The sequence below is a fragment of the Arthrobacter sp. ZGTC412 genome (genome assembly GCF_002929215.1).
GTDB lineage: Bacteria > Actinomycetota > Actinomycetes > Actinomycetales > Micrococcaceae > Arthrobacter.
Window position 1 is genome coordinate 56,792 of record NZ_PJII01000011.1, and the last position, 83,452, is coordinate 140,243.

The window sequence follows — 83,452 nt, forward strand, 5'->3', positions numbered from 1 at the left end:
TGACGAGTTCCAGGACCGGCGCGGCAGCAGTTGAATTGGGAGGCAGTTCGTGAAAAGCCAGGATGAAACGCTGGAGGAATGGTGCAGGTCCCTGCTCCAGGCCTATGAGCTTGAGGACGTCCAGGTGGACGTCAATGCCATCCTCGCCCTCGCAGGTGTAGCGGCGCACTCCGTTGTACGGCCGGCGGCACCACTGACTACCTTCATCGCCGGGTACGCCGCCGGCTTGGCCTCAGCGGCCGGACGCGGCACAGATTCCGCGTCCATGGAAGGGGCCCTGGCCGTGGCACGTTCCCTGGCTGCCGACTACGATGCTGAAGCCGCCGGGACTCCCGGCGAATGACTGAGGAGCCCGGGGAAGAACGGAGTTCAACCGACCCGCCGGAGGCGCCGCGGCACCTGGCCCACACCTGGGAGGAGGCCCGGCTGGCCGCTTTCGAGGCGGCCACGCCAATTCCTGCCGGTCCCGTTCCCCTGCATCTGGCCCTCGGACGCAGGCTGGACCAGGACGTTGCGGCACTGCAGGACATGCCCCACTACGCGTCCTCTGCCATGGACGGGTGGGCGGTCAACGGGACTGGGCCTTGGATCCTGGCGGAACCAGGCACCAGGCTGGCGCCGCACCAGGCGAGCCCCATCGTTACCGGCGGGCTGATTCCGCCGGGCGGAAAAGCGGTGCTGCGCAGCGAGAGCGCAGTGCCCGGCAAGGACGAAGACGGGTTGCCTGTCCTGATGACCGGAGGAAGCGCCCGGCCCGGCGAGCCGCGCAACGGCCAGCATATCCGCAAAGCCGGGGAGGAAGCCCTGGCAGGTGACGTGCTGGTCAAGGCAGGAGCGAAGCTCAACCCTGCCCATCTCGCATTGGCTGCCCTGGCCGGCTACGACGAGCTGCAGGTCCAGGGCAAACCCCTGGTCCGGCTACTTCTCACCGGCTCCGAAGTTATCGACCAGGGAGTGCCCGTCCCCGGCCAGGTGCGTGACACTTTCGGTCCGCAACTGCCGGCAGTCGTGGAGATGCTGGGAGGAATAGCGGGGGAACAGCAGCGGATCGGGGACTCCTACGACGAATGGCTGGCCGCCCTGGAAGACGTTGTACCTGAGGCGCCGGGGGCTCCGGACCTGCCGGCCGACGTCGTCATCACCACAGGCGGGACCGGACGCTCAGGTACGGATCATCTCCGCCAGGCGGTGGCAGAACTGGGCGGACGGCTCGTCATCGACGGGATCGCAATGCGGCCAGGACATCCGGCTGTCCTGGCGGAACTGCCCGACGGACGTTTTGTACTCGGCCTGCCGGGGAACCCGCTCGCCGCGATGATGGCGCTGGTCACCGTAGGGGCACCGCTGCTCGCCGCGCTGGGCCACGGCAGCCTGGATGAGGTCCAGGAAGTGCCCTGCGGAAGCATGATCGAACCAGATCCCGGGCGCACGCGCCTGGTGCCGTTCCGGCTCCTCTACGGGATGGCATCTCCGGCGCAGCACACCGGCCCGGGCATGATGCGCGGGCTGGCATCGGCCGACGGTGTTATGGTGGTGCCGCCGCACGGCGTCCAGCTCGGGGAGCTGGTGCCGGCCGTCGCCCTGCCCTGGGGACCACCCATCCCGGCCGCTGCCGGTTCTGCCGGCAAAGGAAAGCCCAGGAGCGCGGCGCGGCAAGGCAGGACTGGTCCCAAGCCGGCGGCAGACGGCCCCGTGGACTGGAGCGCGCTTCTTGGCTGATGATGGATATATGAAAAGGCAGGGGTGGGAATGGGCCGTGTGACCCAGCGCCGAAAGGTGCACAAGTATGTCCTCGACGGTTCTCCGAAGGCCCTCGAGTTTCCGGTCCGGCACCGTGAGGATGTCCTCGCCGTCGAGGAGCCGCTGGAGATCCGGCTGGGCCAGCTCTCCTTCTCTGTCACCATGCGGACCCCCGGCGACGACTTTGACCTGGTGGCCGGCTTCCTGGTGTCGGAGGGCATCATCTGGAGCTCCGAGCAGCTCGTGTCGCTGCGATTCTGCGCAGGTGAAGATGAAAATGGCGTCCAGACGTTCAACGTGGTTGAAGTCCAGCTACGGCCTGACGTCACGGTCCCGTCCATCGGCCGCCACATCTATACGTCGAGCTCCTGCGGCATATGCGGGACTGATTCCGTGGAGTCTGTGCAGAAGTCCTCGCACTACAGTCCCGCCGCAGATCCCCTGACCATCGACGCCGGGCTCCTCGCGTCGCTGCCTGCTGTCCTTCGGAAGTCCCAGCGGCTTTTCGAGGACACCGGGGGAGTGCACGCGGCCGGGCTGTTCAAGATCCAGGACGACGGCGGCACGGAGCTTTTGTGCCTCCGCGAGGACGTAGGCCGCCACAACGCCGTGGACAAGGTAGTGGGCTGGGCGCTGCGTGAAGGACTGCTCCCGCTCCGCGGCACCGTCCTCCAGGTCTCAGGGCGGGCGTCCTTTGAGCTGGTGCAGAAAGCGGCGCTGGCGGGAATTCCCGTGCTCGCGGCCGTCAGCGCCCCGTCAAGCCTCGCTGTGGAACTCGCGGAAGCCAGCGGCCTGACGCTGGCCGGTTTCAGCCGGGGAACCAGCCTCAATATCTATGCCGGCGACCACCGGATTGTCAGGCCTTTGGCCCAAGTCCCCGCCAGCGCGCGTCCCTGACCTCGCCCGTACCCTACCCGGCCGTCCCTGACTTCCGGGTCCGCAGCAGGTTCATCTTCTTCTTCTCGGGAAAGCGCTTTATTGGGGATGTTATCCGCAGGCATTGGCGAGTAAGCTACCAGCGGGTAGTTTTATCCACCGAATGGACACGATGGTCCATATTTCCAGCGCTGAAGAGGGCCAACATTGCATGACGACCGCCGGATCACGGAAGTCCGCCTCGAAAGATTCGTCCGCGAACGCATCAACCCGGCCGTGTACAGCCGGAGCCTTCCCCTCACCCTAAGCAGCTGGGACGTGCCGGACGAACCCGTCCCGGCACTTGAAGCCATGCGGCAGAAGTTCCAGCCGCAGGAACACTGCGCTCCCTGGGGCAAGCCGTGGGGCACCAAGTGGCTCCGCCTCCAGGGCGAAGTTCCCGAGTTCTGGGGCACGGAGCCGGATACCACCGTTGAAGTTGTGGTCGACCTCGGCTTCACCATCGAAGTGCCCGGTTTCCAGTGTGAGGGCATCGCGTGGCGCGCCGACGGCACCATCATCAAAGCCGTGTCGCCCCGGAACCAGTACATTCCGCTGAAGCTGCTGGGAGGCGGCATGGCCGTGGACTTCTATGTGGAGGCCGCCGCCAACCCTGATGTCGCCCAGGGCTGGACGTTCGCGCCCACGCCGTACGGCGATAAGTCGACGGCCGGAACAGCGCCCCAGTACAGGCTGGGCACTATAGCCATCGCCGAGTTGAACCAAACTGTCTGGGAACTCCAGCAGGACATCTGGACCCTGTCCGGTTTAATGGCGGAACTGCCTTTGGAGCTGCCACGGCGGCACGAGATCCTCCGGGCACTTGAGCGCATGATGGACCTGATGGATCCCGACGACGTTGCGGGAACCGCAGCCGCCGGTCGCGCTGCCCTCGCCGAAGTGATGGCACGGCCGGCGTACGCTTCGGCGCACCAGCTCGTTGCCACCGGCCATGCCCATATCGACTCGGCCTGGCTTTGGCCCGTCAGGGAAACCATCCGCAAATGCGCCAGGACGTTCTCCAACGTGGTGGCGCTGATGGATGAATACCCCAACTTCGTTTTCTCCTGCTCCTCCGCCCAGCAGCTGGCCTGGATCAAGGAGTACTACCCCGAACTCTTCGGCCGGATCCGGGAAAAGGTGCGGGCCGGACAGTTCGTACCCGTGGGCGGCATGTGGGTGGAGTCCGATACCAACATGCCCGGCGGCGAAGCGATGGCGCGTCAGTTTGTGGAGGGAAAGAGCTTCTTCCTTGCTGAGTTCGGCGTGGACTGCCAGGAAGCGTGGCTGCCGGATTCCTTTGGATACTCCGCCGCCCTGCCACAGATCGTGAAGTCCGCCGGCAGCCGGTGGTTCCTCACCCAGAAGATCTCCTGGAACCAGACCAACAGGATGCCGCACCACACCTTCAACTGGGAGGGAATCGACGGCACCCGGCTCTTCACCCACTTCCCGCCGGTAGACACCTACAATTCCCAGCTCAGCGGGCGCGAACTCGCCCACGCCGAACGGAACTACCGCGACCACGGCCGCGGCACGGTATCGCTGGTGCCCTTTGGCTATGGCGACGGCGGCGGCGGCCCCACCCGGGAAATGCTTGCGGCTGCCGCCCGGGCAGCGGACCTGGAAGGCTCACCGAAGGTGCGCGTCGGATCCGCGGAAAGCTTTTTCAAGCAGGCCGAGGGCGAGTATCCGTCACTGCCTGTGTGGGTGGGCGAGATGTACCTCGAACTGCATCGCGGCACCTACACCAGCCAGGCCCGGACCAAGAAGGGCAACCGTCGCAGCGAACACATGCTGCGCGAAGCGGAACTGTGGTGCGCAACGGCGGCTGTCCGAACAGCGGGCTCGTTTGCCTATCCCGCCGCCGAGCTCAAGAGGCTGTGGCGGCTGGTGCTGCTGCAGCAGTTCCACGACATCCTTCCGGGCAGTTCCATCGCCTGGGTGCACCAGGACGCCGAACGCAATTACGAGGCCATTGAAGCCGACCTCGAAACGCTGATCGCCGGGGCTGCCAAGGCAGTGCTCGGAAGTGGGAACCGGAAATTCCTGCTGAACGCAGCACCGCATGCCCGGGAGGGCGTGCCGGCGCTGGCAGCCGGCGAACCGGTGGCGCCGCCAGTACCGGCCCGGGCTGCCGCCCGGGACGCCGGCTTTGTGCTGGACAACGGCATCATCCGGGCAGTCCTGGACGCGGACGGTTTGCTCACGTCACTTCGGGACTACGCCAGCGGCCGTGAGGCCATTGCCCCGGGGGAGCGCGGCAACCTGCTGGAACTCCACCGCGACACCCCCAATGAGTGGGACGCTTGGGACATTGACGAGTTTTACCGCCGCAATGTCACACCGTTGACGTGCGCGGAGTCGGTGCGGCTAACGGACGATGAGGGCGAGGCTGCTGTAGTGGTGGAGCGAATGGCCGGGTCCTCAGCCATCACCCAGCGCATCAGTCTTGCCGCGGGAAGCCCCTCGCTTTCCATCACCACGTCCGTGGACTGGCAGGAGCGGGAAAAGCTGTTGAAGCTTGGCTTCGCACTGGATGTTCGTGCGGACCGGTCTGCCGCGGAGACGCAGTTCGGGCACGTCTTCCGGGCCACGCACACCAACACTTCCTGGGAAGCGGCCAAGTTCGAAATCTGTGCGCACCGCTGGATCCACGTGGCGGAGCCGGGCTACGGCGTCGCCGTGTCGAACTCGTCCACCTACGGCCACGACGTCACCAGGAGCATTAGGGAGTTCGACGGCGGTACCACCACCACAGTGCGGATGTCGCTGTTGCGTGCCCCGAAGTTCCCGGATCCGGATGCGGACCGCGGACGCCACCAACTGACGGTCACCATCCGGCCCGGCGCTGCCATTGCCGATGCTGTCCAGGAGGGCTACCGGACTAATCTTGCTCCGCGGCTGGTCACCGGCGCCTCGCCGGTGGAACCGCTGTTTTCGCTGTCCAACCCTGCTGTGGTCATCGAAGCAGTCAAGCTGGCGGAGGACGGCTCCGGGGATGTGATCGTCCGGTTGTACGAATCGCTGGGGCAGCGTTCGGCCGGAATGCTCACGGCGAACTTCCCGGTACAGCGGGTCAGCACCGTCGACCTGCTGGAACGCGCGGTCGAGGCTGCCGGCGTGGACGCCGGGCCGGACGGGGCGGAGCTGCTCCTGCGGCCGTTCCAGTTGGTGACCCTGAGGTTTGTCCGCGGGCAGGAATAGTTGCCGGCCAGGCAGGCGTCGGAAGTCGCGGAGGAATTCTAAAAGGGCCTTAAATGGCTGAGTGGGGGCGGTCCCCAACGGCCGCCACCACTCATCCCCCCAAAGCGTGCAAAGGCCCCCGGGGGCCGCTTCCGTTCAAGAAAGTATCCCCGTTCGCAAACGCCCCGCAACCCCCACCTTCACACATTCATGATTGTTTCACATTCTAATGATTTTGTGAAAGCCCCACAGGTTACGCTTCAGTAGATGTCCTCTTAGGCCCAGGGCTCCTGCTGTTTCTCACCCTGGCTGCCCAAATGAGCGCGAGGCCGAGGACGAAGCAGAGCACTGCCGTGTAGTTGACGATGAATTCCAGTGCACCCCACTCCGGCGGCACCAGGGGGAACAGCAGGGTGAGGGCAATGGCAATTCCGCCAAGTGCCAGAAGCCCGGCCGCGAACCGTACCAGCACGGGAAGCCGGCTGCCCACGGCGCGAACCATGGCCGGAAGCAGGACCAGGGAGACGTACGAAGGATATGCGCGTCCCGCCGCCCCGTAGTACTCCACCAGGGCGAAGTTGAGCTCACTTTTGCCGGAGGTCGCAGACAGCCCTGCCGAAGAACCCACCGTGTCCATCAGGAAGAACAGGGCGGTCATCACCAGGGAGATGACCAGGAGCACCATCATGCCGAGCCTGCCTGTGATGAGCCGGTAGGCATGGTCTGCTCCGAACCCCCGGGTCACCCGTATCCCGACGAAGTAGATGGCAGAGAAGATGATGAAGCGCAGCAGCAGGTTGGCGAGGTTGATGCCTCCCAGCGCTCTATCCACTGCAATATACGGCGCCTCGATGCTCAGAAAAATAGCCGCGGTCATCAGGGCGAAGATATAAAAGAGGGACCGGTTCTCTCCCCGAAGCGCGCTGGGTATCCGGGCCGCTGCAATGAGGCCGCAGGTGGCCAGCGTTGACCACTGAAAGATTTCAATCATCCCAGGTTCTCCCAAATCTTCTCTGTCTGCGCCTGGTCCTGTTCCTGGCGGCGTAAAACTTTGCCCAAGGCCTGCAGCCGGTCACCGGCCAGGGCGGCGAGGTCGCCGTCGGACAGGCTGTCCAATGCTGCCTGGCGGGCGTCGGGAGGCCACCCCGCCTCTTCCTCCGTGATCAAGCCGGTGGCCACCAGGCCGCTGGCGGCTCCAACGCCTGCCGCCCTGGCCGTGGCCACCGCCAGCTCCGCTGAAAGCCGGTTGGCAGTCAGTTGCGCGGAGTAGTTTTGCGGGGCAATGCCGGTAGCGGCAGAAACGCGGTGCCGCACTTCGCCGTCGTCAATGGCATCAACCCAGTTCTTGACGGACGTGGCGTGCGGCGCAGGCGACAGTGCCGGCGGCTTGTCGCCCGGTTCTCCGGCTGGGTCCATCCCCGGGCGGGCCAGCATGGCTCGCAGGAGGTCGGCGGTGGAAATCTGGCTGACCAGCTCGCAGCGGGCAGGCGGCTGCTGGGGGCCGGCCAATTCCCGGTACGGTTCGAAGTCGGCCAGGGCCGCCACCGGGTTGATGTTGTACGCCCGGCTGATACTGACCACCGTGCTTACTGAGACTTTTCCCCGCACCAGCTGCTGGGCCAGGGTGGTCCGCTTGATCCCGGAGATCCTGCAGACGTCTGCCGTGCTGGCGTCCGGCGCAATGCCTTGCAGCCAGCGCTGGAACGCCTTGGCGGGGAGGGTCATGGAGAGCTCTCTGCAGAACGGATGATTTGTCGATTTTAGCCTGCCGGTTTCCCGCCGATTTTACCCACACCCTCGATTCGACTATGCTTGATGGTCGAGCCCGTTGGTCCGTACACCCCCCAAGTCCGGACCAGCGGGTTCTTTTATGTCCGGGCTCCGGGCGCCGTCCTCCTGACGGAATGCAGAGGCTTTGCGGGCCGAGAGGCGCCAGACCTGCTGCGCGCTCCGGTGAAAGGATGGATCCATGACTGCGACCCTTGTTGCGAAGGATGTTTCCGGCGGTCACGACCACCGGCTGCTCTTCTCCGAACTTTCCCTCACCGTCGCACCCGGTGATGTTGTGGGTGTCGTAGGGGCCAACGGCGCCGGGAAGTCCACCCTGCTGCGCCTGCTTGCCGGCGTCGACCAGCCGCAGGACGGGACCGTAAGCCTTGCTCCCGCTGACGCCTTTGTGGGCTGGCTTCCCCAGGAGCACGAGCGTGTCCCCGGCGAAACGGTGGCTGCGTACATTGCCCGGCGGACCGGTTGCGCCCAGACCACAGCAGAGATGGAATCCACGGCAGAGGCGCTGGGCTCCGGCGCGCCCGGAGCCGATGACGCCTACGCACTGGCTTTTGACCGCTGGATGGCTTCCGGTGCCGCGGACCTGGACGACCGCATTCCCGCCGTCCTTGCCGATCTGGGCCTGGAAACGGGCGCCGACGCCGAGATGACGCGTTTGTCCGGCGGCCAGGCGGCGCGGGTGGCGCTCGCAGCCCTGCTGCTCAGCCGGTTCGACGTCGTCCTTTTGGACGAACCCACCAACGATCTGGACCTGGCCGGACTTGCGAAACTCGAGGACTTTGTCCGCGGACTGCGCGGCGGGGCTGTGCTGGTAAGCCACGACCGCGAGTTCCTGGCCCGCTGCGTCACCACGGTGGTGGAACTGGACCTGGCGCAGAACTCCGTGGCCGTTTACGACGGCGGCTATGACGCCTTCCTGGAAGAACGTGCAGTAGCGCGGCGGCACGCGCGCGAGAAGTTTGAGGAGTTCGCAGCCACCAAGGCGGACCTGGTGTCCAGGGCGCGCACGCAGCGTGAATGGAGCTCCCAGGGCGTTCGGAACGCCATGAAGAAGAGCCCGGACAACGACAAGATCCGCCGCGCCGCCAGCACCGAGTCCTCCGAGAAGCAGGCGCAGAAGGTGCGGCAGATGGAGTCGCGGATTGCCCGGCTGGACGCAGTGGAAGAGCCCCGGAAGGAATGGCAGCTCCAGTTCTCCATTGGCAAGGCGCCGCGCTCAAGCGCTGTGGTGGCAACCCTCCGCGACGCTGTGGTGCGGCAGGGCAGTTTCACCCTCGGCCCGGTCAACCTCCAGCTCAATGCGGGGGAGCGGATCGGCATCACGGGCCCCAACGGCGCCGGCAAGTCCACCCTGCTGCGGCTGCTTCTGGGTGACCTTACACCGGAGTCTGGCAACGCAGCCATGGGCGCCTCGGTGGCCATCGGCGAAATCGACCAGGCCCGCGGGCTGCTGGCAGGCCACCTTACCCTGGCTGACGCCGTCGAGGCCGTCCTGGTGGAACTGAACCCGGCAGAGGTCCGCACGCTGCTCGCCAAGTTCGGCCTCAAGGCGGACCACACGGCACGGACCGTTGACTCGCTGTCCCCGGGCGAGCGGACCAGGGCTGCTTTGGCCCTGCTGCAGGCGCGCGGGGTGAACCTCCTGGTTTTGGACGAGCCAACGAACCATCTTGACCTTCCGGCCATCGAACAGCTTGAAGAGGCGCTGGAAAGCTACGACGGCGCCCTGCTACTGGTGACGCACGACCGGAGGCTCCTCGAAAACGTGCGGCTGGACGTGCGTTGGAATGTGGAAAACGGGACCGTAATGGAGCAACAGCAATGAGCATGGAACGGGTTGCCTGGGGCTCCCTCTACAACATCACCAGGGCCAAGAGCGGTTCCAAGCCGTTTTCCAAGGCCACCTTGAAGCGTGTCCTGGGGTTTGCCCGGCCGCACCGCGCGAAGCTGCTGGGCTTTGTGGCCCTGTCCATTGTGATGGCATTCCTCGCCGTGGCCACGCCCGTCCTGGCAGGGCAGGTAGTGAACGCGATTGTGGCCAAGGCCGCAGCCGAGGAGGTGGTCCGCCTTGCCGTGCTCATCGCCGTCGTGGCCGTGGCCGAAGCAGGCCTGGGCCTGGTAAGCCGTTGGCTCTCCTCCACCATTGGTGAGGGTGTGATCGTGGACCTGCGCACCCGGGTCTTCGACCACGTGCAGAAGATGCCCATCGCGTTCTTCACCCGGACCCGCACCGGCGCCCTGGTCAGCAGGCTGAACAACGACGTGATCGGCGCCCAGTCCGCGTTCGCCGGCACCCTGTCAGGTGTGGTCAGCAATGTGGTGGCCCTGATCCTCACGCTCATCGTGATGCTTGGCACGTCCTGGCAGGTGACAGTCCTGGCCATGGTCCTGTTGCCCATCTTCCTCATCCCAGCGCGGCGGATGGGGTCAAAGCTCGCGGACCTGCGCCGTGAGGCGGCGGATCACAATGCTGCCATGGGCACCCAGATGACGGAGCGCTTCTCCGCCCCCGGCGCCACCCTGGTCAAGCTCTTCGGCCGTCCGGACGAGGAATCCCGGGAATTTGCCGTCCGCGCCGGCCGCGTCCGCGATATCGGCGTCCGGACCGCCATGCTGCAGTTCACCTTCGTGACGGCACTGACGCTGGTCTCCGCGCTGGCCCTCGCCCTCGTGTACGGGCTGGGTGGCTGGTTCGCCATCACCGGGCAACTCGCGGCGGGCGACGTTGTGGTGCTGGCCCTGCTGCTCACCCGGCTCTACGCTCCGCTGACGGCACTCTCAAACGCGCGCGTCGAAATTATGAGCGCCCTGGTCAGCTTCGAGCGTGTTTTCGAAATCCTGGACCTTAAACCCCTCATCCAGCAGAAGCCGGACGCCGTGCCGGTTCCGGCCGGTCCGGTTTCGGTGGAGTTCGACAACGTCCGCTTCGCCTACCCCTCCGCGGACAAGGTTTCACTGGCGTCCCTGGAGGAGGTGTCCACCCTGGACACCCGAGGCGGGGAAGAGGTGCTGCACGGCATCAGCTTCCGGGTGGAACCGGGACAGACCGTGGCGCTGGTGGGATCCTCCGGCGCCGGCAAATCCACTGTCGCCCAGCTCCTGGCCCGGCTCTACGACGTGGACTCCGGCGCGGTGCGCCTGGGCGGTACCACTCCCGGGACCGGGCTGGACCTGCGCGATGCCACCTTCGACTCACTGCGGGACACCCTGGGCATGGTGACGCAGGACGGCCATCTTTTCCACGAAACCATCGCCTCCAACCTGCGGCTCGCCAGGCCGGATGCCACTGACGAGGACATGTGGGAAGCGATCCGGCAGGCCCGGCTCGAAGCCATGATCCGCTCCCTGCCTGACGGGCTGGACACGGTGGTGGGTGAACGCGGCTACCGGCTTTCCGGCGGTGAGCGCCAGCGGCTCACCATCGCCAGGCTGCTCATCGCCCAGCCCCGCGTGGTGATCCTGGACGAGGCGACGGCCGCGCTCGACTCCACCAACGAAGCTGCCGTGCAGGCGGCCCTGGGCGCCGCGCTCGAGGGGCGTACCGCCGTCGTAATTGCACACCGTTTGTCCACCGTCCGTGCCGCCGATGTGATCCTGGTGGTGGAGGACGGCCGGATTGTGGAACGTGGGACCCACACCGAACTGCTGGCTGCCGAAGGCCGTTACGCGGAGCTGTATCGGACGCAGTTTGCCGAGGCCACGGCAGTGGCCCAGGAGGCAGTGCCGGAGTTTTAGCCCTCGGGTCGGGCGCCTGCAGGCCTTGCGGCCAGCTCCGGAAGGATATGGTCCGTCAGCAGCGGGGCGAGGTCCCCGGGCAGTTCGCCATCCAGGTCCAGCCAACGGATCTCCGCAATCTCGGCGGAAGGATGGGCTTCCCAGGTGCCTGGCGCCAGGAACACCGTGGCCTCGATATCGGTGGCGGCTTCGTTGGCGGCGTCCGCGATCCAGACCCCCATCAGCTGCAGCTCGCGCGGATCGACGACGATGCCCACCTCTTCGGCCAGTTCCCGGGCCGCCGTCTGTACCGCGGTTTCACCCGCTTCCGGCTTGCCGCCGGGATGCATAAACATGGACGTGCCGCGCTTCCGGACAGTCAGCAGGCGGCCGGCGTCATCAAAGACGCACACGGCGGAAACCACTATGCGGTTTTTCATGCTTCCCGTGCCGGTTGCCGCAGCAGTGTCGACGTCAGCAGCAGGTTCTTCTGCGGGCCTTTGACGTCCCAGCTGTAAGTGAACCGGTCCGCATCTCCGTAGTTGTACGCCACACGGTAGGTGTCGGGATCGCACCAGTGTTGATCCAGGTTGGCCTCCGGCGTGAAGCTCATGGTGTGGAAGGGGCGCCCGTCGGTGAAGAAGACGTCCAGCGCGTCGGCGCGTTCAGTGGGCCTTAGCAGGTACTCGCGGGAGGCGGGGCCTGTGAAGGCAGGCCAGCGCATGGTGCCTTCCTCGCGCAAGGCCAGGCCGCCGTCGTCCGCTGGGACAAATTGCACGACGCCGGAAAATGTTCCGTGGGTGCCGTTGGCACGGTCCAGAAGGTCCCGTTGGACGGTCCAGCGCCCCGACTTCGCAGTGGCGGTTGGGCCGAGCAGGTAGGCGCGGAGCGCAAACTCCGGGGGAGGAAAGTTCAAGTGCCCTCGATTGGAATCGAACCAACGACACCGGCTTTAGGAGAGCCGTGCTCTATCCACTGAGCTACGAGGGCGGGCGTACGGTGGAGCGGCAAAGCCTCCGGCCGGACACGGATACAAGCATACAAGGTGCGGAGCCGTACTACGCTCAAGGCATGAGTTCAGCGCCGTCCACTGCCCAATCCGCGGCATTCATTCCGGACACCACTTCCACCCGGCAGTACATCGGTGCCTGGTCCGTGCTGAGCGTTCTGCAGTATTTCGCGGCGGAGGCGGCAGTTATTGCTGCCTGGGCGGGACCGCGCCCGTATGACCTGCGCACCGGCTACATCAGCGACCTGGGCGCCTTGAACTGCGGCATTTTTGATGGCCGGGAGGTCTGTTCCCCGCTGAACTGGCTGATGAACGCCTCGTTTGTGGTCCAGGGGCTGGGGATGCTGCTGGGCGCGCTGCTCCTTAGTTCCGGGTTGCTGCGGGTGGCTGCCATTGCCGGGGCCGCCGTGCAGCCGGGCCGGCGAATGCCTTGGCTGGCAGCCGCGGCTGTGCGGCTGCTGACCGGTGCTGCGGGAGCCGGAACCGTCATCGTTGGTCTGGTGCCGGAAGACGCCGGCTCCGGCTGGCACTATGCCGGCGCCGTCCTGTACTTCATCACCGGCGCGGCAGCCCTGCTGGTCCTGGGCATCCTCTGGCTGCGGAAAACAGTGATGGCCTGGTTCATCCTTGCCTGCGGCACTGTATCCGCTGCCGCCCTGGTAACCGGCGGGCTGACCGGCATGCGTGTCCCTGAACCGGGGACACTGGAGCGGCTCATGGGCTACCCCGTTACGGTGGGAATGGCCACCGCCGGGCTGGTCATCGCGCAGCGGGTGCACCGGCACCGGAAGCAGGTCCGGGCGGCGGCGGCGGCTGCGGCCGGGCACACGCTGTAGGCTACGGCGTCCTTAAACTTCCACGTCTTCAGGCGTCGGCGTCTTTTGGCTTCCGCGCCCGTAGGAACACTGCAGCAGCTCCCGCCAGCAGGCTCAGCACCAGCAGTACCCAGCCCGCAACGGTGAGACCGGCAGCAAGGGCGACCTGGCCGGCGTCGGGCGTTCCCGCTGCCAGCACGCCGTCGATGGCGGCGTTGCCCCACAGCCGGACCACCACAAACAGCAGGGGGAGCGCCCAAAGCGCCCAGCGCAGCGTCTTCCGGGCGATGCTCGTTCCGATCAGCAGCAGCCACGTGAACCCGAAGATCAGCGGGAACAGGGTGCCGGCCGTTTTGTGGACGTAGTTGAGCTGGCCGCGCGCGTCTTCGTCCATGGCGGAGTGCAACTGGCTGACGTAGGCAGGATCAAACCCGCCGATCAGTGAATCGGGCATGGCAAGCCCCCCGGAGACCTGCCGCAGCTGGTCCAGCGTCAGCAGGTGCAGGTACCAGAACAGGAACAGGCTGGCCACCACGCCGGCAATCAGGATGAGATTGCCGTTGCTTTCGGCTTTCTGCGGCGTGCGCGCGGTGGTGGGATTGACCACCGGCGGGAGGTGGTGCTGCGGTACAACCGCCCTGGAGCCGTGCTTCTTGATCCGCTGGGCAGGGGTTTTGGCCATGCCACCATTATCCCGCCCCATAAACTGAAGCCATGACCATTGGCCGGCACAGCGCTGTTGAACTTGACCCCTCCCTGGACGACTACCAGTTGGCGGCAGCCCTGGTCCGCGAAGCCGGACAACTGGCGCTGCTTATGCGAATGGCGGGCCTGCAGTCCGAGCGAAAGACCTCAGTTTCCGACGTCGTGACCGCAGCGGACCACGCTGCAGAGTCATACGTCCTGGAGCAGCTGCAGCGCTGCCGGCCTGCAGACGGCATTTTGGGGGAGGAGGGCGCCTCGGTGCAGGGGACCAGCGGCCGCACCTGGGTCGTCGATCCCGTGGACGGCACCTACAACTTCCTGCACGGCTCCACGTACTGGTGCTCGGCCATCGCCCTTAAGGATCCCTCCGATGTTGTGCTCGGCGCTATCTTCCAGCCGGAGGAGGACAAGCTCTGGCTCGGGGGCAGGGCGCACCCGGCAACCTTGAACGGTGAGCCACTGACGGTGTTCCACGAGGACAGGGGAGTGCGGAACAGTACTGCCGTTGCAGAGCTCGGCGCGGCCACATACATCCACCCCAGCTGGCTGATGGACCCTCTGTGCGCAATGCCCTGGCACGCCGCCGCCACCTCGGCCGCCGCCCTGCGCATGCTCGGCTCGGGCTCCTGCGACCTTGGCCGGGTGGCCGACGGGCAGCTCGGATGCTGGTTCCAGCACAGCTGCCCCGAGTGGGACTGGCTGCCGGGCAAGGCAATCGTCCGTGCTGCCGGCGGGGCCGTGGACACCGTCCGCGTCAACGGCCTGGAGTGGTTCATGGCAGGAGGCACGACGGCGGTACGCGAGTTGCGTGCGGCACTGGAGTCGGGCTCGGTGGCCTGAAAGTCCGGGTAATCCTGGCCACGTAATCCACAGGCTGGAAGTGGGTGTCGGCCCCACCGCCTAGACTTGTAGGCATCATGGATATGTTGTTCGACCCGTACTCTGACGGACCTTTCAAAGCCGCTCCCGCCGCCGCTGCCCGCACCAAATCGCCTTCCGAGGGCGTAGCTGCGGCTCCGGGAACGGGCGGCAGCGTTCGCGTGGACCGGGCTCCGGAAGGGCAGGGCCACCGAGGCCACCGCCTGGATGCCGCACAGCTCCTGGAGGGGTTGAACCCCCAACAGGAAGAAGCGGTCAAACACACGGGTCCTGCGCTGCTGATCGTGGCCGGCGCCGGGTCGGGTAAAACCCGGGTGCTCAGTAACAGGATCGCCTACCTCATTGCCACCGGGCGTGCCCACCATGGCGAAATCCTCGCCATCACCTTCACTAACAAGGCCGCCGCGGAAATGCGGGAACGTATTGAAGTGCTTGTGGGCGGCCGCGCGAAGATCATGTGGATCTCCACTTTCCACTCGTCCTGCGTGCGCATCCTGCGGCAGGAAGCCGCCAATGTAGGGCTGAAATCCAACTTCTCCATCTACGACTCCGCGGACTCCCTCCGGCTGGTCACACAGGTGTCCAAAACCCTGGACGTGGATCCCAAAAAGTTTGCGCCCAAGGCCATCCAGCACAAGATTTCCGCATTGAAGAATGAACTCATCGATGCTGACTCGTACGCTTCCTCGGCGAACTACAACGATCCTTTCGACCAGGCGGTAGCCGAGGTCTTCAAGGGCTACACCCAGCGGCTGCGCCAGGCCAACGCCATGGACTTCGACGACCTCATCGCGGAGACCGTCTACATGTTCCGGGCCTTCCCGGCGCTCGCCGAGTCCTACCGCCGCCGGTTCCGGCATGTCCTGGTGGACGAATACCAGGACACCAACCACGCCCAGTACTCTTTGGTCCGCGAAATCGTGGGTGAAGGTCCGGGAGCATCCGAGCTCACAGTGGTGGGCGACTCGGACCAGTCCATCTACGCTTTCCGCGGCGCGGACATCCGCAACATCGTGGAGTTCGAAAAGGACTACCCCGAGGCGCGGACCATCAAACTGGAGCAGAACTACCGCTCCACGCAGAACATCCTCAGTGCGGCCAACTCCGTTATTTCGCGCAACCCCAACCGTCCCGAGAAACGCCTGTGGACGGCGGAAGGTGACGGCCACAAGATCGTTGGCTACGTCGGCGAGAACGAGCATGACGAGGCCCGGTTCATTGCCAAGGAAATTGACCGGCTCCAGGATGAGGACAACCTCCGTCCCGGCGATGTTGCCATCTTCTACCGCACCAACGCCCAGTCCCGCTCCATCGAAGACGTACTGGTCCGGGTTGGCCTGCCGTACAAGGTGGTGGGCGGCACCCGCTTCTACGAGCGCAAGGAAATCAAGGACGCCCTCGCCTACCTTCGTGTCCTGGTTAACCCGGACGACGACGTCAACCTCCGCCGGGTGCTCAACGAACCAAAGCGCGGCATCGGCGACCGGGCCGAAGGTGCCATCGCGGCCCTGGCCCAGCGCGAACGGATTTCCTTTATGGCGGCCGCCCGCCGTGCCGAGCAGGCCCCGGCGATGGCCACCCGCTCCGTCAACGCGGTCCTCGGATTCGTGAAACTTTTGGATGACCTCGCCGAAGTGGCAGTGGGTTCAGGTGCCGCGGCGGCCCTGGAGGCCGTCCTGGAGCAGACCGGCTACCTCGCCACGCTGCGCTCCAGCACCGATCCGCAGGACGAGTCCAGGGTGGAAAACCTGGCCGAGCTTGTGGCAGTGGTGCGCGAATACGAACAGGAGAACCCGGAAGGAACGCTTGAAGCCTTCCTGGAACAGGTGTCCCTGGTGGCTGACGCCGACCAGATCCCGGATGCCCCCGGCGGTGACGCCGAAGACACAGCCGCCGCCGTGGCTGAAGCGAAACGACTGGGCGTTGTCACACTGATGACCCTGCACACGGCCAAGGGACTCGAATTCCCCGTGGTGTTCCTGACCGGTATGGAGCACGGACTGTTCCCGCACCAGCGCTCAGCCACCGACCCCAAGGAACTGGCCGAAGAACGCCGGCTTGCCTACGTGGGCCTCACCCGTGCCCGCAAGCGGCTCTATGTCACGCGTTCCGAGGTCCGCAGCATGTGGGGCCAAAGCCAGTACAACCCTGCGAGCCAGTTCCTGGAGGAGATCCCCGCTGAGCTCCTGGAATGGAAACGCGAAGGAAGCAGCCGGCAGGCAGGCGGCTGGGGCGGCGGATCAATAGGTTCCGGCCGTTACAGCGGGTCCTTCTGGGGCGCCGGAACAGCCCGGGGTGCCGCTGCTGACTCTTCGGCCGGCTTTAACGCCGATGTTCCCGCAATCGTTGCCCGGACCCGGGTGCAGCCGCAGAAGGAGATCGTAGCCGTCAGCGTGGGGGACAAGGTCAACCACACCAGTTTCGGCAACGGAACCGTCCTGGCGCTCGAGGGTGCAGGGGACAAGACCGTGGCCAAGGTGAAGTTCGACGTCGGTGAAAAGCGGCTGCTGCTGCGCTACGCCCCGCTGACTAAACTCGACGCCTAAGCCCCCGAATGCGACGTACTGTTCGGGGGGTCCTGGCCGCCATGATGCTAACGGCGGCCACGGCCTGCACCATCACCACGGAGGATCCCGGGTACGTCCCGCCGGCGCCGTTGCCGCCGCTGGAACAGCTTGAACAGGCGGCACTGGTGGACCCCGAAGGTTATTCCACCGGTGACGGGGTTATTTCCTTTATCACCGAGGACCGCAGCGTTGCCTGTTCCCTCACGTCTGCCCGGGGAGAGCACGTGAACCTCCCTTACGAGCAGAACAACTTCGGCGATAGCGCCAATAACAAGCTGGCGACGGTGCCGGTAGCCCACTGTGAACTGGCCCGGTACCCGAAACCCGGGACCGGGGACGTCAAGGATGACTGCGCGGGAACAAACCTGGGCTATCTGGGCGGTGTTGTGCTGCTGACTCCGGACAGTTCTCGCTACGGAGAGTGCCGTTCGGGCGTCACACAGATGGAAGCAACATATGGCCCCAACGGCAGCAAGGCAGGTCCCGTAGCCCAGCTGCAGGTGCTGGGGGAGGGAAAGAACCTCGAAGGCAACGGGCTGCGCTGTTCCGCCTACAACGGCGGGGTGGCATGCGGAAACGTATCGGGCGGCGTCGGATTCTTTGTTTCGCAGGGCCGTTACGAGCTGTTATCCGGTCCCGCAAAAAGTGCCTCACCGGCACCGGCAGAGGCCTCAAAAACCCCGTAATTCCGCGGTTTTTCTACGCTCCATAGAATAGTGTCCTTACTCACATAAGCGGTAGTCTTGGACGGGCCGGTCCCTCCAAAGGACTAGAGTTCCCAGTGGAGCATCACGCCGCGTGGCTCGTTTCCAACAGGCCGCCGGTGCGAGCAATTCCGCAGCCCGGTCATCGTCTTCGATGGTGTCCGACTGTACAGAAACTACTTCGACGTAGAAGGACACTAAACCGTGGACCTGTTTGAATACCAGGCGCGCGATATGTTCGAGGCGCACGGTGTACCCGTGCTTGCCGGCATCGTGGCGCACACCCCAGAAGAAGCAAAGGCAGCTGCCGAGAAAATCGGCGGCGTAACTGTCGTCAAAGCACAGGTCAAGGTTGGCGGCCGTGGCAAGGCCGGCGGCGTCAAGGTCGCAAAGTCCGCCGACGAAGCACTTGAGCACTCCACCAACATCCTGGGCATGGACATCAAGGGCCACACCGTGAACAAGGTGATGATCGCCCAGGGTGCTGACATTGCGGAGGAATACTACTTCTCCGTCCTTCTGGACCGGGCCAACCGCAACTACCTGGCCATGTGCTCGGTTGAAGGCGGCATGGAAATCGAACAGCTCGCCGTCGAACGCCCCGAGGCGCTCGCCAAAATCGCCATCGACCCCGCCGTTGGCATCGACCAGGCCAAGGCTGACGAAATCGTCGCAGCCGCAGGCTTTGCTGAGGAACTCCGCGGCAAGGTGGCCGCAGTGATCCTTAAGCTCTGGGACGTCTTCAAGAAGGAAGACGCCACCCTCGTTGAGGTCAATCCGCTCGTCAAGACTGGCGCCGGCGAGATTGTCGCGCTTGACGGCAAGGTCACGCTGGACGAGAACGCCGAGTTCCGCCACGCCAAGCACGCCCTCCTCGAAGACAAGGATGCTGCAGATCCGCTCGAGGCCAAGGCCAAGGCGCAGGACCTGAACTACGTCAAGCTGGACGGCGAAGTGGGCATCATCGGCAACGGTGCAGGCCTGGTTATGTCCACCCTGGACGTCGTTGCCTACGCCGGTGAGAACCACGGCAACGTCAAGCCGGCCAACTTCCTGGACATCGGTGGTGGAGCGTCCGCCGAGGTCATGGCCGCCGGCCTGGACGTCATCCTCGGCGATGAGCAGGTCAAGTCTGTCTTTGTCAACGTCTTCGGTGGAATCACCGCCTGTGACGCCGTCGCCAAGGGCATCGTTGGTGCACTGGCCGAGCTGGGCCACTCCGCGAACAAGCCGCTCGTAGTCCGCCTCGACGGCAACAACGTCGAGGAAGGCCGCCGCATCCTGGCCGAGGCTAACCACCCGCTGGTTACCCTGGCCGCAACCATGGACGAGGGCGCCGACAAGGCCGCCGAGCTCGCCAACGCAGCTAAGTAAAGGGACGCACCATGTCTATTTATCTGAACAAGGACTCCAAGGTCATCGTCCAGGGCATCACCGGCGGCGAAGGCACCAAGCACACCGCCCTGATGCTGAAGGCCGGCACCAACATCGTCGGCGGCGTTAACGCCCGCAAGGCCGGCACCACTGTCCTGCACGGCGACAGCGAAATCACCGTCTTCGGCACCGTCAAGGAAGCCATGGCCGAAACCGGTGCTGACGTCTCCATCGTCTTCGTGCCGCCGGCATTCACCAAGAGCGCCGTCGTCGAGGCCATCGAAGCCGGCATCGGCCTCGTCGTTGTCATCACCGAAGGCGTCCCGGTCCAGGACTCCGCCGAGTTCTGGGCACTTGCCCAGTCCACGGTAGATGCTGACGGCAACCAGGTCACCCGCATCATCGGACCGAACTGCCCCGGCATCATCACCCCCGGCGAGGCACTGGTCGGCATTACACCGAACAACATCACGGGCAAGGGCCCCATCGGACTTGTCTCCAAGTCCGGAACCCTGACCTACCAGATGATGTACGAACTGCGCGACCTCGGCTTCTCCACCGCCATCGGCATTGGCGGCGATCCGGTCATCGGCACCACCCACATCGACGCCCTGGCCGCGTTCGAGGCTGACCCAGAAACCAAGGCGATCGTGATGATCGGCGAAATCGGCGGCGACGCTGAAGAGCGTGCGGCAGACTTCATCAAGGCCAACGTCACCAAGCCCGTTGTTGGCTACGTTGCCGGCTTCACCGCTCCCGAAGGCAAGACTATGGGCCACGCCGGCGCCATCGTCTCCGGTTCCGCCGGAACCGCCCAGGCCAAGAAGGAAGCCCTCGAGGCTGCGGGTGTAAAGGTCGGCAAGACGCCGTCCGAAACGGCCAAGCTGCTGCGCGAAGTTTTCGCGACGCTCTAGCACCAATAGCGTAGACGCGGGGTCGCCTGCCGTCCTTCGGGACGGGAGGGCGGCCCCGCGTTTTCTGCTTAAGTACGAGGCCGGTCCGGTCACCTCCCCTAGGGAGATAACCGGACCTGCGTCGTACTTCTGCGTTTTAGACCTTCGCGCCGCTAAGCAGCTCGTCCAGCCTTTCGTAGCCTTCGGTCATGCCGCCCTCCATGCCGGATTGCGCCATGCCGTCGCGGGCCTCCTGGCTGGGGTAGACAGAGTGGCCCTTGAGGCGGGTCCGGCCGTTGCCGAGGTCCTCGAACGTCATGAACTCCAGGCTGACGATGTCCGGGTAGCCGCCGAACTCAAAGGTCTGGATGGCGAACTCGTTTTCGCGGACGGTATGGAAGACCCCGCTGAACTTATAGGCGACGCCGTCCGGCCCAGTGTGCAGGTAACTGTAGGTGCCCCCGGTGCGGAAGTCGTAGTGGTCGATGTCCATCTTCAGTCCCCGCGGGCCAAGCCACTGGACGATCAGGTCCGGTTCCTTGTGGGCACGGAACACGTCCGCGACCGGGAAGTCGAACTCGCGCTCGTAATCGATGAAGGGAAGGCCTTCCGGGACGCTGAGTTTCAGGGAATTGCTCACGATAACTCCTTGGAGGTTAGTCGCTGCCTGCTGCAGCGCGTGATCGAAGCACGGCGTCCAGGCTGCGGAACTGCCCTTCGCGGACCAACCTGTACTGGTCAATCCATGCGGTGAGCGCCTCAAGCCGCGCGGGGTTCAGGTGTACGGGCCGGCGCTGCGCATCCCTGGTCCGCGTGACCAGTTCCGCCTGCTCGAGTACCTGGATGTGTTTCGAGACCGCCTGCTTGGTGATCTCAAAGGGGTCAGCCAATTCATTGACAGTGGCCGGGCCCCGGCTGAGCCGGGCGATGATGAGGCGGCGCACAGGATCTGCCAAGGCCATAAAGGCCGAGTCCAGAGATGCGTCGTCAGGGGTTTTCATCGTTCCGCGCAGCCTTCCTGCTCGTAATCAACCAAATCATTGATCAATGATCTGGTTGATTACCAATCTATGCCTGGTGCGGCCTAGGGTCAAGAGGTCTTGTCCAAAGTATTGCCGCGTATGAGGTGTCGAGGAACCATTTTCTGGAAAACCCACGACGACGGCGCGCGGGGGAGCGCGGTGGTTAGACGCTCGCGCGCAACCCGGGGAGTGCCTCCACCAGCGCGGTCAGCTCGGGAACCGCCTGGGCCTCCGCCAGGGCGCGCTCCAGCGTGGCGTCGTGGACCGGCCGGACGTCGTCCAGGAGCGCCACGCCGCTGGTGGTGAGCTCGGTGTAGATCCCGCGGCGGTCATCCGCGCAGAGGATCCTCGTGAGTAGGCCGCGGTCCTCGAGCCGGTTGACCAGGCGGGTGGTGGCGCTGGCGCTAAGGGCGGTGGCGCGGGCCAGCTGTTGCATCCGCATGTGCCAGCCGTCCTGCCGGCTGAGCGCGTCCAGCACGGTGTACTCCACCACTGACAGCTGTGATTTGGCCTGGAGTGCACGCTCCAGCTCGCCCTCGATCAACCCGTGCAAAGCCGCGAGTGTGCGCCAACCCTGCGCCCGGACCTCCACGGCGTCGTCCTTGATGCCCATTTCCCTACCCTCTTCCGGCGATGTCCACGGCCCAGGAGGGCGCACATGGGACAGCGCCAATAATAGTTGTTTGCGCGGGATACTTGCGTATGCAACAATAAATAACGCGTCTGCAACTATCAGCCTACGCGTCCTATCTTCTCCCGTACAGTTTTCGAAGGAGCATTCCCATGCCCATTGGCCTGATAGCCCTCGCCCTCGGCGGGTTCGGCATCGGACTCACCGAATTTGTGATCATGGGCCTGCTGCCAGAGGTTGCCGCCGATTTCCAGGTCAGCGAGGCCACGGCGGGCTGGCTGATCTCCGGCTACGCCCTCGCCGTGGTTGTTGGCGCCCTGGGGCTGACCGCCGCCGTGACCCGCTTTGAGCGCAAGCCCGTCCTTGCGGTGCTGCTGGTGCTCTTCATCGCCGGCAACCTGATCTCGGCGATCGCCCCCGGCTACGGGATGATGATGGCCGGCCGCATCATTGCCGCCCTGGCCCATGGCGCGTTCTTCGGGATCGGCGCCGTGGTGGCTGCGGACATGGTGGCCCCCACCAAGAAAGCCGGTGCAATCGCCATCATGTTCACCGGGCTCACCGCAGCCAACGTCCTGGGCGTGCCCTTCGGCACCATGCTGGGACAGGCGGCAGGCTGGCGCTCCACGTTCTGGGCCATCACCGTCATCGGCGTCATTGCCCTGGCGGGAATCCTCACCCTGGTGCCAAAAACCGGCCATGGGGACACCACCCCCGGCACCCTGCGCAGCGAACTGCGGGCCTTCCGCTCCGGCCAGGTATGGCTCTCCATCCTCGTCACCATCCTCGGCTACGGCGGCATGTTTGGTGCCTTCACTTACATCGCCTTCACACTCACCGAGGTCTCCGGGTTTGCAGCCTCCACCGTGCCGTGGCTGCTGATCGTCTTCGGTGTTGGCCTCTTCATCGGCAACACCATCGGCGGCAAGGCCGCGGACCGAAATGTGGACCGCACTCTTATTGTGGTGCTCGCCGTCCTGGTGGTTGTCCTCGTGGCCTTCGCCCTGACCGCCGGCAGCCAGGTGCTGACGATCGCCTCCATAATCCTGATGGGCGGCTTCGGCTTCGCCACCGTCCCCGGCCTGCAGATGCGCGTGATGACATACGCGGCCGGCGCCCCCACCCTCGCCTCCGGCGCCAACATCGGCGCCTTCAACGTCGGCAACGCCCTCGGCGCCTGGCTCGGCGGCGTGACCATCACCGCCGGGCTCGGCTACACCTCACCCATCTGGGCCGGCGCCGGGATCACCCTGCTGGGACTGGCCGTGATGATCGTCGCCGCGGCCAACGCCAAGCGGACAGCCGCCCGGCAGGCACCCGCCGGCGTGCACGCTGCCCCTGAGCCCGTGGCCGTCCGCAACTAGACCCTCCGCCACTGGACCGTTCGTCCTTGGACCACCACCCGAAACTGGAGAACCCCATGACTTCACCCTCGCTCGCCACGTCCACTCCCGCCGTCGCCCTTAACAACGGTGTGCAAATGCCGCAGCTCGGCTTCGGCGTCTTCCAGGTGTCCGACGACGACACCACCACTGCGGTCAGCCACGCCCTTGCAGCCGGTTACCGCAGTATCGACACCGCCGCCATCTACGGCAATGAGGCAGGGACCGGCCGTGCCATTGCGGCGTCGGGGATCAATCGCGCGGATTTGTTCATCACCTCGAAGCTCTGGGTGGCAGACCTCGGCTTTGACGCCGCCCTGGCCGCCTTCGACGCCAGCCTGGCCAAACTGGGCCTGGACTACCTGGACCTGTACCTCATCCACTGGCCCGCGCCGGCCACCAGCAGCTACCTCGATTCCTGGCGTGCGCTGGAGCAGTTGCTGGCGGACGGCAAGGTCAGGGCCATCGGCGTCTCCAACTTCCTCCCCGAGCACCTGCAGGCAATTATCGGCCTGGGCGGCACCGTGCCGGCCGTCAACCAGATCGAGCTGCACCCCGCACTCCAGCAGCGGGACATTGCGGAATTCAACGCCGCCCACGGGATTGTCACGGAGGCCTGGAGCCCGCTCGCGCAGGGCGCCGTGCTGGCCGATCCGGCCGTGGCGGCCATTGCGGACGGGCACGGCGTCACGCCCGCCCAGGCCATCCTGCGCTGGCACCTGCAGCAGGGGCGGGTTGTCATCCCCAAATCCGTGACCCCGCAGCGGATCCGCGAAAACCTGGACGTCTTCGGCTTTGACCTGACGGCGGATGAGCTGGCCGTGATCGACGGCCTCGAGCGCGACGGCCGCACCGGCCCGCACCCGGCGCAGTTCAACGGCTGAGCATCTCCGGGTCCCCAGGCCCGCCCGCGTTCCCGCATAACTGAATAACGGCTAAGTACGACGACGGACGGCCACCATCCCAGCGACGGTGGCCGTCCGTCGTCGTACTGTTTCCAGCTGTTCTCTGGCCCTGCGCCAAGGTGCCGCCGCCGGGGCCGCGGGTGCCGCTGCGGCGACCGTTGCGCGCCGTCCGTGCACTTTGTTAGTATGTCAGTACAAACTTTTTAGGAGATGAAAATGCCACTCGTGCGCATCGATGTTAATCAGGGACGCAGCGCAGGAGACCTGCGCCGCCTCAGCCGAGGGATCCACGACGCGATCCTCGCCGAATACAGAATCCCGGAGCGGGACTATTTCCATGTGCTCACGGAGCACCCTCCGGGGCAAATTGTTGCCCAGGATGCCGGGCTCGGATTTCAGCGCACGCCGGATGTGGTGATGATCCAGATCTTTACGCAGGGCGGGCGAAGCCGGGAGTCGAAGCAATCCCTCTTTGCGGCCATCGCGGGCCGCCTGGCGGAGTTGGATATCGCCGGTGAGGATGTTTTTATCGGCTACGTGGAGAACTCTGCTGATGACTGGTCCTTCGGCTTTGGGCGGGCCCAATATGTCACGGGTGAACTGGCCGTTCCCCGGAAGTAGGACCTGCCGGGTTCCCGGTTGAGCCGCCTTGCGGGCGCAGATTGGCGGCCGTAAACCTTGTTGTAAGTATGTCAGTACAAACCTTTGACAGGACATGTTTTCTAGGGCAAAGTAGGGGTTGTGGCCCCGCTCACGGAGGTCCGAGCCGGAGCTCTAACTGCTCAAAGGTAAAGAGTTCTAACAAGAAAGGTCCGCGATTACCGTGACCCACGAACTGCTCACGATCGGGCGCATCAGCGTTGATATTTACCCGAACGACATTGGGGTGGACCTGGAGGACGTGACGTCCTTCGGCAAGTACCTTGGCGGATCGCCGTCGAACGTTGCCGTGGCCGCTGCCCGGCACGGCCGTCGGACCGGTGTGATCACCCGGACTGGCGATGATGCCTTCGGGACCTACCTGCACCGGGAATTGAAGAAGTTTAACGTGGACGATTCCTTTGTTACGCCGGTGAAGGAGTGGCCCACCGCCGTCACTTTCTGTGCGATCAAGCCGCCGGAGGACTTCCCGCTGTACTTCTACGGCCGGTTCCCCACGGCCCCGGACCTGCAGATCCAAGCGGATGAACTGGACCTGGATGCCATCCGGGACGCGCGGATCTTCTGGTCCACCGTGACCGGCCTGTGCCAGGAGCCCAGCCGCGAAGCCCACATCAAGGCCCACGAAGCACGCCCGCACTCGGGCCTGCAAGAGGGCCAGTACACCATCCTTGACCTGGACTACCGGCCCATGTTTTGGGCCGCGGAGGAAGAAGCCCGGGCCCAGGTGGCTAAGATTCTGCCGCATGTGACCGTGGCCATCGGCAATGACAAGGAATGCGCCGTGGCCGTGGGCGAGGGGACCCCGGACGAGCAGGCCGACCGCCTGCTGGCCGCGGGCGTGGAGATCGCCGTCGTGAAGCTTGGCCCGGAGGGCGTGATGGCCAAGACCCGCACGGAGCGTGTGGTGTCCGCCCCGGTTCCGGTCGAGACCGTCAACGGCCTTGGCGCCGGGGACTCCTTCGGCGGAGCGTTCTGCCACGGACTGCTGTCCGGCTGGCCGCTGGCCCAAATCCTGGACTACGCCAACGCCGCCGGCGCGATCGTCGCCTCCCGCCTGTCCTGCGCCGATGCGATGCCGACGCCGGACGAGGTCACCTCCCTGCTCGCGGAACGCTGCCGCCTAGTTCCGGGCCAGTTCGCCATCGAAGGAGCAGCACTGTGAGCATCAACCTCGGCACTGCCACCGTCGACGTGGATAATGATCCGCGCCGATACGCGAACCTGAGCACCATCCGCCTGGAGGATCCGGATGCTGTTGCCCGTGCCGCCAAGGCGCGCCGCCGCCACCCCGGCCTGAAGTACGGCCGGCAGAACTTCATCGTCGCGGCGGACCATCCTGCCCGCGGCGCCCTCGCGGTTGGTTCGGATCCGGTGGCGATGGCGGACCGCCGCCAGTTGCTGGACCGGCTACAGATAGCGCTGGCCAACCCGGATGTGGACGGTGTGCTCGCCTCGCCGGACATCATGGATGACCTGCTGCTGCTCGGTGCGCTGGAGGGCAAACTGATTTTTGGGTCGATGAACCGTGGCGGGTTGTCCGGCCTGGTCAACGAGTTCGATGACCGGTTCACCGGCCACACCGCCGCGGCGCTGGAAGCGCTCGGGGCCGACGGAGGAAAAATGCTGACCCGCATCTGCCTCGGTGACCCGGACACGGTATCCCTGCTGGAAGCCACGGCCAAGGCCATCGACTCCCTGGCTGAGCGCAAGCTGATCGCCATGGTTGAGCCCTTCTTATCGGTGCGGACCAACGGCAAGGTCCGGAATGACCTCTCCACCGACGCGGTGATCAAGTCAATCGCCATCGCCGAGGGCCTGGGCTCCACCAGTGCCTACACCTGGATGAAGCTGCCCGTCGTCGCTGAGATGGAACGGGTCATGGCCGCCACCACGATGCCCACCGTGCTGCTGGGCGGGGACCCCGACGGCACCCAGGACGAAGTCTTCGCCAGCTGGGAAGCCGCCCTGGCGCTGCCCGGCGTGCAGGGCCTCACGGTGGGGCGCACCCTGTTGTATCCGGCGGACGGTGATGTTGCCGGCGCGGTGGCCACCGCCGCCTCCCTCCTTAACCACACCGCATCAGCAGAAGTATCGGAGTAACTTTCCATGGGGACGAGAACAGCAACCGGAACCCGCCGGATGACCGTGGCCCAGGCCGTGGTCGAGTACCTTTCCAAGCAGTACACGGTGGATTTTGTCGGCGGGGTGGACTTCCGGGAACGCCTCATTCCGGGCACCTTCGGTATCTTCGGGCACGGCAACGTGGCCGGCGTTGGGCAGGCCCTCAAGCAGTACCAGCAGCTTGACCCGGCGATCATGCCGTACTACCAAGGCCGGAACGAGCAGGCCCAGGCGCACCAGGCGGTAGGGTATGCCCGGCACACCCGGCGGCGCCAGACCTTCGCGATCAGCACCTCGATCGGGCCGGGTTCCTCCAACTTACTCACCGGTGCGGCGCTGGCCACTACCAACCGTTTGCCCGTACTGCTGCTGCCGAGTGACACGTTCGCCACCCGCGCCGCGGACCCGGTCCTGCAGCAGCTTGAGCAGCCCTACGCGTACGACATCACTGTCAATGACGCGTTCAGGCCGCTGTCGAAGTTCTTTGACCGGGTCTCCCGGCCGGAGCAGCTGTTCTCCGCGTTCCACCACGGCCTGCGGGTTCTCACGGACCCGGCCGAGACCGGAGCCGTCACGATTTCACTGCCGCAGGATGTCCAAGCCGAGGCCTTCGACGTGCCCGAGGAGTTCCTGGCCGAGCGGGAGTGGCGGATCCGCCGCCCGGACGCCGACGATGAGGACATCGCACGCGCTGCCGCGGCCATACGTGCCGCGAAACGTCCGCTGATCATCGCCGGCGGCGGCGTGCTGTACGCCTACGCCAACGACGAACTGACTGCCTTCGCCGAGTTGACGGGGATCCCGGTCGGCAACACCCAGGCGGGCGTCGGTGTCCTGCCCTGGGACCACCCGTTCTCCCTCGGCGCGATCGGGTCCACGGGCACGACGGCGGCGAACGCCATCGCGGCGGAGGCGGACCTGATCATCGGGATCGGCACCCGGTACGAGGACTTCACCACCGCGTCGCGGACCGCGTTCCAGAACCCGGACGTAAAGTTCATCAACATCAACGTGGCGGCGATCGATGCGTACAAGCACGGCACCACGCTGCCGATCGTGGCCGATGCCCGCAAGGCCCTGGTGAAGCTCAACCATGCGCTCGGCGGTTACCGTGTCGGCGCGGACCTCGAAGCGAGCATTGCGGAAGAGAAGGCACGTTGGGACGCCACGGTCGATCAGGCGTTCGATACCCGGCACACGCCGCTGCCGGCGCAGAACGAGATCATCGGCGCCACCTCCCGTGCCATGGACGCGCCCGACGTGGTCATCTGCGCCGCGGGATCGCTGCCCGGCGACCTGCACAAGATGTGGCGGGTCCGGGACCCGTTCGGTTACCACGTGGAATACGCGTACTCCTGCATGGGCTACGAGATCCCCGGCGGCCTTGGCGTCAAACGCGCAGCCCTGGCCGAAGCCGCCCGCGGCGGCACCCAGCGGGACGTCGTTGTGATGGTGGGGGACGGCTCCTACCTGATGATGCACACGGAACTGGTCACCGCCGTCGCCGAACGCATCAAGCTGATCGTGGTCCTGATTCAGAACCACGGCTACGCCTCCATCGGCTCGCTCTCCGAGTCCCTCGGCTCCCAGCGGTTCGGCACCCAGTACCGTGCCCTGGACGAGGCCCGGCACAGCTTCGACGAAGGGGAAACCCTCCCCGTGGACCTGGCCCTGAACGCCGAATCCCTCGGTGTGAAAGTGGTCCGGATCGAACCGGGGGAGAAGGTCATCGCCGAACTCGAACAGGCCATCCGGGACGCGAAGGCAGCGCCCGAACGCAGTGGGCCCATCCTGATCCACGTCGAATCCGACCCGCTGCTGGACGCCCCGAGCTCCGAATCGTGGTGGGACGTTCCCGTCTCCCAGGTCTCTGACCTCGACTCCACAAAGCAGGCCTTCCAGACCTACACCGACCACAAGTCCCGCCAGCGCAAGCTGCTGGGCTGACCCCCTCTCTTTATCCCCTCGACTACTCAAGGAAGAGTCCCATGACTGTCACAACCGAGACCACCACCATCAACCATTTCATCAACGGTGCCGAGACCGCCGGTGCGGGCGACCGCACCCAGCCGGTCTACAACCCGGCCACCGGCCAGGTCAGCGCGGAACTTCGCCTGGCTAACCGGGCGGACCTGGACGCGACCGTCGCGGCGGCCCGCAAGGCCGCCGATACCTGGGGTGATGTCTCGCTGGCCAAGCGCACCGCGGTGCTGTTCAAGTTCCGCGAGCTCGTGGCCGCCCACGTGGACGACCTAGCCGCCCTGATCACCGCCGAGCACGGCAAAGTCCTCTCCGATGCGAAGGGCGAGATCGGCCGCGGCCTGGAAGTTATTGAGTTCGCCTGCGGGATCCCGTCCCTGGTCAAGGGTGACTACTCGGACCAGGTCTCTACCGGCATCGACGTCTTCTCCTTCCGCGAACCCCTTGGTGTGGTTGCCGGGATTACCCCGTTCAACTTCCCGGTGATGGTGCCTTTGTGGATGGCGCCGATGGCGATCGCTACCGGCAACGCGTTTATCCTCAAGCCCTCCGAACGGGACCCGTCGGCCTCGATGCTGCTGGCGAAGCTGTGGAAGCAGGCGGGCCTGCCGGACGGCGTGTTCCAGGTCCTGCACGGGGACAAGGAGACCGTTGACGGGCTGCTGACCCACCCGGATGTGGACGGCATCTCCTTCGTCGGGTCAACCCCGATCGCGCAGTACGTCCACGAGACCGCGACCAGGCACGGCAAACGGGTCCAGGCCCTGGGCGGGGCGAAGAACCATGCCATCGTGATGCCCGATGCGGACCTGGACAACGCCGCGGACCACTTGGCAGCTGCCGCGTTCGGCTCCGCCGGGGAACGCTGCATGGCGATCTCCGTCGCCGTCGCCGTCGGGGACGCCGCGGACCTGATCGTCAAAAAAGTCGAAGAGCGTGCCCTGGCCGTGAAGGTCAACAACGGCACCGCACCCGACGCCGAAATGGGCCCGGTCATCACCCCGGCGTCCAAGGAACGCATCGTCAGGATCGTCACCGAAGCCGAAACGGCCGGCGCGGCCATGGTGGTGGACGGCCGCGACCTCGTGGTCCCGGGCCATGAGGACGGCTTCTGGGTGGGCCCTACCGTGATCGACCACGTCAAGACCGGAATGACCGCGTACACCGAGGAAATCTTCGGACCCGTCCTCGTCGTCGTCCGCGTCGACAGCCTTGAAGACGGCATCGCCCTGATCAACGCCAACCCGTACGGGAACGGCACCGCCATCTTCACCTCCTCCGGCGCCCACGCCCGGAAGTTCCAGCGCTCCGTGACCGTAGGCATGATCGGCATCAACGTACCCCTCCCGGTGCCGGTGGCCTACCACTCCTTCGGCGGCTGGAAAGCCTCCCTCTTCGGCGACAAGCACATCTACGGCCCCGAAGGCGTCTCCTTCTACACCCGCGGCAAAGTCATCACCTCCCGCTGGCCCGAACCCACCCACGCCTCGGGTGCCTCCTACAACTTTCCCTCCAACTGACCCCCGCCCCACTTACCACCATCGACTGCTCCGTAACGGCCGTTTTGAGCGTCCAAAAGGGCCCTTGCGGAGCAATCGATGAGAAGGAATGGCAATGACTGAGAACAAGCTGATCATCGGCACCGCCCCTGACTCCTGGGGCGTCTGGTTCGCGGATGACCCCCAGCAGACCCCGTGGGAGCGCTTCCTCGACGAAGTGGCCGAATCCGGCTACAAGTGGATCGAACTGGGCCCCTACGGCTACCTGCCGAATTACCCCACCCGGCTGGCCGAGGAGCTCAAGGCCCGTGACCTGCAAGTCACCGCGGGAACCGTGTTCACCGCGTTCCACCGCGGACTGGACCAGTGGGAGACCGCCTGGGAGCCTGCCCGCAAGGTTGCCGAGCTCACCGCGGCCATGAGCGGCGAGCACATTGTGGTCATCCCTGCCATGTGGCGGGATGACGTCACTGGCGAAGCCGTCGAAAGCGGCCAGCTGACGGAGAAGGCCTGGGACGACCTGTTCGCTGGCCACAACCGCCTGGGCAAGACCCTCCTGGAGGACTTTGGCCTGAAGCAGCAGTTCCACTCCCACGCCGATTCGCACGTCGGAGCGCAGAAGGACATCGAAACACTCCTGGCTGCCACGGACCCCACGTATCTGAACCTGTGCCTGGACACCGGGCACGCCGAATACTGCGGCGCCTCCAGCCTCGAGCTGATCAAGAACTACCCGGACCGCATCGGCTACCTGCACCTGAAGCAGATCAACCCGGAGATCCTGAAGAAGGTCAACGAGGAAAACATGACCTGGGCCGCGGCCAACCTGGCCGGAGTCATGACCGAGCCGCCGAACGGGCTCCCGGACCTGCGCGCCGTGATCGAAGCCGTAGAGGCACTGAACCGCCCCATCTTCGGAATTGTGGAGCAGGATATGTACCCGGTAGCGTTCGACGTTCCCATGCCGATTGCCAAGCGCACCCGCAACTTCCTGCTCTCCTGCGGTTCCCGCACAGCCGTCAACTGACGCCGCCCAGGCACACCAAACATAAGGAATGAACCATGACTGAAACCCTTCGCGTCGCCGTCATCGGCGCCGGCCGCATGGGCGCCGACCACATCCAGCGCCTCAACAGCCGCATTCACGGCGCTGACGTTGCCGCCGTCGTCGACGTTGACCTGGCCCGCGCGCAGGCCGCCATTGAAGGCATCGCCGGCGCCGTTGCCCTGGCCGACGCCGAGGAAGCCCTCAACAACGGCGACGTCAACGCCGTCCTCATCGCCACGCCAGGCTTCCTGCACGAGGACATCCTCTACAAGGCCCTGGCGAAGGACATCCCTATCCTCTGTGAAAAGCCGCTCACCCCGGACGCCGAGAGCGCGTGGAAGATTGTCCAGGCCGAAACCGCGCTTGGCCACAAACGCATCCAGGTAGGCTTCATGCGCCGATTCGACGCGGAATACGCCGCTCTCGGCTCCGTGATCCGCGACGGCGAACTCGGAGAGCTGCTGATGCTCCACCACCAGCATCGCAACCCCACTACCCCGGCCGGCTTCACCAACGAGATGTTGATCAACGACTCGGTAGTCCACGAGTTCGACGCCATCCGCTACTTCACCGGCGAGGAAATCACCAGCGTCCAGGTCCGTCTCGGCAAGGCCACCAAAAACGCACCTTCGGGACAGCATGATCCGCAGCATGTCCTCCTGGAGACCGAATCAGGCGTCCTCGCCGACGTCGAAATCTATGTCAACGCCAAGTTCGGCTACGAAGTGGCCACCCAGGCCTCCTTCGAGGACGGCATCGTCAACATCGGCGGCGACGGCGGACCGTACGTCCGCACCGCAGGCCGCTGGGGCGGCAAGGTCACTCCCGGCTTCGAAGAGCGGTTCGGGGCCGCGTATGACGTCGAAATCCAGTCATGGGTGGACGCCGCCCGCCGCGGCGAAATCGGGGGTCCCACCGCTTGGGACGGGTACGCCACCGCAGCCTGCTGCGAGGCCGGCGTCGAGGCACAGAAGTCCGGCGAAAAGGTCAAGGTCCGGCTCAACACCAAGCCTGACCTGTACAACTAAACGCCCTCAACTGACCCACAACGGAGTGCCCACGTGAAAATTGCCCTTGACCCCACCCCGTACCACCACAGCCACAGCCTGCTGGAATTCCCGCGCGTGGCAGCTGACCTGGGTTACAAATACCTGCAACTGACGCCGCACGCGGACATGATCCCCTTCTACAACCACCCCAAGGCCGACGACGAGCTCGTGGCACAGATGAACAAGGCCTGCAAGGACGCCGGCGTCGAAATCGCCTCGGTACTGCCAGTCCTGCGCTGGTCCGGACCGGACGAGGACGCCCGCGAAGCAGCCGTCCGTTACTGGAAGCGCGCCATCCAGATCACGGTGGACCTGGGCGTCAGCACCATGAACACCGAATTCAGCGGCCGCCCCGAAAAGGCCGAAGAATCCGAACGTGCCTTCTACCGCTCCATGGAGGAGCTGCTCCCGATCATCGAGCGCGAGGGGCTGGATGTCCTGATCGACCCGCACCCGGATGACTTTGTCGAAGACGGACTCGCCGCCATCCGTGTGATCCGCGGCGTCAACTCGCCCAACATCGGCATGGTCTACGTGGCCTCGCATTCCTTCCACATGGGCAACAAGCCCCTGGACATCATGCGGGCAGCCGGAGACAAGCTCCGGCTGGTCCACGTCTCGGACACGATGGACCACCACGCCTCCCACGGCCTGCGCTACATCACCAACCCGCCCGGCAACGCCGTCCGCGTGCACCAGCACCTGAAAATAGGCGACGGCGACGTCAACTGGGATGAGTTCTTCGGCGGACTCAAGGAAATCGGCTTCCTGGACAAGGACAACACCGTGATGGTGTCCAGCGTCTTCGCCGAGGACGAGAGCGCCGACGACGTGTCCCGCTATCAGCTGGAGACGATGCGCGAGTACGTCGAAAAGGCCAACTAGTGGCGGCTGGGATGGAAGAAAGCAAGGGAACCCTGACGAAATCCGCCGATGTCCAGGCCGTTGTCCCTGACGCTGGCGGGGCCACCGGACCGTCCAAACCGGCCAACCCGAAGAAGTTCATGCGGAAGGTGGCGCTTTTCTCCACCTTCGGCGGCTTGCTGTTTGGCTACGACACCGGCGTGATCAACGGCGCCCTGCCGTTTATGCAGCGGGACCTTGGGCTGACGCCCCTGACTGAAGGGCTCGTCACCTCCACGCTCCTGTTCGGTGCAGCCTTCGGTGCCATCAGCGCGGGCCGGCTCTCGGACCGTTTCGGCAGGCGCAGGACCATCATGGGGCTGGCGCTGATCTTCGTGGTGGCCACCATCGCGTGCACCCTTTCGCCAAGCACTGAACTGCTCATAGCTGCCCGGACCCTGCTGGGCCTGGCCGTGGGCGGCGCGTCCGTGATTGTGCCGGTGTACCTCGCCGAAATGTCGCCGGCGGCCCAACGCGGCCGCATCGTCACGCAAAACGAACTGATGATCGTCACAGGCCAGTTCCTGGCCTTCACCTTCAACGCCGTACTGGGCAACCTCTTCCCCGAAGAAACACACGTCTGGCGCTGGATGCTGGTGATCGCCACGCTCCCAGCCGTCATCCTGTGGTTCGGCATGCTGGTCCTGCCGGAGAGCCCGCGCTGGCTGGCGTCGGCGGGCCGCTTCGGGGCCGTCCTTGAGGTGCTCCGCTCCACCCGCGCCGCCGGCGACGTCTCATCGGAGTTCGACGAGGTGCGGCAGGCGGCCCGCGAGGATTACCAGGCAAAGATGGGCACGTTCAAGGACCTCACCGTTCCGTGGATCCGGAGGATCTTCGTTGTGGGCCTGGGCATGGCCATCATCAACCAGATCAGCGGCGTCAACGCCATCATGTACTACGGGACGTCCATCCTGTCCTCGTCCGGTTTTGGCGATCAGGGGGCCCTGATCGCCAACGTCCTGAACGGCGTGACGTCCGTGGTGGCTGTGGTCATCGGCATGTACCTGATGACGCGGGTGCCCCGCAAACCCATGCTGATCGTGGGACTGTGCGGCACGGCGACGTCCCTGACGGCCATCGCGGTCATCTCCATGGCGCTGCCGGAGAGCACCCTGCGCGGATATCTGGTGCTGCTGTTTATGGTGACGTTCCTGGCTTCCATGCAGGGGTGCATCGGCACCGTGACGTGGCTGACCATGTCCGAGATCTTCCCCATGCACGTCCGCGGCATCGCCATGGGCATCTGCGTTTTTGTGCTCTGGATGATCAACTTCCTCATCGGTTTCTCCTTCCCGCAGATGGTTTCGTGGATCGGCGTGTCCGGGACGTTCCTCATTTTCGTGGCCCTGCAGCTGTGCGCCATTGCCTGGGTCAAGCGCGTGGTTCCGGAAACCAAGGACAAATCCCTGGAGGAGCTGGAGCACCTGTTCAAGCAGCGCTTAGGCGTGCTTGCCTAGGGCGCCGAAAAGGGGCAGCAAAAAACGCCCGACGCCGGCCGGCGTCGGGCGTTTCTGTCTCCCGCGGGCGGCGAAGGGTCCTAGAGGGCGATGACGGCGTTCTCCTGCGCACTGCGGCGGGCCGCATCCAGGACCTCCAGCGTCCGGATGCCCTCCGCTGCGGGTACGGGCTCCGGCCCTTCGCCGCGGACTGCCCGGGCAAACTCGGTGTAAAAATCCGCGTAGTTGCCCTGCGCGGAGGGAACGGCTTCGCGGCGATCCCGAAGGGACAAGGTGCCCCAGTTTTCAGCCACATCGACTCCCCACGTGGCAGCATCCTCGGCGGGCCTGCGCCCGGCAAACAAGGCGTCCGCCTGGACGTCAGCACCGGAGGCCACGTAACTGCCCCTGCTGCCGTACGCCCGCAACTCCCGGGTGCTCGAATGGTTCAGTTTGCTGGCGGACACGGTGGAGACGGCACCCGATTTATGCGACAGGGTCAGGAAAAAGCCGCAGTCCGTCCGCTCGCCAAACCGGTCCGTCCAGTCCAGGGTTGCGTGCACGTGGGTGGCCGGTCCCAGCAGCCACAGCATCTGGTCAACCAGGTGGCTGCCGAGGTCCCGAAGCAGTCCACCGCTGGCGCCAAGCTCGAGGCTGCCCGCGTTGTCCTGGTCCATGGTGGAATGGACCCGCCAGAGCTCACCAAGTTCACCGCTTGCAAGGACGTTCGCCAGCGTCAGGATATCGGCGTCGCGGCGACGGTTGTGGTAGACGTTCAGGACAACGCCAGCGTTGTCCGCGGCCACGGCCAGTTCCCGCGCCGCCCCCGCATTTGGGGCGAAGGGCTTGTCCGCCACCACGTGCACGCCGGCCTTGATGGCTTCCAGGACGAGTTCCTGGCGGGTGTGCGGTGGCGTGGTGATGGTCACCGCATCCACGCCGGCTTCCAGGAGCTCAGCGAGGCTCCAAAAGATGGGCAGTCCGGGGAAATCCGCGGCGACCTGGGTTCGTTTCGCGTCGGAACGGGCCACAACGCCCACGAGTTCCACGCCGTCAGCGGCTTCAATGAACGGAGCATGGAAGTACCTGCCGCCAACTCCGTATCCGACAGTGCCAATGCGCATGCTTAAGTTCCTTATCTGTGGGAAAGCCCCGTACGACAGGAAGCAGCAAGGAGGCGTCGCCCCCTTGCTGCTTCCATGGTGGTTGTTCGACTGTCAGGTCGTCAGGTTCATCGCCGCGGAGAGCGCTGCGTCGGCGTCCCGCAGGACCGTGGCTGCCACTTCGAGGCCCTCGATGCGGCCCAGGGAGGTGTCCTCGTGTTCGATGTTGACCAGCATGTCCGGGTCCACCTCGTGCAGCGCGCGCAGGAATTCTGTCCAGAAAGCAGTGTCGTGCCCGCGGCCCAGGGCCACGAAGTCCCAGGCCGAGTTCTTGGGCCACTCGTTCGCCCATTCGTCGCCGCCGAGGTTGGTACGGTTTTCCTCGGGGGAGAGCCTGCGGAAGCTGTTGTCCAGGACCCCGTACAGTGCGGCGTTTTCCGTGTTGACCCGGACGTCCTTCGCGGCGGCCTGGAACACCAGGGGACCGAGTTCACGGACCACGGCCACCGGGTCCATCTGCTGCCAGAACAGGTGGGAGGCATCGAGTTCGACGCCGACGTGGGTGGCACCAGTGAGGTCGATGAGCTTGTAGACATCGGCGGTGTTGAACACAATGTTCTGTGGGTGCAGCTCCAGGGCAACTTTGACGTCATGGTCGGCCGCGAGGCGGTCGGTTTCCTTCCAGAACTTCGCGGCTACGCCCCACTGGTAGTCCAGTACGTCCAGTGCCGCAGAGTTCCAGGCGTTGACCACCCAGTTAACGGTGGTGGCGCCGGGCTCGCCCCCGGGCAGGCCGGACATGGTGACCACGCGGTTCTGGCCGAGCCGGTGTGCCAGGCGGATGGAGCGGCGGATGTCCTCGGCGTGCTTCTCGCCGATCGCGCGGTTGGGGTGCAGCGGGTTGCCGTTGCAGTTCAGCCCGGCGATCGAGACGCCGGTGCCTTCGAAGACCGCGAGGTAGTCGTCCCGGGCGGCGTCGCTTTCCAGGATGTCATCGAAAGTGGGGACGTGGACGGCAGGGAGGAAGCCGCCGGTGTTGATTTCGATTCCGGTGAGGCCAAGGTCCGCAATGACCTTCAGTGCCTCGGGAAGCGGCCGGTCGTGCAGGATCGCGTTGTAGACGCCTAGTTTCATAGCGAGATCTTCTTTCCGTTGTTGAGCGCGGATTCGGCGACTGCGCCGAGCAGCTCCATATTGCGGACACCTTCGTCGAAGGTGGCGCAGCGGGGCAGTGAGTCCGCTTCACTAATGCCGGCAACTTCCTCGAGGAATGCCCGGGCCTGGTAGCCGAAGGCATCGTTCTGGCCGAAGCCGACCTCGGGCGCGTCCATGGCAAGGCCGCCGGCGATGTAGGGATGGCCCGGGCCGAGGATGACCTGGCGGTAGCCGTTCTCATTGCCTGAGCCGTCGTTGAGGAACAGCTGGATCTCGGCAGGTCGGCGCTGGTCGAACTTGGCCGCACCGTTTTCGCAGAACACCTCGAACTGCAGGCTGTTGGCGTGCCCGGCGGCGACGCGGGAGACTTCGAAGCTGCCGGCGCCGTTTTCAAACTCTGCGTTGAACGCTGCGTAGTCGTCGTTCTCGACGGCTTCGAAGGTGTCGCTGACGGCAACGTGGTCGTGGCCCATCACGGCGGCGAGTGGCAGCGGGCGCTTCCCGATGACTGTGCTCAGCTGCCCGCCGGAAACGGATTTGATGTCCCCGCACAGGAACTCGGAGATGTACGTCAGGTGGCTTCCGACGTCGGCGAGGGCACCGGAGCCGGGGCCGCCCTTGTAGCGCCAGCTCATGGGTGCGGCGGGGCTGAAGCCGTAATCGGTCCAGTAGCGGCCGCTGAAGTGCAGCACATTGCCGAGGACGCCGTTGCGGATGAGGTCACGGATGTACGCGATGCCGGGGGTGCGGCGGAAGGTGAAGCCGATCCGGGCGATGCTGCCGGCGTTCCGGGCTGCCTTCGCCATGGCGCGGGCGTCCGCAAGGGAGTCGCTCAGCGGTTTTTCGCAGAGCACGTGCTTGCCGGCGGCGAGCAGGCCTTCCACCACTTCGCGGTGGAGGGAGTTGGCGATGACGACGCTGACGACGTCGATGTCGTCGGCTTCGGCAATTGCCTGCCAGGACGTGTCGTTGCGCTCATACCCAAAGCGGCGGGCGGCCAACGAGCCGAACTCGGCGTTAACGTCGCCAATTGAGACCAGGCGTACAGGCGGAAGCACGGGGCTGTAGAGGGCGGATGCCGTGCGGTACGCGGCAGCGTGGGCCTTGCCGGCCATGCCTGCACCGATGACGGCGACGCCTAGGCTTTCAGCCATTGATTTCTCCTTTGAAACTTCAGCCGCGGCGGGTACCCTCAGCGGCATTTTGGAGCGCTACAATTTGAACGCTGGGTCCGAGCGTAGCCATGTATGTATGTCCTGTCAATCATCCGGCGGATATCCTCTAATCCGGACACGAAAGGCACTTCCAATGAATGCGCACCGCCCCGAGACGCGACGCCCCACGATCTATGACGTAGCCAAGCAGGCTGGTGTTTCGCCGTCCCTGGTTTCCCTGGTGCTGCAGAATCCGGTGCGGGTAAGCGACAAGCGCCGTGAAGCGGTCCAGGCGGCCATTCAGGAGCTTGGTTACCGACCCAGCCGGGCCGCCACGACGCTCGCCAGCAGCCGGACTAAGAGCATCGGCCTGGTCATTGACGACTACCGGAACCTCTGGTTTGTCGACCTGCTCCGGGGGATGGAGTCGGCGCTTACCGACCATGGCTACCATGTGATGCTGGCCGATTCCCGGCCCGGCGAGAACCGTATCAAGGAGGCCGTGGACGGACTGCTTGCCATGCACGTTGACGGGCTGGTGATCGCGGCGGAACCCAGCGCGTCCATGCTGGCCGGCATGGGGGTGCCCACCGTGGTGGCCGGATGGCGCGACGGCGTGCCGTCGGGCGCTGACCTCATCACGAACGACGACGACGGCGGCGGCGCCATGGCCGCGGACCACCTCCTGGGGCTTGGGCACATGCGGATCGGCCACCTCACCGGCTCAGGCGGCGCTGCCGCCCATCGGCTGGCAGGCTTCCGCGACCGGCTGCGGGGGTCCGGCTCCGAACCGCTCATCGTGGGGGAGGCTGGTGGGACGTCCGAGGAGGACGGGTACGCCTCGGCCTCCTGGCTGCTGGACCACCATCCGGGCACCACAGCCATCTTCGCTGCCAACGACACGATGGCACTGGGTGCCTTCGGTGCCGTCAAGGCGCGCGGTCTTGCGGTTCCAGCGGACATTTCCGTGATCGGATACGACAACTCCACCTTGGCGAAGTCGCGCTACCTCGAGCTGACGTCCGTGGACAACCGAAGCGACCTGGTGGGGGTGGATGTTGCCCACGCGCTGCTGGCCCGTATCCGGGACGCGTCGGCTGGCCCGCAGCGCAAACTGATCGAGCCCGCCTTGGTGGTCCGGAGCACCACCGCCCCGCCACGATCCCAGGGGTAACAAGGGTCGCTCTACGTCAAAACATCCTAATGTCAGGACAAACTATTGACATTCGTGAGTTGGATCACCATGATCGAGGTAGACAGTGCTCCGGCGGCTGCAGAGTGGCAGCCCGGGGACTGAGAGATCAAAGGAGATTTAGGTGGCTAATTTTTCTTGGCGCAAGGCTGCTCTGGTGGCGGCAGTAGTACCGATGATGGCTTTGAGCGCGTGCTCGAGCACCGGCGGGAGGGCGCCCGAAGCTGCGAACGGCGGTGGCGGCGGCCAGGTCGCCACAACCGAGCGCATGAAGATTGCGTTGATCGCCCACGCCCCTGCGGGTGACACCTTCTGGGACACGGTTCGAAAGGGAGCCGAGGAGGCGGCCGCGAAGGACAACGTTGAACTGCTCTACACCTCCGATCCTGAGGCCGGCCGGCAGGCGCAGCTGATCGAGCAGGCCATCGACCAGAAGGTGGACGGCATTGCGGTAACCCTGGCCACGCCGGACGCCTTGAAGGAGGCGTTGAAGAAGGCCGCCGATGCAGGCATTCCGATTGTCAGCTTCAACGCTGGCGAAGCAGCCTCTGCGCAGCTGGGAGCGTTCACCCACTTCGGCTCCAACGAGCAGCTCGCGGGCCAGGCGGTGGGTTCACGGCTGGCAGAGGGTGGCTACAAGCACCCGGTGTGCGTCATTCAGGCGCAGGGGCACGTGGGCCTCGAGGCGCGGTGTGCCGGCGTTAAGGCCAAGGTACCGGGCACGGAAATCCTGTACGTAAACGGAGCGGACATGACGTCGGTCGAATCGACGGCCACCGCGAAGCTTCAGGCATCCAAGGACGCTGATGTCATCATCGGCCTGGGTGCGCCCATTACTCTGACGCTCCTAAAGTCAGTGGCCACCGCCGGTAGTTCTGCCAAGGTTGCCAGCTTTGACCTGAACAAGGAACTTGCCCAAAAAGTATCCGACGGCAGTGTGTTGTTCACGGTGGACCAGCAGCCGTGGCTGCAGGGCTACGGTGCAGTGGATGCGCTGTGGCAGAACAAGCGGGGTGGATTCAGGCTCGGCGGCGGACAGTCGGTCCTGACCGGGCCGGCAATCGTCGACCAGTCCAACGCCGCTGATGTACTGAAGTTCGCCGAACAGGGTATCCGCTAACAGCCCGCTGGCCGGGCCGGTGAAGGCCGGCCCGGCAGCAAGGAGAATTATCATGACTATGACCCAAACAAAAACGACCACAAAGTCGGCGGTGTCCGACGAGCGTGTGGCCAGGCGCAGTGCGTTCCAAAAGCTGTTGGGCCGGCCCGAGGTCGGCGCCCTGGTAGGTGCGATCGTACTCTTCATCTTCTTCGCGTTGGTATCCTCAACGTTTACCCAGCCCAATGCTCTGGCGACCATTCTCTATGGCAGTTCCACAATCGGGATCATGGCGGTGGGGGTGTCCCTGCTGATGATCGGCGGGGAATTCGACCTGTCCACCGGTGTTGCCGTGATCTCCTCGGCCCTGACCGCTTCGATGTTCAGCTGGTACTTCAGCACGAACGTCTGGGTCGGTGTCGGCCTTGCCCTGGTTGTCTCGGTGGGCATCGGCTTCATCAACGGCTGGATCCTGATGAAGACCAAACTGCCCAGCTTCATCGTCACCCTCGCGACGTTCCTGATGCTGACCGGCCTGAACCTGGGCCTGACCCGGCTGATCGGCGGGTCCGTGTCCTCACCCTCGATCTCCAACATGGACGGCTTCGACTCCGCCCGTGCGGTGTTCGCGTCCTCGGTGAACATCGCCGGCATCGAAGTCAAGAACACCGTGTTCATCTGGATCGCGCTCGTCGCAGTGGCCACCTGGGTGCTCATGCGGACCCGGGTGGGGAACTGGATCTTCGCCGTCGGCGGGGACGAGAACGCCGCCCGCGCCGTGGGTGTCCCGGTCAAAGCCACCAAGATCGGCCTGTTTATGGGTGTAGGGTTCTGCGGCTGGGTGCTGGGCATGCACAACCTCTTCGCCTTCGACACCGTGCAGTCCGGTGAGGGCGTCGGTAACGAGTTCCTCTACATCATTGCCGCGGTGATCGGCGGGTGCCTGCTGACCGGCGGGTACGGCTCGGCCGTGGGCGGCGCGATCGGTGCGTTCATCTTCGGCATGGCCAACAAGGGCATCGTCTACGCGCAGTGGAACCCGGACTGGTTCAAGTTCTTCCTTGGCCTGATGCTGCTGCTGGCAACCATCGTCAACCTCATCGTCAAACGCCGCGCGGAACTCAAGTAAAGGGGCCAGGGAACATGAACGCCAACCAGATCGACCAGCAAACGCTCCTGCAAAACGAAAAAGACCCCCTCACCCACACCCCCGTGCACCTGCTCTCCCTGGACGGGGTGGGCAAGCACTACGGCAACATTATTGCCCTGTCTGATGTGACCATGGCCGTGGACAACGGCCGCGTCACCTGCGTGCTCGGTGATAACGGTGCGGGCAAGTCGACGCTGATCAAAATCATCGCCGGGCTGCACCAGCACGACGCCGGGGTGCTGAACATCATGGGCGAGGAACGCAAATTCAGCTCCCCCCGGGACGCCCTCGACGCCGGGATCGCCACCGTCTACCAGGACCTCGCCGTCGTGCCACTGATGCCGATCTGGCGCAACTTCTTCCTCGGTTCCGAACTGACCTCCGGGTTCGGCCCGTTCAAGAGCATGGACGTCGAGAAGATGAAAGCCATCACGCTCAAGGAACTCGCCGAGATGGGCATCGACCTGCGCGACGTCGAACAGCCCATCGGCCAGCTCTCCGGCGGTGAGCGCCAGTGCGTCGCGATCGCCCGGGCCGTGTACTTCGGCGCCAAGGTCCTGATCCTGGACGAACCAACCGCCGCTCTCGGTGTGAAGCAGTCCGGCGTGGTCCTGCGCTATATCCTGCAGGCCCGTGACCGCGGCCTCGGGGTCATTTTCATCACCCACAACCCGCACCACGCCTTCCCCGTCGGGGACCGGTTCCTGCTGCTCAAGCGCGGCAAATCGATTGGCTACTACGACAAGAAGGACATCACCCTCGACGAACTCACCGCCCAAATGGCCGGCGGCGCCGAGCTCGCTGAACTCGCCCACGAACTCGAACAACTTGGCGGACACGGCGACATCGTCAAAGAAGTACAAGCCGAAGTCGCCGGAGTTTCAGACACTGCCCAGGCCGGCGGCCCAAAACACGCCTAGCGGCAGCACCAGGCGGGGTGCTCCGGGAGCACTCCGGAGACCCCCGCCATGCCTGTGCGCACCGTCGGGGAAATCACGCCCGCACACGAAACGTCCACGAAGGGAACACCATGCCGATCCGGGTAGGCGTCGTCGGCGCCGGAATTATGGGCGCCGACCACATCAGGAACCTTTCCACCACCATTGGCGGCGCCGAAGTCACCTTTGTGGCCGATCTCGACGCTGAACGCGCCGCCGCGGCAGCACCGCCGTCGGCACGCATCACCACTGATCCATCGGAGCTGATCAACTCCAGCGAGGTGGACGCCGTCGTGGTGGCCTCACACGATTCCACGCACGCCGGACTGGTCCTGGAATGCTTCGAGGCGATGACGCCGGTCCTGTGCGAAAAGCCGCTGGCACCCACGGTTTTGGAAAGCCTGGAGGTGGTAGCCGCCGACACCGACATGCTGGCGGCAACCGGAGCGTCCCTACTCTCGCTGGGTTTTATGCGGCGCTTCGACCCGGGCTACGTTGCACTGCGGCAGGCCGTGCAGGACCGGGTGCAGGGCGAGCCGCTGATTGTCCACTGCATCAGCCGTAATGCCTCCGCAGCTCCCGGTACCACCTCCGAATCGGCCATCACGAATTCGGCCATCCACGAGCTGGACATCATTCCTTGGCTGCTGGACTCTCCCATCACGGAAGTTTCGTGGCAGGCCGGAAAAAGTACGCGGAATGCCCTGGCCGGACTGCGGGATCCCGCCTTCATGACGCTCCGTGCCGCCGATGGAACCCTCACAAGCCTGGAGCTGTACCTGAATGCGCAGTACGGCTACACCACCCGCTGCGAGGTCGTTTCGGAGCACGGCACCACTGCCCTGCAGGAATCGGCGCTGCTGGGAATTGAGGAGCAGGGAAGCCGGCAGGAGCAGATCCCCGCGGACTGGCGCCCCCGGTTCGCCGATGCATACCGGCTGCAGCTGCAGGCCTGGATTTCCGCGCTCACGCAAGGAGAGAAGCCCACCCTCGCCGGCGCGCAGGACGGGCTCAACGCCTCGCTCGTTGCCCAAGCAATGATCCAGTCGCTGCACAGCGACGGTGCATCCACGAAAGTGAGCTACGCATGACGGCGACAACCCTCCCGCAGTCCCGCGTGCCCGCATCCCGGGATGCCCCCGTGCTGCGGTGGGGCATCATGGGCCCGGGCTGGATTGCCGAACGGTTCACCGAATCCATCCAGGCGCACACCGGGCAGGTGATCGCCGCCGTCGGGTCCCGTTCGCTGAGCCGCTCCAAGGCCTTCGCGGAAGCATATGACGTGGCTGCGGCCTACGGCAGCTATGAGGAATTGGCCGCCGCCCCGGACATTGACATCGTCTATGTCTGCACGCCGCACACCGGCCACCACGCAGCTGCTGCGTTCGCTATCGACGCCGGCAAGCACGTCCTGATTGAAAAGCCGATCGGACTCAACGCAGGCCAGGCACGGGACATCGCCCGCCGGGCGGAGGAAGCCGGAGTATTCGCCGCCGAGGCGATGTGGACCTTTTTCCTGCCGAAGTTCGATGTGATCCGGCAGATCCTCCACGCCGGGACACTGGGCACCATCACCACGGTCGTCGCGGAGTATGGCGAGCACTTCGACCGCACGCACCGCATTTTCAACCCGGAACTGGCCGGCGGCCCGCTTCTTGACCTGGGCACCTACCCGCTGGCGCTTGTCACCGAGGTACTGGGCAGCCCAGAGCGGCTGTTCGCCGTCGGGCAACCACATGAATCCGGGGTGAACGCCCAACTGTCCGCTGTTATGCAGTTCGACGGCGGCGCCCAGGCCGTGGTGAACACGCACGTCCACAACTTCACGCCCACGGCCGCCTCGGTGGTCGGTTCCAAGGCCACCCTGACCATCGAGGGCCCGTTCAATATGCCCGGCGGTTTTGAGGTCCGGTTCCCTGACGGAACACTCCTCCGTCATGACGAACCGGCCGGCGGCCACTTCGAAGGCCTGCACTACGAGGCGGCTGCGGTGGCGCGGGCCATAGCCGCCGGCAGCACGCAAGCCAGTCAACGGACGCTCGCAGCCTCCGTCCGCACCCTGGACGTGGCCGACGAAATCCGCCGCCAGCTGCGTGTGGTGTTCCCCGGCGAAGCCGGCGCTGCGGCGTGACCACTCTCCGGCGACACCCCAACTGATCCACCTCCACGTTTACCAGCGAAAGGACCAACACATGGCCTACCTCACCCACAGTCCCGCTCCAGCCCAGGAACCCGTTCGGATCGGACTCATCGGCTCCGGCTGGATGGGGGCGTTCCACGCCGACAGCATCGCACGCCGCGTCCCGGGCGCCGTCCTGGCGGCCATCGCCGACCCCAACCTGGACTCCGCGCAGGCCCTTGCCCACGAACTCGGCACCACCAAGGTGACGGCCAGCGCAGACGACATCCTGGCGGATCCGGAGATCGATGCTGTGGTGATCGCCAGCCCGGCACGCTTTCACTCATCACTGATTGCCCAGGCCGCCGCCGCCGGAAAGCACGTCTTCTGCGAGAAGCCGGCCGGCCAGGGGCTCGACGAACTCGACGCCTCACTCGCCGCCGTTGAGGAAGCCGGCGTGCATTTCCAGGTTGGCTTCAACCGGCGCTACGCGGACGACTTCCAGGCCGCGAAAAAGGACCTTGCGGCGGGCATCGCCGGAACACCGCAGCTGCTCCGCTCACTGACCCGCGATCCCGGGAACGGAAGCATCCCGAACGCCGGCCGGGTCCCGGCCTGGACCATCTTCCTGGAGACCCTCATCCACGACTTCGACACCCTCAACTGGTTCAATGAGGGGGCCGAGCCGGTGGAGGTCTACGCCGTGGCGGACGCCCTCGTGGAGCCCACCCTGCGCGCGGAAGGGTTCCTGGACACCGCGGTGGTGACCATACGTTACAGCAACGGCGCGGTGGCCGTGGCCGAGGCAAACTTCAGCGCACTGTACGGGTACGACATCCGCGGCGAAGTCTTCGGCTCCAAGGGCATGGTCCAGGCCGGCCGCACCACCGAAACGGCAGCCCGGCGCTACACGGCGGACGGACTCTCCGCCGACACCCCGCGGCTCAACGTTGAACTGTTCCGGCAGGCCTATACGGACGAGCTGACCGATTTTGCCGGGGCGGTGCGTGCACGGCGGGACGGCGTGCCGCCGTCGTCGTCCGGATTCACCCTCACGCCCGGCGCCGCGGACGCCCGCCGTGCGCTGGCCATGGCATTGGCGTGCATCGAGTCGGTCAAGCGCGGCGCCCCGGTGGCGGTCAACGAGACAGCAGGCGTCTGATGCGCCTGGCGGTCTGCGCGGAAATGGTCTTCACGGACCTTCCCTTTGTGGAACGGGTGCAACGGATCCATGAGTCCGGCTTCGACGTCGAACTGTGGGATTCGCGGACCAAGGACATTGCTGCGCTCAAGGCAACGGGTGCGGTGTTTTCCTCCATGACGGGCTACACCGCGGGAAGCCTGGTGGACCCCGGCTCCGCCGATGACGTGGTGCGGACCGCGGAAGCATTGATCCCCACCGCTCTGGAACTCGGCATCAGCAGGATGGTGGTGCACCCGGCGGAACTCATCGACGGCCACGCCGCGCGTCCCGTATTCCGTTCCACCGGCAGCATGTGGAGCACCGGCGCACGGACGCTGGAGCGCCTCGGCAGACTGGGCGAAAAACACGGCCTGACATTCTGCCTGGAGAACCTCAATACCGTCCTTGACCACCCCGGCATCCCGCTGGCGCGCGCAAAGGACACGCTGGCACTCGTTGAAGCCGCCGGGCACCCCCACGCCAAGCTGATGCTGGACCTGTACCACGCCCAACTGGGGGAAGGTAACCTCATTGAGCTGGTGCGGACAGCCCTGCCGTACATCGGCGAGATCCAGGTGGCCGACGTCCCTGGACGCTGCGAACCCGGGACCGGGGAAATCAACTACGCGGCGGTCGCCGGGGCACTTGCCGAGGCTGGCTACGAGGGCACCGTGGGCATGGAAGCCTGGGCAAAGGATGACAGCGACGCGGCACTGGACGCCTTCCGGGGCGCCTTCAACAATTATGCGGAAGAAAAGCGATGAAAGATGTCATTTTGGGTCTGGTGGGTGTTGGCCGAATCGGTGTGATGCACGCGAACAACATCGCCACACTGAATGGGGTGCTCAATCCGGAAGGCATCAACGTCCGGCTGCGGCTGACTGACGTGGCCCAAGACCACGCCAGGACCGTCGCGGCCGGCCTCGGGGCCGAATTCCTTCCGACGGTGGAGGCGCTGCTGGTCTCTGGGCTGGACGGCCTGGTGGTTGCCACCGGGACGGGCACCCACCCTGAGCTGATCGAGGCGGGCGTGGACGCTGGCATCCCGGTCTTCTGCGAAAAGCCGGTGGCCATGAACGTGGCGGATGCGCTTCCGGTGCTGGAGTACATCCGGGACCGGCAGGGTGTGGTCCAGATTGGCCACCAGCGCCGCTTTGATGCCGGCTACCTTGAGGCGCGGCGCGCCTACGAGGCGGGCGAACTGGGCTGGATCCATTCACTGCGGGCAGTCACCTGCGACATGGCGCCGCCTCCCGTGGAATTCCTGGCCAGTTCAGGAGGCCTGTTCCGGGACTGCTCCGTCCATGACTTCGACATCCTCCGCTGGCTGACCGGCCGGGAGATCGTTGAGGTCTATGCGAAGGGTTCCAACAACGGTGACCCGGCCATCGGCGCGGTGGGGGACGTGGACACCGCGCTCGCGCTGGTGACGTTCGACGACGGCACGGTCGGCACGGTCTCCGCTACCCGATACAACGGGGCTGGCCATGACGTCCGCCTGGAGATCCAGGGGTCCCGGCGGTCGCTGCTCGTGGGGCTGGATGACAAAGCCGCGCTGGCCTCGGCTGAACCGGGCATTGGATTTCCCGCAGGGGAGCCGCACCGGACTTTTGCCGAGAGGTTCGATGCTGCTTACCGTGACGAAATGGCGGCCTTTGTGGAACTGATCCTGGGCAGGCGGGACAACCCCTGCACACCCGAGGACGCGGTGGCAGCTTCGCGTGTGGCGGATGCTGCCCAGGAGTCGCTTGCCACCGGGGTTGCCGTGAAGGTGGCCGTCAGCGTCGCCAGGTGAGCGATTTGCTGCGACGGAAAATGCCCCTCCGGAATTCCGGAGGGGCATTTTCTTGTCGCTAGGCTGTGAACGGCAGCCGAGGATCGACGTCCAGGCCGTCCCAGCTTTGCCGAACCCAGCCGTGGTGCGGGTCGTCGCTGATGAGCCATTGACGGACGGGGCCCGGGCCAGCCATCACGTTCAGGTAGTACAGGTCGTAGCCCGGTGCGGCCATGGCTGGCCCGTGCCAGCCGTAGGGGACCAGGACAACGTCGCCCGTGCGGACCTCCGCCGCGACGTTGATGGGGCGCTCGTCCGAGGCATAAACCCGCTGGTAGCCGATGGCGTCAGCGTCGGCCGGAGCTGCGGAACCCTCGGCCACCTGCGTCTCGAAATAGTAGATCTCTTCGAGGTTCGTCTCGCCGTCCTTTTCCTCATCGTGCTTGTGAGGAGGGTAGGACGACCAGTTCCCTGCGGGGGTGAGCACTTCGCAGACGATAAAACGGTCGGCCTCGAGGGCCGCGGGCGTGCCGAAATTGTGAACCTGCCGGGAGCAGTTGCCGGCTCCGCGCAACTCCACGGGGGTCTCGGCACCGGTAACCAGGCGGGTGGGGTAGGAGGCGTTGGCCGGGGCGGTGGCAACCGCGAACCTGCCGCCGTCCTCGGAACTGACGGTGACGGCACGGCCAGTCCCCGAATACAGGACATCGCTGGGGCCGTGGAACACGGAAGCGCGCCCCTTCAGCACATAGTCTTCGCCGTCGACTGTGACAGTGAAGGAACCGTTGAGCGGAACTACTATTCGTTCTTCACCCGCCGCCGGCAGCCCGATGGCGGCACCGGGCGCGAGGGTGGCGACTTTCAGGCCCGTATGGGCCCAGCCATCCACTGCCAGGGATGAATCGGAGGTTCCGAGCGAGACGTCCCAACCACCGTCGGCGGCACTGCCCAGGGGGTAGACCCAGTTAGTCATAGATTTGTAGTCCTTGCACTAGCGCTGTACGAGTGTCATTTCAAAGCTGTACGAATCCGCACGGTACACATGGTGTCCGGTTTCCACGTTGCGGCCTGTATCGTCCACGGCGGTCCGCTCCATGGTGACCAAGGCCGAGCCTGGCACCGTGTCGAGTTGCGTGGCCTGGTACTCGTTGGCTACTACGGCGCCGATCCGCTGGGTGGCGAGCCGGAAATTCACTCCGCCGTTGCGCAGTACGGAGTACAGGCCTTGGCTGCCCAAGAGTTCCTCGGTGAGGGGGGTGATGTCATCGCGGACCCAGTTTTCCATCAGCGCCAGCGGCTTCCCGCCCACTTTCCTCAACCGGGTGAAGTGGTACACCATGGCGCCCCGCGGAAGGTGGAGCGCCTCGCGCGTCGGGTCGTCGGCCTCGTCGTGGCTGAACGTGAGAACGTCTGTGGTGGGCTTGGCGCCGTTGTTGCTGAGGTCGTCAAAGAGGCTGGAAAGCTCCAGCGGGCGCCGGACCTGGCTGGACACGACCTGTGTCCCCACGCCCCGCTTGCGCACCAGCAGGCCGGAGCGCACCAGTTCGTCCATGGCCTTGCGCATGGTGGGCCGCGACAGGTTCAACTGTGCGGCGAGGTCAATCTCGTTGTCCAGCCGGCTCCCGGGCTCCAGGATCCCGGTATGGATGGCTGCCTCGATGCCCTGTACCACCTGGTGGTACAAGGGAACGGGTGAGGAGCGGTCGATGCTGAGATTGAGCTGGTTCGCCATGGAGATGCTTCCTTCGCGCCGCCTGGTTGCCGCTGTAGCAGCTCCCTTGTCCTAGTATGTCCGCTTGATAGGACATACTGCCTTTACGTTGATAATAACAGGGCACGGGCGGCCGGCAAAGAAGCCCGGGACCCAGCGATGGCTTGACTAGGCTGGGTGCATGAACAACCGATACCTGGTCTCCCGTGAGCGTTTCATCGCAGCAACGCCCAAGGTGATCTTCGAACTCCTGGCCACTCCGGCCATGCATAGCGTGATCGACGGTTCCGGCACCGTCAGGGGCGCCCAGCCGCATGGTCCGAAGCGGCTGTCCGCGGGCGCCAGGTTTGGCATGGAGATGAATGTCAAAGTGGACTACAAGATCCTCAACACCGTCTGCGAATTCGAGGAGGGACGCCGAATTGGCTGGCGTCATTTCTACGGGCATGTCTGGCGGTACCTGCTCGAACCAGCCACCGACGCCGATGGCCTGCAAGGCACGCTGGTCACCGAACAGTGGGACGCCCGCGCGGTCCGGGGCAAGGTGTTCCTCCGGCTTGCGGGGTACCTGCAACGCCATCCTGGCAGTATCGAGGCCACGCTGGGACGGCTGGACCGGCACGTCACCGGTGCGTCCGGAGCCGCGAAGTAGGCCTGCGGACATGAACCTCTCCGGAAACCTCGGTCCCAGCCCCCGCAGCCTTGAGGTGGATGACCTCGCTATTTTTGATCGCCTGGTCAGCGGACGCGGCGCGGAGCTCGACGGCTGGCACGCCCAGTCGCTTGACCTTCGCGGGCGGGCCGCTGCCATGGAGCAGGTGAACGTTGAAGGCGCCATCTTCCTTGGCTGCACCTTTGACGACGGGATGGAGGACACCCTCCGGCGCCGGGGCGCCTTGATTTTCCCGCGGCTCGACGCAGTTCCCTTCAACCCCTACCGGGCCGGTTAGTATTCGCCCGCCGAGCTTTACACCGGCCTCGCGGATGCCCCGTATGAAGAACTGCCCGACGCGCAGATCTACCAGTGGAGCATCCAGCCGGGCCAGCGGCACCGGTTGGACGCCACCCTCGCGTCAGCTCTGCACGACCACGCAATCGGCGATGCGCTGGAAGAAGCAATCCATTCAGGGCCCTTCTCCAACCGGTCCGTAGTCGGCGTCATGGGCGGGCATGCGGCCCAGCGGGGGAGCGCCGACTATTCCCAGGCAGCACAGTTGGGCAGGCTGCTTGCCCGGGACGGGCACGTGGTGGCAACGGGCGGGGGACCGGGAGCCATGGAGGCAGCCAACCTGGGGGCCTATCTGAGCCAAGCGGACGACGGCGGGCTGCAGGCTGCGCTGGCAGGGCTCGGCGCCGTCCCGGGGTTTCGTCCCTCGGTGTCTGCGTGGGCGCGCGCGGCGGCCGCCGTCGTCGAGCGCTACCCGGATGGAACGCCGTCGCTGGGCATCCCCACCTGGTTCTACGGCCATGAGCCACCCAATTACTTCGCCACGCACATTGCCAAATACTTCGCCAATGCCATCCGCGAAGCAATCCTGCTCGAGCTCTGCCAAGGGGGCATCGTCTTCCTCCCGGGAGCCGCAGGAACTGTGCAGGAAATCTTCCAGGATGCCTGTGAGAACTACTACGGCGCACGCGAGAAAATCACGCCCATGGTGCTGGTGGGCAGGCACCACTGGGAGCACCAGTATCCCGCGTGGCCGATGCTCCGAAGCCTGGCCGCGGGCAGGCCCATGGCGGACCGGATTTTTCTGGTGGATACGGTTGACGAGGCGGCAGAAGTACTGCAGGGCTAGCCAGGATGGCCGGCCGCGGAAGGGCAGCTCAGAGGTCCTTGCGGCATTGCGCCTTGCCCAACTCATAGAGCCCGTTGAGGTCCCCTATGGACAGCCCCTCGGAAGTGCCGATCTCCGGGTACATCAGTTGGGTGGGGTCCTCCACATGGTCCAGTCCCATCACATGGCTGAGTTCGTGCAGGATCACGGCAGTGGCGTAGAGGTGGCCGTCGGGGTTCAGCAGTTCATCGGCTATTTGCGGTGCGTCGAGGTCAAGTCCGCCGGTAACGAAGGTCTTGGGGCCTTCGTTGTAGCCGTAGTGGGTGCTGCCGCCGGTGCCGATCACTTTCCCTTTCAGCTGCGGCGCGACCTCCGGGGTTGTCCACGCGATGAGGAGCGGCGCCCAGCGCTCGCCGTAGGCATCGGGCTGGTAAGGCGGCCGCTGGGGTGACGGCAGTTCGGTGGTGGTGCCGTCGTAGACAAACGTTATGCCGGTGGCAGCGGAAATAGTAGAGATGGCGTCAGGAATCAGGTACTCCGCGCCGGCGGGCGCCAGGTCACCGTTGATGACGTAGTGCAGCGGCCGGCATGGGGAGTAACCAACCGGGCTGCCGTCGCCGTTGACCGCCAGGAACCGGTAGGAATCACTGCCCACGGCTGGTGGCACGGGCTCGCGCAAGGGGGCCGCCTCTTCCTCGACTCCCGCCGGCGGGGCTCCTGTCCGTGCCTCCGCCGCGGGCTGCCCTCCGGGGTTCCCGGCGGTTCCAGCTTGGGGCTCGCCGCCGCCCTCTTGCCCGCCGACGCCGGGGCCGAGGCGGACATCGAGGAAATCCTTGATCCGGGGATCGTCCAGCACCAGCGCAGCCCCCAGCAATGCTGCGGAGAACAGGGCGCCTGTGAGTACAAATCGAAGGGCCCTGCCGCTGCTTCCAGTGCGTGCCCGCCTTCCGGCCTGGCGCGGCGGCTGCCCGTCCACTACTGCACCCCCAATATCCGGTCCCGCTCAATTGCTGCTGCCGACGGACCTATTGCTAGTGAACCTTACTGCCAGTGAGCTTTACTGCTAGTGGATGACGGTGCCGAAGACCAGCCCGAGCAGGTAGGTGACCCCTGCGGCGCCCAGCCCGATGGCGAGCTGGCGCAGGCCCCGGGTAAGCGGTGACGTGCCGGAGAGCAGGCCCACGATGCCGCCGGTCACCAGCAGGGCAAGGCCAACGAGCACCCCTGCCACTACCAGGGCAGCTACTCCGGTCATGCCGAACAGGAACGGCAGGATGGGGACGATGGCCCCTGAGGCAAAGAAACAGAAGCTGGACAGGGCCGCGCCCCACGCCGTACCCACTGCTTCGTGCTGGTCTTCTGCCTCGGGAAGTTCCGGCTGCAGGGACAGGCTCGGGTCGCAGTCACAGGACAGGAGGCCCATGCGTTCAGCAACGCGGTGCTGCGCTGCTTCCTGGGACATGCCCCTGGCCAGATAGACGAGCAGCAGTTCGTTGTGCTCAAGGTCCAGCTTGGGGGCCGCGGCCAGGGTGACCTGGGTGGGGCGGGTGGCCGCGAGGAGTTCGCGCTGGGAGCGGACCGAGATAAATTCCCCGGCTCCCATGGACATGGCACCGGCCAGCAGGCCGGCAATGCCGCTGAGCAGCACCACGCTGCTGGCCACGCCGGACGCCGCCATGCCCATCACCAGGGAAAGATTGCTCACCAGGCCGTCGTTGGCGCCGAAGACGGCGGCGCGGAAGGTTCCCGCCAGGCGGTTCCGCCCGCGCGTGGCCAGTCCACGGACCACTTCCTCGTGGATCTGCTCATCGGCAGCCATCGCCTCTGTGGCGTTAGGGTCCTTGGCATAGGGGGAGCGGCCTTCTGCGCGCTGGGCCAGGGCCAGTACGAACACGGACCCGAAGTGCCGCGCCAGGAACCCGAGCAGCTGGCTTCGCATCGACGCCGGGCGGGGCTTGCCTGCGTGTTCCCCGAGGAGGCCCAGCCAGTGTGCTTCATGCCGTCCCTCTGCTTCGGCCAGGGCCAGGAGAATGTCGCGTTCTTCGCCCTGCCGGTTCTGCGCCAGGTCCCGGTAGACAGCCGCCTCGGCACGCTCGTCTGCGAGGTACTGGCGCCAGCGGCGGATGTCAGCGGAGGCAGGCTCGGGAACCGGCCGGCCGGCGGGTGCGGACCCGGACGGGCCGTTGGCCGCGGGGTTGGAATCTGAGGGAAACGACTCTGACGGGGCGGTGCGGTGGTGGTGTGGATCGGCGTGCTGGGACACGGAAACTCCTGGGCTGGATGGGGCGTGGTTCGGCCCCATTGCATCGCCAGCTTACCGCGGAGATCCGCGGTTTTTCGGCTGGCTTCCCTCACTCCGGAGTTTCGGTATCCCTCAAAATCGAGGGCTTTGGAGGGGCCTTGGCGCTCTAGCGGTGACCCTTGACCGCGGCACCCTGCGGTGCTGAGATGAAACTGTGGGCGCACGCCAGCGCCCACCCGAAAGAGCACGTCAGAGGCGAACAAACGGAGGTTGCACAATGAACACCACCGGACAGCACCCGGACATGCCCCACCTTGATTCGGTTGAAGCCGATCCCGCTTACGACTATGCCGAGGATGTGCCCGTCAGTGACGAAGACTGGGACACCGAGGATGAATTCCTGGACGCGGAGGAACCCGTAGTCCAAACGCCGCCCGTCATCATCGACGCAGAGGAACGCGTGGTCCCGCTGGATGACGACGAATTCCGCGAGGCTCAATAGAACGGACGACGGCGGCACCTTCCCTTCGCTGAAAAGCGAAAGGAGGTGCCGCCGTCGTGCGTGCCGGGAGGTGCTGCTAGGGGGCTGAAACTTCTTCCGCCGAAGTCTCCCTGGTGTCCTGCCCGGAAACGCGGCGCTGCCAGTTGCGCATCACCTGGGGGTCGGTGGGCTTGGTCAGCAGGGAAACCGCTACGTACACCACGGCGGATGCGAGCAGGCCGTAGTAGATGGGCTCGTTGGCGTAGATGCCGTCCAGCGGCGCCTTTGCGTTGATTTCCAGGACGATCATGGTGCCCAGCGTGACTACGGAGCCCACGGCCATGGAAGCTGCGGCGGCCACACCGGTGCCGCGCTTCCAGACCAGGCCGCCGAGGATGGCCACGAGGAGGCCGCCCACCAGGATGTCGTAGGCGATGGTCAGCGCCGCAACCACGTCCTTGGTGATGATGGCAATGACGATGGCGACTATGCCCAGGGAGAGGACCCAGATGCGGTTGGCCTTGACGTCGTGCTCGGGATTGTCGCTGTCTTCGGTGTTGATGTTCTTCCCGAACCAGCTGGCCACAAACGGCAGGACGTCGGCGCGGGCAACTGTTGCGGCCGCGATGAGTGCCCCTGATGCTGTAGACATCATGGCTGCCACAGCGGCTGCCAGGACAAGCCCGCCGATGCCGACGGGCAACAGGGTCTGGGCTACTTCGGCGTAGACGTCGTCCTTGGCAGCAATCTCGATGTTGGACAGCGCCACGCTGGCGGCCATGCCGATCAGCGCGCCGGCGACACCGTAAAGGATGCAGTAGATGCCGGCGGTGGCGCCGCCCCAGCGGGCCACTTTGGCCGTTTTGGCCGTGAAGACGCGCTGCCAGATGTCCTGGCCGATCAAAAGGCCCAGGGTGTACACCACGAAGTAGGTGATGATGGTCTGCAGGCCGATGCCGTCGATCTGGAAGAAGCTCTCATCCACCCGGCTGCGGATGCCTTCGAAGCCGCCGGCAGCGTTCAGGGTGAAGGGGAGCATCAGGAAGAAAATGCCGATGGTCTTGATGATGAACTGGACCTGGTCCGCCAGGGTGATGGACCACATGCCGCCCACCGTGGAGTAGATCAGCACAATGGCCCCGCCGATGGCGATGGCCAGCGCCCGGTCCCAGCCGAAGAGGACCACGAAGATGGTGGCGTAGGCGCCGGTGGAGGTGGCGCAGAGCATCAGCGTGTACGCGAGCATAACGATGCCCGAAGCCTCGGTGGCCCTGCTGCCGTAGCGCAGGGTGAGCATCTGCGAGACCGTGTAGATCTTCAGCTTCTGGATGGTTCCGGCGAAAAGCAGGCTGAGGAGCAGGACGCCGGCGCCGATGGCGACGACCAGCCACATGCCGGAGATGCCGAACTTGTAGCCGAGTCCTACGCCGCCGACGGTGGATGCACCGCCGAGGACGACGGCGGCCATGGTGCCGGTGTAAAGGAACGGGCCAAGGCGACGGCCGGCGACCAGGAAGTCGCTGTTGTTCTTGGTACGGGACTTGCCCCACCAGCCGAATGCCAGCATTGCGAGAAGGTACACCACCACAATGGCGATGTTGATGACATTTGCGTCCACGTTGGACTCCTTGGAGCTGTTGGCAGCTGGGGTGGTCTCCGGAAGAAGGGCCGGCCGGGAACCGCTGCATGAGGATGAGTGAGAGTCGATTCTCAAATATTGCCCTATAGGCAACAAGTGTTTTCCAAAGCGTAGGCTGTGACGGTGGTAACAGTCAAGAGGATGTTGGTGTCCGCAGCCACGCACGCCATGCAGGCGTCACAGAAGCGGCTGGCCATTAGTATTGCTCCAGAGCGGGGCCGGGCTGCCGGCCATGAAAGGTACGCAGATGAAGGCACTGCCAGTCGAGCCGAGCAACGTACCTGTTGCCATCGGTTCCCGGATCCGCGCCGCGCGGCAGTCCCAGCGGCTCACCATCGAGCAGGTTGCCGACGCCACTGGACTCACCAAGGGATTCCTTAGCCGGGTGGAACGCGATCTGACGTCACCTTCCGTGGCCTCGCTCGTGACGCTCTGCCAGGTGCTCTCCATTTCCATCGGTGAACTGTTTGCCGCGCCGGAAACCCACCTCACCAAACGCAACGATGGGCCGCGTATTTCCCTCGGCGGCCAAGGTATCGTCGAGCGCCTGCTTACGGCGCGTTCGGAGCGGCGCATCCAGATCATCCAGGCCTGCATCGAGCCGCACGGCCGGGGCGAGACCGAGCTCTACGCGGTGGACTGTGATGTTGACGTTCTCCACGTTATTAAGGGCAACATCAGGCTGATCCTTACTAATGAGGAATACGACCTGAGTGCCGGGGACACCGTGACCTTCCCCGGCCGGGAGCCGCACACTTGGGTCAACCCGACGGACGAGCCGGTCGAAGTCCTCTGGGTTCTGGTTCCGGCCGCCAGCCGGTAGTCCTTTCTCAACTAAGTAGCGCGACATGTCGTTATGGGACCTCATAAGGACACTTACTGCTACCTACTTTTAGGCTGAGTAGGTAAACAGCTGGTGCACATACGAAAACAAGCTGTATGATGGCAGTCACATCAGTCCCTCAACTCCTCGAAGGAGAGGCCTCCATTGGAAGAGCTACGCATCGAAGCCAACGGCAACCTTGGCCCCATCGATTCATCCCGTATTCCCCGTTACGCCGGGGCGGCAACGTATGCCCGGCTGCCCCGCCTGGACCAGGTGGAGAAGGCGGATGTCACCGTGGTGGGCGTTCCCTTCGACTCCGGCGTCTCCTACCGCCCCGGGGCCCGCTTCGGCGCCAACCACGTCCGCGAAGCAAGCCGGCTGCTGCGCCCCTATAACCCGGCGTGGGACGTCAGCCCGTTCGAAAATGTCCAGGTGGCGGACGCCGGGGATATGGCCGTCAACCCGTTCAACATCAACGAAGCCATCGAGACCATCCAGCAGAACGCCCTGGACCTCACCGCCGGTGGCAGCAAGCTCGTAACCCTCGGAGGGGACCACACGATCGCGCTGCCCCTGCTTCGCGCCGCCGCCGAGCGTGCCGGGGAGCCGATCGCCATGCTGCACTTCGACGCGCACCTGGACACCTGGGACACCTACTTCGGTGCGGAATACACCCACGGCACGCCGTTCCGCCGTGCGGTCGAGGAGGGCATCCTGGACACAGAAGCCATCAGCCACATCGGCACCCGCGGGCCTCTGTACGGCAAAAAGGATCTCGACGACGACCACCGCTTCGGGTTCGGCATCGTCACCTCCGCCGACGTCTACTACCAGGGCGTCCTGGAGACCGTGGCCAAGGTCCGCGACCGGATTGGCAACCGTCCCCTGTATATCTCGGTGGACATCGACGTCCTCGATCCCGCGCACGCCCCCGGTACAGGCACCCCGGAAGCTGGCGGCATCACCAGCCGCGAACTGCTGGAAATCATCCGCGGCTTCCGCGGGATGAACCTGGTGGGCGCCGACGTCGTCGAGGTGGCCCCCGCCTACGACCATGCCGAGATCACCGGCGTCGCCGCAAGCCACGTCGCCTACGAACTGGTGACCCTGATGGCGGACAACGGCGTGGCCGGTGACCGCTTCGGTGCCGCAACAGGTTATGCGGCGCAGGCCCTCGGCCAGGAAGTCCGCCAGCCCGCAGGCTTCGCCGCAGCCGGCAAGGAATAGCCAGATGATCGATTTCGATCCGGTAACAGCAGCTGCGGCCGCAGGGGACAGTGCAGCCACGGGTGCCCGCAACGGCGGGGACCTCGTCGTCGAAACCCTTGAAGCCCTGGGCGCTAAAACCGTGTTCGGCATCCCCGGCCAGCACGCACTGGGACTCTTTGACGCCATGGGCAGAGGCAACCTGCAGTTCGTATCGTCGAGGGTGGAGAACAACTCCGCTTTTGCCGCAGACGGGTACTCCCGCGCAACGGGGGAGGTGGGAGTTCTTTTCCTGTCCACCGGCCCCGGCGCTCTGACGTCCCTGGCCGGGCTGCAGGAAGCGTACGCCACCGGCGTTCCCATGGTGGTGGTGGCCAGCCAGATCCCGCTCGAGGGCTTGGGCGCCCGGCGCAAGGGCATGCTGCACCAGCTCGACGATCAGAAAGCCTCGGCCGCCAACGTCACCAAGAGCCAGCGGCTGATCCAGCACGCGTCAGGCATTCCATCCGCGATCCAGGATGCGTGGACGGAAGCGATCTCCTCGCCCCAGGGACCTGTCTGGATCGAAATTCCGCAGAACGTCCTGCTTGATCCGATCATGGTCCCGCCGGTGGAGGACGCGCTCGCGGAAGCGGCCGACAACCCGCCCCGGGTGGAGCTGGTCCGGGAAGCGGTGAAGTGGCTGCAGGCCGCGAAACGCCCTGCCATCATCGCTGGCGGCGGGACGCGGCGGGGCCGGGCTGAGAAGTCCCTGCTCTCCATCGCGGAGAAACTTCGCGCGCCGGTGATCTGCACGCCGGGCGGCAATGGCGCGTTCCCCTGGAACCATGAGCTGTCGCTGCAGTCCTGGATCGAGGACCGCTACATGACCGATGTGCTGGAGGACGCGGACGTCCTGGTGGTTATCGGGTCGTCCCTGGGTGAGGTCACGTCCAACTACTTCACCTTCGAGCCGCGCGGCAGGATCATCCAGATCGACGCCGAACCCCGGGTTCTCGAGTCGAACCGCCCGGGCCTGGGTATCCGCGCTGATGCCGGCCAGGCTCTGGCTGCCCTGGACGAGGCGCTGGTGGTTGAGCCTGTCGAAACCAGGCCGAACTGGCACGGCACCTCACCCGAGGACCTGGTGAAGGAATCGCTGGCGAAGGTCCGGGCACGGCTGGAATCCCAGGACCTTGGCAAGGAACTGACGTTTATGGCGGACATTCGCGAGGCAGTACCGGCGGACATGCAGACCTTCTGGGACATGACCATTTCGGCGTACTGGGGCTGGAGCTGCTGGGACGCCCGCGAGGGCCAGTTCCACTCCGCCCAGGGCGCCGGCGGGCTCGGTTACGGCTTCCCGGCAGCCATTGGCGCGGCAGTGGGACTGGAAACTGTGGGCAAGCCGGGCCGGGTCCTCGCGGTCGCCGGTGACGGCTCGTCCATGTACTCCATCTCGGAACTGGCCACCGCGAAGCAGCACAACGTGCCGGTCACCTGGCTGATTGTGGACGACGGCGGCTACGGGATCCTGCGCGAATACATGGTGGGTGCGTTCGGCAAGGCAACCGCCACCGAACTCGCCCGGCCGGACTTCGTCAAACTCGCCGAAGCCTTCGGCGTGCCGGCCACAAGAGTGGCTCCGGAAGATGTGGGGGAGGCGCTGAAGGCTGGGTTCGAGGCCGACGGGCCCAACGTCGTCGTGGTTGAGACGCTCCTGAAGATGTTCGCCCCCACCCACCTGCCCGAATAACCTGCGCCGGTCCTGAACCAGGCATAGGCAGTAAAAGGCCCCGCAGCACGACGTGCTGCGGGGCCTTTCTGGCAACCGCTCCGCCTGATGGGGGACAGGCGGAGAAGCTGAAACCAAGGTAATGGAAAGCATGCTTACATTCAAGTCGCGGTGAGCCCGCCCGTCTCAGCGCTTAGTTTCCCAAAGCAACCAACTTCGGATATAGTTGCTTCAGGCAAACAACTAGGGAGTGCTGAAGCCATGGCTGTAGCGCCGGACACGGCAGCGGATCTGGTGTACCAGATCTTTGACCTTCAGCGCGCTGTGCGGTGCATTGCCACCGCGAGCGTTCGCGGGCAGGACACCGGAGTAGCGCTCCAGGGTGTCCTGCGCTTTGTGGGTGAAGGGGAGTCCCGGGCCACCCACCTCGCCGAGCGGCTGGGAGTGAGCGCCCCGGTCCTCAGCCGCCACATCGCGGACCTTGAAGAGCACGGCCTTGTGGTCCGCAGGCAGGATCCCGGCGACGGCCGGGCCCAGTTGGTTGCACTGACGCCCCTGGGTGCGGAGAAACTCCGCCACATCGAGGAGCAGCGGACAGCCGTTCTGCAGGACTACCTGCGCGACTGGAGCGAGGACGACGCGGGCAGCACCGCGAAGACCCTGCACAAGCTCACCGAGTCACTTATGCAATCAGCCCGGGCAAAGGCGGCCGGCACCATCACAACCCACACCTCCTAGGAGCTGAACCCATGGCAACCCAGATTGAGGCAAGCCAGACCGCCGCCCCGGCCAAAAGGTCCACTGCACCCGCGGGGGCACCGCCGGAGATGTCCCACCGCCAGATCATGGAAGCCCTCACCGGGCTCCTGGCCGCCTTCTTCACGGCGATCCTCAGCAGCACCATTGTGGCCAATGCGCTGCCCACCATCATGTCCGACCTGCACGGAACGCAGACCGACTTCGCTTGGGTCATCACGGCCGCGCTGCTCGCCAACGCCGCCACCACCCCTATCTGGGGCAAGCTCGCCGACCTCTTTAACAAGAAGGTCCTGGTCCAGCTCAGCATTGTGATCTTCGTGGCCGGGTCCGTAATGGCCGGCCTGTCTGAAACCATCCCGCTGCTCCTCGTGGCACGGGTGATCCAGGGCGTCGCCATGGGCGGTCTCACGGCCCTGGCCCAGGCCATCATCGGCACCATGATCCCGCCGCGGGACCGCGGAAAGTACTCCGGCTACATGGGCGCAGTGATGGCAGTCGGCACCGCCGGCGGCCCGCTGCTGGGCGGCTTCATCGTGGACAGCCCGCTGGGCTGGCGTTGGACCTTCTTCGTCTGCGTGCCGCTCGCCGTCGTCGCACTGATCCTGCTGCAGGTCACCCTCAAGATCAGCCACGTACGCCGGCCCGCCAAGATCGACTGGCTCGGTTCCATCCTGCTCACGTCCGGCGTGAGCCTGCTCCTGATCTGGGTTTCCTTCGCCGGTAACCCGGCCTACTACGACTGGATCTCATGGCAGTCGGCCCTCATGGTGGGCGGCGGCATCGTCCTGCTGGCGCTGCTGGTCCTGGTGGAATCCAAGGTGGAGCAGCCCATCATCCCGCTCAAGATCATCTCCGAGCGCACCACGGCACTGGCCATCATCGCCTCCGTGGCGGTGGGCATCGCGATGTTCGGCTCGTCCACCTTCCTGGGCCAGTACTTCCAGGTGGCCCGCGGCGCGACCCCCACCGAGGCCGGGCTCCTCACCCTGCCCATGATCGCCGGAAACCTGGTTGGCTCCGTGGCATCCGGCCTGCTGATCAGCCGGACGGGCAGGTGGAAGGGCTACCTGATTGCCGGATCCATCCTGCTGATCGGCGGACTCGGACTTGCTGGCACCATGGACCACACCACAGAACTCTGGCACGCAGGCGTCTTCACCGCGGTGCTGGGTCTGGGCTTGGGAATGCTCATGCAGAACCTCGTCCTGGCAGTGCAGAACACGGTCCGGGCTGCGGACATCGGAACGGCCAGCGCCTCCGTGGCGTTCTTCCGGTCCGTGGGCGGCGCCATCGGCGTCTCCGTGCTCGGCGCCATCCTGGCCAACCGGGTCAGCGGGCTTGCCACGAAGGGATTGGCTGCGGCCGGAATTCCTGTTCAGGGCGGCGCGGCCGGCTCCAGCATGGATTTGGCGCACATGCCGGAGCCCGTCCGCGACATCATGCGGGCCGCATACGGAGATGCCACCGCGGAAGTCTTCCTGATCTCCGCCGCCGTGACCGTCGTCGCGCTCGTATCGGTGCTGTTCATCAAGGAAAAGCCGCTGCGGCGCACCGTGGACATCCAGCCCGGGCAGTCTGCGGCCGAGGAAAGGGAAAGCACGACGGCGGCCCCTGCCTCTGCTGCCCGGTAAGCCGCCCGCGCTACTCCTCCCGGATGATCTTTTGCGGAGCTGTTTCACCCCCGGGAGGAGTTTCGTAGAGTGGGAGGGCTAATGATGTCAGCCCCGGCTGGTACTACTTAAGCCCTCACCACTTCGCGAACTCTTCTTAAGGACCCGTGGGCATGCTCCTCACCCTCATACGGCGGTATTCCAGGCCGTACATGCCATACATTGTGGCCGTCATCGTCTTCCAGCTGGCGTCCACGATCGCTGCGCTGTACCTCCCCAGCCTGAACGCCCAGATCATTGATGAAGGGGTATCCCGCGGGGATACCGATTTCATCTGGCGCACGGGCGGAGTGATGCTTATGGTTGCCTTCATCCAGGTGGGAACGGCAATCGCCGGCGTGTACTACGGCTCCAAGACGGCCATGGCCGTCGGGCGTGACCTTCGCCGCGGGGTGTTCCGCAAAGTCACCAGCTTCTCAGCCAAGGACGTCAACACTTTTGGCGCCCCCACGCTGATCACGCGCGGCACCAATGACGTCCAGCAGGTCCAGATGCTTGTGCTGATGGGCCTGAACTTTATGGTGGCAACTCCCATCATGTGTATCGGTGGCATCATCATGGCCCTGCGCGAGGACATCAATTTGTCCTGGCTGGTCTGGGTCTCGGTGCCCGTCCTGATCGTGGTGGTGGGTTACCTGGTGGTCCGCCTGATGCCGCTTTTCCGTGCCATGCAAAAGAAGATCGACCGCATCAACGGGGTCCTGCGCGAACAGATCATCGGCATCCGGGTGGTGCGGGCGTTTGTCCGCGAACCCTATGAAACCGAGCGTTTCGGCGAAGCGAACAAGGACCTGACGGATGTATCCCTGAAGATCGGTGCCCTGTTTGTCCTGATGTTCCCGGCCATCGGCATGATCCTGCACCTGTCCACCGCTGCCGTGCTGTGGTTCGGCGGCCAGCGCGTGGATTCAGGCGAGATGCAGGTGGGCGCACTGACAGCGTTCCTCCAGTACCTCCTGCAGATCCTCGTCGCCGTTATGATGGGCACCTTTATGGCCATGATGATCCCGCGCGCCTCGGTGTGCGCGGACCGCATCGGTGAGGTGCTCGACGTCGAACCCTCCATCCATGACCCCGAACGGCCGGAGACACCGGCTGCACTGGCCGGCGTGGTGGAGTACCGGAACGTCACGTTCGCATACCCGGGCGCGGAGTCGCCGGTGCTGAGCAATATCAGCTTTACCGCCAAGCCGGGCGAGACCATCGCGATCATCGGTTCCACAGGCGCAGGGAAAACCTCGCTGTTGTCCCTGTTGCCGCGCCTCTACGACATCGCCGAGGGGGACGTGCTCCTGGACGGCGTGCCCGTCAGCAAACTGGACCGCGCCGAGATCACCAAGCGCGTGGCTCTGGTGCCGCAGCGGCCCTACCTCTTCTCCGGCAGCATCGAACACAACCTCCGCTTTGGAAAGACCGAAGCCACTGACCAGGAACTCTGGGACGCGCTCGATGTGGCACAGGGCGCCGACTTTGTCCGGGACAAGAAAAACGGGCTGGACTCCCGGATTTCCCAGGGCGGTACCAACGTCTCCGGCGGCCAGCGGCAGCGTCTCTGCATCGCCCGCGCGTTGGTCACCAAGCCCCGGGTCTACCTCTTTGATGACTCCTTCTCCGCCCTTGACGTCGCCACCGACGCCCGCCTCCGGGCGGCGCTCAAGCGCACCACCGCGGACGCCACGGTGATCATCGTGGCCCAGCGCATCTCCACCATCACCGAAGCGGACCAGATTCTAGTGCTGGACAACGGCCGCATCGTGGACCGCGGAACACACGAGGAACTCCTGGAAACCTCACCCACCTACCAGGAAATTGTTGAATCCCAGCTGAGCGTGGAGGAGATGGCATGAGCCCCCGCAGGAAAGACTCCACCGACATGAACGAGACAGCAGCGTCCCGGAACCGGCCTGAGGCGGGGCCGGTGGCGGACGCAGTGGTTGAGGATGAGGAATTTTTCGAGGAGGAATACAAGCCTTCCGAAGCCGACGGCGACATGTTCGGCGGTATGCCGGCCAAGAAAGCTGAGCATTTCTGGCCGTCCGCCCAGCGGTTGATGGGTCTGCTGAAGCCGGAGGCCGCGGGCATCTACGCCGTGGTGGCCATGGTGGTGGTCGCGGTGGTCCTGAACGTTGTGGCCCCCAAGATTCTCGGCCAGGCGATGGATGTGATCTTTGGCGGCGTGGTTGGCAAGCAGCTCCCGGCAGGCGCAAGCAAGGAACAGTTCGTGGAGGGACTGCGCCAGCAGGGGCAGGACAACTTCGCGGACATGATCTCCAAGATGGAGCTGGTGCCCGGAAGCGGCATCGACTTCCAGAAGCTGTCCTTCCTTATTGCCGTGGTGTTGCTGATGTACTTTGTGGCCAACATCTTCCTGTGGCTGCAGGGCTACGTCCTGAACCGCATCGTGATGAAGGTAATCCGGCGGCTCCGCGATGACACTGAAAAGAAGCTCAACAGGCTTCCGCTGAACTACTTCGACACCCGCCAGCGCGGCGACGTCCTCTCCCGGGTAACAAACGACGTCGACAACATCCAGCAGGCGCTCCAGCAGGCGTTTGCCCAGCTGATCAACTCACTGCTGACCGTCATCGGCATTGTGATCATGATGTTTATCGTCTCCTGGCAGCTGGCCCTCATTGCCTTGGTGGCGCTTCCGCTTTCCGGCGTCGCTGCCGGGATCATCGGCTCGCGCAGCCAGAAGCTCTTTGCCGCCCAGTGGAAAAACACCGGTGCTTTGAACGGCCAGATTGAGGAGTCGTTCTCCGGCCATGACCTGGTGCGGGTCTTCGGGCGGGACGCAGACATGCTGGAACGGTTCGAGGAACGCAACGAGGCCCTGTACAAGGCCAGCTTCGGGGCCCAGTTCGTGTCCGGCATCATCTTCCCGGTGATGCAGTTCGTGTCCTACCTCAGCTACGTGGGCATTGCCGTTGTGGGCGGACTCCGGGTGGCCTCGGGTTCCATGTCCCTGGGCGATGCCACGGCCTTCATCCAGTACTCCCGCGAGTTCACCCAGCCGCTGGGCCAGATGGCCGGCATGGCCAACATGCTCCAGTCGGGCGTGGCGTCATCCGAGCGGGTTTTTGAGTTCCTGGATGCCGACGAACAGGACATTGAGACGGCCACCGAGCACCTGCCGTCCAAAACGGACGGGCACGTTGAGTTCAAGAACGTCACGTTCAGCTACACGGAAGACAAGAAGCTGATCGAAGACCTGTCCTTTACCGCGCAACCGGGACATACCGTGGCCATCGTTGGGCCCACCGGCGCCGGAAAGACCACCCTGGTCAACCTGGTGATGCGCTTCTACGAGCTCAACTCCGGATCCATCACCCTGGATGGCGTGGACATCACCCACCTCAGCAGGTCCGAACTGCGCTCCAAGGTGGGCATGGTGCTTCAGGACGCCTGGCTGTTCGGCGGTTCCATTTACGACAACATCCGCTACGGCAACCTGGATGCCACGGAGGAACAGGTCATGGCCGCGGCAAAGGCCACCTTCGTGGACCGCTTCGTCCGTGCCCTGCCCGACGGATACGACACCGTGATTGACGAGGAAGGCAACAACGTCAGCGCAGGCGAAAAGCAGCTCATCACCATCGCCCGCGCCTTCGTGGCCAACCCGTCCCTGCTGATCCTTGATGAGGCCACCAGTTCCGTTGACACCCGCACCGAACTGCTGGTGCAGAAGGCCATGGCGGCGCTCCGCACGGACCGCACCAGCTTCGTTATCGCCCACCGGCTCTCCACCATCCGCGACGCCGACACCATCCTGGTGATGGAGAACGGCAGGATTGTGGAGCAGGGCAACCACAAGGTCCTCCTTGCTGCGGAGGGCGCCTACTACCGGCTGTACATGTCCCAGTTTGCCGGCGCGGATTCCGGGGAACTGCCGGTGGATGATTCGACGGCGGTGCACAGCTGAGCGCGCAGGAGGCTCCGGCGCAGGAAAACGTGACGGCGCAGCAGGCGCCACCCGTGCAGCACGACGCCCCGGAGAAGCCAGACAGCAACGGCGGGCGGCGGATCGAGGTCCTGGTTCCCATGCGGTGGGGCGACATGGACGCCTACGGGCACATTAACAACGTGCAGATCGTGAGGATGCTGGAGGAAGCGCGGATTGGCGCTTTCGGGCCGCCGCGGGGAGCGGGGCTGCCAGGCATCGAGCCGCATGTCTCCCTCTTCAACGACGTCCCGGAGGGCACCATGGCGCTGGTGGTGGACCACAAGATCCGTTACGTCAGAACCCTGGAGTACCGGAACATCCCTGCTGTGGTGCAGGTGTGGATCGGCGCCGTTAAGGGCGCGAGCTTCGATATCCATTACCTGGTGCAGGACCCGGTCACGGGGGAGGACTGCGTGAAGGCGAGCAGCCACCTGGCGTTTGTGGACGAAGCTTCCGGCCGGGTTCAGCGCCTCACGCCTGAGCAAAAGGACCTTCTGGCGCCGTTCACGGCGTGAGCTGAATTTGCAGGCACCCACCGTGACGCCGCCCGTTGCGCTGGCGGCGTCCACTTAGCCAGTGCAGGCCGTTGTGCTGGAGCGGCCTGCATCGGAAACTGAGAACCCCAACCCAAGGAGGAACAAGCATGGCCAAGAAAAAGACCTGGAAGGAAATGTCGCCCGCCGCAAAGGCAGGCACCATTGCAGCGGGCATCGTGAACCTGTCCCTGCTGGTGGCAGCGCAGCGTGACATCTCCAAGCGCCCGGCGGCCATGATCAACGGTCCCAAAGCGGCCTGGCGTGCGGCATCCTTCCTCAACTTCATCGGTCCCGTAGGCTACTTCACCTTCGGCCGGAAGAAGCCGGGAGCGGTTAAGTAGCTGCTCAGTGGCGGCGGGGCGGGCGGCTCTGAGCACCCGTCCAGCTTCACCCTCTAAGTTTAAATCCATGACCCCCGCTTCCACTGCTGCCATGACCCGCGCCCTCGGCGTTTCGAAGGAGATTGAGGACGCGGCGTGGTTTGTGCTGGGCCCTGGGCTCCTCGGCAAGCCGTCAGCGCTGGATGGACGAACCATGACGTGGACGTCCGAGGCCGCGGCGGAACTCCTGGAAAGGCTGGAACGGGGCACGCCGGATCCGAAGGCGCCCATGATGACAAACCTCCGGCAGAACCTCGACGGCGCATCCCGGGAAGCGAAGCAGCTCGCCGTCGAGCTGCTGTTCCTGCAGTCGCTGCCGCTGGCCCATGAGGTGAAGTCCCTGAAGGTCAAACGCGCCCGCGTGGCCGAGGCCGCCTCCTGGCTCAAGCCTCCGCTGGACCTGCCCGAGGAGCTCTACGAGGGGCTGACGGACCACGGCGTCATCCGTGACCGGACCGCCGAGTTCAACTGGACCATCTGGGACCACCTGAAATGGCTGTGCCGGTTTGTGCAGCACGTGGACCAGCAGCCGACGGCGGACATTGCCGAGGCGTTGCAGGACCCGTTGAAGTTCCACCGCCTCGCCGCCGCCACGCCGGGGGACCAGCCGGCAATCCGCCGCAGCATCGAGTTCCTCACCTGGCCCACCTACTTCGAACCCGTAGTCGCGGACGTGGAACGCCAGGAGATCCGTGACGCCTTCGCCTCGCTGGTGGGCGGCGCGAAGGGCGACGCCGAAGAGGACATCACCGCGGACATCCACCGCATCCGCCTGCACCTTGACGAGCAGGCGGGCCAGCGGATCGACTGGCACGCCCGCCAGCTGGTCAGCCAGTGGCGCAAGGTGGGCGATCCCGGTAGGCGGGCATGGTTGCTGCGCACTCACAACGACAATACCGAGCTGCTCACCGCCTGGCAGGGCGAGGAGAAGGTGACGCTCGACGTCGAACATCTCCGCCTGCTGGGCCCCGGCGTCACGGCAGGGGTGGTCCAGCACGCCGTGGACGAGGACTACAAGCACCTCGGCTATGTGGAGCGCGAGGACACCAAGACCGCGGTCTTTGCATTCTTGACCGTCATGAAGCCCGGAGACCTGGTGCTCTACCAGCACTCGGGCACCGTGCGGCTGGGCGTGGTGCTGGGGGAGCCCGAACACAACGAGGACAACCGGCGGCTGCGCCGGAAAGTCCGCTGGTTCGACGAAGGCCACACCACCACCAGCCTTCCCCGCCATGTGCAGCGGCAGTTGGCCACGCCCGGAATCGTTGTTGACCTGACCAGGGTGGTGCAGGCACTGCAGGGCCTGCTGCCGGCCGAAGCGGAAACAGAGCCCGACGGCGACGCTGAAGCGGCCGCCGTCGTCCCTTCCGTCCAGGAGGGCTTCCGTCCCCTGACCCGCGAGTTCGCGGACTCGCTCCACATGGAGCTGGAGCCGCTCCAGGAGATTGCCGAGCTGCTGGAGGAGAACCGGCAGCTGGTGCTGTACGGTCCGCCGGGCACCGGTAAGACTTACCTCGCGAAGCACCTCGCCGCGGAGCTTGCGGACGATACCACCGACGAGCGGGTCAAACTGGTCCAGTTCCACCCCTCGTATGCCTACGAGGATTTCTTCGAGGGCTACCGGCCGGACAAGACGGACGAGGGCCAGGTGTCCTTCAAACTCGTTGCCGGTCCGCTCCGCCGCCTCGCCGAAGAAGCCGCCAAGCCGGGCAACGAGAAGAAACCGTACTTCCTGATCATCGACGAGATGAACCGCGCCAACTTGGCCAAGGTGTTCGGCGAGCTGTACTTCCTGCTGGAGTACCGCGATGACCGCATCTACCTGCAGTACAGCCCCAATGAGCCGTTCACGCTGCCGGACAACCTTTACATCATCGGCACCATGAATACCGCGGACCGGTCCATCGCGATGATGGACGCCGCCATCCGCCGCCGTTTTGCGTTCATTGAGCTGCACCCGCAGACCGAGCCGGTGAAGGGCTCGCTGCTCCGGTTCCTCGAGGCACGCCAGCTGGACACCACCCCGGCGCTGCTGCTGGATGCCCTGAACAGCGCAATCGATGAGTGGGACCGGGACCTGATGATCGGCCCGTCGTACTTCATGAAGCCGGCGGCCCAAACTCCTGCCGGGCTGCGGCGAATCTGGAAGTACGAACTGATGCCCCTCCTCGAGGAGCACTACCACGGCCAGTTGACCCGGGAGCAACTCGAGGAACGCTTCGGACTGGACCGGCTGCTGGAACGCCTTGCAGGCCGCTGACCCCGGCGCAACTGTCCGGCACCTGGTGCTGGACGAACTGTCCCGCGGGATGGTGGAACGGCTGGACCCGGCCAGCGCCTCCTTCCTGAACTCCAGCGGCCTGGCCAAGGCATCGCCGATGGGCCTCGGGCTGTACCGCATCGAGCCGGTTGGCAAGGTGGGCTCAGTGCGGACCCCCACCGTGCAGCTGGATGTCCGGCCCAAGGGCCGGCTGGGGCTCAGTCGGCTCCTGTTCCTGCTCAGCTACGCGGGGGAACAGGGGTTCCGTCCGGATTCCGTAGCGGCCCTCGAAGACCGCGAGCTCTGGAGTGCACTGGCTGAGTCGCTGGCACAACTCGCTGAACGGGCCCTGGGACGCGGGGTGCTGCAGGGCTACCGCACTGTGGACGAGTCGCTGCGCACGGTCAAGGGACGAATCCGGATCTCGGACCAGATCTCCCGGCGGCCCGGCATGCTGGTGCCCCTTGAGGTGTCTTACGACGAGTTCAGCGAAGACATCGCCGAAAACCGCATCCTCCGTGCCGCGCTGGAGCGGATGGGACAGGTGCCGCGGGTCCGCCCCGAGGTGCTGAGCCGGCTGCGCCAGCTCAAGGGAAAGCTCGACGCCGTCACCCGCCTTCCAGCGGGCGCCCCGCTGCCAAGGTGGACGGCGACCCGGATGAACCTCCGCTACCACTCTGTCCTCCGTCTGGCGGAGCTGATCCTCCGAAACGCCTCGGCCGAAGCCGGCCAGGGCAAACAGCGGACCGCTTCGTTTGTGGTGGACATGGCGCAGGTGTTTCAGGACTTCGTCGGCACGGCACTGCGTGAGGCCTTGGCAGCGTACCCGGGGGAGCTTCGGCTCCGGTACAACGCGCTCCTGAGCGAGGCGGTGCGGGACGCGGACCGCCTGTTGGTGCGGCCGGACGCCGTGCACCTGCTGGGCGGGCGGCCCGTGGTGGTTTACAACACCAAGTACAAGGCCGCCTCCGACCTCGGTGCCTCGCTTACGGCGGACCACTACCAGATGCTCGCCCACTGCACCGCTTTGGCGGTGCCCACTGCATGGTTGGTTTATGCGGGCTCCGGTGAGGTTAAACTGCGCCGCATTCTCAACACGGACATCGACATTGTGGAGTTCCCGCTGGACCTGTCCAGGCCGCCGTCGGATATCCTCGCCTCAATCGCGGAACTTGCCAGGCAGTCCTGGGGCGAAGTGATTCGGCAGGCGCGCTCAGGTTGAGCCCGTGGCATCGCTGGGTCCACGCCCGCAGGGTTCCCTGACCGAGCTTGCGAGGTTAGGGTGCGGGTGGGGACTAGACCGGAACCCGGAACGTAAACGTGGTTCCCTTGCCTAGGGCGCTTTCCACTTCAATGGTTCCGCCGTGGGCCTCAACGATAGCTTTGCTGATTGGCAGGCCCAGACCGACGCCGGGGATGGCTGTCCTGCGGACGCTGCTGGTGCGGAAGAACTTTGCGAAGACCTCTGAGGCGTCCTCAGGGTCCATGCCCATTCCGGTATCGCTTACCCGGCAGGCCAGGTGGCCGTCTTCCTGCGCCAGCGAGACCACCACGTTGCCGCCGTCGGGGGAGTACTTGATTGCGTTGGACACCAGGTTGTCGAGGACCTGGGATATTCTCGCCCCGTCCACGTGGGCCTCCAGCCGCTCCGGTGTATCGGCGTCGAGCACCACACCGGACGCAGTCGCCTTCGGCAGGGCCGAGAAAACGCTGCTGCGAACAAGTTCAGCCACGTCAACGGCGTGCGGGGAAACGATCAGCTGCCCGTTTCGAGTGGCAAGCAAATCAGAAACCAACGTCAGCAGGCGCTCCGAGTTCCTTCGGATGATCTCCAACATGACTCGCTGCGATTCCTCCGGCTCATCGCCGAGCAGGATTTCCACATACCCGAGGATTGATGTCAGGGGTGTCCGGAATTCATGCGAGACGCTGGAGACGAAGTCGTCCTTGGCTGTCAATGCGTTAACGAGGTCCGTGACGTCGCTGAACGCGATCACGGAGCCGGAGAACTTCCCGTCGGCATCCTTCATGGCCCGGGCGGTGGTCACGAAGGCCCGTTGCTCATTGCCTGAGCCGAGCCAGACAAGGTAATCCGTGAAGGTTTCCCCGAGAACGGCACGGCGGACCGGGCGTTCCTGGACGGGGACCAGCGTCTTCCGGTCCGGTCCGAAAACGAGCAGCTGGGACTCATTCGGGTCGGCTATATCCTTGGGCCGCGCCAGTTCGTGGTTGTTCCGCTGCTTCCGGTTCATCAGCACGTCATGCCCGTCGGCGTCCACGGCCAGGACGCCCAAGTGGACAGTGTCCAGGACCGTGTTCAGCAGCGCTTCCTGGCGCTGGCTGGTTTGCAGGTTGGCCTGCAGCTGGGCATCTTTATCCTCCAGCTCGCGCTGCTGGCGGGTCATGCTCAGGGTCAAAACGCTGACTGAAACCCCGATGCCCAGCATCATCACGGGCAGGAGCAGGGACCGCGCGAAGTCCTGTCCAGTGACGTTGCCGTGTAGCACCAGAGGGACCCAAATGATGGCAAGTGGTGCCAGGAAGGACAGCCAAAGGGCTGCGCGGGGGTAATACCCTGAGGCGCACAACCAGATCACCGGGAACACGGCCAGCAGACCGATGCCTGCCAGGCTTTCCTGCCCACCCTCCCGGCCCAGGGCGATGGATATGAAATCCAGCAGCGGGATGATTAAGAAGCTTGTATAGGGCAGCCGCTCCCAGGGAACCAGGAAGCACAGAGCCATAATGGCCAGCTGTGACACCAGGAAGGCAATAAAGAGCGGGTTGTTCATGGTTTCCCGGAAAAACGCCCATACCAGTAAAGCCGTTAGGATCGTCGTCACAAACAGTGGCATTTGGCTCAGCGCCACCCGCTCCGTCAACCGGTACTCGTGGAAGGGCCGCTTAAAGAACCTTATCCGGCCGGACGACCACGCTACGGGGTCAGTCATGGCGGAAACTTACGGGACAAGGTGTGCGAGGCCATATCAGCAGGATATCCGCAGCCAGCTATACTTCTGACGTTGGCTGCTGAGGGGGCGCTATGAGTGATGCACGTGTCGGACTGGTCATCGAGGATGACCACGACATTCGGGAACTGGTTCGCACGGTGCTGACCCAGGCTGGCTTTGACGTGACCGTAGCCAGCAGCGGCGCCGAGGGCGTCCTGACGGCGAAGACCCTTAACCCGGACGTCATCACCCTGGACCTCGGGCTGCCGGACATCGACGGTTTTGAGGTGTCCCGGCAGATCCGTGAATTCTCGGACGCCTACATCGTGATGCTGACGGCCCGCACCGAGGAGCTGGATACCCTTATCGGGCTGGAATCCGGCGCGGACGATTATCTCACCAAGCCGTTCCGGCCCCGGGAGCTGCGCGCCCGCATCGCTGCAATGATGCGCCGTCCCCGTTCCGTCCCGGACCCGGCAGAGGTTTCAGGCGTCGAGGCCTCAGCCGACGGCCAGGCGCATCCCGAACGGGGGAATTACAGCCATAACGGGCTGGCGCTGAGTTATTCATCCCGCACGGTGACCGTGGACGGCGCCGAGATGAGCCTGACCCGCACGGAGTTCGAACTGCTGCACGCCCTGCTGGAAGCAGGCAGGACTGTCCGGACCAAATCGGATCTCGTGCGTCGGCTGCGGGACGAGGACTACGACGTCGGGGGTTACATCAGCGAAGCCGACGAACGGTCCGTCGAGGTACATATGGGGAACCTGCGCAAGAAGCTGGGTGATTCGCCGCAGAAGCCGCGCTGGCTTCAAACGGTTCGTGGCGTGGGCTACAGGCTGGCTCCAGGCGAACACTGAGCCTGCAGCCTGTTCACCGTCAGCCGGCTGCACCGACTGATGGGTTTAAGGAACGAGGCAGCGAGCTTGGGAAGGACGACGACGGCGGCGTCGGCGTCAAGCCCTCCGGACCGGATTTCGCCCTCCAGGGCCCTGGCTAAGCCGGCGAGCCGCTCGGCTCCGACCATTTGGCTGGATGCCTTCAGGCTCAGGACGGCGTCCACGGATCCGTCCAGGTCACCGGTGGTCAGGGCCAGCTTCAGGCGCCCGATGCGATGCGGGAGGTAGTCGATGAAGTTCCCCACGAAGACAAGGCAGTACCCCTCGTCCTCCTCGAGATCCTCGCGCAGCCGGTCCAGGACTTTCTGGTCTATCAGTGGGCGACCGGCATCATCGGACGGGGCCATCATTGTCCTTTCGGGTGTGGTCCTCCACTCCGGAAACCGGCGGATTAGGTGGGACATTAGCTCCTCTTCAGATTAAGGCTGCTCCGCGTACTCAAAAGTGGTTCCGGAGAGAATTGTGGGTTTCTTGATGAGTCCGCGGGTTTTACGCCAGATACTTGAGCCGGTGCATTTCAGCCAATAACCAGCGGCAGGGCCAGCGGGCTCTGCGGTTACGGTGTCCGGCACGCGATCCAGCGCGTGAACAACGGGAACGGTTATCATGGGCTCTCCAAACCTTCCCTACTGGGCTTCCACCGACATGGCAGGCCCTGTCCAGATGCGGATTACGCGGATGTGGTAGCTCTCGACGGCTACAAGTGGCCCACCGCTTGGAGCGGCTTGCCGAGACGGCGTCGAGTGAGGCCGGCGCTTCCAAGACCGACTGGGGACACCAGATTGGTGCCTTACCTTGCCGCCCAGCCGGACGTTATGGGCTTCGTGTGGTTCCACCTGAAGAGGGAGGCCCACTGGCGCAGCAACAGCAGTGTTTCGGCGGCCTCTGCCTTGAATGTGGCACTGTTGGCGCGTCGCAGTTAGCTGGCGAGAGGGGATGTTGTTGCTCCGGACTCCTGGTGCTGTAGTCCTCCAAGCGGGACAACGGAGTCATCCTTCCGGACCCGCATCAAGAGCTTCTGGGGCAAAGGCTAAAGATTGCCTCAAGATTGCACTTCGTTGAGGCCTGCTCCGGAAGCGTGCGGGGCTGTTTCGAGGAAGTGCACCAGCTGGGCTTCAAGCGCAGAGCCATCCTTGAGTTCGCACTCCCAGACCGTAAGCACCTCCCAGCCCGCGTCCTCCAGCAGGCGGCGCTGGCCGGCGTCGCGCTCCTTGGTGCGTGAACGCTTGGCTGCCCAGAACTCGGCGTTCGCTTTGGGCGCATGGAGGCCCACGCGGCAGTCGTGGAAATGCCAGAAGCAGCCGTTGACGAAGATGACCTTGCGGCGGCCGGCGAAGACGAGGTCCGGATTGCCAGGAAGGCGAGTGCCGCCAGTCCGCCCATGCAGGCGGTACCGGTATCCCTTGGCATGGAGTAGCTTGCGCACCAGTAGTTCGGGCTTGGTGTTCTTGCCCCGGATCCGGGACATGTTCCAGCTGCGCTGCTCAGGGCTCAGCTTGTCCGCCATGCATTCAGTCTATGTTCGTGGGCCTAGCGCTCCGGCTGCTCCCCGAGCTGGAAATGCCGCCCGCTCACCGACACTGGCTCGATCTCGACGTAGAAGTCCTTGAGCGTGGGCACCCACGACTTCAGCCCCAACTCCTCCACGGCGGCCAGTTCGGCCGAATTGCTCAGGACCCGGGCTTTCCCACGAAGGACCACGGACCATGCCTCGTCCGAGAGGATGCCGTCGGCCTCGAAGAGCACAGTGGCATTGATGGTCAGCTGAGCGAGCTTGTTGCCAGGAGCGGTCCTTAGATACAGCTTGCCGTTGGAGCTCACGTAGTTGACGGGAAAGATGTCGGGCTCTCCGGCAACTGAGACCACCAACCGCCCGTGCTTGGTCCCTTCCAACAGGCGCCAGGACTGCTCATCGTTGAGTTCCAGGACTGGATTTCCATCTGCGTGTTCAAACATCATGACGCCATTCTTCTACGTCTCGTAGAAATGCGCTAGGGGTTCGACGGCACGACTCGTCGGCTTCCTATATGACTTTCTTGGAGGTAGGTGCGGTGGTAGAACCTAGGGCGGGTGCCTGTGGATAAGTTTGATTGCCGAAATGTGACGTGGGCTACCCTTAAGTCACTGTCCGGAGCATGCCGTCTTGAAACTACTGGGGGATTAGCGGCCCATGACATCGCACAACGTTTCCACGCCCCGCTTCATGCGTTCCGGCGCTGTAGCTTTCGGTGTTGCTGCCACGTTTATGCTGGCCGGTTGCTCGGGCGGAGCACCTGCAGATCCCGGCACCGCACCCCCGACTGCTTCAGAGCAAACTTCCTCAAGCCCTACGGCCACCCCCACGCCGACACCCAGCGGGGCCTATAAACCGGCCGACGCGTCCGGCCCCGCCCAAAACGTCCCCGTACCAGTGCTGCCCGAAGTGGCGAAGAAGGAGACGAAGGAGGGACTTGAGGCTTTTGCTCGGTACTGGTTTGAGCTTCTGAGCTACGGATATGAAACGGGTGACACTGAACTGGCGTCAGCAGTAACTAGCGCGAACTGCATCATGTGTGAACGAACGAAAAAAGTGCAGGACGGTTGGCATGAGGACGGTCGCTGGCTGGCGGGTGGAAAGGTGAGTACGCCCGCCGTGAGCACTACATTCCGCAAAGCATCCGATGGCCAATATCAGGTAGCAGTGCAGGTTTCCCAGGAAGCTCTGAGCTACTACAACGCAGATGGTTCCCTCGATAGCACTGACCCTAAACCGGCGGACTCGGGAAGCTTGATGTTCGCGGTTTTCCGAGACGGCGCTTGGTATGTAAATACCATCGAGCCGATCGCTGGCTGAAAGTGGGAGGCATCTTGGTTCGCTGCGTGCTGGGCGTCTTAGTCGCCACGCTCGCACTTTCCGCAACCGGATTGTCCGGCCTTGGGCCTGCTAGCGCGCAAACAAACGTCCGTGCAAGTGATGTTAAGTCGGAGCTGCCAAAAGCATCGCCTCCACCAAAAGGCGTATGGTCATCCACTGGAACGGACATCATTGGCTGGGCCCGAGACTCGGACAGTGGTGATTTTTCTCCCCTAGCACCCGGGTCTGCAAATGCCGACCCCAACGAGTACAAGTACGAATTGCAGTGTCACCTTGGCGGGGGCGACTTCGACACTCCCTGCCTTGCCCGGCAAATCGAATGCAACGACGGCCCGGACGGTGAAGAGGGTATTCCCGTTATTTGGCTTTCAAGGCCTCGTGGTGTTCCGGGTGCCGTCTGGGCCCACCACTCGGGCCCGACCTGCCTTTATGACGCCCGACCGGAGGACCTGCTGCCCCGTATCGCCGCGGACATCCAGCGGCAGTTCGAAAGCTTGCCAGTGAACGCCGGAACGGTGGTGGCCCAGCCCAGTCCTCACACGCTAAGGGGTGCCGAAACCAACTTCTACGCAGAAGCAGTTGAACAGCAGTTCGACGTGACCATGTTCGGCCAGCAGGTGCACATCGTGGCTACGCCGGTTCAGTACACGTGGAACTACGGCGACGGCACGGTCTTCGGTCCCCAGCCGTCGATGGGAGGCCCGCTGCCACAGGATAGGTGGGGTGAAAAGACGAGGACAAGCCACGCCTACGGAACCACGGGGGACTTCCGAGTTGTGTTGACCACCACCTTCCAGGGAACCTACTCCGTCAACGCCGGCCCTCCGTTGCCTATCCCCGGACAAGGCCAGTTCAGCGCGCCGCCTCAAACCATCAGCGTCTGGCGGTCGCTCACCCGTAACTACGCCGACGACTGCAACGTGAACCCGCAGGGACAGGGGTGCCCGGGAGTCGGGGCAGCGCCCTGATCTGCCGTCGTGCCCCTTAGGCGCCCGGCACGACATCACTCACCCGGGCCGCGCCATTCGCCACCACCCACCCTGGTCCCAGCCGCCGTCGTTAGGGGTGTGATTCGCACCGCATCCGGAATAGTTGCACGCGCCTCCCAGTTGGGTCAGACAGAACGTTGAAAACTTCGAAAGGACGCGCATGCTGTTTTCCCCTCTGGCCCTTGGCGAACTTGAGCTCCCGAACCGACTGGTGATGGCACCCTTGACCCGCCTCCGCGCGGGCGAGGATGGCATCCCAGGACCCCTTATCGCGGAGCATTACCGCCAGCGTGCTTCCCTTGGCCTCATCGTCAGCGAAGGAACCTACCCCAGCCCCGCTGGCCGTTCCTACCCCGGGCAGCCCGGCATCGTCACTGAGGAACAGGTGGCCGGCTGGAAGAAGGTCACGGACGCCGTTCATGCCGAAGGCGGCCACATGTTCGCCCAGGTCATGCACGGCGGCAGGGTCTCGCACCCCGACATCACGGGCGGCAACACCATCGTCGCCCCCAGCGCGGTCGCTATTGAAGGTGACGTCCGCACCCCGTCCGGCAAGCAGCCGTACCCGGTGCCGCACGCACTGACCACTGACGAACTGCCCTTGGTGATCCAGGAATTCGTGGCCGCCTCACTGAACGCGATCGAGGCCGGCTTCGACGGCGTGGAGCTGCACTCCGCTAACGGTTACCTCCTCCACGAGTTCCTGGCGCCGAACTCCAACGTCCGCACGGACAGCTACGGCGGCTCGCCGGAGAACCGGGCACGTTTCGTGATCGAGACGGTGAACGCGGTTGTGGCAGCGGTCGGAGCCAACCGGGTGGGCATCCGTATCTCCCCTGAGCATAACGTCCAGGGCATTGCCGAGGTTGACGCGGCCGATGTCCGCGCAACCTATGAGGTACTGGTGGACAGCATCGCCCCGCTTAACCTCGCCTACCTCAGCATCCTGCACCATGAACCGAGCGGCGAACTGGTCCAGGACCTCCGCGCCCGCTTCGGCGGCACCTTCCTGGTCAACACCGGTTTCGGGGTCGTCACCACCCGTGAGGAAGCCGTTGCCCTAGTGGCCGACGGACATGCCGACGCCGTAGTGGTCGGCCGTCCCGCAATCGCCAACCCGGACCTGGCTCGGCGCTGGAACGAGAGCCTGCCGCTGAACGAACCGAACCCCGCCACCTTCTACGCCGATGGCGCCGAGGGCTACACAGACTACCCGGCATACGCGGGCTAAACGCCCCTTCAACAGCAAGCACGCGAAAACGACGACGGCGGCACCCGGCCTGGGTGCCGCCGTCGTTCGCCGCTCGGTGTGCTGTCCCGGCAGCGGGCGCCAAAGGTCATCCGACGGCCTTTGGCTGGTGAAGTTGGCCCACCGGGCTCCTCTGGGGTCCCGGCGGTGATCAGATGCTACTCCAGCAAATGGAGTTTTACTAGAGGCCGGTCCAGCGCCTGCCGGAGGGGCTAGAGAAGCGCCTCCCGGCCCGTTCCTTCCTTCATCACCAGCTTGCCGTCCTCGATGGAAACGAGCACGCTTTTGGGCTTTCCGCTGACCTTTGTGATCGCCTTCAGGCCCCGGTTGGTCACTTCGACTCCCACCTGTGCGCCCTTTGCCGGCAGCTCTATGGACACCTCGGACGCGATGCCGAGGATCGGATTCGTGGAAACGTCAAGGTCCCGCCGCGCCTGCTTGCCGTTCACCGTCACCGTGATGTTTGCTTCCTCGAACCCCTCCTGAAACACAATAAGCAGTTCCCGCATGATGCCCTCTTCCTCGAGCGATGGGTGCCTCGTGACGGTAGTCCAACTACAGCACTTTGCGGGCGGCAGCGGAATACCTTTCCGGAAGGGCAGCGCCGCCGGCGGCAGTGGAGCCGGACAGACGCTTAGGGCAAGATGTTCTGGTGACCCAACTGCCGCATGTCCCTTCCCCTGCACCGTCCACACCCGCGAAGAGGGAGGACGGAATCTACAGCCAGATTGCAACCGAACTGGGTGTCAAAGCCTGGCAGGTGAAGGCAGCCGTAGAACTGCTCGACGGCGGCTCCACAGTCCCGTTCATCGCGCGGTACCGCAAGGAAGCCACCGGGACGCTGGACGACACACAGCTCCGTGAACTCGACGAGCGCCTGCGCTACCTCCGGGAACTCGAGGACCGCCGTCGTACGGTGCTCGATGCTGTTGCGGCCCAAGGCCAGCTGACCCCGGAATTGCAGAAGGCGGTCCTTGCTGCGGACACCAAGTCCCGGCTCGAGGACATCTACCTGCCGTTCAAGTCCAAGCGACGGACCAAAGCCCACATCGCCCGTGAGGCGGGCCTGGAACCGCTGGCCGAGGCGCTGTTGAAACGGCCCGAGCTTCATCCGGAACGTGAAGCGGCCAAGTACCTCAACCCTGAGCACGCGGTTGGTGACGCAGCTGCGGCGCTCGCCGGTGCCGGGGCCATCCTCATTGAGCGCGTAGCCCAGGACCCGGACCTCGCCGCAGCCCTGCGCGAGCGCCTCTGGACGCAGGGGCGTATGGTGTCGCGCGTGAAGAAGGGGAAGGAGACCGAGGGCCAAAAATTCGCTGACTACTTCGAGTTCGCGCAAGCGCCGGCCGGCATGCCGTCGCACCGGGTCCTGGCTTTGCTGCGGGGCGAGAAGGACGGCGTCCTTCAACTCGACCTCGCCGAAGCAGACCCCACGGACGACGCCGCCCTTGCCGCCGCGCGCTCGCGGTACGAATCGGCGGTGGCCAGGTGCCTCGGGGTCGCCGAGCGCGGACGGCCCGCCGACGCCTGGCTGATGGAGACGGCACAGTTGGCATGGCGGTCCCGCGTGCTGGCCCGGCTGACAGCCGACCTGCGCGGCAAGATGTTTGCAGCCGCTGAGGACGAAGCGGTCCGCGTTTTCGCTGCGAACCTTCGGGACGTGCTGCTGGCCGCGCCTGCCGGGAACCGTGCCACGCTCGGTTTGGACCCGGGGCTTCGGACTGGCGTCAAGGTAGCGGTGGTGGACGGCACCGGCAAGGTGGTGGCCACAGATACGGTCTACCCGCATGCTCCGGCACGGAAGTGGGACGAAGCGCTGGCGACGTTGGTGCGGCTGGCGCGGCAGCACGCCGTCGAACTGGTGGCCATTGGCAACGGCACTGCATCGCGTGAAACAGACAAGCTCGCAGCTGAGCTGATCAGGCGGCCGGACGTTGAGCGTAAACCGCAAAAGCTGGTGGTTTCGGAAGCCGGGGCATCCGTCTACTCCGCTTCCGCTCTCGCTGCGGCTGAACTGCCTGGGATGGATGTGTCCCTGCGCGGAGCGGTGTCCATCGCGCGCAGGCTGCAGGACCCCCTTGCAGAGTTGGTGAAGATTGATCCGAAGTCCATCGGCGTGGGCCAGTACCAGCACGACGTGACGGCCTCGAAGCTGGACCGCAGCCTGGACGCCGTCGTGGAGGACTGCGTCAACGCCGTGGGAGTGGACGTCAACACCGCGTCGCCCGCGCTGCTCAGCCGGGTTGCCGGCGTCGGGCCATTGCTGAGCGAAAACATCGTGGCGTACCGCAACGAGCACGGGCCCTTCGCCAAGCGGACCGAACTGAAGAAAGTGCCGCGGCTCGGCGCCAAGGCGTTCGAACAATGCGCCGGCTTCCTTCGCATCACCGGGGGAGCGGAACCCCTGGACGCATCCAGCGTGCATCCGGAGTCGTACGCCGTGGCCCGGAGGATTCTGGTTGCCGCGGGTTCTGCGCCCGCCTCTTCGCTGGACCCGCGCAAGTTTGTGGACGACACCTTCGGGCTGCCCACGGTGCAGGACATCCTGGTGGAGCTGGACAAACCCGGGCGTGACCCACGCCCGGCATTCGCAGCTGCTGCCTTCTCGGAGGGGATCGAGAAAATTTCCGACCTCAAGCCGGGGATGGTTCTGGAAGGGACAGTGACCAACGTTGCGGCGTTCGGAGCGTTCGTGGACGTGGGCGTCCATCAGGACGGACTGGTCCACGTCTCGGCACTGGCGAACCGCTTCGTGTCCGATCCCCGCGAAGTGGTGAAGTCCGGGCAGGTGGTCCGGGTGAAGGTCCTCGAGGCAGACCCCCAACGGAAGCGGATTTCGCTGACGCTGCGGCTCGACGACGAACCTCCCACCGGTGCCGCATCCTCCGGGAGAACCGGTGGCAGGCCGCAAAACCAGGAGCGGGGTAGGACCGAAAGTGCCGTGCGCGGAGGCAACCCGAGCGCCGGACGTGGTGGAACGCAGGGTTCTGAGCGCGGTGCACGCCAGGACCGGGAACGCTCCGGTGGTAAACCGGCACGCAACGCGCCGGTGCCTGGCCGCGGCTCTGCTTCCCAGCCAGCCCCGGTGAATACGGCGATGGCAGAGGCGCTGCGGAAGGCGGGGCTCGGTAAGTAGGAATCAACCAATTAGCCCGGGACCGTGAGCTGTCAGGTGCGGCAGCTGCCGGGCAGTTGTGGCCTAAGCAAGCGACAGCACGAACGCGAGGATAAATCCTGCGGCCGTGCTCAGCGCGACGGCAGGACCGCCATGTTCGTACGCCTCAGGCATCAGGGTGTCCGCGAGCGATGCGATCACTGCCCCGGCAGCAAACGCCAGAGGTATGGAGATGGCCTCCGGGTCCGCTCCGGAGAGGGGTCCGGCTCCCACTACGACGGCGATGACGAGCAGGACCGCACACGCCAGCCACAGCCCGAGGATGCTGCCTGTCGACCGGCCTTGGCTTCGCATGGACGCCGAACCTACCAGCGCTTCCGGGAAGTTGGAGACGAAAATAGCTGCCAGGAGTGCCAAGCCGCCGGTTCCTTCTCCCAGTGAGATTCCGAGGGCAACGTTCTCCGGCACACCATCCAGCGTCACGGCGGCCAAAAGCGCCAGCCCGGCCGCTCCACGTGTTGAGGCGGAAGTGGCAGGCTTATCAGTGGCCGCGGCATCAGTATCGAGCTTGGCGCTGCCCTGGAACTCGTCCGCGGGTGTGGCGTGCTCCTGTTTTCCGGCCTGCGCCCACCGGTCCAACAGCGCGCTGAGGACCGTGAACACCACTGCGCCGCCCATGAGACCGATGGCTGCGCGGAGGATCCCGCCGCGCTCGTAGGCATCTTCGAACAATTCGAAGGCGAGGGCAGTGATAAGCGAGCCGGCGGCGAAAGCCAACAGCATGGCCAAGAGTCGCTTGGGCAGTTCGAAGCGGACACCGACAAAGGCACCCACGACTAAGGCGCTGGATGCTATGACGCCAAACCACAGCGACATCATCATGCCGCAAGTATAGGAGTACGCCCTTGACGTGGGAATACGTCAGGTGATGTCAACCTGACGGGCGCCTATCGATGATGAGGGGTTTCTGCAAAGGTGGGTTTATGACCTATTTCCTGGAGTACACCATCCCTGCTGCAGCCAACGATGCCGAGTTCGAGTTCCCGCACGACGAGATTAACTCGGGTACTACCATTCCGCTGACCCAGACCGGCGCCGACGTAGTGCACACCCCCGAGCTCCCGGCGCGCACCGGCATCATTGGGGCGACTGTTCCCGAGGCAAAACTGGAAGCCGAGCAGCTGATTACTCATAGCCGTGCAACTGAAGCATCGCTGTACTTCGACCCGTCCAACTCCCTGAACACTGGAGTCGGAACCCTTGTGGCCACTTTCAATGAGGACCGCGGCTGGCAGGACGCTTAGGACATAGTTTGCGGTCCAGCTATTGGCCCAGGAAACGGGGACGGCCGAATTGGGTCCGGACACCGGGCGAGTACAGTACGGACTCCGGCGGGCCGACCACTTCGATCCCCGCGGCTCCCAACAACCCATCCTCTACTTCGAGCACGTCTGCCACGTACAGGGGCCATGGTTCGTGCGTATTCGGGATGTAGACCGTACGGCCCATGAAAGTGCTATGAAGCCCGAACCGTGCCGTCAAATGAATGGACAGGGGATTCTCCGCGGACGTCGAAAGATCCGGCGCCACACGAAAGATGCTGCGGGCACCCTGCCGGAACCTGCGTACGGAGTAGCTGGTGACCCGGGCAGGGGCTGAGTGTGGCTCGGATCCCGCGCGCGACCAGACGTAGGGTAAGCCAGCCGCCCGAGCGGCCAGGACCACCGGTAGCCGGTTTGCGTCCAGACTCAGAAAAACCACACCACGCGTGCCGTCAGGCTCCCTGGAGTAAAGGCGGACATTGACCTCAGTGAAACTCCCCAGGTGGGGGATGCCTGGTCCGCGTCCAATCCCGGCCTCCTTCATACGGAAGCCGATAAGGCCCGCCCAGGAGTTTCCGTCGAAGGTGTCTGGCTGCACGCCGCGAGGCATAAACCGGGCCGCAACGGGTTCCGGAATGCGCCAGTGGAGGAAAACGGCGTCTATCCAGCTCTGATCCATGATGACAGGAAGAGGCAGCTCCTCCGGCAGCGGCCATCGTGGCGCCCCGTTTTCGTGTTGTGTCATCGCCCGCTCCTGCTACTTCAGTGCACGAGCACCCGGGGGACGAGGGCCGTCGCCAAGAAGGGTGGTTCCGGGAAAGCAGCCTTTGGCGCCGGCGGTTGCAGTCATGCTGTGAAGCCTAACGGAGGTTGGTGAGCAGCAGCAGGCCTTTTTCTACGGAAGGACGGCTTGCTGAACGTCCGACGGCGGGTGGCAGTCCCGTCCCGGTGGGAACCTTGGTTCCTCCGGGGACGGAGCTGTTTAAGGGCCCTGCCGCCGTATCCCTGCGTGGGTTGTCATTCCGGCTGTGTTCATTCCCGGGGCGGTGTTTGTTCGCGGGGTGGTGGGGGTGGTTTGAAGTAGTGGTTTTGTTGGGGTTTTTGGTGGGGGTCGAGGTGTTTTGGGGGTGTGTACC

General features: G+C 64.9%; 76 protein-coding genes, 1 tRNA gene and 1 pseudogene (1 of these 78 only partly in view). 53 read left to right on the forward strand and 25 right to left on the reverse strand.

The window, feature by feature from the left end; translation table 11 throughout:
- From mobA to CXQ88_RS13485, 5 genes are all read left to right on the forward strand, one after another.
- Window positions 1–34, forward strand: the final stretch of a protein-coding gene (mobA, locus tag CXQ88_RS13470; protein ID WP_258061862.1) for a molybdenum cofactor guanylyltransferase. 614 nt of this gene lie to the left of the window's left edge; 34 of the gene's 648 nt are visible here — the last part of the coding sequence; its start codon lies beyond the left edge, outside the window; its stop codon occupies window positions 32–34.
- 15 nt (window positions 35–49) lie between these two features.
- Window positions 50–343, forward strand: a complete 294-nt coding sequence (locus CXQ88_RS21830) for a DUF6457 domain-containing protein (protein WP_181037515.1) — start codon at window positions 50–52, stop codon at window positions 341–343.
- The gene (locus tag CXQ88_RS13475; RefSeq protein WP_104044660.1) at window positions 340–1,719 is read left to right on the forward strand and encodes a molybdopterin molybdotransferase MoeA; all 1,380 of its coding nucleotides are present in this window, start codon (window positions 340–342) and stop codon (window positions 1,717–1,719) included. The genes CXQ88_RS21830 and CXQ88_RS13475 overlap by 4 nt, the downstream gene beginning before the upstream one ends.
- Before the next feature lie 30 nt (window positions 1,720–1,749).
- Window positions 1,750–2,637 carry a formate dehydrogenase accessory sulfurtransferase FdhD gene (gene fdhD, locus CXQ88_RS13480; protein ID WP_104044661.1) on the forward strand — a complete coding sequence of 296 codons (888 nt, stop codon included), beginning with the start codon at window positions 1,750–1,752 and terminating at the stop codon, window positions 2,635–2,637.
- Window positions 2,638–2,823: 186 nt separating this feature from the next.
- Complete coding sequence (locus CXQ88_RS13485) at window positions 2,824–5,862, forward strand: alpha-mannosidase (protein ID WP_104044662.1); 3,039 nt, start codon at window positions 2,824–2,826, stop codon at window positions 5,860–5,862.
- A 232-nt stretch (window positions 5,863–6,094) separates the two neighbouring features.
- On the opposite strand, the gene CXQ88_RS13490 is transcribed toward CXQ88_RS13485, so the two are convergent.
- Window positions 6,095–6,832, reverse strand: coding sequence for a hypothetical protein (locus CXQ88_RS13490; RefSeq protein ID WP_104044663.1), 738 nt, complete (start codon window positions 6,830–6,832; stop codon window positions 6,095–6,097).
- Window positions 6,829–7,566, reverse strand: a complete 738-nt coding sequence (locus tag CXQ88_RS13495; RefSeq protein ID WP_104044664.1) for a hypothetical protein — start codon at window positions 7,564–7,566, stop codon at window positions 6,829–6,831. The genes CXQ88_RS13490 and CXQ88_RS13495 overlap by 4 nt, the downstream gene beginning before the upstream one ends.
- 244 nt (window positions 7,567–7,810) lie before the next feature.
- Between CXQ88_RS13495 and CXQ88_RS13500 the strand changes: the two genes are divergently transcribed.
- Both CXQ88_RS13500 and CXQ88_RS13505 read left to right on the forward strand, forming a co-directional pair.
- Window positions 7,811–9,454: an ABC-F family ATP-binding cassette domain-containing protein gene (locus CXQ88_RS13500; protein WP_104044665.1), complete on the forward strand. Its 1,644-nt coding sequence runs from the start codon at window positions 7,811–7,813 to the stop codon at window positions 9,452–9,454.
- A complete protein-coding gene (locus CXQ88_RS13505) occupies window positions 9,451–11,364 on the forward strand; it encodes an ABC transporter ATP-binding protein (RefSeq protein ID WP_104044666.1) in 1,914 nt (637 codons plus the stop codon). The genes CXQ88_RS13500 and CXQ88_RS13505 overlap by 4 nt, the downstream gene beginning before the upstream one ends.
- Here the strand turns inward: CXQ88_RS13505 and CXQ88_RS13510 are convergent.
- The 3 genes from CXQ88_RS13510 to CXQ88_RS13520 all read right to left on the reverse strand — a co-directional run bounded on the left by CXQ88_RS13510 (window position 11,361) and on the right by CXQ88_RS13520 (window position 12,333).
- Entirely contained in the window at window positions 11,361–11,783 is a 423-nt protein-coding gene (locus tag CXQ88_RS13510; protein ID WP_104044667.1) for an NUDIX hydrolase, read from the reverse strand. The genes CXQ88_RS13505 and CXQ88_RS13510 overlap by 4 nt on opposite strands.
- Complete coding sequence (locus tag CXQ88_RS13515; RefSeq protein ID WP_181037516.1) at window positions 11,780–12,259, reverse strand: DUF6314 family protein; 480 nt, start codon at window positions 12,257–12,259, stop codon at window positions 11,780–11,782. Before CXQ88_RS13515 ends, CXQ88_RS13510 begins: the two co-directional genes overlap by 4 nt.
- 1 nt (window position 12,260) lies before the next feature.
- A tRNA-Arg gene (locus CXQ88_RS13520) sits at window positions 12,261–12,333 on the reverse strand.
- 81 nt (window positions 12,334–12,414) lie between these two features.
- On the opposite strand from CXQ88_RS13520, the gene CXQ88_RS13525 reads away from it, so the two are divergent.
- Window positions 12,415–13,188 (forward strand): DUF998 domain-containing protein, encoded by a 774-nt coding sequence (locus CXQ88_RS13525; protein ID WP_104044668.1) that lies wholly within the window; start codon window positions 12,415–12,417, stop codon window positions 13,186–13,188.
- A gap of 28 nt (window positions 13,189–13,216) precedes the next feature.
- Here CXQ88_RS13525 and CXQ88_RS13530 read toward each other — a convergent pair whose 3' ends face one another.
- Window positions 13,217–13,849 carry a hypothetical protein gene (locus tag CXQ88_RS13530; protein ID WP_104044669.1) on the reverse strand — a complete coding sequence of 211 codons (633 nt, stop codon included), beginning with the start codon at window positions 13,847–13,849 and terminating at the stop codon, window positions 13,217–13,219.
- A gap of 32 nt (window positions 13,850–13,881) precedes the next feature.
- On the opposite strand from CXQ88_RS13530, the gene CXQ88_RS13535 reads away from it, so the two are divergent.
- The 5 genes from CXQ88_RS13535 (at window position 13,882) to sucD (ending at window position 20,310) form a co-directional block, all read left to right on the forward strand.
- Window positions 13,882–14,712: an inositol monophosphatase family protein gene (locus tag CXQ88_RS13535; RefSeq protein WP_104044670.1), complete on the forward strand. Its 831-nt coding sequence runs from the start codon at window positions 13,882–13,884 to the stop codon at window positions 14,710–14,712.
- Window positions 14,713–14,789: 77 nt separating this feature from the next.
- Window positions 14,790–17,297, forward strand: coding sequence for a DNA helicase PcrA (gene pcrA, locus CXQ88_RS13540; RefSeq protein WP_104044671.1), 2,508 nt, complete (start codon window positions 14,790–14,792; stop codon window positions 17,295–17,297).
- Window positions 17,298–17,305: 8 nt separating this feature from the next.
- Complete coding sequence (locus tag CXQ88_RS13545) at window positions 17,306–18,004, forward strand: hypothetical protein (RefSeq protein ID WP_104044672.1); 699 nt, start codon at window positions 17,306–17,308, stop codon at window positions 18,002–18,004.
- Window positions 18,005–18,226: 222 nt separating this feature from the next.
- Window positions 18,227–19,396: an ADP-forming succinate--CoA ligase subunit beta gene (sucC, locus tag CXQ88_RS13550; protein WP_104044673.1), complete on the forward strand. Its 1,170-nt coding sequence runs from the start codon at window positions 18,227–18,229 to the stop codon at window positions 19,394–19,396.
- Window positions 19,397–19,407: 11 nt separating this feature from the next.
- The gene (gene sucD, locus CXQ88_RS13555; protein WP_104044674.1) at window positions 19,408–20,310 is read left to right on the forward strand and encodes a succinate--CoA ligase subunit alpha; all 903 of its coding nucleotides are present in this window, start codon (window positions 19,408–19,410) and stop codon (window positions 20,308–20,310) included.
- Between the two features lie 136 nt (window positions 20,311–20,446).
- Here the strand turns inward: sucD and CXQ88_RS13560 are convergent, their stop codons facing one another.
- The 3 genes from CXQ88_RS13560 to CXQ88_RS13570 all read right to left on the reverse strand — a co-directional run bounded on the left by CXQ88_RS13560 (window position 20,447) and on the right by CXQ88_RS13570 (window position 21,924).
- The gene (locus CXQ88_RS13560; RefSeq protein ID WP_104044675.1) at window positions 20,447–20,929 is read right to left on the reverse strand and encodes an SRPBCC family protein; all 483 of its coding nucleotides are present in this window, start codon (window positions 20,927–20,929) and stop codon (window positions 20,447–20,449) included.
- Window positions 20,930–20,945: 16 nt separating this feature from the next.
- Window positions 20,946–21,290 carry an ArsR/SmtB family transcription factor gene (locus CXQ88_RS13565; protein WP_104044676.1) on the reverse strand — a complete coding sequence of 115 codons (345 nt, stop codon included), beginning with the start codon at window positions 21,288–21,290 and terminating at the stop codon, window positions 20,946–20,948.
- Between the two features lie 184 nt (window positions 21,291–21,474).
- On the reverse strand, window positions 21,475–21,924 hold the full coding sequence (locus CXQ88_RS13570) for a MarR family winged helix-turn-helix transcriptional regulator (RefSeq protein ID WP_104044677.1): 450 nt from the start codon (window positions 21,922–21,924) through the stop codon (window positions 21,475–21,477).
- Window positions 21,925–22,094: 170 nt separating this feature from the next.
- Here CXQ88_RS13570 and CXQ88_RS13575 point away from each other — a divergent pair, with 170 nt between their 5' ends.
- From CXQ88_RS13575 to CXQ88_RS13625, 11 genes are all read left to right on the forward strand, one after another.
- Window positions 22,095–23,306: an MFS transporter gene (locus CXQ88_RS13575; protein ID WP_104044678.1), complete on the forward strand. Its 1,212-nt coding sequence runs from the start codon at window positions 22,095–22,097 to the stop codon at window positions 23,304–23,306.
- A 56-nt stretch (window positions 23,307–23,362) separates the two neighbouring features.
- A complete protein-coding gene (locus CXQ88_RS13580; RefSeq protein WP_104044679.1) occupies window positions 23,363–24,208 on the forward strand; it encodes an aldo/keto reductase in 846 nt (281 codons plus the stop codon).
- Window positions 24,209–24,445: 237 nt separating this feature from the next.
- The gene (locus CXQ88_RS13585) at window positions 24,446–24,850 is read left to right on the forward strand and encodes a tautomerase family protein (RefSeq protein WP_104044680.1); all 405 of its coding nucleotides are present in this window, start codon (window positions 24,446–24,448) and stop codon (window positions 24,848–24,850) included.
- Between the two features lie 202 nt (window positions 24,851–25,052).
- Window positions 25,053–26,054: a 5-dehydro-2-deoxygluconokinase gene (gene iolC / locus CXQ88_RS13590; RefSeq protein ID WP_104044681.1), complete on the forward strand. Its 1,002-nt coding sequence runs from the start codon at window positions 25,053–25,055 to the stop codon at window positions 26,052–26,054.
- Entirely contained in the window at window positions 26,051–26,992 is a 942-nt protein-coding gene (locus CXQ88_RS13595; protein ID WP_104044682.1) for a Cgl0159 family (beta/alpha)8-fold protein, read from the forward strand. The genes iolC and CXQ88_RS13595 overlap by 4 nt, the downstream gene beginning before the upstream one ends.
- A gap of 39 nt (window positions 26,993–27,031) precedes the next feature.
- Window positions 27,032–28,960, forward strand: a complete 1,929-nt coding sequence (iolD, locus tag CXQ88_RS13600; RefSeq protein ID WP_104044683.1) for a 3D-(3,5/4)-trihydroxycyclohexane-1,2-dione acylhydrolase (decyclizing) — start codon at window positions 27,032–27,034, stop codon at window positions 28,958–28,960.
- Window positions 28,961–29,001: 41 nt separating this feature from the next.
- Window positions 29,002–30,513, forward strand: a complete 1,512-nt coding sequence (locus tag CXQ88_RS13605; protein ID WP_104044684.1) for a CoA-acylating methylmalonate-semialdehyde dehydrogenase — start codon at window positions 29,002–29,004, stop codon at window positions 30,511–30,513.
- A 94-nt stretch (window positions 30,514–30,607) separates the two neighbouring features.
- Window positions 30,608–31,519 carry a sugar phosphate isomerase/epimerase family protein gene (locus tag CXQ88_RS13610; RefSeq protein WP_104044685.1) on the forward strand — a complete coding sequence of 304 codons (912 nt, stop codon included), beginning with the start codon at window positions 30,608–30,610 and terminating at the stop codon, window positions 31,517–31,519.
- Between the two features lie 35 nt (window positions 31,520–31,554).
- A complete protein-coding gene (locus tag CXQ88_RS13615) occupies window positions 31,555–32,568 on the forward strand; it encodes a Gfo/Idh/MocA family protein (protein WP_104044686.1) in 1,014 nt (337 codons plus the stop codon).
- Between the two features lie 33 nt (window positions 32,569–32,601).
- Window positions 32,602–33,474 (forward strand): sugar phosphate isomerase/epimerase family protein, encoded by an 873-nt coding sequence (locus tag CXQ88_RS13620; protein ID WP_104044687.1) that lies wholly within the window; start codon window positions 32,602–32,604, stop codon window positions 33,472–33,474.
- A gap of 11 nt (window positions 33,475–33,485) precedes the next feature.
- Window positions 33,486–34,949, forward strand: a complete 1,464-nt coding sequence (locus CXQ88_RS13625; protein ID WP_104044739.1) for a sugar porter family MFS transporter — start codon at window positions 33,486–33,488, stop codon at window positions 34,947–34,949.
- 80 nt (window positions 34,950–35,029) lie between these two features.
- On the opposite strand, the gene CXQ88_RS13630 is transcribed toward CXQ88_RS13625, so the two are convergent.
- The 3 genes from CXQ88_RS13630 to CXQ88_RS13640 form a co-directional block, all read right to left on the reverse strand.
- Window positions 35,030–36,052, reverse strand: a complete 1,023-nt coding sequence (locus CXQ88_RS13630) for a Gfo/Idh/MocA family oxidoreductase (RefSeq protein WP_104044688.1) — start codon at window positions 36,050–36,052, stop codon at window positions 35,030–35,032.
- A gap of 93 nt (window positions 36,053–36,145) precedes the next feature.
- On the reverse strand, window positions 36,146–37,165 hold the full coding sequence (locus CXQ88_RS13635; RefSeq protein WP_104044689.1) for a sugar phosphate isomerase/epimerase family protein: 1,020 nt from the start codon (window positions 37,163–37,165) through the stop codon (window positions 36,146–36,148).
- Window positions 37,162–38,340 (reverse strand): Gfo/Idh/MocA family protein, encoded by a 1,179-nt coding sequence (locus CXQ88_RS13640; RefSeq protein WP_104044690.1) that lies wholly within the window; start codon window positions 38,338–38,340, stop codon window positions 37,162–37,164. Before CXQ88_RS13640 ends, CXQ88_RS13635 begins: the two co-directional genes overlap by 4 nt.
- 154 nt (window positions 38,341–38,494) lie before the next feature.
- On the opposite strand from CXQ88_RS13640, the gene CXQ88_RS13645 reads away from it, so the two are divergent.
- The 9 genes from CXQ88_RS13645 (at window position 38,495) to CXQ88_RS13685 (ending at window position 47,816) form a co-directional block, all read left to right on the forward strand.
- Entirely contained in the window at window positions 38,495–39,514 is a 1,020-nt protein-coding gene (locus CXQ88_RS13645; RefSeq protein ID WP_104044691.1) for a LacI family DNA-binding transcriptional regulator, read from the forward strand.
- A gap of 142 nt (window positions 39,515–39,656) precedes the next feature.
- Window positions 39,657–40,652: a substrate-binding domain-containing protein gene (locus CXQ88_RS13650; RefSeq protein ID WP_104044692.1), complete on the forward strand. Its 996-nt coding sequence runs from the start codon at window positions 39,657–39,659 to the stop codon at window positions 40,650–40,652.
- 58 nt (window positions 40,653–40,710) lie between these two features.
- Window positions 40,711–41,760: an ABC transporter permease gene (locus tag CXQ88_RS13655; protein WP_373637769.1), complete on the forward strand. Its 1,050-nt coding sequence runs from the start codon at window positions 40,711–40,713 to the stop codon at window positions 41,758–41,760.
- Between the two features lie 14 nt (window positions 41,761–41,774).
- Window positions 41,775–42,701 (forward strand): ATP-binding cassette domain-containing protein, encoded by a 927-nt coding sequence (locus CXQ88_RS13660; RefSeq protein ID WP_104044694.1) that lies wholly within the window; start codon window positions 41,775–41,777, stop codon window positions 42,699–42,701.
- Between the two features lie 110 nt (window positions 42,702–42,811).
- Window positions 42,812–43,810, forward strand: a complete 999-nt coding sequence (locus CXQ88_RS13665; RefSeq protein ID WP_104044695.1) for a Gfo/Idh/MocA family oxidoreductase — start codon at window positions 42,812–42,814, stop codon at window positions 43,808–43,810.
- Window positions 43,807–44,850: a Gfo/Idh/MocA family protein gene (locus CXQ88_RS13670; protein ID WP_104044696.1), complete on the forward strand. Its 1,044-nt coding sequence runs from the start codon at window positions 43,807–43,809 to the stop codon at window positions 44,848–44,850. Before CXQ88_RS13665 ends, CXQ88_RS13670 begins: the two co-directional genes overlap by 4 nt.
- Window positions 44,851–44,911: 61 nt before the next feature.
- Entirely contained in the window at window positions 44,912–46,000 is a 1,089-nt protein-coding gene (locus tag CXQ88_RS13675; RefSeq protein WP_104044697.1) for a Gfo/Idh/MocA family oxidoreductase, read from the forward strand.
- Complete coding sequence (locus CXQ88_RS13680) at window positions 46,000–46,785, forward strand: TIM barrel protein (protein WP_104044698.1); 786 nt, start codon at window positions 46,000–46,002, stop codon at window positions 46,783–46,785. Before CXQ88_RS13675 ends, CXQ88_RS13680 begins: the two co-directional genes overlap by 1 nt.
- A complete protein-coding gene (locus CXQ88_RS13685) occupies window positions 46,782–47,816 on the forward strand; it encodes a Gfo/Idh/MocA family protein (RefSeq protein ID WP_104044699.1) in 1,035 nt (344 codons plus the stop codon). Before CXQ88_RS13680 ends, CXQ88_RS13685 begins: the two co-directional genes overlap by 4 nt.
- 58 nt (window positions 47,817–47,874) lie before the next feature.
- Here the strand turns inward: CXQ88_RS13685 and iolB are convergent, their stop codons facing one another.
- Both iolB and CXQ88_RS13695 read right to left on the reverse strand, forming a co-directional pair.
- The gene (gene iolB, locus CXQ88_RS13690; RefSeq protein WP_104044700.1) at window positions 47,875–48,768 is read right to left on the reverse strand and encodes a 5-deoxy-glucuronate isomerase; all 894 of its coding nucleotides are present in this window, start codon (window positions 48,766–48,768) and stop codon (window positions 47,875–47,877) included.
- 18 nt (window positions 48,769–48,786) lie between these two features.
- The gene (locus tag CXQ88_RS13695) at window positions 48,787–49,527 is read right to left on the reverse strand and encodes a GntR family transcriptional regulator (protein WP_104044701.1); all 741 of its coding nucleotides are present in this window, start codon (window positions 49,525–49,527) and stop codon (window positions 48,787–48,789) included.
- A gap of 160 nt (window positions 49,528–49,687) precedes the next feature.
- Here CXQ88_RS13695 and CXQ88_RS13700 point away from each other — a divergent pair, with 160 nt between their 5' ends.
- On the forward strand, window positions 49,688–50,158 hold the full coding sequence (locus CXQ88_RS13700; protein ID WP_104044702.1) for an SRPBCC family protein: 471 nt from the start codon (window positions 49,688–49,690) through the stop codon (window positions 50,156–50,158).
- A 10-nt stretch (window positions 50,159–50,168) separates the two neighbouring features.
- A pseudogene (locus tag CXQ88_RS13705) lies at window positions 50,169–51,302 on the forward strand (LOG family protein).
- Window positions 51,303–51,330: 28 nt separating this feature from the next.
- Here the strand turns inward: CXQ88_RS13705 and CXQ88_RS13710 are convergent.
- Window positions 51,331–52,257, reverse strand: coding sequence for a matrixin family metalloprotease (locus tag CXQ88_RS13710; RefSeq protein WP_104044703.1), 927 nt, complete (start codon window positions 52,255–52,257; stop codon window positions 51,331–51,333).
- 87 nt (window positions 52,258–52,344) lie between these two features.
- On the reverse strand, window positions 52,345–53,544 hold the full coding sequence (locus CXQ88_RS13715; protein WP_104044704.1) for a VIT1/CCC1 transporter family protein: 1,200 nt from the start codon (window positions 53,542–53,544) through the stop codon (window positions 52,345–52,347).
- Between the two features lie 256 nt (window positions 53,545–53,800).
- Between CXQ88_RS13715 and CXQ88_RS13720 the strand changes: the two genes are divergently transcribed.
- Window positions 53,801–54,025: a hypothetical protein gene (locus CXQ88_RS13720; protein ID WP_104044705.1), complete on the forward strand. Its 225-nt coding sequence runs from the start codon at window positions 53,801–53,803 to the stop codon at window positions 54,023–54,025.
- 76 nt (window positions 54,026–54,101) lie between these two features.
- Here the strand turns inward: CXQ88_RS13720 and CXQ88_RS13725 are convergent, their stop codons facing one another.
- Window positions 54,102–55,622 (reverse strand): sodium:solute symporter, encoded by a 1,521-nt coding sequence (locus tag CXQ88_RS13725; protein ID WP_104044706.1) that lies wholly within the window; start codon window positions 55,620–55,622, stop codon window positions 54,102–54,104.
- A 268-nt stretch (window positions 55,623–55,890) separates the two neighbouring features.
- Here CXQ88_RS13725 and CXQ88_RS13730 point away from each other — a divergent pair, with 268 nt between their 5' ends.
- The 11 genes from CXQ88_RS13730 to CXQ88_RS13780 all read left to right on the forward strand — a co-directional run bounded on the left by CXQ88_RS13730 (window position 55,891) and on the right by CXQ88_RS13780 (window position 70,159).
- Window positions 55,891–56,466 carry a helix-turn-helix domain-containing protein gene (locus CXQ88_RS13730; protein ID WP_104044707.1) on the forward strand — a complete coding sequence of 192 codons (576 nt, stop codon included), beginning with the start codon at window positions 55,891–55,893 and terminating at the stop codon, window positions 56,464–56,466.
- Between the two features lie 165 nt (window positions 56,467–56,631).
- Entirely contained in the window at window positions 56,632–57,696 is a 1,065-nt protein-coding gene (gene speB / locus CXQ88_RS13735; protein ID WP_104044708.1) for an agmatinase, read from the forward strand.
- Window positions 57,697–57,700: 4 nt separating this feature from the next.
- Window positions 57,701–59,410: a thiamine pyrophosphate-binding protein gene (locus CXQ88_RS13740; protein WP_104044709.1), complete on the forward strand. Its 1,710-nt coding sequence runs from the start codon at window positions 57,701–57,703 to the stop codon at window positions 59,408–59,410.
- Between the two features lie 240 nt (window positions 59,411–59,650).
- Entirely contained in the window at window positions 59,651–60,127 is a 477-nt protein-coding gene (locus CXQ88_RS13745; RefSeq protein WP_104044710.1) for a MarR family winged helix-turn-helix transcriptional regulator, read from the forward strand.
- Window positions 60,128–60,216: 89 nt separating this feature from the next.
- The gene (locus CXQ88_RS13750; RefSeq protein WP_373637770.1) at window positions 60,217–61,779 is read left to right on the forward strand and encodes an MFS transporter; all 1,563 of its coding nucleotides are present in this window, start codon (window positions 60,217–60,219) and stop codon (window positions 61,777–61,779) included.
- Between the two features lie 152 nt (window positions 61,780–61,931).
- Window positions 61,932–63,665 (forward strand): ABC transporter ATP-binding protein, encoded by a 1,734-nt coding sequence (locus CXQ88_RS13755; protein ID WP_104044711.1) that lies wholly within the window; start codon window positions 61,932–61,934, stop codon window positions 63,663–63,665.
- Window positions 63,662–65,740 carry an ABC transporter ATP-binding protein gene (locus CXQ88_RS13760; RefSeq protein WP_104044712.1) on the forward strand — a complete coding sequence of 693 codons (2,079 nt, stop codon included), beginning with the start codon at window positions 63,662–63,664 and terminating at the stop codon, window positions 65,738–65,740. The genes CXQ88_RS13755 and CXQ88_RS13760 overlap by 4 nt, the downstream gene beginning before the upstream one ends.
- A gap of 119 nt (window positions 65,741–65,859) precedes the next feature.
- On the forward strand, window positions 65,860–66,276 hold the full coding sequence (locus CXQ88_RS13765) for an acyl-CoA thioesterase (RefSeq protein WP_104044741.1): 417 nt from the start codon (window positions 65,860–65,862) through the stop codon (window positions 66,274–66,276).
- Between the two features lie 128 nt (window positions 66,277–66,404).
- Complete coding sequence (locus CXQ88_RS13770; protein WP_104044713.1) at window positions 66,405–66,638, forward strand: PLDc N-terminal domain-containing protein; 234 nt, start codon at window positions 66,405–66,407, stop codon at window positions 66,636–66,638.
- 67 nt (window positions 66,639–66,705) lie between these two features.
- Window positions 66,706–68,937 carry an McrB family protein gene (locus CXQ88_RS13775; RefSeq protein ID WP_104044714.1) on the forward strand — a complete coding sequence of 744 codons (2,232 nt, stop codon included), beginning with the start codon at window positions 66,706–66,708 and terminating at the stop codon, window positions 68,935–68,937.
- Complete coding sequence (locus CXQ88_RS13780; protein WP_258061863.1) at window positions 68,924–70,159, forward strand: McrC family protein; 1,236 nt, start codon at window positions 68,924–68,926, stop codon at window positions 70,157–70,159. Before CXQ88_RS13775 ends, CXQ88_RS13780 begins: the two co-directional genes overlap by 14 nt.
- A gap of 73 nt (window positions 70,160–70,232) precedes the next feature.
- On the opposite strand, the gene CXQ88_RS13785 is transcribed toward CXQ88_RS13780, so the two are convergent.
- A complete protein-coding gene (locus CXQ88_RS13785) occupies window positions 70,233–71,888 on the reverse strand; it encodes a sensor histidine kinase (protein ID WP_104044715.1) in 1,656 nt (551 codons plus the stop codon).
- A gap of 92 nt (window positions 71,889–71,980) precedes the next feature.
- Here CXQ88_RS13785 and CXQ88_RS13790 point away from each other — a divergent pair, with 92 nt between their 5' ends.
- Complete coding sequence (locus CXQ88_RS13790; RefSeq protein ID WP_104044716.1) at window positions 71,981–72,748, forward strand: response regulator transcription factor; 768 nt, start codon at window positions 71,981–71,983, stop codon at window positions 72,746–72,748.
- Here the strand turns inward: CXQ88_RS13790 and CXQ88_RS13795 are convergent.
- The 3 genes from CXQ88_RS13795 to CXQ88_RS13810 form a co-directional block, all read right to left on the reverse strand.
- Window positions 72,721–73,134: an Hpt domain-containing protein gene (locus tag CXQ88_RS13795; protein ID WP_104044717.1), complete on the reverse strand. Its 414-nt coding sequence runs from the start codon at window positions 73,132–73,134 to the stop codon at window positions 72,721–72,723. The two genes, CXQ88_RS13790 and CXQ88_RS13795, sit on opposite strands and share 28 nt — an antisense overlap.
- A gap of 695 nt (window positions 73,135–73,829) precedes the next feature.
- Complete coding sequence (locus CXQ88_RS13805; protein ID WP_104044719.1) at window positions 73,830–74,294, reverse strand: very short patch repair endonuclease; 465 nt, start codon at window positions 74,292–74,294, stop codon at window positions 73,830–73,832.
- Between the two features lie 23 nt (window positions 74,295–74,317).
- The gene (locus CXQ88_RS13810; RefSeq protein WP_104044720.1) at window positions 74,318–74,746 is read right to left on the reverse strand and encodes a pyridoxamine 5'-phosphate oxidase family protein; all 429 of its coding nucleotides are present in this window, start codon (window positions 74,744–74,746) and stop codon (window positions 74,318–74,320) included.
- 211 nt (window positions 74,747–74,957) lie between these two features.
- On the opposite strand from CXQ88_RS13810, the gene CXQ88_RS22130 reads away from it, so the two are divergent.
- The 3 genes from CXQ88_RS22130 to CXQ88_RS13825 all read left to right on the forward strand — a co-directional run bounded on the left by CXQ88_RS22130 (window position 74,958) and on the right by CXQ88_RS13825 (window position 77,861).
- Window positions 74,958–75,620 (forward strand): DUF6318 family protein, encoded by a 663-nt coding sequence (locus CXQ88_RS22130; RefSeq protein WP_219816328.1) that lies wholly within the window; start codon window positions 74,958–74,960, stop codon window positions 75,618–75,620.
- A gap of 281 nt (window positions 75,621–75,901) precedes the next feature.
- Window positions 75,902–76,609: a PKD domain-containing protein gene (locus tag CXQ88_RS13820; protein WP_258061864.1), complete on the forward strand. Its 708-nt coding sequence runs from the start codon at window positions 75,902–75,904 to the stop codon at window positions 76,607–76,609.
- Window positions 76,610–76,790: 181 nt separating this feature from the next.
- The gene (locus CXQ88_RS13825; protein WP_104044723.1) at window positions 76,791–77,861 is read left to right on the forward strand and encodes an alkene reductase; all 1,071 of its coding nucleotides are present in this window, start codon (window positions 76,791–76,793) and stop codon (window positions 77,859–77,861) included.
- A 230-nt stretch (window positions 77,862–78,091) separates the two neighbouring features.
- Here the strand turns inward: CXQ88_RS13825 and CXQ88_RS13830 are convergent, their stop codons facing one another.
- A complete protein-coding gene (locus CXQ88_RS13830; RefSeq protein ID WP_104044724.1) occupies window positions 78,092–78,388 on the reverse strand; it encodes a hypothetical protein in 297 nt (98 codons plus the stop codon).
- A gap of 143 nt (window positions 78,389–78,531) precedes the next feature.
- Between CXQ88_RS13830 and CXQ88_RS13835 the strand changes: the two genes are divergently transcribed.
- Window positions 78,532–81,015, forward strand: a complete 2,484-nt coding sequence (locus tag CXQ88_RS13835; protein WP_104044725.1) for a Tex family protein — start codon at window positions 78,532–78,534, stop codon at window positions 81,013–81,015.
- Window positions 81,016–81,078: 63 nt separating this feature from the next.
- Here the strand turns inward: CXQ88_RS13835 and CXQ88_RS13840 are convergent, their stop codons facing one another.
- On the reverse strand, window positions 81,079–81,876 hold the full coding sequence (locus tag CXQ88_RS13840) for a ZIP family metal transporter (RefSeq protein WP_104044726.1): 798 nt from the start codon (window positions 81,874–81,876) through the stop codon (window positions 81,079–81,081).
- Between the two features lie 101 nt (window positions 81,877–81,977).
- On the opposite strand from CXQ88_RS13840, the gene CXQ88_RS13845 reads away from it, so the two are divergent.
- Entirely contained in the window at window positions 81,978–82,298 is a 321-nt protein-coding gene (locus CXQ88_RS13845) for a hypothetical protein (RefSeq protein WP_104044727.1), read from the forward strand.
- A gap of 19 nt (window positions 82,299–82,317) precedes the next feature.
- On the opposite strand, the gene CXQ88_RS13850 is transcribed toward CXQ88_RS13845, so the two are convergent.
- Window positions 82,318–83,061, reverse strand: coding sequence for a YqjF family protein (locus CXQ88_RS13850; protein WP_258061865.1), 744 nt, complete (start codon window positions 83,059–83,061; stop codon window positions 82,318–82,320).
- 115 nt (window positions 83,062–83,176) lie between these two features.
- Window positions 83,177–83,452, reverse strand: a 276-nt coding sequence (locus tag CXQ88_RS22135) for a hypothetical protein (protein ID WP_219816329.1), incomplete at its 5' end; no start/stop codon positions are given.

Bases quoted from the DNA above. Each gene is read 5' to 3' on its own strand.
- CXQ88_RS13475 (WP_104044660.1), top strand. From the start codon at position 340: ATGACTGAGGAGCCCGGGGAAGAACGGAGTTCAACCGACCCGCCGGAG.
- fdhD (WP_104044661.1), top strand. From the start codon at position 1,750: ATGGGCCGTGTGACCCAGCGCCGAAAGGTGCACAAGTATGTCCTCGAC.
- CXQ88_RS13490 (WP_104044663.1), bottom strand. From the start codon at position 6,832: ATGATTGAAATCTTTCAGTGGTCAACGCTGGCCACCTGCGGCCTCATT.
- CXQ88_RS13495 (WP_104044664.1), bottom strand. From the start codon at position 7,566: ATGACCCTCCCCGCCAAGGCGTTCCAGCGCTGGCTGCAAGGCATTGCG.
- CXQ88_RS13500 (WP_104044665.1), top strand. From the start codon at position 7,811: ATGACTGCGACCCTTGTTGCGAAGGATGTTTCCGGCGGTCACGACCAC.
- CXQ88_RS13505 (WP_104044666.1), top strand. From the start codon at position 9,451: ATGAGCATGGAACGGGTTGCCTGGGGCTCCCTCTACAACATCACCAGG.
- CXQ88_RS13510 (WP_104044667.1), bottom strand. From the start codon at position 11,783: ATGAAAAACCGCATAGTGGTTTCCGCCGTGTGCGTCTTTGATGACGCC.
- CXQ88_RS13525 (WP_104044668.1), top strand. From the start codon at position 12,415: ATGAGTTCAGCGCCGTCCACTGCCCAATCCGCGGCATTCATTCCGGAC.
- CXQ88_RS13530 (WP_104044669.1), bottom strand. From the start codon at position 13,849: ATGGCCAAAACCCCTGCCCAGCGGATCAAGAAGCACGGCTCCAGGGCG.
- CXQ88_RS13535 (WP_104044670.1), top strand. From the start codon at position 13,882: ATGACCATTGGCCGGCACAGCGCTGTTGAACTTGACCCCTCCCTGGAC.
- pcrA (WP_104044671.1), top strand. From the start codon at position 14,790: ATGGATATGTTGTTCGACCCGTACTCTGACGGACCTTTCAAAGCCGCT.
- CXQ88_RS13545 (WP_104044672.1), top strand. From the start codon at position 17,306: ATGCGACGTACTGTTCGGGGGGTCCTGGCCGCCATGATGCTAACGGCG.
- sucD (WP_104044674.1), top strand. From the start codon at position 19,408: ATGTCTATTTATCTGAACAAGGACTCCAAGGTCATCGTCCAGGGCATC.
- CXQ88_RS13565 (WP_104044676.1), bottom strand. From the start codon at position 21,290: ATGAAAACCCCTGACGACGCATCTCTGGACTCGGCCTTTATGGCCTTG.
- CXQ88_RS13570 (WP_104044677.1), bottom strand. From the start codon at position 21,924: ATGGGCATCAAGGACGACGCCGTGGAGGTCCGGGCGCAGGGTTGGCGC.
- CXQ88_RS13575 (WP_104044678.1), top strand. From the start codon at position 22,095: ATGCCCATTGGCCTGATAGCCCTCGCCCTCGGCGGGTTCGGCATCGGA.
- CXQ88_RS13580 (WP_104044679.1), top strand. From the start codon at position 23,363: ATGACTTCACCCTCGCTCGCCACGTCCACTCCCGCCGTCGCCCTTAAC.
- CXQ88_RS13585 (WP_104044680.1), top strand. From the start codon at position 24,446: ATGCCACTCGTGCGCATCGATGTTAATCAGGGACGCAGCGCAGGAGAC.
- iolD (WP_104044683.1), top strand. From the start codon at position 27,032: ATGACCGTGGCCCAGGCCGTGGTCGAGTACCTTTCCAAGCAGTACACG.
- CXQ88_RS13605 (WP_104044684.1), top strand. From the start codon at position 29,002: ATGACTGTCACAACCGAGACCACCACCATCAACCATTTCATCAACGGT.
- CXQ88_RS13610 (WP_104044685.1), top strand. From the start codon at position 30,608: ATGACTGAGAACAAGCTGATCATCGGCACCGCCCCTGACTCCTGGGGC.
- CXQ88_RS13615 (WP_104044686.1), top strand. From the start codon at position 31,555: ATGACTGAAACCCTTCGCGTCGCCGTCATCGGCGCCGGCCGCATGGGC.
- CXQ88_RS13625 (WP_104044739.1), top strand. From the start codon at position 33,486: ATGGAAGAAAGCAAGGGAACCCTGACGAAATCCGCCGATGTCCAGGCC.
- CXQ88_RS13630 (WP_104044688.1), bottom strand. From the start codon at position 36,052: ATGCGCATTGGCACTGTCGGATACGGAGTTGGCGGCAGGTACTTCCAT.
- CXQ88_RS13635 (WP_104044689.1), bottom strand. From the start codon at position 37,165: ATGAAACTAGGCGTCTACAACGCGATCCTGCACGACCGGCCGCTTCCC.
- CXQ88_RS13640 (WP_104044690.1), bottom strand. From the start codon at position 38,340: ATGGCTGAAAGCCTAGGCGTCGCCGTCATCGGTGCAGGCATGGCCGGC.
- CXQ88_RS13645 (WP_104044691.1), top strand. From the start codon at position 38,495: ATGAATGCGCACCGCCCCGAGACGCGACGCCCCACGATCTATGACGTA.
- CXQ88_RS13655 (WP_373637769.1), top strand. From the start codon at position 40,711: ATGACCCAAACAAAAACGACCACAAAGTCGGCGGTGTCCGACGAGCGT.
- CXQ88_RS13660 (WP_104044694.1), top strand. From the start codon at position 41,775: ATGAACGCCAACCAGATCGACCAGCAAACGCTCCTGCAAAACGAAAAA.
- CXQ88_RS13665 (WP_104044695.1), top strand. From the start codon at position 42,812: ATGCCGATCCGGGTAGGCGTCGTCGGCGCCGGAATTATGGGCGCCGAC.
- CXQ88_RS13670 (WP_104044696.1), top strand. From the start codon at position 43,807: ATGACGGCGACAACCCTCCCGCAGTCCCGCGTGCCCGCATCCCGGGAT.
- CXQ88_RS13675 (WP_104044697.1), top strand. From the start codon at position 44,912: ATGGCCTACCTCACCCACAGTCCCGCTCCAGCCCAGGAACCCGTTCGG.
- CXQ88_RS13680 (WP_104044698.1), top strand. From the start codon at position 46,000: ATGCGCCTGGCGGTCTGCGCGGAAATGGTCTTCACGGACCTTCCCTTT.
- CXQ88_RS13685 (WP_104044699.1), top strand. From the start codon at position 46,782: ATGAAAGATGTCATTTTGGGTCTGGTGGGTGTTGGCCGAATCGGTGTG.
- iolB (WP_104044700.1), bottom strand. From the start codon at position 48,768: ATGACTAACTGGGTCTACCCCCTGGGCAGTGCCGCCGACGGTGGTTGG.
- CXQ88_RS13695 (WP_104044701.1), bottom strand. From the start codon at position 49,527: ATGGCGAACCAGCTCAATCTCAGCATCGACCGCTCCTCACCCGTTCCC.
- CXQ88_RS13700 (WP_104044702.1), top strand. From the start codon at position 49,688: ATGAACAACCGATACCTGGTCTCCCGTGAGCGTTTCATCGCAGCAACG.
- CXQ88_RS13720 (WP_104044705.1), top strand. From the start codon at position 53,801: ATGAACACCACCGGACAGCACCCGGACATGCCCCACCTTGATTCGGTT.
- CXQ88_RS13730 (WP_104044707.1), top strand. From the start codon at position 55,891: ATGAAGGCACTGCCAGTCGAGCCGAGCAACGTACCTGTTGCCATCGGT.
- CXQ88_RS13740 (WP_104044709.1), top strand. From the start codon at position 57,701: ATGATCGATTTCGATCCGGTAACAGCAGCTGCGGCCGCAGGGGACAGT.
- CXQ88_RS13745 (WP_104044710.1), top strand. From the start codon at position 59,651: ATGGCTGTAGCGCCGGACACGGCAGCGGATCTGGTGTACCAGATCTTT.
- CXQ88_RS13750 (WP_373637770.1), top strand. From the start codon at position 60,217: ATGTCCCACCGCCAGATCATGGAAGCCCTCACCGGGCTCCTGGCCGCC.
- CXQ88_RS13755 (WP_104044711.1), top strand. From the start codon at position 61,932: ATGCTCCTCACCCTCATACGGCGGTATTCCAGGCCGTACATGCCATAC.
- CXQ88_RS13760 (WP_104044712.1), top strand. From the start codon at position 63,662: ATGAGCCCCCGCAGGAAAGACTCCACCGACATGAACGAGACAGCAGCG.
- CXQ88_RS13765 (WP_104044741.1), top strand. From the start codon at position 65,860: ATGCGGTGGGGCGACATGGACGCCTACGGGCACATTAACAACGTGCAG.
- CXQ88_RS13770 (WP_104044713.1), top strand. From the start codon at position 66,405: ATGGCCAAGAAAAAGACCTGGAAGGAAATGTCGCCCGCCGCAAAGGCA.
- CXQ88_RS13775 (WP_104044714.1), top strand. From the start codon at position 66,706: ATGACCCCCGCTTCCACTGCTGCCATGACCCGCGCCCTCGGCGTTTCG.
- CXQ88_RS13785 (WP_104044715.1), bottom strand. From the start codon at position 71,888: ATGACTGACCCCGTAGCGTGGTCGTCCGGCCGGATAAGGTTCTTTAAG.
- CXQ88_RS13790 (WP_104044716.1), top strand. From the start codon at position 71,981: ATGAGTGATGCACGTGTCGGACTGGTCATCGAGGATGACCACGACATT.
- CXQ88_RS13795 (WP_104044717.1), bottom strand. From the start codon at position 73,134: ATGGCCCCGTCCGATGATGCCGGTCGCCCACTGATAGACCAGAAAGTC.
- CXQ88_RS13805 (WP_104044719.1), bottom strand. From the start codon at position 74,294: ATGGCGGACAAGCTGAGCCCTGAGCAGCGCAGCTGGAACATGTCCCGG.
- CXQ88_RS13810 (WP_104044720.1), bottom strand. From the start codon at position 74,746: ATGATGTTTGAACACGCAGATGGAAATCCAGTCCTGGAACTCAACGAT.
- CXQ88_RS22130 (WP_219816328.1), top strand. From the start codon at position 74,958: ATGACATCGCACAACGTTTCCACGCCCCGCTTCATGCGTTCCGGCGCT.
- CXQ88_RS13825 (WP_104044723.1), top strand. From the start codon at position 76,791: ATGCTGTTTTCCCCTCTGGCCCTTGGCGAACTTGAGCTCCCGAACCGA.
- CXQ88_RS13830 (WP_104044724.1), bottom strand. From the start codon at position 78,388: ATGCGGGAACTGCTTATTGTGTTTCAGGAGGGGTTCGAGGAAGCAAAC.
- CXQ88_RS13840 (WP_104044726.1), bottom strand. From the start codon at position 81,876: ATGATGATGTCGCTGTGGTTTGGCGTCATAGCATCCAGCGCCTTAGTC.
- CXQ88_RS13845 (WP_104044727.1), top strand. From the start codon at position 81,978: ATGACCTATTTCCTGGAGTACACCATCCCTGCTGCAGCCAACGATGCC.
- CXQ88_RS13850 (WP_258061865.1), bottom strand. From the start codon at position 83,061: ATGACACAACACGAAAACGGGGCGCCACGATGGCCGCTGCCGGAGGAG.